95 protein-coding genes (2 of these 95 running past the window's edge) are annotated in these 112,827 nt (G+C 68.1%); 39 read left to right on the plus strand and 56 right to left on the minus strand.

The window, feature by feature from the left end:
* Together IG194_RS00210 and IG194_RS00215 are read right to left on the minus strand one after the other, a co-directional pair.
* A protein-coding gene (locus tag IG194_RS00210) for an aldehyde dehydrogenase family protein (protein ID WP_058491011.1) crosses the window boundary here: on the minus strand, positions 1-147 show its start. 1,299 nt of this gene lie to the left of the window's left edge; only the first 147 of its 1,446 coding nucleotides appear in the window; it begins with the start codon at positions 145-147; its stop codon lies off the left edge, out of view.
* A 10-nt stretch (positions 148-157) separates the two neighbouring features.
* On the minus strand, positions 158-1,345 hold the full coding sequence (locus IG194_RS00215) for an aromatic ring-hydroxylating oxygenase subunit alpha (RefSeq protein ID WP_043271942.1): 1,188 nt from the start codon (positions 1,343-1,345) through the stop codon (positions 158-160).
* 408 nt (positions 1,346-1,753) lie between these two features.
* On the opposite strand from IG194_RS00215, the gene IG194_RS00220 reads away from it, so the two are divergent.
* Positions 1,754-3,460 (plus strand): BCCT family transporter, encoded by a 1,707-nt coding sequence (locus IG194_RS00220; RefSeq protein WP_043271944.1) that lies wholly within the window; start codon positions 1,754-1,756, stop codon positions 3,458-3,460.
* A 157-nt stretch (positions 3,461-3,617) separates the two neighbouring features.
* Here IG194_RS00220 and IG194_RS00225 read toward each other — a convergent pair whose 3' ends face one another.
* On the minus strand, positions 3,618-4,526 hold the full coding sequence (locus IG194_RS00225; RefSeq protein WP_043272234.1) for a LysR substrate-binding domain-containing protein: 909 nt from the start codon (positions 4,524-4,526) through the stop codon (positions 3,618-3,620).
* 67 nt (positions 4,527-4,593) lie between these two features.
* Between IG194_RS00225 and IG194_RS00230 the strand changes: the two genes are divergently transcribed.
* From IG194_RS00230 to IG194_RS00250, 5 genes are all read left to right on the plus strand, one after another.
* On the plus strand, positions 4,594-5,094 hold the full coding sequence (locus IG194_RS00230) for a hypothetical protein (protein ID WP_043271946.1): 501 nt from the start codon (positions 4,594-4,596) through the stop codon (positions 5,092-5,094).
* Between the two features lie 309 nt (positions 5,095-5,403).
* Positions 5,404-5,541 carry a hypothetical protein gene (locus tag IG194_RS32630; protein ID WP_225617153.1) on the plus strand — a complete coding sequence of 46 codons (138 nt, stop codon included), beginning with the start codon at positions 5,404-5,406 and terminating at the stop codon, positions 5,539-5,541.
* An 867-nt stretch (positions 5,542-6,408) separates the two neighbouring features.
* A complete protein-coding gene (locus IG194_RS00240) occupies positions 6,409-7,416 on the plus strand; it encodes a hypothetical protein (RefSeq protein ID WP_082996208.1) in 1,008 nt (335 codons plus the stop codon).
* Positions 7,417-7,433: 17 nt separating this feature from the next.
* Entirely contained in the window at positions 7,434-8,099 is a 666-nt protein-coding gene (locus IG194_RS00245) for a DUF3218 family protein (RefSeq protein WP_082996207.1), read from the plus strand.
* Between the two features lie 19 nt (positions 8,100-8,118).
* On the plus strand, positions 8,119-8,838 hold the full coding sequence (locus tag IG194_RS00250; RefSeq protein WP_141679704.1) for a hypothetical protein: 720 nt from the start codon (positions 8,119-8,121) through the stop codon (positions 8,836-8,838).
* 428 nt (positions 8,839-9,266) lie between these two features.
* On the opposite strand, the gene IG194_RS00255 is transcribed toward IG194_RS00250, so the two are convergent.
* On the minus strand, positions 9,267-10,193 hold the full coding sequence (locus IG194_RS00255; protein ID WP_043315527.1) for a LysR family transcriptional regulator: 927 nt from the start codon (positions 10,191-10,193) through the stop codon (positions 9,267-9,269).
* A gap of 101 nt (positions 10,194-10,294) precedes the next feature.
* Between IG194_RS00255 and IG194_RS00260 the strand changes: the two genes are divergently transcribed.
* Both IG194_RS00260 and IG194_RS00265 read left to right on the plus strand, forming a co-directional pair.
* Positions 10,295-11,596, plus strand: coding sequence for an MFS transporter (locus IG194_RS00260; protein ID WP_225617253.1), 1,302 nt, complete (start codon positions 10,295-10,297; stop codon positions 11,594-11,596).
* Between the two features lie 29 nt (positions 11,597-11,625).
* On the plus strand, positions 11,626-12,555 hold the full coding sequence (locus IG194_RS00265) for a carbon-nitrogen hydrolase family protein (protein ID WP_058490081.1): 930 nt from the start codon (positions 11,626-11,628) through the stop codon (positions 12,553-12,555).
* Between the two features lie 171 nt (positions 12,556-12,726).
* Here IG194_RS00265 and IG194_RS00270 read toward each other — a convergent pair whose 3' ends face one another.
* The 5 genes from IG194_RS00270 to IG194_RS00290 all read right to left on the minus strand — a co-directional run bounded on the left by IG194_RS00270 (position 12,727) and on the right by IG194_RS00290 (position 15,649).
* Positions 12,727-13,014 (minus strand): HigA family addiction module antitoxin, encoded by a 288-nt coding sequence (locus IG194_RS00270; protein WP_058490082.1) that lies wholly within the window; start codon positions 13,012-13,014, stop codon positions 12,727-12,729.
* Between the two features lie 16 nt (positions 13,015-13,030).
* Positions 13,031-13,309, minus strand: a complete 279-nt coding sequence (locus tag IG194_RS00275; protein WP_024128692.1) for a type II toxin-antitoxin system RelE/ParE family toxin — start codon at positions 13,307-13,309, stop codon at positions 13,031-13,033.
* Between the two features lie 268 nt (positions 13,310-13,577).
* Positions 13,578-14,234, minus strand: coding sequence for a response regulator transcription factor (locus tag IG194_RS00280; RefSeq protein WP_009622960.1), 657 nt, complete (start codon positions 14,232-14,234; stop codon positions 13,578-13,580).
* 14 nt (positions 14,235-14,248) lie between these two features.
* Positions 14,249-15,499 (minus strand): sensor histidine kinase, encoded by a 1,251-nt coding sequence (locus tag IG194_RS00285; protein ID WP_058490083.1) that lies wholly within the window; start codon positions 15,497-15,499, stop codon positions 14,249-14,251.
* Positions 15,500-15,508: 9 nt separating this feature from the next.
* The gene (locus tag IG194_RS00290; protein ID WP_009622964.1) at positions 15,509-15,649 is read right to left on the minus strand and encodes a hypothetical protein; all 141 of its coding nucleotides are present in this window, start codon (positions 15,647-15,649) and stop codon (positions 15,509-15,511) included.
* Between the two features lie 158 nt (positions 15,650-15,807).
* On the opposite strand from IG194_RS00290, the gene IG194_RS00295 reads away from it, so the two are divergent.
* The 7 genes from IG194_RS00295 to IG194_RS00325 all read left to right on the plus strand — a co-directional run bounded on the left by IG194_RS00295 (position 15,808) and on the right by IG194_RS00325 (position 21,804).
* Positions 15,808-17,013, plus strand: a complete 1,206-nt coding sequence (locus tag IG194_RS00295) for an ABC transporter substrate-binding protein (RefSeq protein WP_058490084.1) — start codon at positions 15,808-15,810, stop codon at positions 17,011-17,013.
* 44 nt (positions 17,014-17,057) lie between these two features.
* Entirely contained in the window at positions 17,058-18,029 is a 972-nt protein-coding gene (locus tag IG194_RS00300) for a YVTN family beta-propeller repeat protein (protein ID WP_058491013.1), read from the plus strand.
* Positions 18,026-18,757 (plus strand): ABC transporter ATP-binding protein, encoded by a 732-nt coding sequence (locus IG194_RS00305; RefSeq protein WP_058490085.1) that lies wholly within the window; start codon positions 18,026-18,028, stop codon positions 18,755-18,757. The genes IG194_RS00300 and IG194_RS00305 overlap by 4 nt, the downstream gene beginning before the upstream one ends.
* Positions 18,754-19,572 (plus strand): ABC transporter permease, encoded by an 819-nt coding sequence (locus IG194_RS00310; protein ID WP_058490086.1) that lies wholly within the window; start codon positions 18,754-18,756, stop codon positions 19,570-19,572. The genes IG194_RS00305 and IG194_RS00310 overlap by 4 nt, the downstream gene beginning before the upstream one ends.
* Before the next feature lie 104 nt (positions 19,573-19,676).
* Positions 19,677-20,213 carry a PQQ-dependent catabolism-associated CXXCW motif protein gene (locus IG194_RS00315; RefSeq protein ID WP_058490087.1) on the plus strand — a complete coding sequence of 179 codons (537 nt, stop codon included), beginning with the start codon at positions 19,677-19,679 and terminating at the stop codon, positions 20,211-20,213.
* Between the two features lie 55 nt (positions 20,214-20,268).
* Entirely contained in the window at positions 20,269-20,934 is a 666-nt protein-coding gene (gene agmR, locus IG194_RS00320) for a response regulator AgmR (RefSeq protein ID WP_058070436.1), read from the plus strand.
* A 9-nt stretch (positions 20,935-20,943) separates the two neighbouring features.
* Complete coding sequence (locus tag IG194_RS00325) at positions 20,944-21,804, plus strand: DMT family transporter (RefSeq protein WP_058490088.1); 861 nt, start codon at positions 20,944-20,946, stop codon at positions 21,802-21,804.
* A gap of 432 nt (positions 21,805-22,236) precedes the next feature.
* Here IG194_RS00325 and nahK read toward each other — a convergent pair whose 3' ends face one another.
* The 5 genes from nahK to IG194_RS00350 all read right to left on the minus strand — a co-directional run bounded on the left by nahK (position 22,237) and on the right by IG194_RS00350 (position 30,637).
* Complete coding sequence (nahK, locus tag IG194_RS00330) at positions 22,237-24,864, minus strand: hybrid sensor histidine kinase/response regulator NahK/ErcS' (RefSeq protein WP_082996206.1); 2,628 nt, start codon at positions 24,862-24,864, stop codon at positions 22,237-22,239.
* Positions 24,797-25,957, minus strand: a complete 1,161-nt coding sequence (gene nosP, locus IG194_RS00335; protein WP_043316467.1) for a nitric oxide-sensing protein NosP — start codon at positions 25,955-25,957, stop codon at positions 24,797-24,799. The genes nahK and nosP overlap by 68 nt, the downstream gene beginning before the upstream one ends.
* A 633-nt stretch (positions 25,958-26,590) precedes the next feature.
* Positions 26,591-27,787 (minus strand): porin, encoded by a 1,197-nt coding sequence (locus IG194_RS00340; protein ID WP_043316469.1) that lies wholly within the window; start codon positions 27,785-27,787, stop codon positions 26,591-26,593.
* A 290-nt stretch (positions 27,788-28,077) separates the two neighbouring features.
* Positions 28,078-30,342, minus strand: a complete 2,265-nt coding sequence (gene pqqF, locus IG194_RS00345; protein ID WP_058490090.1) for a pyrroloquinoline quinone biosynthesis protein PqqF — start codon at positions 30,340-30,342, stop codon at positions 28,078-28,080.
* A gap of 70 nt (positions 30,343-30,412) precedes the next feature.
* Positions 30,413-30,637 (minus strand): hypothetical protein, encoded by a 225-nt coding sequence (locus tag IG194_RS00350; protein WP_009622991.1) that lies wholly within the window; start codon positions 30,635-30,637, stop codon positions 30,413-30,415.
* A 204-nt stretch (positions 30,638-30,841) separates the two neighbouring features.
* Between IG194_RS00350 and IG194_RS00355 the strand changes: the two genes are divergently transcribed.
* Both IG194_RS00355 and IG194_RS00360 read left to right on the plus strand, forming a co-directional pair.
* Entirely contained in the window at positions 30,842-31,264 is a 423-nt protein-coding gene (locus IG194_RS00355) for a MerR family transcriptional regulator (RefSeq protein ID WP_058491015.1), read from the plus strand.
* Positions 31,252-32,001 (plus strand): SDR family NAD(P)-dependent oxidoreductase, encoded by a 750-nt coding sequence (locus IG194_RS00360; RefSeq protein WP_058490091.1) that lies wholly within the window; start codon positions 31,252-31,254, stop codon positions 31,999-32,001. Before IG194_RS00355 ends, IG194_RS00360 begins: the two co-directional genes overlap by 13 nt.
* On the opposite strand, the gene IG194_RS00365 is transcribed toward IG194_RS00360, so the two are convergent.
* Together IG194_RS00365 and IG194_RS00370 are read right to left on the minus strand one after the other, a co-directional pair.
* Positions 31,987-37,113, minus strand: a complete 5,127-nt coding sequence (locus tag IG194_RS00365; RefSeq protein WP_058490092.1) for a trifunctional serine/threonine-protein kinase/ATP-binding protein/sensor histidine kinase — start codon at positions 37,111-37,113, stop codon at positions 31,987-31,989. The genes IG194_RS00360 and IG194_RS00365 overlap by 15 nt on opposite strands.
* 22 nt (positions 37,114-37,135) lie before the next feature.
* Positions 37,136-37,810 (minus strand): response regulator transcription factor, encoded by a 675-nt coding sequence (locus tag IG194_RS00370; RefSeq protein ID WP_058490093.1) that lies wholly within the window; start codon positions 37,808-37,810, stop codon positions 37,136-37,138.
* A gap of 238 nt (positions 37,811-38,048) precedes the next feature.
* On the opposite strand from IG194_RS00370, the gene IG194_RS00375 reads away from it, so the two are divergent.
* From IG194_RS00375 to IG194_RS00385, 3 genes are all read left to right on the plus strand, one after another.
* Positions 38,049-39,074: a GlxA family transcriptional regulator gene (locus tag IG194_RS00375; protein ID WP_058490094.1), complete on the plus strand. Its 1,026-nt coding sequence runs from the start codon at positions 38,049-38,051 to the stop codon at positions 39,072-39,074.
* A 189-nt stretch (positions 39,075-39,263) separates the two neighbouring features.
* The gene (locus IG194_RS00380; RefSeq protein ID WP_058490095.1) at positions 39,264-39,635 is read left to right on the plus strand and encodes a response regulator transcription factor; all 372 of its coding nucleotides are present in this window, start codon (positions 39,264-39,266) and stop codon (positions 39,633-39,635) included.
* A 198-nt stretch (positions 39,636-39,833) separates the two neighbouring features.
* Positions 39,834-41,036, plus strand: coding sequence for an NAD(P)/FAD-dependent oxidoreductase (locus IG194_RS00385; RefSeq protein WP_058490096.1), 1,203 nt, complete (start codon positions 39,834-39,836; stop codon positions 41,034-41,036).
* A 215-nt stretch (positions 41,037-41,251) separates the two neighbouring features.
* On the opposite strand, the gene IG194_RS00390 is transcribed toward IG194_RS00385, so the two are convergent.
* Positions 41,252-41,476 carry a hypothetical protein gene (locus IG194_RS00390; RefSeq protein ID WP_009623002.1) on the minus strand — a complete coding sequence of 75 codons (225 nt, stop codon included), beginning with the start codon at positions 41,474-41,476 and terminating at the stop codon, positions 41,252-41,254.
* Positions 41,477-41,559: 83 nt separating this feature from the next.
* Positions 41,560-42,222, minus strand: coding sequence for a TetR/AcrR family transcriptional regulator (locus tag IG194_RS00395; RefSeq protein WP_058490097.1), 663 nt, complete (start codon positions 42,220-42,222; stop codon positions 41,560-41,562).
* A 219-nt stretch (positions 42,223-42,441) separates the two neighbouring features.
* Between IG194_RS00395 and IG194_RS00400 the strand changes: the two genes are divergently transcribed.
* The 7 genes from IG194_RS00400 to IG194_RS00430 all read left to right on the plus strand — a co-directional run bounded on the left by IG194_RS00400 (position 42,442) and on the right by IG194_RS00430 (position 52,271).
* Entirely contained in the window at positions 42,442-44,328 is a 1,887-nt protein-coding gene (locus IG194_RS00400) for an acyl-CoA synthetase (protein WP_058490098.1), read from the plus strand.
* Positions 44,329-44,701: 373 nt separating this feature from the next.
* Positions 44,702-46,588: a DUF1302 domain-containing protein gene (locus IG194_RS00405; RefSeq protein WP_058490099.1), complete on the plus strand. Its 1,887-nt coding sequence runs from the start codon at positions 44,702-44,704 to the stop codon at positions 46,586-46,588.
* Between the two features lie 14 nt (positions 46,589-46,602).
* A complete protein-coding gene (locus IG194_RS00410; RefSeq protein ID WP_009623011.1) occupies positions 46,603-47,961 on the plus strand; it encodes a DUF1329 domain-containing protein in 1,359 nt (452 codons plus the stop codon).
* A 647-nt stretch (positions 47,962-48,608) separates the two neighbouring features.
* Complete coding sequence (locus IG194_RS00415) at positions 48,609-49,829, plus strand: acyl-CoA dehydrogenase family protein (RefSeq protein WP_058490100.1); 1,221 nt, start codon at positions 48,609-48,611, stop codon at positions 49,827-49,829.
* 25 nt (positions 49,830-49,854) lie between these two features.
* Positions 49,855-50,370, plus strand: coding sequence for a flavin reductase family protein (locus IG194_RS00420; protein WP_058490101.1), 516 nt, complete (start codon positions 49,855-49,857; stop codon positions 50,368-50,370).
* A 40-nt stretch (positions 50,371-50,410) separates the two neighbouring features.
* Positions 50,411-51,340 carry a VOC family protein gene (locus IG194_RS00425; protein ID WP_058490102.1) on the plus strand — a complete coding sequence of 310 codons (930 nt, stop codon included), beginning with the start codon at positions 50,411-50,413 and terminating at the stop codon, positions 51,338-51,340.
* A 64-nt stretch (positions 51,341-51,404) separates the two neighbouring features.
* On the plus strand, positions 51,405-52,271 hold the full coding sequence (locus IG194_RS00430) for a fumarylacetoacetate hydrolase family protein (RefSeq protein WP_058490103.1): 867 nt from the start codon (positions 51,405-51,407) through the stop codon (positions 52,269-52,271).
* A 51-nt stretch (positions 52,272-52,322) separates the two neighbouring features.
* Here the strand turns inward: IG194_RS00430 and IG194_RS00435 are convergent, their stop codons facing one another.
* The 11 genes from IG194_RS00435 to IG194_RS00485 form a co-directional block, all read right to left on the minus strand.
* Positions 52,323-53,000 (minus strand): TetR/AcrR family transcriptional regulator, encoded by a 678-nt coding sequence (locus tag IG194_RS00435; RefSeq protein WP_024128686.1) that lies wholly within the window; start codon positions 52,998-53,000, stop codon positions 52,323-52,325.
* Positions 53,001-53,115: 115 nt separating this feature from the next.
* Complete coding sequence (locus IG194_RS00440; protein WP_058490104.1) at positions 53,116-54,456, minus strand: spinster family MFS transporter; 1,341 nt, start codon at positions 54,454-54,456, stop codon at positions 53,116-53,118.
* Between the two features lie 46 nt (positions 54,457-54,502).
* Positions 54,503-55,615 (minus strand): flavin reductase, encoded by a 1,113-nt coding sequence (locus tag IG194_RS00445; protein WP_009623023.1) that lies wholly within the window; start codon positions 55,613-55,615, stop codon positions 54,503-54,505.
* Positions 55,616-55,676: 61 nt separating this feature from the next.
* Positions 55,677-57,284 (minus strand): AMP-binding protein, encoded by a 1,608-nt coding sequence (locus IG194_RS00450; protein ID WP_058490105.1) that lies wholly within the window; start codon positions 57,282-57,284, stop codon positions 55,677-55,679.
* Positions 57,285-57,395: 111 nt separating this feature from the next.
* On the minus strand, positions 57,396-58,346 hold the full coding sequence (locus IG194_RS00455; RefSeq protein ID WP_058490106.1) for a pyruvate carboxyltransferase: 951 nt from the start codon (positions 58,344-58,346) through the stop codon (positions 57,396-57,398).
* The gene (locus tag IG194_RS00460; RefSeq protein ID WP_197674138.1) at positions 58,343-59,404 is read right to left on the minus strand and encodes an LLM class flavin-dependent oxidoreductase; all 1,062 of its coding nucleotides are present in this window, start codon (positions 59,402-59,404) and stop codon (positions 58,343-58,345) included. Before IG194_RS00460 ends, IG194_RS00455 begins: the two co-directional genes overlap by 4 nt.
* A 568-nt stretch (positions 59,405-59,972) precedes the next feature.
* The gene (locus tag IG194_RS00465) at positions 59,973-60,965 is read right to left on the minus strand and encodes an Ldh family oxidoreductase (protein ID WP_058070449.1); all 993 of its coding nucleotides are present in this window, start codon (positions 60,963-60,965) and stop codon (positions 59,973-59,975) included.
* Positions 60,966-60,975: 10 nt separating this feature from the next.
* Positions 60,976-62,343, minus strand: coding sequence for a DUF1329 domain-containing protein (locus tag IG194_RS00470; RefSeq protein ID WP_058490107.1), 1,368 nt, complete (start codon positions 62,341-62,343; stop codon positions 60,976-60,978).
* A gap of 10 nt (positions 62,344-62,353) precedes the next feature.
* On the minus strand, positions 62,354-64,159 hold the full coding sequence (locus tag IG194_RS00475; RefSeq protein WP_058490108.1) for a DUF1302 domain-containing protein: 1,806 nt from the start codon (positions 64,157-64,159) through the stop codon (positions 62,354-62,356).
* Between the two features lie 163 nt (positions 64,160-64,322).
* Positions 64,323-65,402: an AraC family transcriptional regulator gene (locus IG194_RS00480; protein ID WP_160329418.1), complete on the minus strand. Its 1,080-nt coding sequence runs from the start codon at positions 65,400-65,402 to the stop codon at positions 64,323-64,325.
* 71 nt (positions 65,403-65,473) lie between these two features.
* Positions 65,474-66,127 carry an NADPH-dependent F420 reductase gene (locus IG194_RS00485; protein ID WP_009623032.1) on the minus strand — a complete coding sequence of 218 codons (654 nt, stop codon included), beginning with the start codon at positions 66,125-66,127 and terminating at the stop codon, positions 65,474-65,476.
* 153 nt (positions 66,128-66,280) lie between these two features.
* Here IG194_RS00485 and IG194_RS00490 point away from each other — a divergent pair, with 153 nt between their 5' ends.
* Positions 66,281-67,180, plus strand: a complete 900-nt coding sequence (locus IG194_RS00490; protein WP_058490110.1) for a LysR family transcriptional regulator — start codon at positions 66,281-66,283, stop codon at positions 67,178-67,180.
* A gap of 66 nt (positions 67,181-67,246) precedes the next feature.
* Here the strand turns inward: IG194_RS00490 and IG194_RS00495 are convergent, their stop codons facing one another.
* From IG194_RS00495 to IG194_RS00510, 4 genes are all read right to left on the minus strand, one after another.
* Positions 67,247-68,620, minus strand: a complete 1,374-nt coding sequence (locus IG194_RS00495) for a DUF1329 domain-containing protein (protein ID WP_009623036.1) — start codon at positions 68,618-68,620, stop codon at positions 67,247-67,249.
* A gap of 13 nt (positions 68,621-68,633) precedes the next feature.
* Positions 68,634-70,445, minus strand: coding sequence for a DUF1302 domain-containing protein (locus IG194_RS00500; RefSeq protein ID WP_058490111.1), 1,812 nt, complete (start codon positions 70,443-70,445; stop codon positions 68,634-68,636).
* Positions 70,446-70,549: 104 nt separating this feature from the next.
* Positions 70,550-71,995 (minus strand): aldehyde dehydrogenase family protein, encoded by a 1,446-nt coding sequence (locus IG194_RS00505; protein ID WP_043272012.1) that lies wholly within the window; start codon positions 71,993-71,995, stop codon positions 70,550-70,552.
* An 82-nt stretch (positions 71,996-72,077) separates the two neighbouring features.
* Entirely contained in the window at positions 72,078-73,562 is a 1,485-nt protein-coding gene (locus IG194_RS00510) for a flavin-containing monooxygenase (protein ID WP_058490113.1), read from the minus strand.
* Between the two features lie 169 nt (positions 73,563-73,731).
* On the opposite strand from IG194_RS00510, the gene IG194_RS00515 reads away from it, so the two are divergent.
* A complete protein-coding gene (locus IG194_RS00515; RefSeq protein ID WP_009623041.1) occupies positions 73,732-74,328 on the plus strand; it encodes a TetR/AcrR family transcriptional regulator in 597 nt (198 codons plus the stop codon).
* A gap of 36 nt (positions 74,329-74,364) precedes the next feature.
* Here the strand turns inward: IG194_RS00515 and IG194_RS00520 are convergent, their stop codons facing one another.
* From IG194_RS00520 to IG194_RS00555, 8 genes are all read right to left on the minus strand, one after another.
* Positions 74,365-75,225, minus strand: coding sequence for an SDR family NAD(P)-dependent oxidoreductase (locus IG194_RS00520; RefSeq protein WP_058490114.1), 861 nt, complete (start codon positions 75,223-75,225; stop codon positions 74,365-74,367).
* A gap of 840 nt (positions 75,226-76,065) precedes the next feature.
* Complete coding sequence (locus IG194_RS00525) at positions 76,066-77,025, minus strand: quinone oxidoreductase family protein (protein ID WP_058490115.1); 960 nt, start codon at positions 77,023-77,025, stop codon at positions 76,066-76,068.
* Between the two features lie 42 nt (positions 77,026-77,067).
* Positions 77,068-77,841, minus strand: a complete 774-nt coding sequence (locus tag IG194_RS00530; RefSeq protein WP_058490116.1) for an ABC transporter ATP-binding protein — start codon at positions 77,839-77,841, stop codon at positions 77,068-77,070.
* A gap of 229 nt (positions 77,842-78,070) precedes the next feature.
* A complete protein-coding gene (locus tag IG194_RS00535; RefSeq protein WP_043272017.1) occupies positions 78,071-79,315 on the minus strand; it encodes an MFS transporter in 1,245 nt (414 codons plus the stop codon).
* A 30-nt stretch (positions 79,316-79,345) separates the two neighbouring features.
* Entirely contained in the window at positions 79,346-80,698 is a 1,353-nt protein-coding gene (locus tag IG194_RS00540) for an outer membrane beta-barrel protein (protein WP_058490117.1), read from the minus strand.
* A gap of 64 nt (positions 80,699-80,762) precedes the next feature.
* A complete protein-coding gene (locus IG194_RS00545) occupies positions 80,763-82,394 on the minus strand; it encodes a bifunctional 3-(3-hydroxy-phenyl)propionate/3-hydroxycinnamic acid hydroxylase (RefSeq protein ID WP_058490118.1) in 1,632 nt (543 codons plus the stop codon).
* Positions 82,395-82,499: 105 nt separating this feature from the next.
* A complete protein-coding gene (locus IG194_RS00550; RefSeq protein ID WP_058490119.1) occupies positions 82,500-83,420 on the minus strand; it encodes a VOC family protein in 921 nt (306 codons plus the stop codon).
* A gap of 75 nt (positions 83,421-83,495) precedes the next feature.
* A complete protein-coding gene (locus IG194_RS00555) occupies positions 83,496-84,329 on the minus strand; it encodes a fumarylacetoacetate hydrolase family protein (protein WP_058490120.1) in 834 nt (277 codons plus the stop codon).
* 172 nt (positions 84,330-84,501) lie between these two features.
* Between IG194_RS00555 and IG194_RS00560 the strand changes: the two genes are divergently transcribed.
* The 3 genes from IG194_RS00560 to IG194_RS00570 all read left to right on the plus strand — a co-directional run bounded on the left by IG194_RS00560 (position 84,502) and on the right by IG194_RS00570 (position 87,528).
* Complete coding sequence (locus IG194_RS00560) at positions 84,502-85,206, plus strand: GntR family transcriptional regulator (RefSeq protein ID WP_043272022.1); 705 nt, start codon at positions 84,502-84,504, stop codon at positions 85,204-85,206.
* Between the two features lie 426 nt (positions 85,207-85,632).
* Positions 85,633-87,255, plus strand: coding sequence for an S-type pyocin domain-containing protein (locus IG194_RS00565; RefSeq protein WP_058490121.1), 1,623 nt, complete (start codon positions 85,633-85,635; stop codon positions 87,253-87,255).
* A gap of 15 nt (positions 87,256-87,270) precedes the next feature.
* Positions 87,271-87,528 (plus strand): bacteriocin immunity protein, encoded by a 258-nt coding sequence (locus IG194_RS00570; RefSeq protein ID WP_058490122.1) that lies wholly within the window; start codon positions 87,271-87,273, stop codon positions 87,526-87,528.
* 117 nt (positions 87,529-87,645) lie between these two features.
* On the opposite strand, the gene IG194_RS00575 is transcribed toward IG194_RS00570, so the two are convergent.
* Positions 87,646-88,536, minus strand: a complete 891-nt coding sequence (locus IG194_RS00575) for a LysR substrate-binding domain-containing protein (protein ID WP_058490123.1) — start codon at positions 88,534-88,536, stop codon at positions 87,646-87,648.
* Between the two features lie 107 nt (positions 88,537-88,643).
* On the opposite strand from IG194_RS00575, the gene IG194_RS00580 reads away from it, so the two are divergent.
* Together IG194_RS00580 and IG194_RS00585 are read left to right on the plus strand one after the other, a co-directional pair.
* The gene (locus tag IG194_RS00580) at positions 88,644-89,219 is read left to right on the plus strand and encodes a nuclear transport factor 2 family protein (protein WP_058490124.1); all 576 of its coding nucleotides are present in this window, start codon (positions 88,644-88,646) and stop codon (positions 89,217-89,219) included.
* 59 nt (positions 89,220-89,278) lie between these two features.
* Positions 89,279-90,157, plus strand: a complete 879-nt coding sequence (locus tag IG194_RS00585; RefSeq protein ID WP_058070470.1) for an alpha/beta hydrolase — start codon at positions 89,279-89,281, stop codon at positions 90,155-90,157.
* Positions 90,158-90,217: 60 nt separating this feature from the next.
* Here the strand turns inward: IG194_RS00585 and IG194_RS00590 are convergent, their stop codons facing one another.
* From IG194_RS00590 to IG194_RS00625, 8 genes are all read right to left on the minus strand, one after another.
* Complete coding sequence (locus IG194_RS00590; protein WP_058490125.1) at positions 90,218-91,579, minus strand: outer membrane beta-barrel protein; 1,362 nt, start codon at positions 91,577-91,579, stop codon at positions 90,218-90,220.
* A gap of 97 nt (positions 91,580-91,676) precedes the next feature.
* The gene (locus IG194_RS00595) at positions 91,677-92,054 is read right to left on the minus strand and encodes a nuclear transport factor 2 family protein (RefSeq protein ID WP_043272025.1); all 378 of its coding nucleotides are present in this window, start codon (positions 92,052-92,054) and stop codon (positions 91,677-91,679) included.
* Positions 92,044-92,928, minus strand: a complete 885-nt coding sequence (locus tag IG194_RS00600) for a fumarylacetoacetate hydrolase family protein (protein WP_058070472.1) — start codon at positions 92,926-92,928, stop codon at positions 92,044-92,046. Before IG194_RS00600 ends, IG194_RS00595 begins: the two co-directional genes overlap by 11 nt.
* A gap of 10 nt (positions 92,929-92,938) precedes the next feature.
* The gene (locus tag IG194_RS00605) at positions 92,939-93,517 is read right to left on the minus strand and encodes a VOC family protein (protein WP_009623105.1); all 579 of its coding nucleotides are present in this window, start codon (positions 93,515-93,517) and stop codon (positions 92,939-92,941) included.
* A 23-nt stretch (positions 93,518-93,540) separates the two neighbouring features.
* Positions 93,541-94,839 (minus strand): 2-oxo acid dehydrogenase subunit E2, encoded by a 1,299-nt coding sequence (locus IG194_RS00610; protein ID WP_058490126.1) that lies wholly within the window; start codon positions 94,837-94,839, stop codon positions 93,541-93,543.
* Positions 94,840-94,851: 12 nt separating this feature from the next.
* Entirely contained in the window at positions 94,852-97,512 is a 2,661-nt protein-coding gene (gene mdeB / locus IG194_RS00615) for an alpha-ketoglutarate dehydrogenase (RefSeq protein ID WP_058490127.1), read from the minus strand.
* Positions 97,513-97,613: 101 nt separating this feature from the next.
* Positions 97,614-98,120, minus strand: a complete 507-nt coding sequence (locus IG194_RS00620; protein ID WP_043272029.1) for a flavin reductase family protein — start codon at positions 98,118-98,120, stop codon at positions 97,614-97,616.
* Between the two features lie 16 nt (positions 98,121-98,136).
* Positions 98,137-99,351: an acyl-CoA dehydrogenase family protein gene (locus tag IG194_RS00625; protein ID WP_058070476.1), complete on the minus strand. Its 1,215-nt coding sequence runs from the start codon at positions 99,349-99,351 to the stop codon at positions 98,137-98,139.
* A gap of 472 nt (positions 99,352-99,823) precedes the next feature.
* Here IG194_RS00625 and IG194_RS00630 point away from each other — a divergent pair, with 472 nt between their 5' ends.
* Entirely contained in the window at positions 99,824-100,594 is a 771-nt protein-coding gene (locus IG194_RS00630; RefSeq protein WP_024128675.1) for a TetR/AcrR family transcriptional regulator, read from the plus strand.
* Here IG194_RS00630 and IG194_RS00635 read toward each other — a convergent pair.
* Genes IG194_RS00635 through IG194_RS00650 form a run of 4 tightly spaced genes read right to left on the minus strand, consistent with a single transcriptional unit; the run spans position 100,573 to position 107,294 of the window.
* Positions 100,573-101,565, minus strand: coding sequence for a LysR family transcriptional regulator (locus IG194_RS00635; protein WP_058490128.1), 993 nt, complete (start codon positions 101,563-101,565; stop codon positions 100,573-100,575). The genes IG194_RS00630 and IG194_RS00635 overlap by 22 nt on opposite strands.
* A 33-nt stretch (positions 101,566-101,598) precedes the next feature.
* Positions 101,599-102,996, minus strand: coding sequence for an efflux transporter outer membrane subunit (locus IG194_RS00640; RefSeq protein WP_058490129.1), 1,398 nt, complete (start codon positions 102,994-102,996; stop codon positions 101,599-101,601).
* Positions 102,993-106,127 carry an efflux RND transporter permease subunit gene (locus tag IG194_RS00645; protein ID WP_058490130.1) on the minus strand — a complete coding sequence of 1,045 codons (3,135 nt, stop codon included), beginning with the start codon at positions 106,125-106,127 and terminating at the stop codon, positions 102,993-102,995. Before IG194_RS00645 ends, IG194_RS00640 begins: the two co-directional genes overlap by 4 nt.
* A 39-nt stretch (positions 106,128-106,166) precedes the next feature.
* The gene (locus tag IG194_RS00650; protein ID WP_058490131.1) at positions 106,167-107,294 is read right to left on the minus strand and encodes an efflux RND transporter periplasmic adaptor subunit; all 1,128 of its coding nucleotides are present in this window, start codon (positions 107,292-107,294) and stop codon (positions 106,167-106,169) included.
* Positions 107,295-107,514: 220 nt separating this feature from the next.
* On the opposite strand from IG194_RS00650, the gene IG194_RS00655 reads away from it, so the two are divergent.
* Positions 107,515-108,282, plus strand: coding sequence for an IclR family transcriptional regulator (locus IG194_RS00655; protein ID WP_043318360.1), 768 nt, complete (start codon positions 107,515-107,517; stop codon positions 108,280-108,282).
* An 83-nt stretch (positions 108,283-108,365) separates the two neighbouring features.
* Here IG194_RS00655 and IG194_RS00660 read toward each other — a convergent pair whose 3' ends face one another.
* On the minus strand, positions 108,366-108,764 hold the full coding sequence (locus tag IG194_RS00660; RefSeq protein ID WP_058490132.1) for an ArsR/SmtB family transcription factor: 399 nt from the start codon (positions 108,762-108,764) through the stop codon (positions 108,366-108,368).
* The gene (locus tag IG194_RS00665) at positions 108,761-109,411 is read right to left on the minus strand and encodes a peroxiredoxin (protein ID WP_024128674.1); all 651 of its coding nucleotides are present in this window, start codon (positions 109,409-109,411) and stop codon (positions 108,761-108,763) included. Before IG194_RS00665 ends, IG194_RS00660 begins: the two co-directional genes overlap by 4 nt.
* A 148-nt stretch (positions 109,412-109,559) precedes the next feature.
* On the opposite strand from IG194_RS00665, the gene IG194_RS00670 reads away from it, so the two are divergent.
* From IG194_RS00670 to IG194_RS00680, 3 genes are all read left to right on the plus strand, one after another.
* Positions 109,560-110,498, plus strand: a complete 939-nt coding sequence (locus tag IG194_RS00670; RefSeq protein ID WP_058490133.1) for an MBL fold metallo-hydrolase — start codon at positions 109,560-109,562, stop codon at positions 110,496-110,498.
* Positions 110,499-110,581: 83 nt separating this feature from the next.
* A complete protein-coding gene (locus IG194_RS00675; RefSeq protein WP_058490134.1) occupies positions 110,582-112,264 on the plus strand; it encodes a bifunctional protein tyrosine phosphatase family protein/NAD(P)/FAD-dependent oxidoreductase in 1,683 nt (560 codons plus the stop codon).
* Positions 112,265-112,274: 10 nt separating this feature from the next.
* Positions 112,275-112,827, plus strand: partial view of a sulfite exporter TauE/SafE family protein gene (locus IG194_RS00680; protein WP_058490135.1) — the 5' portion only. It continues 242 nt past the right edge of the window; the window shows 553 of its 795 coding nt (coding positions 1-553); its start codon is at positions 112,275-112,277; its stop codon lies off the right edge, out of view.

Genomic DNA, 112,827 nt, shown 5'->3' on the forward strand with positions numbered 1-112,827 from the left:
CACGGCACGCTCGGCGTCGGCCACGGTGGCCTGGGCGATGATGGCGACCGGTTCGGTGGTGCCGGGATTATTGACGGTGAGGCGCTGCTCACTGTCGGTCCACTGGCCGTCGATGAAGTTCAGCCAGTGCGATGCGATCTGATGCATGGCGTTCACCTCAGGCTTTCTGCGCGTAGTCGAGCAGCTGCTGGGCGGCCCACTTGTGGAAGTAGTGGGTCGGCAGATCCATCTCCGGAGAGAACGCGCCGCCGTTGTAGCCGGGGGACTGGCGACCCTTCTGCATGCCTTCCACGGAAGCGATGTCCTCGGCGAACACCACGCGCCAGGATTCCTTCACTGCGTCGCGGGCAGCCTCGAAGCGGGAGTCGAGGGCCTCGTCGCCGACATAGAAGAGACGCAGGTGCTCGATGGTCTTACCGGGCGCCACCGGCTCCAGCATCATGGCGAAGGCGTGGTCGGCCTGGATGCCCAGCAGCACGTTGGGGAAGAAGGCCACGTACTCGGCGGTGCGCATGCGATCCTGCGGCCAGGACGGGAAGGTCGGCAGGTGCGTGCCGGCAACGTCGGACAAGTTGTAGGCATGGCTGCCCTGGCCGGCGAACTGGTCGAACATGATGTTGTAGTGGTCTTCCAGGCGCGAGTAGGTGTTCAGCGCCGGGTGCACCCACGGCAGGTGGTAAGACTCGCAGTAGTTCTCAACCGCCAGCTTCCAGTTGCAGTTGACCTCGATGCTCAGCGCGCCGCTGTTGGCCTCGCGGCGAATCAGGTCCATGCCGTCGGTGCCGAGGAACTGGGTCCAGCGCTCGGTCAGCGGCGCGAGCTGCTCTTCCAGCGCCGGCGCATCGGCGGACAGGTTTATGAACACCATGTCCATCCAGATGGTGCTGCGCAGCGCCTTCAGGCCGTGCTTCTCGCAGGCGAAGCGTTCGTCCTTGTGCTGGTTGATGCCGCCGACGTGCGGGGTGCCTTTCAGGCCGCCGTTCAGGTCATAGGTCCAGGAGTGGTAGGGGCAGCGGATCACGCCCTGCACCTCGCCCGCTTCCTGCACCAGCTTCACGCCGCGATGGCTGCAGACGTTGTGGAAGACCTGCACCACGCCTTCGCGGTTGCGCATCATCAGCAACGGCAGCCCCATGAAATCCACCGGCTTCACGTAGCTGTTCTTCGGCAGGTCGCTGGCGAAACCGATGCAGGCCCAGTTGCGGCCCAGCACGTGATCGCGCTCCAGCTCGAAATAGCGCTGCTCGGTATAGAACTCGTTGGTCAGACCGTGGGCTTCGTGGATGGGAGCCAGGACGGTTTCCAGGGCATGGGTCGGAATCAGGCGAGGGGCAGTCGAAGTCATTGTTGTTCTCTCTTGCTTGGCACGGAAGGAAATGCGCAGCCGATTCGGCCTGCTGCATGGCGGCGAGTTTCGGCAAGAGAGGAAGCAGCGGACAAACGATTTTTTCGGCCTAATTAATTACCTTTTCTCATTAATGTGAAATTTTCGAATAACCTTGTGAGCATCGCAGTTCGTGAATTTGAAACAAAGGCGGCTCGCCCAATTTAATGAGTCATGGTAATTAATTGATGAGCAGAAATGATTTGTCGCCAGGCCCAGCGTCGACCATTTTGTTGCCACATCTCGGGCACGATCATCCCGGGATCATTCCAGCGTGAAGCGACCTCCGTGATTCAGGCAGATGCCAATGCCTGACCCTCGCTCCACACGAAAAAAAGCCCTGAACAAAAATAAAAGGGGACAACAACCATGCGTGCACAAACGGGCCCTTTGAAAGGCCTCAACCCCACCGTAACCCTCGCCTCGATAGTCACCGTGGTGCTGTTCGTGCTGTTCTGCGCGTTCACCAACGAGCAAGCCGCGAAGACTTTCGAAGCAGCCTCGACCTTCATCCTCGACAACTTCAAGTGGTACTACCTAGCGCTGGTAAGCGGTATTCTCTGCCTCCTGCTGTACCTCACCACCAGCAAGTACGGCGACCTGAAACTGGGTGCCGACGATGACGAGCCCGAGTTCAGCTTCGGCTCATGGATCGCCATGCTGTTCAGCGCCGGCATGGGCATCGGACTGATCTTCTGGTCGGTGGCCGAGCCGATGCTGCACTACGCCGGCAACCCGTTCGCCGCGGGCCTGACGGACGAAGCCGCCACCGCGGCTATGCGCATCACCCTGTTCCACTGGGGCCTGCATCCGTGGGCGATCTTCAGCCTCATCGGCCTGAGCCTGGCATACTTCGCCTACCGTCGCGGCCTGCCGCTGGCGTTGCGTTCCATCCTCTACCCGCTGATCGGTGACCGCATCTATGGCTGGATCGGCCATGTGGTCGACATCATGGGCGTCGCCATCACCGCCTTCGGCGTATCGCAATCGCTGGGCCTGGGCGTGGCGCAGATCAACACCGGCCTTCACCAGGTGTTCGGCCTGCCGATCAGCATCGTGCTGCAGCTGTCGATCATCCTGGTCGTCACCATCATCGCGTCCATTTCCTTGCTGGCCGGCCTCTCCAAGGGCATGAAGCGCATTTCGACGCTCAACATGTACATGTCCTTCGCGCTGATGCTGGTGGTCCTGGCCATCGGTCCGACCCGTTACATCCTCAACCTGATGTTCGAATCCACCGGCGACTACATCCAGACCCTGCCGAGCCTGAGCCTCTGGATGGACACGCAGAAGGACACCCAGTGGCAGAACTGGTGGACGGCGTTCTACTGGCCGTGGTGGATGACCTGGGGTCCGTTCGTGGGCCTGTTCATCGCGCGCATTTCCAAGGGCCGCACCATCCGCGAGCTGATCGTAGGCGCCCTCTTCGTACCCACGCTGGTCACCATCCTCTGGATGTCCGTGTTCGGTGGCGCGGCGCTGAAGAACGAGCAGACCGAACGCCAGCAATACCAGAAGACAGTTGCCAGTGCCCAAGTGGCCCAGGAGCAGACCAGGTTCGAAGGCGGCACCGTTCTCCTGGCGACCAAGAAGGAAACCACTGCGGCGATGTTCACCCTGCTGGGGCAACTGGATGGCCCGACCGTCGGCGCGGTGCTGTCCGTCCTCGTCTGCCTGCTGCTCGCGGTGCACTTCGTCACCACGGCCGATGCGGGAACACAGGTGCTCTGTACGCTGAACGCGCTGGGCAGCACCAATCCGCCCAACTGGATCAGGCTGCTCTGGTGCGTGCTGGAAGGCGCCATCGCCGCCGGCCTGCTGCTGGCGGGAGGACTCAAGGCGATCCAGATGGCGAGCATCGCCGTCGGCCTGCCAATCGCAATCCTGATGACTGTAATGAGCTACACCCTGGTCCGCACCTTGCGGCAGGAGTCGCTCAACGGCCAGCCCGACCTACCCCCAGGCGGCCGTCTACTCGTTCAGGAGCATTCCCAGAAGGGCGTCTCGCAACTTCGCGGACCAGTACTGGGCGGGGCTGCTGCGGTCTCCCCAATGACCGCACGAAGAGCCGGCTGACATTGGCAATACCGTGGCCCTTCCCGATTGGCTGGACGCAATGAACCGGAAGAGCCACTAGCCACCTGACAGCACCAAGGCCGTCAGCCACAAGCTGACGGCCTTGGTCGTTTCTGCGCCTGAAAGTCCTGATCTTTGATTGTCGATAGTAGCCCCCTCAACCTTGAACCGAAGGTAGCCCCATGAGCCAGTCGCGGAACAACCTCACGCTCTGTCGTGGCCTACGCGCACTCAGCGGCTCCAGCAAGCAGAACTTTGCATCTGTCTGTAGAGAAAGATCATTCGGTCGTACGAGGCTGCCTGTGCTCAATGGCTCATCGACCAACCGGTCCCAGGCCAGCGCGACCCCCTGACCGCTAACGGCGGACTGGATCAGCATGCTGTAGCTATTGATATTGACCCGATGCTTCGGGATCCCAGGCTCATGCCCCAGACGCTTAAACCACTCCGGCCAACCTATCCAGTCGCGCTGCGAGTCCTCGAGCCACAACCAAGTGCAGGAAGACAGTCCGTCGATCGACGAAAGCTGGGGATTCTTCGCCAGGTAAGCGGGGCTGCAGACCAGATAGATCTCCTCCGAGAACAACGGTGTCACTTCCATGTCCTTGGGCGGGGTACTGCAGTAGTACAGCGCCAGATCGCAATCGAGTCGGGAGTAGTCTTTCACATGGTCGAGCGCGATTATTCGCAGATCGATCTCCTCGTGCTGACTTTGAAACTCCGCAACCTTGGGCAGAAGCCAGAGCGATGCCATGGCCGTGCTGGTGGCCACCGTCACTTGCTGATCGCCTCGCCATTGCCGGATCTCGCCAGTGGAGCGGGCCAGATGAAGCAGGCATTCTCGAACGGTCTCGTGGTACTGAGCGCCTGCCGGGGTCAAGTTGATGGTTCGGGTCGTTCGCTCGAAGAGCGTCTTCCCGAGATAGTCCTCTAGCAGTCGAATCTGGCGACTGATCGCCCCTTGCGTGACGTTCAGCTCTTTGGCGGCAAGGGTGAAGCTCAAATGACGGGCTGCAGATTCAAAGGCAAGCAGGCTGTTGAGAGGCGGAAGAGGCTGGATTCTCACGGCGTATACAACCACTCATTCTTATTCTGTCGAATTGCATCATTTTAGTGGTCTGAAGCCAGTCACGTTGCACCGCAACACCCGGCCATTCCTATTTTTTGTGCATGCCCTAACGCCGGACTACGAAGCTGGCTGCAAGCGCATTGTCGTATCTGGCGGATTCCATGAAGCGGTACAGCAGCCGATCGTCTCGATCGTGACCGAAGGTATCGAGCCGATTGAGACAAATGGCATCCGCTTGAGGGATGGGTCTTTCCAGCCGCTGGACACAATCATCCTGGGGACCGGCTTCGATGCTGATGGATTCCTTCGTCCGATGCCGGTCATTGGCAAGGAGAGTGTAGATCTCGATGAATTCTGGGCCAATGTGTTCATGAACTACAAGTCCGTCGCGTTGCCGAACCTGTTCTACATCAACGGGCCGTTTGACAGCTTGCTTTTGACCGGTAGCTGCCATCTGCGAAGGGCGGCTATGGGTCGGAAGCAGCCATTCGCCTACGGCGGCTATGCAGGCCAACCGCCTCGCTCTTTGCCACGCCCGATTGACAGCCTCACGGCAACTCCCTGACGTTGCTCAGCCGCTCAACAGAACGGTGTGGGATTGGCGTCACGGAATTCTGGAAGGTGTCTGGGTCAATCTCCGGTACCTTGCGTGGCTGCACCCGTGTCATGGGCGGGCCGTGCGGGGCATCTTCGGATGCGCCGGTTCCCAGATTCCGGTACGCCAACCTGTACGGTCCGCCCTCCCCTATTGGCGTCGGGAGGCGGAAGACTGAGTCGATCTGGGAGATTTTCATGAGCCTTGCAGCCCATGTTCTATCCCATCCCCTCAAGCACGCTGCCCCGTCGGACCTCTACGACACTGCCCAGTCCCACCATGCGCCTGCTGGCCGGCGCGCCGGACCTGGGGGCGCCCGCCGAGGATGTGTTGGACGGCACCTTCAGCGCACTGGAGTACCTGGCGGCCGATGCCGAGCGGTTGTATGCCGCCGCAGAGGAGCGCGGCCGGACGTAGGGCGCATAACCGTTCGCGGTTATCCGCCGCAGGTGAGTGCCGCGTCGCGCCATACCGACACCGTAGGAGCAGACTCTGTCCGCGATAGCCGGACGTCCCGGCGCGATTCGCGGATGAGATCCGCTCCTACGGGTTGCCACACACCGCGCACCTATAGGTTGATGCCGAATCTCACGGGCATGCCGGACAGCCCTCTCCCGCTTGCGGAAGAGGGAGACAGATTTATTTTCAGCACTCTGGTCTCGTCCCGGACAGTTTTAGAGCAGAAGAAATGAATCGGTCCCTTTTCTACATACATTCCAGCTACTACACGCTTCCTGCATGGGCTTCTGCCGTGGTTCAAGGCAGGGGCCGGGGTTAGTCGGGAGCGAGGGGGTGCCGCTGACCGCTTGGTGTGAGGAAAGCAAATCCGCATTTTCCCGCTCGACGCTGACTTCCTCGGTGCGCCACTCATAGCTGGGCCTGATAGCTCAGCGCCCCAATGACAAAGCACCAACCTCTCCACCACTTAGCGCGAACTTGCCCTCTTGAACGTCGATAAGCTGTACCAGGCCAACCTGCGAACAGCAGACTTGGAAATGACTTGATTGCCCCATGCCGGCCTCAACGGGCTGATCTGTGGAATGCGAACAGCCGACAGCAAGATTTACCATTGCGTAATCTTTGTCCGAAGCAACCACACTTACAAGATATATAGCAAATGGCTTACACACCTAATGGAAGTATTCGGACAACATAGCCACACCCAAGCATGCAGTATTGTATTTAAGCACTAGGCATTATCCCTCAGTGCTCTTCCATACTTAAGACAGGTGACACACTCGAGCCAACTCGATCAATAAGAATCTCTCAGTGGAGGAGAGCAAAATGCGCACTAGTTACATTGACCTGCTTAACACACCAGCACACAGCCATCCCACAGCTGAGAAGGCTCAGTCACTCATAAGGGCTCTAGCCAATTACCCCGTGCTCGAATTCCCTCCAACAACAATCACCCCCTACACTTTTGACTACTGGATCCAGAGCTCAAGTATTGCTGAGCGGATCGATCCAGGCTTCACACAAAGCCTGACCAACAGCATATCCAATCTTGCAGGTCGGCCAGTGCAGGTAACCGAGAGTTATCTAAAAATCCATGAGACCACTTTTCGAACTCCGGTAGAGCTAGGCGTAAAACCGAACTCAATCACCATCGAGGAATATCAAACTGGTCTTAATCAACAAGCGGTGGCCACCATTCAGGACCTGCAGGATGGTGACAAAGGCGACAAAGTTGAAAAGCTTCAAGCCAATATTCAATATCTTCTTGAGCAAAAAATAAACACCGATTTTATTGCACGAAACGAATTAAACGCTGGGCAGCGCCCCAAAACCATTGCACTTGTGAACGGGCATATAACAATTGGCTATGGATTTGATTGCTTCACACACAATGCAAGCGATCTTGAAGCTCTGAATCTTCCATTTTCTACCAAACAGAAAGTCACCCCGGCCCTACAGATTTCGACCTCCACTCCAGACTTCTGGACTATTTATGCCTCATTAGGGCAACACCTAACGGACGACGATGCCCTTCTGCTGTTCAGTGCAAAACTTATAAAAACCGTACAGCGCCTCGCCAGCAACCAGTTCTCGGCAAGTTGGCCAAACCTCCCACAAGCAGCTAGAACCGTTGCTGTCGACCTATACTATAACTTCGGTGAAAACCAGAACTTCCAAAATTTCCAGCAGGCTATTAACAGCCAAGACTGGCCGACGGCTATTCACGAACTGCGCAATTGGAACGGAGTTCCTAACGACCCCAGCCTGGAGATATCCAAGCGACTCGAAGCCAGAGCCAGATATTTAGCAGTTTCCTTTGGATATGAGCAGTGATCAAGGAGGATGCCATAATGACCGAATCTACCGCTCAAGCACAGCAAACCAATATCTATCAGAACCCTGGCCAAGTCATCGCCAATCTCTACAAGCCCTTGGCACAGCAGTGCGATCCATCTTACCCATACCCCGAACCACAGCTAATAGAAGCTTTAAACATCCCTATCGTCCTTCACCCTGAATTCGTACCCAACGGTGATGTATCACAGGTAGACCAGAAGTACGGAACAATACTGTCCGCGGAATCAGCCCAAGTTCTTTTGCTTACATTCAAGATGGCACAAAACAAGCCTCAAGCATGTTCCGAAATCATGACACTAGTAAGCTCAATAGCGGCAAACCTAGACACGGTCAAACAAAGATATGGAGCCAATTATCTTAGCCTCCTACAGCAGTCTCCCAACATCTACCCTACGGATGTTGGCGTGGAAATAATGTCTGGAGGAAGCCCTAACCAAGACTCAGGACTGACAGTATCATATGGCGTAAATATTAGAGGCTTAAGCAATACGCAAATAGCCTCAATGAATCTCCCTACGGACTTAAAGCAACTACTCTCACAAGGGATTGGAGTGACGCTTTCAAGCCCAAACTACTGGACAGTTCACGACAACATCTCCAGCGGCATAAGGTATGCCACCGGAATAGCAATAACACTCGCTTATTTCTCGATCGTCTGAGAAGCGTCAGGATAAAGCAATGATCAAAAAACTATCATTTACCTTCATCCTACTCACTCCAGTCGCCGCAATGGCGACTGGAGTGATTTCAAACGAATACTCTCTGGATTCTGGAATGGGGTATATAAGCATCCTGCCACCCCATGCAGGAGGACAGAGCTTCGATATCCAAACGTATGGAAGCAATGGTTCTTCCTGCACACTGAAAGGAAACTTAAAAGGCAGGACAGGCATCGTAGCAAGCCCAGGCGATTCCGATACAGAGTGCAAGATCAACATAAATCAAACCGAACCAGATACCGTAACGATTGAGGCCGTCAAAACATCGCCCAACCATTGCAGCGGATGGTGCGGTGCGGGAGCTTCATTTGACGGAACCTACAAGGCCTCTCCCAACGGATGCTATTCATTCCAGGTCACAGGCAGCCGCAGAGAGTTTCTTGATGCAGTGAAGGCAGGAAACGACAACAAGGCCTATAGAATAGCTGAAACAATGCTAACCCATTGCAAGGCACAACTCCCGGATTCAATAGCCATCCACTACAAACTGAAAATAGCGGAAACAAGCTTCACCAACCATGACTTCCCATCATGCTCACAGCTTACCCAGGAGATATTATCCGAGGCCAAAATAAAATCAGCCGCCGCAGTACCGAAACCTGCATCCAGCGATGTACTCAGCGAGTTAATCAACCAAGCCCGCCAACTCAACGAGAAATGTGCAAAGCAGACTGAATAAGCTCATACCGAGAACTCTTATGGGTATAGGCAGATATCAGCGCGCAGGGATAGAGCGGTTGTATGCCGCCGCAGAGGAGCGCGGCCGGACGTAGGGCGCATAACCGTTCGCGGTTATCCGCCGTCGACGGTGCCGCCGGGGCGTCCGGCGTGGCCGGTGAATCCAATCGCGGACGAAGTCCGCTCCTACGCCCGTGCTTCCCTGTAACCGTAGGAGCAACTGTCTGCGTCGAGGTGCTTTTCGTAGGATGGGTTGAGCTTGCGAAACCCATGCGGTCATGGCGATGGGTATCGCTTCGCTCAACACCATCCTACGAGGGGACCTGCTCCCGTAGGAGCGGACCTTGTCCGCGATAGCCGGACGTCCCGGCACGGTTCGCGGATGAGATCCGCGCCTACGGGTTGATGCCGAATGGATGGCCCTTGCGGCTAGCCGAGCTTCTGCGCCAGTTCGCCGATGAACTGGCGCAGCCATTCGTGGTGGGGTTTGCTGTGCTTGGCGATGTCCCAGACCATGAAGCAGCGGAAGGACGGCACCGGCAGCGGCGCCGGGCTCGCGCGCAGCTGGGTCATGGCCGCGTAGCTCTCGGCGGCGAAGGTCGGGAGCGTGGCGATGGCCTCGCTGCTCACCAGCGTGGTCAAGGCGCCGCTGAAGTGGGTGAAGGAGGCGATGACGCGGCGGGCGTAGCCGGCGGACTCGAACATGTCGTCGATGAAGCCGCGGCGGCCGTCGTAGGAGATGCGCACGTGGTCGGCGGCGAAGTATTCCTCCAGGCCGATGGGTGCGTCCGCCGCGCCGGCGCGCGGACGGAACAGGCAGGAGTACGAGGAGGAGAACAGCACCTGGGACGAATAGCTGGTGTTGAAGTCCTTCGGCTCGCTGCAGATCACCAGGTCCATGTCCGGATCCTGCAGCGACTGCTTCCACAGCGAGCTGTTGCTCTGGTGGAAGGCGAAAGTCACGCCCAGGCCCTGCTCCGCCGCCGCGCTGACGATACGCGGGGCGAGGTAGGACTCGATGTCGTCGGACAGGCCGATGTTGAACAGGTAGCTGGAATCGCGCGGGGAGAACTCCGGCTCGACGCCCAGCACGCCGGAGATGGAGGTCAGTGCCTCGGCGATCTTCGGCGCCAGCTCCATGGCCTTGCGCGTGGGCTGCATACCGGAGGCGGTGCGGATGAACAGTTCGTCGCCGAAATGCTCGCGCAGCCGGCGCAGCGCCGCGCTCACCGCGCCCTGGGTCACGTGCAGCATCGCCGAGGCGCGGGTGGCGCTGCGCTCGGTCATCAGGCAGTGGAAGGTGAGCAGAAGGTTGAGGTCGATCCGCGAGATATTACGTACGTTAATCCGGCTCATATTTGCTAATCGTTTGCCCCGTGCCCGAGGAGATTCCTAGTCTGGCGTCCACAACAACATAACAAGCGCTGGAGAATTCTGTGGACGCGATTGAGCAAAGCATGGGTGCAGGCGGCATCCGGACCAGGGGCGGACAGTCGGATATCCGCAAGCGGGCCATCGCGGTCGGCATCGGCAATTTCATGGAATGGTTCGACTTCGCCATCTACGGCTACTTCGCCGCGGTGATCGGCATGCTGTTCTTCCCCTCCAGCGCGCCGGGCGTGTCGCTACTCTCATCGCTGGCGGTGTTCGCCGTCGGCTTCCTCTCCAGGCCTTTCGGCGCGTTGATCCTCGGGCCCATCGGCGACCGCTTCGGCCGCCGCGCGGTGCTGATCATCACGGTGTTCGGCATGGGCGTATGCACCACCATCATCGGCCTGCTGCCCTCCTACGAGGCGATCGGCATCGCCGCGCCCATCCTGCTCATCGCCATGCGTTTCATCCAGGGCATGATGGTCGGTGGCGAGTGGTCCAGCGCCGGCATCTACATCGTCGAGAGCGCCCCGTCCAACCGCCGCGCCACCGCGGCCAGCGTGATCACCGGCACGGCGGGGTTGGCCTTCCTGTTCGGCACCTTCACCGCCGCGAGCATCGCCTCGGCGCTGGACGACCAGCAGTTGGCGGCCTGGGGCTGGCGTCTGCCGTTCGTGGCGTCCATCGTGATGACCGGCATCGCCGTGTTCATCCGCCGCAAGCTGGGCGACACTCCGGTATACGAGGAGATGGTCCGCCAGCGCGACTCGCACAAGGCGCAAGCCCCGAGCCGCGCCGTGCGCCGCCGCGCCTTCGTCACCACCTTCGCCTTCTCCGCGCTGTTCGGCGTCTCGCTCTACTACTTCATCACCTACGCCAACAACCATCTGGTCTCCACCGTCGGCCTGCCGCGCAGCAGCGCGCTGTGGCTGTGCAGCGCGGCGCTGGTGGTCTATGTGATCGTCAACCCGCTGATCGGCCAACTCAGCGACCGCATCGGCCGGCGCAAGCTGCTGCTGGGCGCTGCCGCCGCGCTCACGCTGCTGGCCTATCCGATCTTCCTGCTGCTCAACAGCGGCAACCCACTGGCGATTCTCGCCGGGCTGATCGTGATGGGCGTGCTGGTGGCGATCACCGCGGTGATGGACGTGGTGCTGCTGGTGGAAGTCTTCCCGGCCTCGATCCGCTCCACCGGCGCGGCCCTGGGCCACAACCTGGCGCTGGCGATCCTCGCCGGGCCCGGGCCCTTCATCGCCGCCGCGCTGATTCGCCAGACCGGCGACGCGAACCTGCCCGCGGCCTATCTGGCGGCGGTCTCCCTGGTGTGTCTGGTGGTGCTGTGGAAGACCCTGCCGGAAACCCGCGACAACGACATCAGCCGTTTCTAAGCCTTTCAACAGACAGTCAGGAGCCCCCAATGACCCGTGTAGCAATCATCCAGGCCGCCTCCGTTCCCTACGAGCCGATGGCCAGCGTCGAGAAGGCCTGCGGCATCCTCCGCCGCGTGGCGGAACAGGGCGCGAAGCTGGCGGTGTTCCCCGAAGCCTTCATCGGCGGCTACCCCAAGGGGGTGGCCTTCGGCAGCGTGGTGGGCAACCGCAGCGCCGCGGGGCGCGAGCTGTACCAGCGCTACGTCGAGGGCGCCGTGGCGCTGGACGGCCCGGAACTGACGGTGCTCGCCGAGTGCGTGGAGCAGACCGGGGTGACCGTGGTGGTGGGCATCATCGAGCGCTTCGGCCGCACCCTGTACTGCACCGCCGTGACCCTGGCGCCGGGGCGCGGCATCGCTGGCTACCACCGCAAGCTGATGCCCACCGGGCAGGAACGGCTGATCTGGGGCTTCGGCGACGGCTCCACCATCGAGCCGGTGGACACCGAGTTCGGCGTGCTGGGCAGCGTGATCTGCTGGGAGAACTACATGCCGGCGCTGCGCCAGGCCATGTACGCCCAGGGCGTGCAGCTGTATTGCGCGCCCACCGCGGATGACCGCCCGTCCTGGGCCAGCTCGATGGTGCATATCGCCCTGGAAGGCCGGGTGTTCGTGCTCTCGGCCTGCCAGGCGATCCGCTTGGGCGAGTACCCGCAGCAGCACCGCGAGGCGTTCGGCCTGGACTTCCAGGAGGACGAGTACGTGATGCGCGGCGGCAGCATGATCGTCAGCCCGCAGGGCGAAGTGCTGGCCGGCCCGGTGTTCGACTGCGAGACCGAACTCTACGCCGACCTCGACATGGCCCAGCTGAGCAAGGGCAACCTCGATTTCGACGCCTGCGGCCACTACGCGCGGCCGGATGTGTTCGAGCTGAAGGTGAATACCGCACCGCTGCGGCCGGTGACTTTCGAGCCTTGAGGGCGACCGTTGCAGGGGGCGTGGCCGCGGATCGCGGACGAAGTCCGCTCCTACAGGGGAGGTGGTGCGCAAGGGGGCGATGGGTATCGCTGCGCTCCACGCCATCCTACGAAGCAGCTCCCCGATGCTTCGGAATGGGAAAAGCCCCACATTCGCGGGGCTTTTCAGTTTTCAGGCGATATCGGCGAAGCGCTCGATATGCGGTTGTTCGCGGTGCCTGGCCTGCCAGATGTCGTAGTCGGCCTGCACGCCGAGCCAGGTGCGCGCCGTGCCGATGCCGGCCAGCTCCAGGCGCACGGCCAGGTCCGGGCTGATGGGCGCGCGGCCGTGCAGCACCCGCGACAGGGTTTCGCGTGCGAAGCCCAGGCGGCGGGCCAGTTTGGTGACGCTGATATCGAGCGCCGGCAGCACGTCTTCGCGCAGGGTTTCGCCAGGATGTGGTGGATTGAACATGACCATGGGCACCCCCTCCTGTTCAGTGGTAATCAAGATAGTCGACAAGTTCCACGTCGTTGCCGATGAAACGGAAGATCACCCGCCAGTTGCCGCTGACCGTGAGTGACCAGAAACCGTCCAGTTCTCCCTTCAAGGGATGCAGACGCCAGCCCGGCAGGTTGAGGTCGTCCGGAGCGGCCGCTCGATCGAGGAACGGCAACATACGCGCCAGGCGTTTGGCGTGGTCGGCACGGATTCCTCGGGTGGAGCCAGTTCTGAAGAACAGAGCCAGGCCCTTGTGCTGGAAGCTGACGATCATGCGGCAAAGTGTGATGCAATACATCACACCAATCAACAGGTAGATAGAAAACCCAAGCAGGTTATGCGTGGGGAAAAGATGGGTATCGCTTCGCTCAACCCATCCTACGAAGTGTCATATTTGCCGGAAGGTGTAGGAGCGGACCTTGTCCGCGATAGCCGGACGTATCGGTGCGGATCGCGGATAGGATCCGCTCCTACGCCGCCCCACCCACACCATTCCCCTGTAGGAGCGCGCCCTGCGCGCGAATCGCAGAAAAGCCCAATCCCTACCCCGCCAGCGCCTCGCCGCTCACACGCAGCACCCCGCTGTCGATGGCCAGGTGCACCAGCTCCGCGTGGGAACTCACCTGCAGCTTCTGCTTCAGCAGCGTCACATGGTTGGACACCGTCTTGGCGCTCACGCACAGGTGTTCGGCCACCTGCCTTGCCGGCAGGCCGCGGGCGAGCATGACGAAGATTTCGAATTCGCGGCGGGTCAGGCCGTGCAGGCGCGGGTCGCCCGCTTCCAGGCCCCTGGGCTGGCAGGCCAGGCGGGTGGCCAGGGGTTGTTCGATGTAGAGTTGGCCGGCCAGCACGCGGCGCACCGCTTCGAGCAGCACCGCCGGGGCCGCGCCCTTGGTCACGTAGCCGGCGGCGCCGGCGTCCAGGGCCTGGCGCACCAGGGGCAGTTCGTCGTGCATGCTGAAGAACAGCACGCGCAACTGCGGCAGGCGCTGGCGCAGGCGGCGGGTGACTTCCAGGCCGCTGATGCCGGGCAGGCCGATGTCGAGGATGACCAGCGCGGGAATCTCGCGCTGCACCGCCTGCAACGCTTCCTCGCCGTCGCCCGCCTCCACCACGTCCGCTTCCGGCAGCAGGCCGCGCAGCAGGGCGGCTATGCCTTCGCGCACCACGAAATGGTCGTCCACCAGCAGGATTTTCATCGCTTTCTCTCCTCTCATGCCGCCACTGGCAGCGGCACCCGCAGGCGCAGCGCCAGGCCCAGGCCGGGCTGGCTGCGCAGTTGCAGTTCGCCGCCCAGGCAGCGGGCGCGCTCGCGCATGGAGCGCAGGCCGATGCCGGCGCGCGGCGGGCCGTCGCTGCCGCGGCCGTCGTCGCGCACGGCCAGGTACAGGTGGCCGCCGCGGGTTTGCAGGCGCACCCACACGCGGGTGGCGCCGGCGTGGCGGGCGACGTTGGTCAGCGCCTCTTGCAGCAGGCGGTACAGGTGCGCCTTGGCCGCGTCGCCCAGAGGCGGCAGGCTGTCGGGCAGGCGCAGGGTGCAGGCGATGCCCTGGCTGGCCTGCCAGTCCTCGACGTAGGCGCGCACCGCTTCGTCCAGCGCCAGGTGCTCCAGCACCACCGGGTAGAGGTCGCGGATCAGCGCGCGGAAGCTGTCGTTCAGGCCGCGGCAGTGCTGGTCCATGCGCTCCAGGGTGGGTTGCGCGGCGGGTTGGTCGTGCAGGCTGTGCAGCAGGAAGAGCTGCGCGCGGATGCCGGCCAGGTATTGGCCGATGTCGTCGTGCAGGGCCTGGGCCAGTTCCTGGCGCTCGCGCTCCTGTACGGCGAGCAGCGAGCGGGTCAGTTCGGCGTTTTCCTGGCAGGCGCGCTCCAGGGCCTCGGCCATGCCGTTGAAGCGTCCGGCCAGGCGCTGCGCTTCGGGCAGCGAATGGCCGGGCAGGCGCACCTGCAGGCGGCCCTGGACGATCTCGCCGAACGCGGCCTGCAACTGTTCCACCACCCGCAGCCCGCCGCGCACCGCCCAGCGGATCGCCAGCAGGCTGACCGCCAGGGCCACGCCGAACAGCGCCAGCAGCTGCACCAGGGAGTCGCGGACTTCGTCGATTTCGTCGCGCGGGTCCACGCTCAGCTGCACGCGGCGGCCATCGGCCAGTTGCAGCGGCGCGGCGTGGTAGACGTCCGGGTACAGGCGCGCCGCCAGCCATTCGTCGAGCCAGCCGCGCGGCGCCGGCGGCGGCTGGTCGAGCCAGTGCACGCGCACGTGGCGCAGGCCGCCGGTGAGGCTCTGGTCGAGGCTGGCCGGGTCGCGCAGCGCCGCCTCGCGCAGGTATTCCACCACGGCGCGGGCGGCGTCCAGTTCGCGGCGCACGTCCTCGTCGCCCTGGTGCAGCAGCACGGCCACGCACAGCGCGGCGACCAGGGCGAAGAACAGCCCGACCAGCAGGTTGATCCGCCACAGCGCCGACATGGCCGCGCCCTAGGGCCCCACGCGGCAGGGCTGGCCGGCGACGCAGGCGCTGGGCACGCCGGGGCGGGTGTGCAGGCTGTACATGAAATCGAAGCCCAGCAGGCTGAGGATCAGCAGGATGGGCAGTACCAGGGTGACGGCGATACGCATGGCTCGGCTCCCGTTGTCTTTGTTGTTGTAGGGCCATGCTAGGGCGCGGCCGCCGGCGGCGATCTACTACCTTGGTACTGCCCCGGCGGTACTTTCTGCATATTTCCCCGGCCCTGGCGCGTTCCTATGCTGGCGACACAACAACAATGGAGTCGCCCATGCGCCAGTTCGCCCTGCACGGCGTGGCCTACCTGCTGGCGGTCGCCTGCGCTGCCCTGCTTTGCCTGAACGCGCGTGCCGAGGATGCCCCGGCCGAGCTGCAGGTGCGCATCGCCTACCTCGGCTACACGCCCGACCCCGGCCCGCTGCTGTCGAACATCATCCCCGAGCCCGGCGACGCCGGCCTGCGCGGCGCCGAGCTGGCCATCGACGACAGCAACACCACCGGGCGCTTCCTCAAGCAGCGCTACAGCCTGGTCAGCGCCACCAGCGCCGACGCCCAGCAGCTGCTGGCCGAGGCGCGCAAGCTGCACGACGACGGCCTGCGCCTGTTCGTGGTCAACGCCCCGGCCGAGAGCCTGCGCCAGCTGGCCGCCGCGCTGCCGGACAGCCTGCTGTTCAACGCCGGCGCCGCCGACGACGAGCTGCGCGCCGAGCAGTGCCCGGCCAACGTGCTGCACACCCTGCCCAGCCGGCTGATGCTGACCGACGCCCTCACCCAGTTCCTGGTGCTGCGCAAGTGGACGCACTGGCTGTTGATCATCGGCCAGCGCCCCGGGGACAAGGCCTACGCCGCCGCCCTGCGCCGCTCGGCCAGGCGCTTCGGGGCGAAGATAGTCGAGGAGAAGGCCTTCACCTTCGCCAACGACCAGCGCCGCAGCGCCCAGGCCGACATGCCGCTGTTCACCCAGGCCGGCGACGACTACGACGTGGTGCTGGTGGCCGACGAGCACGGCGACTTCGGCGAGTACGTGCCCTACAACACCTGGCTGCCGCGCCCGGTGGCCGGCACCCAGGGCCTGGTCGCCACCGGCTGGCACAAGACCGTGGAAACCTTCGGCGCCGCGCAGTTGCAGAAGCGCTTCGAGGCCCAGGCCAAGCGCTGGATGAACGACCGCGACTTCGCCGCCTGGGTCGCCGTGCGCAGCGTGGCCAGCGCCGTGACGCGCCTGCGCAATGCCGAGCCGCAAGCCATCCGCGCCCTGGCGCTGTCGCCGGACCTGCCGCTGGACGGCTTCAAGGGCTACAAGCTCAGCTACCGCCCCTGGGACGGCCAGCTGCGCCAGCCCATCCCGCTGGTGCAGCCGCGCGCGCTGGTCAGCACCTCGCCGCAGGAAGGCTTCCTGCACCCCGCAAGCGAACTCGACAGCCTCGGCCTGGATGCCCCGGAAAGCCGTTGCCGCCTCGCCGACGCCAAGCCCTGACCTGGAGATACGCCATGTTCCGCGCCGCCATTTTCCGACCTGCCATGCTCCAGGCCACCCTGGCCCCTTCCCTGCTGGCCGCCGCCCTGTGCCTGGCGCCGCCGGCCTTCGCCGCCAAGGCCTACGTGTCCAACGAGAAGGACAACAACATCAGCGTCATCGACCTGGACAGCATGACCGTCACCGGCACCCTGGACACCGGCAAGCGCCCACGCGGCCTGGCGCTGTCCCACGACAACAAGCTGCTGTACATCTGCGCCAGCGACTCCGACACCGTGCAGGTAATGGACCTGGCCAGCGGCAGGATCGTCAGGCAGCTGCCCTCCGGCGCCGACCCCGAGCAGTTCGCCCTGCACCCCAACGACCGCTGGCTGTACGTCTCCAACGAGGACGACGCGCTGGTGACGGTGGTCGATACCCAGACCGCCCAGGTGCTCGGCCAGATCGACGTGGGCGTGGAGCCCGAGGGCATGGCGGTGAGCCCCGACGGCAAGTGGGCGGTGAATACCAGCGAGACCACCAACATGCTGCACTGGATCGACACCGCCACGCAGAAGCTGGTGGACAGCACCCTGGTGGACCAGCGCCCACGCCACGCGGAGTTCAACAAGGACGGCAGCCAGGTCTGGGTGTCGGCGGAGATCGGCGGCAGCGTCAGCGTGGTGGACGTGGCCAGCCGCAAGATCCTCAAGAGCCTGCGCTTCGCCATCAAGGGCGTGCACCCGGACAAGATCCAGCCGGTGGGCGTGAAGCTGACCAGCGACGGCAAGTACGCCTTCGTCGCCCTGGGCCCGGCCAACCACATTGCGGTGGTGGATGCGAAGACCTTCGAGGTGCTCGACTATCTGCTGGTGGGCCGCCGCGTCTGGCACCTGGCGTTCAACCCGGACGAGAGCCTGCTGCTGGCCACCAACGGCGTCAGCGGCGACGTGTCGGTGATCGACGTGAAGGACCTCAAGGTGACCCGCTCGATCAAGGTCGGGCGCTACCCCTGGGGCGTGGTGGTGACGCCATGAACGCCCTGCGGGTGGCGGGCGTGGGCTTCGCCTACGGCGCGCGCAAGGCGCTGGACGGCATCGACTTCACCCTGCCGGAGGGGCGCTTCACCGCCCTGCTGGGGCCCAACGGCGCCGGCAAGTCGACCTTGATCGCCCTGCTCACGCGCCTGTACGACCTGCAACAGGGCGAGATCGAGGTATGCGGCTGCAGCCTGGCCCGCCAGCCGCGCCTGGCCCTGCGCCAGCTGGGCGTGGTGTTCCAGCAGAGCACCCTGGACCTGGACCTGAGCGTGGAGCAGAACCTGCGCTACCACGCCGCCCTGCACGGCCTGCCGCGGGCCCTGGCGGCCGACCGCATCGAGCAGGAGCTGGCCCGCCAGCAGTTGCAGGAACGCCGCCGCGACAAGGTGCGCACCTTGAACGGCGGCCACCGCCGCCGCGTGGAGATCGCCCGCGCGCTGCTGCACCGCCCGCGCCTGCTGCTGCTCGACGAGGCCAGCGTGGGGCTGGACCCGGCGGCGCGCCAGGGGCTGAACGAACACGTGCGCCAGCTGTGCCGCGACGAGGGCCTGGCGGTGCTGTGGACCACCCATTTGCTGGACGAGGTGCGCGGCGACGACCAGTTGCTGGTGCTCGACCGCGGCCGCCTGGTGGCCCAGGGCGAAGCGGCCCAGGTCAGCGCCGCCGACGGTGGCGACCTGCCCCGCGCCTTCGCCCGCCTCACCCGCCTGGAAGCCTGCGCATGAACACCTACGACACCCTCGGTTTCGGCCCCGCCGCCTACTGGCAGTGCCTGCGCGGCATCGTGGTGCGCGAGTGGCTGCGCTTCGTGCTGCAGCGCTCGCGCTTCCTCAGCGCCCTGGTGCGCCCGCTGCTGTGGCTGCTGGTGTTCGCCGCCGGCTTCCGCGCCGCGCTGGGCATCTCGATCATCGAGCCCTACGACACCTACGTGACCTACGAGACCTACATAGTCCCCGGGCTGTGCTGCATGATCTTGCTGTTCAACGGCATGCAGGGCTCGCTGTCGATGGTCTACGACCGCGAGATGGGCAGCATGCGCGTGCTGCTCACCAGCCCGCTGCCGCGCGCCTTCCTGCTGGCCGGCAAGCTGCTGGCCACGGCGCTGGTGTCGCTGCTGCAGGTATACGCCTTCCTCGCCATCGCCTGGCTCTACGGCGTGCAGCCGCCGGCCTGGGGCCTGCTCGCGGCGCTGCCGGCGCTGCTGCTGGCGGCGTTGCTGCTCAGCGCCCTGGGCCTGCTGCTGTCCAACGCCATCCGCCAGTTGGAGAACTTCGCCGGGGTGATGAACTTCGTGATCTTCCCGCTGTTCTTCCTGTCCTCGGCGCTGTACCCGCTGTGGAAGATGCGCGAGGCCAGCGTGGGGCTGTACTGGCTGTGCGCGCTCAACCCCTTCAGCCACGCCGTGGAGCTGGTGCGCTTCGCCCTGTACCAGCGCTTCGACCCGCTGGCGCTGGCGGTGTGCCTGGGGCTGACGCTGCTGTTCGCCGGCCTTGCGCTGCTCACCTTCAACCCGCAGCACGCGGCGCTGCGCAAGGGCTGAAATCTCCTACTTTGGTACTGGATCAACCCTCCGGACGTCGAATTTCCAAAGCAGCGCCCCTGGCATGTAATGGCGGGCAGAAGAATAAATATCGAGATGCCACCATGCTCCGCCTAGCCCCTGCCCTGCTCTGCGCGCTGCTGGGCCTGCCGCTGGCCCATGCGGACGAAGCGCTGTTCTCCAGCGACGGCTACCGCACCAGCCAGTACCGCAGCCCGACCCCGGCCAGCGCCGACCACGCCACCACTCTGGACACCGCCGCCCTGCAGGCGCTGCTCAAGCGCGAGCCGCACACGCGCCTGGTGGACGTGTACCGGCGCACCTGGCTCAACGGCCGGTTCGTGGCCAACGAACCACACCGCAACCTGCCCGGCAGCCTGTGGCTGGCCAACACCGGCGACGGCGTGCTGAGCGCGCCCTGGCAGGCCTACTTCCGCGAGAACCTGCGGCAGCTGAGCGAGGGCGACCCGACGCGCCCGCTGGTGTTCTACTGCCGCTCGGACTGCTGGGCCAGCTGGAACGCGGTCCGCCGCGCCCATGCGCTGGGCTATTCCAGGCTCTACTGGTACCGTGACGGAGTAGACGCCTGGGAACAGGCCGGCCTGCCCCTGCAGGACGCCCAGCCGCACCCTTTCCCCTGAGTACACCCGGCAACGGCTAGCCGCCGCCCATAACGACAACAACGAGGTGTAGGCCATGTACAAGATCCTGATCGCCGACGATCACCCGCTGTTCCGCGAGGCCATCCACAACGTCATCGCCGACGGCTTCCCCGGCAGCGAGGTGATGGAGACCGCCGACCTCGACAGCGCCCTGGGCCTGACCCAGGAGCACGACGACCTGGACCTGATCCTGCTCGACCTGAACATGCCCGGCATGCACGGCCTGAGCGGCCTGATGAACCTGCGCAACGAGGCGCCGACCATCCCGGTGGTGATCGTCTCGGCCGAGCAGGACAAGCAGGTGGTGCTGCAGGCCATCACCTACGGCGCGGTGGGCTTCATCACCAAGTCCTCGCCGCGGGCGCAGATGACCGAGGCCATCGAGCAGATCCTCAACGGCAACGTCTACCTGCCCTCGGACATCATCCGCACGCAGAAGGCCTCGCCGCGGCGCAGCGGCCACGAGGAGCACGGCATCCCGCCGGAGCTGCTGCAGGCGCTGACGCGCAAGCAACTGCTGGTGCTGGAACGCATGACCAAGGGCGAGTCGAACAAGCAGATCGCCTACAACCTGGAGATCGCCGAGACCACGGTGAAGGCCCACGTCTCGGCGATCCTGCGCAAGCTCAAGGTGCACAACCGCGTGCAGGCCATCCTCAGCGCCGGCGACATCGACTTCGCCGCCTACCTGCGCCGCTAGGGAGCCGCCATGCCCGCCTCGCGCACCCTGCTGCTCACGGCGCTGGCGATGCTCGCCTTCGCCGGCAACTCCCTGCTCTGCCGCCTGGCCCTGAAGGCCACCCAGCTGGACGCGGTGAGCTTCACCGGCATCCGCATCCTCTCCGGCGCGCTGATGCTCGGCCTGCTGCTGCGCCTGCGCGGCCGGGCCAGCCAGGCCAAGGGCAACTGGCGCGCGGCGGCGGCGCTGTTCGTCTACGCCGCGGCCTTCTCCTACGCCTACGTGCAGCTGGACGCCGGCACCGGCGCGCTGCTGCTGTTCGGCGCGGTGCAGGTGACCATGCTGGTGGTCGGCCTGCTGCGCGGCGAACGCCTGGCCGGCCAGGCCCTGCTGGGCTTCGCCCTGGCCCTGGGCGGGCTGCTGGTGCAACTGCTGCCCGGCGCCGGCGCCCCGCCGCTGACCGGGGCGCTGCTGATGCTGCTGTCCGGCGTGGCCTGGGGGCTGTATTCGCTGCTGGGGCGTAATGCGGGCGATCCATTGGCGGTGACTACGGGCAACTTCGTTCGTGGTATTGCCTTTGCTGCTGTGCTGGCCGTGGTGTTCCATGGCCAGTTGCGGGGGGATGTGCCGGGAGTGGTCTACGCGGTGCTGTCCGGGGCGCTGGCTTCGGGGATTGGCTATGCCATCTGGTACGCGGCATTGCCGGGGTTGTCGGCGATCCAGGCGGCGTCGGTGCAGTTGAGTGTGCCGGTGTTGGCGGCGTTGTCCGGGGCGTTGGTGTTGGGGGAGCACATCAGCTTGCGGTTGGTGCTGGTGTCTTGCGCGGTGCTGGGGGGGATTGCGCTGATACTGCGGGCCAAGGTGCGTGTGCCGGCTGCTCAGCGAGCTTGAGCACTGGCTGGCTTTTCGTAGGAGCGAGGGGGACGCCTAGTTCTTGCTCGCGAACCTGTTTGCCGGTGACTCCTCTGCTGGGCCAACCTCCGCTCCCTCACCCTAACCCTCTCCCTGAAGGGAGAGGGGACCGTTCGGCGTGAAGTGTGATTTCGGCGCTCGCTGGCTACGCCGGTGTTGGATGGCACGAAAACCACCGGCGGCACGGATAGCCCCTCTCCCTTCAGGGCGGGGCGCGCAGCCGAGGGCTGGGGAGAGGGTTGCGGACCCAAACCCTGCGCCAAAGTCGAACCTTCACTGCCACGACCCCAACCAACGGCGGATAACCGCGAACGGTTATCCGCCCTACTCCGCCCCCATCCCCCATGTAGGAGCGCGCCCTGCGCGCGAAAATCGCGGGCAGGGCCCGCTCCTACAGGTACGGCGCCAGCTTCAACCAGCGCGATCCATCAGGTGACACAACGCCGTCTTCAGCTTCATCGGCCTAACCGGCTTGTGCATCAGCGTATGCCCCAACTCCCGCACCTGCTGCTTGAGCTCGTTGCTGTAGTTGGCGGTGATCATCAACGCCGGCAGCGGCGCGCCGCGGCGGGCGTTTATCGAAGCCACGGCGTCCACCCCGTTGCAGCCGTCGTCCAGGTGGTAGTCGGCTATCAGCAGGTCGGCTTCAGCGTGGAAGTTGTCCACCTGGCGCGCCAGGTCTTCTTCCGATAGCGCGGTGACCACCCGGCAGCCCCAGGCTTCCAGCAGGGTGCGCATGCCGGCGCAGATGGCCGCGTCGTTGTCCAGCACCCACACCCGCGAGCCGCGCAGGCGTTCCACCAGGTGTTCGGCCTGCTGCGCCGGTTCCGGGCGCGCGCGCACCGCCCCGCGCGCCAGCGGAACCTCGACGGCGAAGCGCGAGCCCTTGCCGGGCACCGAGCCGACCTGGATGCGGTGGCCGAGCATGCGCGCGATCTTCTCGACGATCGCCAGCCCCAGGCCCAGGCCGCGGTCCTGGTGGGAGCGCTGGGTGTCGCCGCGCTTGAACTCCTGGAAAATCTCGCCGAGCTTGTCCGCCGGGATGCCCATGCCGGTGTCCCAGACCTCGATCCACAGGCTCTGCCGGCGCCGCCGGCAGCCCAGCAGCACGCGACCGGCGGGCGTGTAGCGGATGGCGTTGGACAGCAGGTTGCGCAGGATGCGGGCGAGCAGCTGCAGGTCGCTGCGCACCTGGGCGCCGCAGGCCACGTAGTCCAGGCGCAGGCCTTCGCTGGCGGCGATCTGGCGGTATTCGGCGGCGAGGTTGCCGAGCAGCTCGCCCACCTCGAAGGGCGCGATGTCCGGCTTGATCACCCCGGCGTCGAGCTTGGAGATGTCCACCAGGGTGCCCAGCAGGTTCTCCACGTCTTCCAGCGAGTGGCTGATGTTGCGCACCAGGCCGTCGCCCTCGCCGCGCTCCTGCAGGGCGCTGGTGAACAGCCGCGCGGCGTTCAGCGGCTGCAGCAGGTCGTGGCTGACCGCGGCGAGGAACTTGGTCTTCGACAGGTTGGCCTGCTCGGCCTCGCGCTTGGCCTCGCGCAGGCGCGCCTGCACCTGGCTGCGCTCGTCGATCTCGCGCTTGAGCTGGTCGTTCAGGCTGGTCAGCTCGGCGGTGCGTTCGCGCACCCGCTGCTCCAGGTTCTGGTAGGCCTGGTGCAGCGCCTCGGCGGTGCGCCGGCGCTCGGTGATGTCGCGGATCAGCACGAACAGCCCGGCGACCTGGCCGTCGGCCTGGCGGTTGGGCACGTAGGAGCGCTGCATGTAGCGCTCCTGCCCGGCCAGGTTGGTCTCGGCGATCTCGAAGGTCACGCTCTCGCCCGACAGCGCCCGCTCGAAGTACGGCTCCAGGCGCCGGCAGTGCTCGGCGCCGTGCACCTCGCGCAGGTTGCGCCCGAGCATCGCGCCGCTGGGCCAGCGGTACCACTGCTCGTAGACCTTGTTGGTGAACTCGTAGACCAGGTCGGCGTTGAGGTAGGCGATCAGCGCCGGCACCTGGTCGGTGATCAGGCGAATCCAGCGCTCGCTCTCGCGCAGCGCCTCGGCGTGGCGGTAGCGCTCGGTGATGTCGGTGAAGGTGTTGACGAAGCCGCCGGTGGGCAGCGCGTGGGTGCGGATCTCCAGCATGCGGCCGTCGAACAGGCGCTGCTCCAGGGCCGCCAGGGGCGCACCGTCGTCGCCGCGGCTGCGCGGGGTGAGCAGCGGCAGGCCGCTCTCGCCCATGACGTCGGCGAAGGGCCGGTGCGCGCCGATCGGCGCCAGCCCGCAGAGCTCCAGGAAGCGCCGGTTCCACAGCTCCAGCGCGCCCTCGGCGCCGACCATGGCCACGCCCTGGGACAGGTTGTCCACGGCGCGCTGCAGCAGGTGCGACTTCTGCGCCACCGCCTGCTCGCGGCGCGCGGTCTCGCTGAGCTTGATCTCGGTGATGTCGGTGTAGAGCACCACCTGCCCGCCGTCGCGGGTCGGCCGCTCGCTCATGCGCACCCAGCGGTCGTCGCGCAGGCGGTAGAGGGTGTGTTCGTCGTCGTTGCTGCGCTGTTCTTCGACTATCAGCCCGCTGCTCTGCGCCAGGCGGCGCACCTCGGCCAGCCGGGTGCCGGCGCCCAGGCGCGCGCGGGTGGGCGCCCAGAGCGCGCGGAAACGTTCGTTGAACAGCACGATGCGCTGCTGCGGGTCGAACAGCACGAAGGCGTCGGAGATGCTTTCGATGGCGTCCAGCAGGTGCTGGTGGGCGGTCTCGGCGCGCAGGCGGGCGTCGCTGAGCAGTTGGTTGCTAGACTTCAGCTCGGCCATGGCCTGGCTCAGGGCGTCGGTGCGCTCGCGCACCTGCTCGGCCAGCACCACCGAGTGCTGGAAGGCCCCGTAGGCGCCGTCGCCGCGCGAGGCGCTGGATTCGATGCGCTCGATCAGCGCGGTGTTGATGCGCTGCAGCTTGAGCTTGTCGCGCTCGAGTTCGTCGATGCGCGCCAGCAGCTCAGCCGGCGCCGCCACGGGGACGGCCAATGGCGACGCCGGTGAAGGTCTGGTTGATGTGCATGCCATTGAATTGCTCTCCGTAGGTGTTGAAGCCGATCACCTGCTGGTGGCGGAGAAAAGCGGCGGTGGCTGCGCTGTCGCCCGCCACTTCCAGCTCCAGGCGGCGCAGGAAGCAGTCGCAGCCGATGGTCAGCAGCGGCGGGCCGAGGCGTTCGTGTAGGCGCGCGAACTGCGCCTGCAGGTTGGGCAGCAGCGGCCCGGTGCTCATGGCGGTGAGGACGATGCCGTTCTCCACCGCGCAGTAGAAGGTCAGGCTGAAGTCGTCGTGCACCTGCTGGATGGAGCGCACGTAGTACTGGTCCTTGATGCGCACCGCCAGCGGGTGGCGGGAGAACAGCTCGAAGCTCAGTTCGTGGGGCTCCACGCCGACCAGCCGGGCGTATTCCAGGGCGGCGGGCTCGGCGTTGAGCTCCAGCACCCGGCGGCTGGCGCTGTCGGCGCGGGTCACCACCAGCTTCTCGCCGCGCGGCACCACGTGGTGGGTGGTGAACACCTCGAAGTCGAGCCAGGTGTTGAACAGCAGCACCACCGCCGCGCCGGTGTGGAACTGGCCCTGGTAGTAGACGTGGGTGTGGGTGAGGTGGTTGTCGTCGCCGGCCGAGCCGCCGAAGTGCGGGATGGCGCCAAGCGCCGCGCTGAGCGCCGCCAGCACCACTTCTTCGCGGCTGGACAGGCCGTCGAGCAGGGTCAGGGCGAAGCTGTGGTCCTTGATCGGCGCCAGCTCGCTGCTGCGGCAGTCGGCCACCAGGGCCTCCACCAGTTGCTGCGCGTCGATCAGGCTGAAGCGCTCCATCTCGTCGATCAGCGCGCTGGCCACGGCGAAGCTGCGCACGTCGAAACCCACCGCGCTGACGCAGCCGCGGCCGTAGCCCTGGGGGGTGATCTCGCCGGCAGTGGTGCAGCCGACCAGCTCGATGCCGCCGAAGTACTGCTCCAGGGCGGCGGCCAGGGCCGGCAGGTCGTACTCGGCGGAGCAGAAGAACAGCACGAAGCCCAGGTGCGGATGGATCAACTGGCGCGCCAGATCCTGGGCCACCGCCTCCGCATCGCGGGCGCTGGACATGCCCCTGACCACGCCTTCCCCCTGCCCTTCCTGCATACGCCTGCCTCAACGCCGGTTGACCACGGGGGCATTCTACGAAGGCGCCCGGCGCGGCCCCATGCTACTTGGGTGCTGGCGGGGACCTCCGAAAGGTGTAGGGGCGGGCTGGAGGTTCCGGCGCATTTCGCGGGCAAGATCCGCTCCGGATGCAAGGGAAACGCCCGTAGGATGGGTTGAGCGAAGCGATACCCATCACCAGGGTCCGATGGGTATCGCAAGCTCAACCCATCCTACGAAAAGCACCTCGGCGCAGTCGGCAAGACAGTTGCTGCCCATGTCCTTTGTAGGAGCGCGCCCTGCGCGCGATTCGCGGTATAGCGAACAGCGGAGTCAGGTTCAGTTGCGGAGCGGGGTTGGTGTCCGCAACCCTCTCCCTAACCCTCTCCCTGAAGGGAGAGGGGACCGTTCGGTGTGTGCTGATGTTTCGGCGTTAGCCGGCAAAACCGAAAGTTACCGGCTGAAACCACTCCTCCTCTCGGCACGGACTAGCCCCCTCTCCCTTCAGGGAGAGGGCTGGGGAGAGGGCGCTCTTCAAAGACCCTCCCGACAGAACACCATCCCCCCACAAAAAAAACGGCGGACCGACGCCACCGCCGCCCCGCCCAATTACTGCCAAAGGAGCCCTGAGGATTACCAGTTCAATACCGCGCCAACCGCGAAGGTGTCGGTGTCTTCGCTCACCAGCGAGCCCTTGCGGCCGTCGATCTCGTACTGGTTGTACTCGGCCACCAGCTTGAGGTTGTCGTTGATGGTGCGGAAGTAGGCGATGCCGCGGGTGGAGTAGTCCGCCGCGCTGCCCAGGCCGTTGCCGTCGTCCTCGGTCTTGCCGTAGGACAGCGCCAGGCGGTTCTTGCCCCAGGTGTAGGAGCCCTGCAGCAGCATGCCGCGGCTGTCCACCTCGCGCAGCGCGGCTTCGCCGGCGTTGTTGGTGAAGAAGGGGTTGATGCCCTTGGCGGTGAAGCCCGAGCCGGTCAGCGACACGCCACCGAACTTGGCCTGGATGCCGTAGCCCAGGCCCTTGGAGGTGACGTCGTCGACCTGGTCGTTGGTGTTCTTCGAGGTCTGGTAGGCGCCGTTGACCCAGCTGTAGATCTGCGCGCCGCCCAGGTCGAACTGGTAGCTGATCTCGCTCTCGTAGCGCGGGTTGTCCTGGTAGGCCTTGTCGTCCAGGCCATCGCTGGCGTCCTTGTCGATCTGGTTGGTGTCGATCGGGTCCATGATGCCCACCGCCACGCGCAGGCCGTCCACCAGGTTGTTGTTGCGGTAGGTGATCTGCGAGGTGGGGAACGGGTACGGGTAGCCGGTGCCGATGTTGCCGAAGGACACGCCCTTGCCGTCCACCAGGCCGAGGGTGTCGCTGGCGTTGCCGAAGCCGGCCAGCAGTTCGTCGAGGAAGATGTTCGAGCGCGAGAACAGGCCGAAGTCCTTGCCGATCAGCACCTCGCCCCAGTCGCCGGCCACGTTGCCGTAGAACTGCCGCACGTCGATGGCGGTGTCGGTGCCGTCCTGCTCGCTGTCGTTGATGGTCACCCAGAACGAGGAACGCCCGGTGAGGGTCAGGCCGTCGATCTTCTTGCCGAAGTTGAAGCCGATGTAGTTGGGCAAAAAGCCCATCTTCACCCGCGACTGGCGGCGGTCGTAGGTGTCGCCCTCGCGGTCCACGTCGCTGTTGACGTAGAAGGCGTTGAAGTAGCCGTCGGTGGAGAAGGTGGTGTCGTCCTTGTCGTACAGCTTGATGTCGGCGACGGCCGGCAGGCAGCCCAGGCTGCCCAGCGAGGCCAGGGCCAGGGGCAGGAAACGGCGAATGGCGGTGTTGTTCTTGTTCATGACGCGCTCCGCAGGGGATGGATGACCGTTCGGGGTCGTGGCGGAGGCGATTATCGAAACGCCCCGCGCGGCGCCATACGCTGCTTTGGGCGCGCTTCGGCGCTGCTTGCGTGGGGCTTGCCGGATCGCTGCGCAAGGCCATGGCACCAGGCCACCACAAGGCCCGGCGCCTTGGTCGCGGGGGTAGCGGCACCTTGGCAGCGGGCCTTGCGGCGCAGGACCAAAGTCGCAGGCGCACGTGCCCGGGGCGGTACGCCCGGGCAGTAGCGGAAGAAGGTGTAGAAAAGAGATCAGGCGCGGTTGGTCAGCAGCCAGCAGCCGCCCTGCTCGTCCAGCAATGCGGCATGGGCGGCCTGGAGATCGGTGCGAGTGATGCGGCGGGCGGCCTCGGCCACGCCGGCGAGCTGGTCGCGCCAGGCTGCGTTCTCGCCGGCCGGCTCGTTCGCCAGGCTATGGGCGAGGTCGTGCAGACGGGCCTCGGACAGTTCGCCCAGGGAGATGGCGGCGTCTTCCAGGAAGGTGCGCAGGTGGCCGAACAGCGCGTCCGGCTGCGCGTGCGGCGACTGCACGGCGAACAGCAGCCCGCGCCAGCAGGCGACCTGGCGGAAGCCGCAGAACAATGCATAGCCCAGGTTCAGCTCGACGCGCAGGCGCTGGTAGAAGCCGCCTTCCAGCTCACGCGCCAGCAGCCGCCAGGCGGCCTCCTGCGGCGCATCCCGCCCTGGCAGCGGGTAGAACAGCAGCAGCGCCGATTCGCCCTCACCCGCCATGTCGCAGCGATGGCGGCCCGGAACCAGTGCCGGCGGCAACAGCGGTTCCGTCGCCAACCGGCCGGGCACCTGGCTCGCCAGCGGCGGCTCGGCGTTACGCACCAGCACATCCCAGCGCGCCGAGGACCAGTCCGGCAAAGCCGTACCCTCCCCCGCCAACTGGACCGGCAAGGCGTCGAGCAGGCGGCGGATCGGCAGTTCGGCGGCCTTCTGCTGCCGCTCGCGCAACAGCAGGCGCTCCCCCTGGGCCAGCACTGCCGCGGGGGGCTCGGCCAGCAGCGCCAAGGCGCCGTCCAGGCAGCTTTCCAGGCGGTCGGCCGGGCCTTGCAGGCCCAGGGACCAGTCGGCGCCCTCCTCGTCCAGGCGCAGGCTCACGCCATGGCGCCGCGCCAGCCCGGCCAGGGGACGCAGGCCGTGGCGCAAGGCGAGGAAGTGGCTATGGGCTGGCGCGCTCGGGAAGCGCCAACGCAAATGGATCGCGCCCATTGCTGCGCTGCTAGCCGCTGGCGGCGCCGCAAAACGCCAGGGCTGTGGGGCAAAGGCCACGGGCTCGACCGGGCTGCGCCCCAGGTGCAGGTCGAAGCCAGCTACGCAGGCGGGCTGGCCCGGCGCATCCGCCGCCACCAGCAGGCGGACCAGGCATGATGCGTCCAGCGCCGCCAGCCATTGCGGCGAGACCGGCGCCGGCAGGCCCCTGGCACGCCGCTGCAGTTGCTCCAGGGGAGGCAATTGCCATGCTTCGTCCGTCACCAAGGCATCGCCGCCACCTTCGCGCAACGCCCGCAGCCAATCGAGGAAGGCCGCCTCGACCCGCACGGCATCCCGCGCCTGCGCCAGTTCGAAGGTCGCCGCCAGCAGCGCCTGCCCCGGCGCGCGGTAGGCCACCCGCAAGCTCGCCGCATCGCACAGCCCGCGCTCGCCCAGCCAGGCCAGCAATCCACCCTCCGCCTCGTCGCCCAGCAGGCCGGCCAGGGCGTCGAAGGTCTGTTCGGCGGCGGCATCCAGTTCGGCCACGGCGAAGCCCAGCACCAGGCGCGGCGCACCGGGCAGGCGCAAGTGCAGCCTGTCGCCGGCCAGCGGCGCCAGGGCCGGCGGCAGGTCGCGGGTCGGCACCGGGCCGGCCGGCCAGTCCCCGCAGTGCCGGGCGGCCAGGGCCTGCAACTCGTCGAGGGACTGCGGCCCCTGCAGCCACAGCTGCACATTGCCGGGCCGGTAGAAACCGCCATGGAAGTCCCGCAGCGCGCCCTGGAAATCCGCCGCCTCCACCGCCAGGCTGGCGCGCCGGCCAGCCACGAAGCGGCGCAGCGGATGCCCCTCGGCCACCCCGGCGGCCAGGGCCGCGTCTATCAGCGTGCCGGCATCGCTGGCGCGGGCGATGTATTCCGCCTCCAGCACCTCGCGTTCGCCGAGCTGCGCGGCAACTTCCAGCCGCGGTCGGGCCAGCATGTCGAGCAGGCGCGCCAGCCCGCCGTCCAGCTCCGCGGCGGGCACTTCGAAGAAGTAGTCGGTAGTGCGCGCCCGGGTGCTGGCGTTCAGCCGCCCGCCCCGCGCCTGCACCCAGGGCATCAGCCGCTCGCCGGCGGCGAAGCGCGCGCCGCCGAGGAACAGCAGGTGTTCGAGGAAATGCGCGAGCCCGGGGTGCGCCTGCGGCTCGTCATGGCTGCCGGCCGCCACCCGCGCCAGGGCGGCGGCGCGGGTGGCCTGCGGATCGTGCACCAGGGTCAGCTCCAGGCCGTTGGCCAGGACGACCTGGCGGGCCTGCGGGGGCGCGGCGTTGCGGTTCATGGGCAATCCAGCGGTGTTCTGCCGCCACCTTACCCGCACGCCGGAGGAAGGGAATAGTGCTTTGGAGGGGTCAGGGGTCGCTGGCGCTGATGACGCCCGTGCGCACCTGCTCGGCCATGGCGATCAGCCGTTCGGCATCGCCCTGCAGGAACGCCGCCATGCGCACCAGGTGCACCGCCTGGGACGCCGGCAGCTGCTCGGCGGCCCGCCCCAGGTCGGTCGCCAGCCCCTCATGGCGGAAGGCCATGTTCAATAATTCGCGCCGCAGCCGCTGGCTCGCTTCGTTCAGGCCCATGACGCACCCTCGCTGGCAATCGAAAACTCCAGCATAGACGAGCCGGCCGTCATACCCAGGTATGCCGGGCCTATACCCATGTGCATTTCTGGCCGCCGGGCCGCGTTCCTATAATCGCCACCCGAGGTCACGCACAGGGCAAGCCCGGGCGCTTGACCTTGACACTAGCGTCAAGCCCCTAGAGTTCCGCCGGTGGAGGTGAACATGCAGATTGGCGAACTGGCACTGCGTACCGGCGCGAGCACCCGCGCGCTTCGTCATTACGAAGCCCGGGCGCTGATCGCGTCGTCGCGGCTGGAAAACGGTTATCGCGACTACGCCCCGGCCATGGTGCAGCGCGTGCGCTGGATACGCGAACTGATCGAGTGCGGCTTCAGCACCCGGCAGATCCACGGCCTGTTGCACTACCTGGAGGAGGAGGAAGACAGCGAAGGCTTCCTCGCCTGCCTGCAGCGGCACCTGGAGAAGCTCCAGGCGCTGGACGCGCTCCAGGCCCGGCTCGCCGATCGCCGCGCGAAGCTGGCGGAGAAGATCGGGCGCTACCTGCCGCTGCCGGCCGATCCTGCATGGCAATCCCCCACGCAAACTCACTCGGCAACGACGTTGGAGGAACGATGGGAAAGCTGAATGACAAGATCGCGCTCGTGACGGGCGGCAACAGCGGCATCGGCCTGGCCACCGCGCAGCGGTTCGCCCGGGAGGGCGCGACGGTGGTGATCACCGGGCGACGCCGCCAGGTGCTGGACGAGGCCGTCGGACAGATTGGCGGCAACGCCCTGGGCATCTGCGCCGACGCCAGCCGGCTGGCCGATATCGACGCGCTGTACCAGCGCATCGGCCAGCTGTACGGGCAGCTCGACGTGCTGGTCGCCAATGCCGGCATCATCCGCCCCGCCGCGGGCGAACAGGTGGACGAGGCGCAATTCGACGAGCAGTTCGACATCAACGTCAAAGGCGTCTTCTACAGCATCCAGAAGGCCCTGCCGCTGCTGCGCGACGGCGGCTCCATCGTGCTGGTGTCGTCCATCGCCCACCTCAAGGCCCTCGACGCCCATGTGGTGTACGCCGCCACCAAGGCCGCCGTCCGCTCCTTCGCGCGCAGTTGGGCGGGGGAACTCAGGCAGCGCAACATCCGCGTCAATTGCCTGAGCCCGGGCCCGGTGCTGACGCCGATCATCGGCAAGATGGGCATCGGCGACGAGCAGTTCGCCGCCTTCGAAAGGCAGGTGGCCGGCCAGATTCCCCTGGGCCGGCTCGGCCGCCCCGAGGAGCTGGCGAACGCCGCGCTGTTCCTCGCCTCGGACGACAGCAGTTTCGTCACCGGCGTCGACCTGTGCGTGGACGGCGGCCTATCGCAGCTCTAGGGCCTGCCCCGGGCAGCCCCGCAGGTCGAAGCGGACCAGCGCGCCGCGCGGCGGGTTGGCCAGGGCCTGCAACTGCCCGCCATGGGCCTCGATGATCGAACGGCAGATCGACAGGCCCATGCCCAGGCCGCTGGGCTTGGTGGTGTAGAAAGGCGCGAAGACCTGCCCGGCATCCTGCGCGGCGAAGCCCGGCCCGGTGTCGCTGACGCTCACCCGCACGCCGCCTGCGCCGTCCGGCGCCGTCTCGATGTCCAGCCGGCGCACGCCGTCGTCGACCTCGCCCATGGCCTCGATGGCGTTGATGATCAGGTTGAGCAGCACCTGCTGCAGCTCCACCCGGTCGCCCTCCACCGGCGGCAGGCCGTCGGCCAGTTGCGTGCGCACCGTGGCGCCACCCTTGGCGGCCTGGCCGCGGGTGAACTCGACCATTTCCAGGATCGCCTCGTTGATGTCCACCGCGCTCTTCTGCGACGGCGCCTTGCGCAGCAGCCCGCGGATGCGCTTGAGCACGTCCGCGGCGCGGTTGGCGTCCTTGACGATGCGTTCGAGCCCCTGCCCCACCTCGCCCAGGTCCGGCGGCTGCGCGCCCAGCCAGCGCTGCGCCGCGTAGGCGTTGGTGATGGTGGCGGCGATCGGCTGGTTGACCTCGTGGGCGATGGACGCGGTGAGCTGGCCCATGGTCGCCACGCGGTTGGCGTGGGCCAGTTCGCCCTGCACCTCGCGGTAGCGCCGCTCGCGCTCGGCGAGGTCGCGGTACAGCCGGGCGTTCTCCAGCGAGGCGGCAGCCTGCGAGGCCACCAGCTTGAGCACGGCGGTGCGCGCCGGGCTAAAGGCGCGGGCGGTCAGGTTGTTCTCCAGGTACAGGGCGCCGCTGAGCTGGCCCTGGTTCATCAGCGGCAGGCAGAGGATGGAGCGCGCCTGGCGGTTGCGCACGTAGGGCGAGGTGGCGAACGCCGCCTCGGCCAGGGCGTCGTCCAGCGCCAGGCTCTCGCCGGTGCGCAGCACCTGGTAGAGCAGCGCCTCCGGCAGCAGCGCCTCGCTCAGCGGCTCGTCGCGCAGTTGCAGGCGCGGCGCGTCGTCGTCGACCGTCACCTGCGCCACGATGCGCGGCCCCTCGGTGCCCTGGAGCACCAGCACGCCGCGCTCGGCGCCGGCCTGTTCGAGGGCGGTGCGCATGACGCTGTCCACCAGCCGCTCCAGCACGATTTCGCCGGAGGTGGTCTGCAGCACCTTGAGCACGGTGGCCAGGTCCAGCTGCTCCACCGGGGCGGCCATGGTGGCTGTGGGGCCCGGCGCCGGCGCCTGTTCGCCGAGGAAGGGATGCCGCGCCTCCAGCTGCCGCAGCTTGCCCTCGGCGCCCCAGCGCAGGTAGCAGGCATGCGCGCCCTGCAGGTAGACGCGGGCCACCCTGTCGAGCCCGCGCGCGGCGTAGCAGGCGGCCGCCAGTTCGTTGGCCAGCGCCTCCACCTGGAAGAAGCCGTCGTCCTGGGCGGCGCGGATGGCTTGCTCGTAGCGCAGCTCGGCGTCGGCTACGCGGCCCTGCAGGCGGGCGAGTTCGGCTTCCAGCAGCAGGACGTGGCAACTGAAGTTCGCCGGGCAGAGGTCGGCCCATACCCGCAACTCGTCCCGGTGCGCGGCTATCGCGTCCAGGTGGCTATCGTCCGGCGCAGCGGCATCGCACAGCGCGGCACGGGCAAGCGCGTCGAAGAAGCAGTATTCGCCCTCCTCGATGAACGCATGGGAAGTCCACAGCAACGGCTGCGCCTGGGCGGAAGCCTCCAGCGCCGCCACGTACTCGCCGGCGAAGTAGCGCGCCTGCAACTTGCGGATCCAGTACCAGCAGCTGTACACCCGCGACGCATCGGCCAGGCGCGCCTCGGTATCCGCCTCGCGGAAATCGCCCTGGTCGAGATGGCCGAAGCGCGGCGTCAGGCCGCGCAGGGTGCGGATCAGCGCGAGCTGGTTGTCGAGGAAGTCGATCACCAGGCCGAAGCCGACCTTGCCGGCGTAGGCCAGGCCGCGCTCCGCCTCGGCCTGCAGTTCGGGCAGCGGCTCGCCGCTGAACAGCAGGTTGGACACCAGGCTGTTGCAGGCGAAGGCGCCGAATGGCAGGTCGCCGGTGCGGTTGGCGCTGTCGAACACGCGGCGCAGCTGCTCCTCGCAGGCGCGCACCGGCTGCACCCAGCGCTGGGCGAACAGCGAGAACGACAGGTAAGTGCGCGCCTCGTAGCGCTCCAGGCGGCGGCGTTCGACGAGTTCGCAACCGAGCCGGCCGAACTGGAAACCGGCCTGGTAGTCGCCGAAGCGCCGCCCGGCGACCCGCGGGATGTTGGCATAGGCCACGCAGGAGGCGTCGCCGTTGCCGTGTTCCAGGCTCAGGTTGATGGCCTTGCAGATGGTCAGGCAGGCCAGGTTGCCGTCGGTGTGCAGGGCCGGCGAGAACAGCGTGGTCAGCGCCTCGATGGTGGCCAGGGCGAGCGGCTCGCGCATCGGCGGCAGGTCGATGAGCGACTCGATGGGCCGCGCGCCGAGCTGCGCGCGGATGCGCTCGTACTCGGCCTGCACCGTGGCGTCGTCCGGGTGGGCCGGCCAGTCGATGCCCACGTGGCGGAGGAAGTCCAGGCAGACCGCCACCGCGTCGTCGCGGCGGTCGAGGATCAGGTAGACGTCCACCTGCAGGCAGGCCACCCAGGCGCGCTGCACGGTCGTCGCAGCGCACCCGGAGAGCATCCGCAGGCGCTGCTCAGCCTGGACCACCTGGCCGGTGGCGAACTCGCATTCGGCGCGGCCGGACTCCAGGGTGAACAGCAGTTCGTGGCGGCCCTGCCAGCTCGCCTCGTCCAGCAGCTCCACGCCGCGGGCGAAATAGGCCAGCGCCGAGGCATAGGCGGTCGAGGCCTTGGCCCGCTGCCCGGCGAGCAGGTTGAACCCGGCCAGGCGCTCGCGCTCGGCCGGCTCGCCGATCAGCGCGGCGCCGCGGTTGAGCTGGCCGACGATCTCGAAGATCGCCTCTTCGCGCGCCTGCGGTGGCGTCTGCTCGGCCAGCAGGCGGCCGATCCGCAGGTGCGCCGCGGCGCGCTCGGCCTGGGGAATCAACAGGTAGGCCGCCTCGTGGATGCGGTCGTGGGCGAAGGCGTAGGCACCCTCCCCGCGCTCCACCAGTTCCTGGCGGATGGCGTCCCACAGGACCCGCTGCAACTGGCTGCGCGATAGCGCCAGCACGCTGCCCAGGGTCGCGGCCTCGGCGCGGTTGCCCAGGCAGGCCAGTTGCTGCAGCACCTCCTGGGTCTGCGCCGGCAGCCGCGCCAGCTTGTCGAGCATCAGGTCGACGACGTTGTCGGTGTAGCCCATCGCCTGGATGCGCCCGAGGTCCCAGCGCCACTGCCGCGCCTGCGCCTCGAAGGCCAGCAGGCCCTCCTCGGCCAGGGCCTGGAGGAACTGGATGACGAAGAACGGGTTGCCGGCGGTCTTGTCGTGCACCAGCTGCGCCAGCGGGCGGACGTGCGCCGGCGCGCCGTGCAGGGCCTCGGCGATCAGCTGCTCGACGTGGCCGCGGCCCAGCGGCGCCAGGCGGATCTCGTCGATGCGCACCTGCGCCTTGCCGACCTTGCGCAGCGTGGTGCGCAGGGGGTGGGCCTCGTCCACCTCGTTGCTGCGGTAGGCGCCGAGCAGCATCAGGTGGCGCAGGTCGTCGCTGGTCAGCAGGTCTTCCAGCAGGTCGAGGGTGGCCGCATCCAGCCATTGCAGGTCGTCGAGGAACAGCGCCAGCGGGTGTTCCGGCCGGGCGAACACGCCGATGAAGCGCTTGAGCACCAGCAGGAAGCGGCGCTGCGCCTGCTGCGGTTCCAGCGCCGGCAGCGGCGGCGGCTCGCCGATGATCAGCTTCAGCTCCGGGATCAGCTCGGTCATCACCCGCGCATTGGCGCCCAGCGCCTGCTCCAGGGCCTGGCGCCAGCGCGCCAGCTCGCGGTCGTTCTTGCCCAGGAGCATGCGCACCAGGCCCTGGAAGGCCTGCACCAGGGTGGAGTACGGGATGTTGCGCTTGTACTGGTCGAACTTGCCGGAGGCGAACAGCCCGCGCGGCGGCACCAGCAGCTTGTGCAGCTCGTTGACCACCGAGGACTTGCCGATGCCGGAGTAGCCGGACACCAGCACCAGCCCCGGCGCATCGCCCGCGACTATGCGTTCGAAGGCGGCCACCAGGGTGCCGACCTCGCGTTCGCGGCCGTAGAGCTTCTCGGGGATCAGCAGGCGCTCCGGCACGCTGTGCCCGTCCAGCGGGAAGTCGTCGATGCGCCCGTGGCGCTGCCAGCTCGCCAGGCAGCGGCGCAGGTCGTGCTCCAGCCCGGCGGCGCTCTGGTAGCGCTCCTCGGCGGTCTTGGCCAGCAGCTTCATGACCAGTTGCGACAGCGGCGCGGGGATGCTCGCCACCCGCGCCGTGGGCGGCACCGCCTGGCGCGCGATGTGGCAGTGCACCCACTCCATGGCCTCGCTGGCGGCGAACGGCAGGTCGCCGGTGAGCATCTGGTAGAGGGTGATGCCCAGGGCGTAGAGGTCGCTGCGTGAGTCGATCGAACGGTTCATCCGCCCGGTCTGCTCGGGCGCCATGTAGGCCAGGGTGCCGGCGATGGTTTCCGGCGGCTCCGGCGCCTGGCGTTCGCGCGGCAGCCAGGAGGCCAGGCCGAAACCTGTGAGGCGCACGCGGCCGTCGGCGCAGTCGACCAGGATGTGCGGCGGCTTCAGGTCCTTGTGCACCAGCCCGCGCTGGTGCAGGTGGCCCAGGGCCGCGCTGATGCCCACGGCCAGCTGCAGGAAGCGGCCGGTCTCCATGGGCGCGCCCAGTTGCGCGGACAGCGGCTCGCCGCCGGGGTCTTCCAGCACCAGCAGGCTGCGCCCGCCCTCGCGCAGCAGCTCCAGCGGGCGCACCGCCCAGGCGCCGTCCAGCTCGTCCTTCAGGCCGAACTCGTGGGCCAGGCGCTCGACGCTGGCGGGCTGCGGCGGCTCGCCGGCCGGGCGCGCGAGCAACACACCGAGCCCCTCCTGGCGCGGATGCCGGCCACGGCTGAACACCCGCTCGCCGTCATCCCAGAGGACCTGCTGCCTGACGCTCATCACCGCTCCACGCCGCGCCCGCTCAGGGGGCCCGGCGCGTCTGCGGCGCGATGCCCAGGGCCTCGGACTTGCGCACCAGGTCCGCCACCGAGCGCGCCGCCAGCTTGCGCATCAGCTGCCCGCGGTGGACCTTCACCGTCACCTCGCTGAGGTTCAGCTCGGCGGCGATCTGCTTGTTCATCAGGCCGGCCACCACATAGCTCATCACCTCCCGCTCGCGAGGGGTGAGCGCGGCGTAGGCCTCGCGCAGCCCGGCGCTGGAGCGCTCGGCGGCGAGGCGCTCGGCGTCCTTGGCCAGGGCGTTGGCCACGGCGTCGAGCATGTCCTGGTCGCGGAACGGCTTGGCGAGGAAGTCGACCGCCCCGGCCTTCATGGCCTTGACGGTCATGGCGATGTCGCCGTGGCCGGTCATGAACACGATGGGCATGCGCAGGCCGTGCTTCTCCACCTGTTCCTGGAAGGCCAGGCCGCTCTCGCCGCGCAGGCGCACGTCGAGCACCAGGCAGCTGGGGGCGTCGTCGCGGGGGAAGGCGAGGAAATCCGCGGGGGACTCGAAGGTCTCCACGCGCAGGCCGATGGAGCGCAGCAGCCCCGACAGCGCCAGGCGCATCGACTCGTCGTCGTCGACCACGTAGACCACCGGCTCCCTGGGCTTGGCGCTGCCCGGCTGCGCCCCCGATTGCGACCACGAATTCATCCGGCTTGCTCTCCTGCGACCGACGCCGCGCCTGGCATACGACTGAAAAAACTAGTCCACCACGGCGCCTCCGACAACGCGGCGGGACGCCCGGCATCCGGACGAAGTTAGCGCGCCGCCGCGCCCGCTCGCCAGGACAGAAATCCCAGGTTATCGGCCAGCGCCGGCGCCGGGCTTGCCAAGCGCCGCCGCAGGCGGTATCTCGCTGCTGGTTGGAATCGGCATGGCAGCATTGGCAATGAGCGTCCCCCCAAGCGACAACCCCCAGAATGCATTACCCCGCAACGGCCCGCGCGAGGTGCTGTTCGTGGCCTACCCGGACATGGGCCTGCTCGACCTCAGCGGCGCCCAGACGGTGTTCTGGGCCGCCTCCAAGGCGCTGGCCGAACGCGGCCTGCCCGGCTACCGCCTGCACACCGCGAGCCTGGCCGGCGGCCTGGTGCGCACCGTGGAAGGCCTGGCGGTGGACAGCACGCGCCTGCCGCCGCCGCACGCCGTGGCGGCCGACACCCTGGTGGTGCCCGGCGCCCCGGACATCTGCCACACGCTGGACAGCCACGCCGAGCTGGCAGCCTGGATCAGCGCCGCCGCGCCGCGCATCCGGCGCGTCGCCTCGGTGTGCAGCGGCGCCTTCCTGCTGGCCCGCGCCGGCCTGCTCGACGGCCGCCGCGCCGCCACCCACTGGGCCCTGTGCGACGCCCTGCGCCAGCGCTTCCCGGCAGTGGAAGTGGACGCCGACGCGATCTTCATCCAGCAGGGCGAGACCTGGACCTCGGCGGGCGTGAGCGCCGGCATCGACCTGGCCCTGGCGCTGGTGGAAACCGACTGCGGCCGCGAGGTGGCCATGGCCGTGGCGCGCGAGCTGGTGGTGTACCTCAAGCGCCCCGGCGGCCAGGCGCAGTACAGCACCCTGCTGCAGTCCCAGGCCGCCGACAGCCCGCTGTTCGACGAACTGCACCTGTGGCTGGCCGAGCACCTGGGCGAGCGCAGCCTCACGGTGGAGCAACTGGCCGAGCGCGTGCGGATGAGCCCGCGCAATTTCTCGCGGGTCTACAAGCAGCGCACCGGCCGCACCCCGGCCCGGGCCATCGAGCTGTTCCGCCTGGAGGCCGCCCGGCGCCTGCTGGAGCACTCGACGCAGAGCATCGAGCAGATCGCCCGGCAATGCGGCTTCGGCAACGAGGAGCGGATGCGCGTCACCTTCCAGCGCCACCTGTCGATCGCCCCGCGCGACTATCGCAGCCGCTTTACCCGTGAGGCCTGAGTACTACCTTCGTATCCATGAACTTGCCCTTCATCGATCAAGGAAGTTGCCAAGTTGCGGAAAGTGCCTCGACGGAAGTTTGCAAGAACCCATACCCAGGTCTCGCCGGACTATACCCAGGTATACTTCTTCGCCTTGTTCGCTGGCGTATCTTGAAGTCTCGACAGATACCGCCACGAGCAATTCCAGATGACCCAAGAACCCCCGAGTCGCCAGACGGCCGTGATTGCCGTGGTCGACGACGATGACTCCGTGCGCGCGGCGCTGGAGAGCCTGCTGCGCGCCAGCGGCTATCGCGTGCGCAGTCATTCCAGCGCCCTGGACTTCCTCGCCGCCGGAGAGCCCGGCGAGGCGCAGTGCCTGGTGTCCGACGTGCAGATGCCCGGCATGAGCGGCCTGCAGCTGCACGCAAGGCTCATCGCCATGGGCTTGAGCATCCCCGTCATCTTCATCACCGCCTACCCCGAGGCGGTTCCCGCCCCGCTCGCCTGCCTGCCCAAGCCGTTCGACGCCGAGCGCCTGCTCGCGTGCATCGAAACCGCCCTGCGCCAGCCGCGCTGAAACTTCCCCGGCAAGTTCCTCCGATACCTGGGTATATATCCGCCAGACCAACGCACTATTCCGCGAACCCCATGTAGAAGTGTGCGGCGCAACTTCCCCGAATAGCATGAATTCCACAGCGGACGACTCGACAGTCACGCCGGGCTTGGAGCCGAAACTTCAAGGTCATTCATCACTACGTATATTCGGGAGCAAATCATGAAACAGCAGATTCTGGTGGTGGGCGCAGGCTTCGGTGGGCTCTGGAGCGCCTTGAGCGCGGCACGCCTGCTGGACCGACACGAGCGTCACGACGTGCAGATCAGCCTCCTCGCGCCCCAGGCGGAGCTGCGCATCCGCCCGCGCTTCTACGAACCCGACGTGGGCCGCATGTTCGCCCCGCTGGACGCGCTGTTCGACACCGTGGGCATCCGCTTCGTCCAGGGCAGCGCCGAGCGCATCGACGAGCAGGCGCAGAGCGTCGGCTACCGCGACGCCGCCGGCCGCCAGGGCGAGCTGGGCTACGACCGCCTGGTGCTGGCCACCGGCAGCCAGCTCGCCCGGCCGCCGGTGCCGGGCCTGGACAGCCACGCCTTCGACGTCGACCAGATCGAATCCGCGGCGCGCCTGGAAGCGCACCTCAAGGCCCTGCGCAACCGCCCCGCCAGCCCGGCGCGCAACACCGTGGTGGTGGTCGGCGGCGGCTTCACCGGCATCGAGACCGCCACCGAAATGCCGGCGCGCCTGCGCGAAGCGCTGGGCACGGAGCAGAACATCCGGGTGATAGTCGTCGACCGCGGCGCGCAGGTGGCCGCCGCCCTGGGCGAAGGCATCCGCCCGTCGATCATCGAGGCCTCCACAAAACTGGGCATCGAATGGCTGCCCGACGCCAGCGTCGCGGCGGTGGACGCCGACGGCGTGAGCCTGGCCGACGGCCGCCGCATCGACAGCCACACGGTCATCTGGACCGGCGGCCTGCGCGCCAGCCCGCTGACCGGGCAACTGAACGGCGAACGCGACGCCCTGGGCCGCCTGCACGTGGACGGCAACCTCAAGGTGCGCGGCCAGGCCAAGGTATTCGCCGCCGGCGACGTGGCCTACGCCGCCACCGACGACCTCGGCAACCACGCGGTGATGTCCTGCCAGCACGCCATCTCCCTGGGCCGCCACGCCGGCAACAACGCCGCCGCCGACCTGCTGGGCGTGCCGCCCACCCCCTACCGCCAGCCCAAGTACGTGACCTGCCTGGACCTGGGCGCCTGGGGCGCGGTGTACACCGAGGGTTGGGACCGCCAGGTCAAGCTGCTGGGCGAGCAGGCCAAGGAGCTGAAGACGCAGATCAACACCCTGTGGATCTACCCGCCGGCGGCCGACCGCAGCATCGCCCTGGCGGCGGCCGATCCGCTTATCCCGGTGGCCTGAAGCCCTGAACGCGTAGGGCGCATAACCGTTCGCGGTTATGCGCCGCCGGGGCGTCCGGCGTGGCCTGGAATTGTAGGATGGGTTGAGCTTGCGATACCCATGCTGCCGTGGCGATGGGTATCGCTTCGCTCAACGCCATCCTACGAAAAGCCGTGCTTCCCTGGAGACGTAGGAGCGGATTCATCCACGATCAGGCGAATGTCGAAAACCAGCCCTCACCCCTGCGCGCTCGGCACCTCGTCCTCGCTGATGCAATGCTCGATCTCGGTCACCTTGCGCAACGCCTGGTCCGCACAGGGATAGGCCCCGAAAATACGCCCCTGGTAGAACACCACCCAGACGAATCCCAACGGCTCCCCATCCGCCAGCCCGCGGACCAGCGACTGGAACCCGGGAGGCAGGTCGTCGATATGCATTTGTGCCATACCGCGCAGGATCATGGCCGCTCACCTCTGGCTCGGAAGGCTGCATTCTCGATGCCCACGGACCTGCGGGCAATACGACGGAAGCAGCCCCGCCGCCGCTAGCGCGCCGCGGCGCCCAGCGGCGGGAGCAGTTCGGTGGCGATCAGCGGCAGCTTCGGCGGCGCCCTGAAATCGATGGGCAGGCGGGCCTGGGCCGCGGCAACGGAGGCTTCCACGCCCAGCAGGCCGAGGGTCAGCTCGGCGACATCCTCGATCATCTCCATGGGCAGCCGGCCCTGGTAGATCTCCTGCATCACGCCGTAGGAACTGCCGGAAACCATCGCGATCACCGCGGACTCGTTGCTGACGTGAAAGGCGCCGTTGTCCATGCCGTTCTCCAGGTCGCGCCGGAAGAACTGCCGCACGCCCAGGATGAAGTGCTGGGTGGGTAGGTTGGCGTCGAACAGCAGATGGCCGACGGCGTGCCCCGGCGCGGCCATGCGCAAGGTCTGGCGCACGGAGGTGGCGACTATGGCGCGCAGGTCCGTCATCCCCTCGGTGACTTCGACGACGGCCTGGCGGGCGGCCATGACCAGCAATTCGAAGACGTCGTCCAGCACGTCCTCGCGGGTCCGGTAGTAGTTGTAGAAGGTGCCGGGCGCCATTTCGGCCCGCTCGGTCAGGTTGTAGACCGTCAGGGCGCTCGCCCCGCCTTCGAGGGCCAGTTCCTGGGCCGCGATCAGCAGTTTGCTGCGTGTCCTGTCTCGTTTGCCTATGGCCATAGATGCTCCGTTTGCTCGCCACGAAGAATAGCGGACGGGCCAGGTATTGAAAATCTTTCATTTCTGAAATACCTTCAATTAACGCTTCCAAACAATAACAATGGAGCCGGCCCCGATGCCCATCCAACAACGCATTGCCTTTGCGTGCAGCCCCAGTGCCCTTCGCTCCCGCCTGCCGGCATCTGCCGGCAGCCACGTCGCCGCCGGAGGGTACGCCGCATGATCCTGCGCAACCTGGCCGACATCGAACACCTCGAACGCACCCCGCTCGCCGCCCACGACCTGCCGCAGAACACCTACGCGGCCCTGCAGCGCAGCGCGCAACGCAGCCCGGAGGCCCCGGCGCTGAGCTTCTTCTTCGATGCCGAACATTACCAGCAGGCCTGGCACTGGAGCCATGCCGAACTGTTCGCCCGCATCACCCGCACGGCCAACGCCCTGCACGCGCTGGGCGTCGGCCCGGACGACGTGGTGGCGCTGGTGCTGCCGAACCTGCCGGAAACCCATTTCTGCACCTGGGGCGGCGAGGCGGCGGGCATCGTCATGCCGATCAACCCGCTGCTGGATGGCGCGCAGATGGCCGACCTGCTGCGCGCGGCCAACGCCAAGGTGCTGGTGACCCTGGAACCGACGCCGGGGCAGGACACCTGGGAGCGCCTCGCCCCGTACCTGGACCAGCTGCCGGCGCTGCGCGAAGTGGTCTGGGTGAGCACCGCGCCCTACCTGGACGCCGAGCGCGCCCAGGCCTTGCGCGAGCATGTCGAGCGGCAACACCAGGGCCGCAACGTCCACGACCTGCATGGCCTGCTGGCGGAACAGCCGGCCGACCGCCTGGCCAGCGGCCGCGTCATCCAGGCCACGGACCCGTCCTCGTACTTCTGCACCGGCGGCACCACCGGCCTGCCGAAGATCGCCGTGCGCACCCACGGCGCCGAGGTCTTCGACGCCTGGGCGCTGGGCGCCGTGCTGGCCGGCGACCCAGCCAACGAGCGCTACTTCTGCGGCCTGCCGCTGTTCCACGTGAATGCCCAGCTGGTGACCGGGCTGCGCCCCTGGCTGCAGGGCGGCCACGTCATCCTCGGCACGCCCCAGGGCTACCGCAGCGCCGGGTTGCTCGCGCGCTTCTGGCGGATCGTCGAGCACTACCGGATCACCTTCTTCTCCGGCGTGCCCACCGTCTACGCCACGCTGCTGCAGCAGCCGGTGGGCGATGCCGACATCTCCAGCCTGGACTACGCGCTGTGCGGCGCCGCGCCCATGCCGGTGGAGCTGTTCCGCGAGTTCGAGCGCGTCAGCGGCGTGCGCATCCTCGAAGGCTACGGGCTGACCGAGGGCACCTGCGTATCGTCCTGCAACCTGCCCGACGGCGAGCGGCGCATCGGCTCCATCGGCCTGCGCCTGCCCTACCAGCCGATGCGCGCGGTGGTCCTCGACGACGACGGCCGCTACCTGCGCGACGCCGAGGTGGATGAAGTGGGCGCCATCGTCCTGCGCGGGCCCAACCTGTTCGCCGGCTACCTGGACGAGGCGCACAACCGTGGCGTGTGGCTGGACATCGACGGCCAGCGCTGGCTGAACAGCGGCGACCTCGGGCGCCTGGATGCCGAGGGCTACTTCTGGCTCACCGGGCGCAAGAAGGAACTGATCATCCGCGGCGGCCACAACATCGATCCCAAGCAGATCGAGGAGGCCCTGCAGGGGCACCCGGCGGTGGCCCTGGCGGCCGCGGTGGGCAGCCCGGACGCCTATGCCGGCGAGGTGCCGGTGGCCTACGTGCAGCTGGTGCAGGGCGCTCGGGCCGACAGCGAGGAACTGCTGGCCTTCGCCGCCCGCCACGTCAGCGAACGCGCCGCGGTGCCCAAGCGCATCGAGATTCTCGCCAGCCTGCCGGTGACGCCGGTGGGCAAGCTGTTCAAGCCCGCCCTGCAACGCCGCGAGATCGAGCGCGTGGTGCGCCAGGAGGCCGCCCAGGCCGGCTACGCGGTTGAAGTGGAAGTCGTCCAGGACGGCCGCCGCGGCACCCTCGCCCGGCTCCAGGGCCCGGACCGCCACGACCTGGCCGCGGCGCTGGGGCGCTACGCCTTCCAGGTCGAATGCCTGCCATGAACGACCGCGCCTTGCTTGCGCACTGACGATTTTCGCCAACCGCCCCGGCGGGAAAAGCCGCGGATTTGCTGTAAGTCGCAAGCAAGGCACCAGCGAAGTTTGACCGCAACCGACCGAGCGAGGGCCCAGACCACGGAAAAACACAATAAGAATCAATAGGAAGCCCTCTCCGGCAGAGGCTATGCATGGCGCCGCGCAGCGCGCCTGGTACAGCCATTGCCCTGGATGAGCCCAGTGCCTGCCGCTTCCGGATTTTCTCGAGCAAGGGAACCTTTCACGTCGCCGCCGCGAAGAACGCCGCGTTCCTCGCAGGGGACCTGTCTGCCCCGAAAAAGTGCACTGCATGCCACACAACAACAAAAAGGTATGAGTCATGAACCACAAACCCATGTTCCGGCACCGCGCCTGCGTGCCCCTGGCGCTCGGCCTGGCCGGCAGCCTGGCCGTGCCGGCCTACGGCGTGACCTTCAATGCCGGCGAGATCGAAGGCCAGTTCGACAGCACCTTCAGCCTGGGCGCCAGCTGGGCCCTGCGTGACGCCGATTCCAAGCTGGTCGGCGAGAACAACGGCGGCAAGGGCCTCGCCACCGGCACCGACGACGGTCGCCTGAACTTCAAGAAGGGCGAGACCTTCTCGAAGATCTTCAAGGGCCTGCACGAACTGGAACTGAAATACGGCGACAGCGGCGTGTTCGTCCGCGGCAAGTACTGGTACGACTTCGAGCTCAAGGACGAGCACCGCCTCGTCCAGGACATCGACGACCACGGCCGCGAGGAAGGCGCCAAGTCCTCCGGCGGGCAACTGCTCGACGCCTTCCTCTACCACAACTACATGATCGCCGACCTGCCCGGCACCGTGCGCCTGGGCCGGCAGGTGGTCAGCTGGGGCGAGAGCACCTTCATCCAGGGCGGCATCAACAGCATCAACCCGGTGGACGTCTCGGCGTTCCGCCGCCCCGGCGCCGAGATCAAGGAAGGCCTGATCCCGGTGAACATGTTCTACCTGTCCCAGGCCATCACCGACAACCTCTCCGCCGAGGGCTTCTACCAGCTCGGCTGGCAGCAGACGGTGATCGACAACTGCGGCACCTTCTTCTCGCAGAACGACTTCGTCCCCGACGGCTGCAACGGCGTGCCGGTGGGCCCGAACCTGACCGGAAACCCGGCGGCCATGGCGGCGCTGACGCCCTTCGGCATCAACCTCAGCCGCCAGGGCATCGTGGTGCCGCGCCTGGGCGACGACGACGCGCGCGACAGCGGCCAGTTCGGCGTGGCGCTGCGCTGGATGGTGCCGAGCCTGGACACCGAGTTCGGCGCCTACTTCATCAACTACCACAGCCGCCAGCCCTACGTTAACTCCTACTCCAGCCCCAACGCCGACAACCTCAACTTCGTCCCGCAGCTGTGCGGCAACCTCGGCATCGGCGACCCCGGCGCCTGCGCCAACGCCCTGGGACCTGCGCTGAACGACCTGGCGGTGGCCTACCGCCTGGGCACCTCCAGGTACCAGGTCACCTACCCCGAGGACATCCGCCTCTACGGCCTGAGCTTCGCCACCACCCTGCCCACCGGCACGGCGCTGTCCGGCGAGATCAGCTACCGGCCGAACATGCCGCTGCAGCTCAACGCGGTGGACCAGGTGTCCGCCTCCAGCGGCATTCCCGCCCTCTCCCCGCTGCTGTCCTCGGGCGCCTATCCGGTGGCCGACGATGCACTGATCCAGGGTTACCAGCGCAAGCCAGTGACCCAGGCGCAAGTCACCGCCGTGCAGTTCTTCGACCAGGTGATGGGCGCCGACCGGGTGACGCTGATCGGCGAGGTCGGCGCGGTCCACGTCGGCAACCTCGAAGGCAAGGGCGGCCTGCGCTATGGCCGCGACCCGGTGTTCGGCCAGGGCGCGCTGTACCCCGACAACAGCCTGTGCCAGGCCTCCAACAGCCCGGCGACCGCGCGCAACTGCAACGACCACGGCTTCACCACCGACTTCTCCTGGGGCTACCGCATGCGCGCCATCTGGGAGTACAGCAACCTGATCCCCTCGGTGACGCTCAAGCCCAACATCGCCTGGTCCCACGACGTCGAAGGCTACGCGCCGGAGCCGGGCTTCAACGAAGGCAGCAAGGCCGTCAGCCTCGGCATCGACGCCGACTACCGCAACACCTACAGCGCCAGCCTGTCGGTCACCGATTTCTTCGATGGCCGCTACAACACCAACGTCGATCGCGACTTCGTCGCCTTCAGCGTCGGCATGTCCTTCTGAGCCGGAGTCCCCTCATGAACCACCTGATCAAAGGCACCACCCTCGGCCTCTCGCTGCTGGCCGGCAGCGCCCTCGCCGCCGTCTCCCCGGAACAGGCCGCGGAGCTGGGCAAGCGCCTCACCCCGCTGGGCGCCGAGCGCGCCGGCAACGCCGACGGCAGCATTCCCGAATGGACCGGCGGGCTGCCCAGCAACGCCGGCAGCAAGGACGGCGCGGGCTTCCTGAGCAACCCCTACGCGGCGGAGAAGCCGCTGTTCGTCATCGACGCGAAAAACGTCGACAAGTACAAGGACAAGCTCAGCCCCGGCCAACTGGCGATGTTCAAGCGCTACCCGGACAGCTACCGCATGCCGGTGTACCCGAGCCACCGCAGCGTCTCGCTGCCCGATGCCATCTACAACGACGCCAAGGCCAACGCCCTGCACGCGAAGATGGTCAAGGACGGCAACGGCCTGGCCGACTTCCTCACCGCCTACCCCTTCCCCATCCCGCAGAACGCCCAGGAAGTGATGTGGAACCACACCACCCGCTACCGCGGCGGCAGCGTCAAGCGCCTGAGCGTGCAGGCCACCCCGGACAAGGACGGCGGCTTCACTCCGGTGTTCTTCCAGTTGCAGTTCACCTACCGCGATCGGCTCAAGGAGTTCGACCCGGGCAACCCCGGCAACGTGCTGTTCTACTACAAGGAAGCGGTAACCGCGCCGGCGCGCCTGGCCGGTGACGTGCTGCTGGTGCACGAGACCATCGACCAGGTCGCCGAGCCGCGCCAGGCGTGGATCTACAACGCCGGCCAGCGTCGCGTGCGACGCGCCCCGCAGGTAGCCTACGACGGCCCCTACCCGGCCTCCGAGGGCCAGCGCGTGGGCGACAACTTCGACTTGTACAACGGCGCCCAGGACCGCTACACCTGGAAGCTGCTGGGCAAGCGCGAGATGTACATCCCCTACAACGCCTTCGCCCTGGACGCGCCCGGCAAGCAGTACACCGACGTGATCAAGGCCGGCCACCTCAACCCCGACCTGACCCGCTACGAGCTGCACCGCGTATGGGTGGTGGAGGCCAACCTCAAGCCCGGCGCCCGGCACATCTACGCCAAGCGCGTGTACTTCGTCGACGAGGATTCCTGGCAGATCGCCCTGGCCGACCACTACGACGGCCGCGGCAACCTGTGGCGCGTCGCCGAGGGCCACATGGAACCCTTCTACGACGTGAAGGTGCCGTGGCTGGCGGTGGAAACCCTGTACGACCTGCAGAACGGCCGCTACATCGCCTCGGGCATGCGCAACCAGGAACGCAACGCCATCGAGTTCGGCGTGAAGGCGGTGGCCGCCGACTTCACCCCGACCGCGCTGAGGAATGCCGGCGTGCGCTGAGCACGCCGCCCCGGGCATGGGCGGGCCCCGGCCTGCCCCTGCAACTCCTGACGCAACGCCTTGCAGCCACCCAGGTGGCTGCTTTTTTTCCGCCGCCGGCACGGGCGCCGCAGCGGCGCGCAGACATCCCCGGGAAGGCATCGAGGACTTCGTGCACCGCGGCAGAGGTTGCTTTTCGTAGGAGCGAGCAAGCTCGCGAACGAGGCTTCCGGGGGCTTCGGCGCCAGGACCAAGAACACCCTCTCCCCAGCCCTCTCCCTGAAGGGAGAGGGGGCTAGTCCGTGCCGAGAGAAGGAATGGTTCCAGCCGGAAACCACCGCGCTTGCCGGCTAACTCGGGAAAGCCAGTCCACTCCGAACGGTCCCCCCTCCCTTCAGGGCGGGGCGCGCAGCCGAGGGTTAGGGAGAGGGAGCGGAGTTAATCCAAAACACCGAAGCCACCGGCGAGCCCCGTTCGCGAGCAAGCTCCTACGAAAAGCCACACCAGCCACCCACCACACGCCCTCCAACCCTCACCTTCATCTCGTCGATTTTATTTTTTGAATATCCTTCAAATTTGATGCTAGTATCAAACCACCTCCCCTCCCAGCTCAGCCGGGGGAGGCGCAGAAGAGCCTTGATAACAATCGACAAGACAAAGGTATTTCCATGAGCACCATCGCCTATGCCGCAACACCCGCCAGAACCGAGCGCAGCGCCGACGACCTGCGTGCCTACGCCGCCTCGCTGATCCCCACCCTCAAAGCCCGCGCCAGGGAAACCGCCGCCCTCGGCCGGCTGCCCGCCGAAACCATCGCCGACCTCGAGGCCGGCGGCCTGCTGAGCATGACCACGCCGCGCAAGTACGGCGGCCCCTCGGTGTCGGTGCGCACCTTCCTGGAAGTCGTCGCCGAGCTGGGCAAGGCCGATGCCTCGGTGGCCTGGGTCACCGCCCTGACCAACGTCAGCACCTGGAGCGCCGCGACCTTCTTCGGCGAGCGCGCCGCCGAGGAGCTGTTCGGCGACGGGCCCAAGGCCCGCGTGGTCGGCGTGCTCTCGCCGCGCAAGGCGGTGGTGAAGAAGGTCGAGGGCGGCTACCTGATCGAGGAAGGCCTGTGGGGCTTCAACTCCGGCATCTACCACGCCAACTGGGACCTGCTGGGCATCCCCATCGTCGACGCCGCCGGCAACGTGATCGACCAGGGCGTGTCGCTGGTCCCCACCTCGCAGGTGAAGATCCTCGACGACTGGAACGTGATCGGCATTTCCGGCAGCGGCAGCTCCAGCGTCTCGGTGACCGACGTCTTCGTGCCGGATTCGCGGGTCACCTCGGTGAGCAAGGCCATCACCGGCGACTACGAGTCGACGCACCTGGCGGACGAGCCGCTGTACAGCGTCGCCTGCATGCCGATGCTGGCGATCATCCTCGCCTTCCCGGCCCTGGGCCTGGGCGTCGCCGCCCTGGAAACCTTCCTCGAAGGCCTGCCGCGCCGCGGCATCCAGTACAGCTGGTACACCAAGCAGGCCGAGGCGCCGGTCACCCACCTGATGCTCGGCGAGGCCTCGGCCAAGCTGGAGGGCGCGCGCGCCATCCTGGAGAAGCACGCCGATGCGCTGGACGCCTGCGCCCGCGACGGCCGCTACATGGAGTTCCTCGACCGCGCCCGGGTGCGCCGCGACGTCGGCTTCGCCGAGAAGCTGCTGTGGGAAGCCGTGGACATGCTGGCCACCGCCTCCGGCGGCTCCCTGGCGGCGGTGGGCAACCCCTTCAACCGCCTCTGGCAGGACGCGCGCATCGCCTCGCTGCACGGCATCGTCACCCCGGCCACCAACTTCGAGACCTACGGCCGCATCCTCTGCGGCATGGAACCGGGCACGCCCTTCATCTGAACCCGTGGCCAGCCAGGAGAAGCCCATGGACATGCAGACAGCGGCACTCGATGCCAAGCGCTTTCGCCGGGTGATGGGCAAGTTCGCCACCGGCGTCACCGTCATCACCTACCAGCACGAGGGGCAGCCGGCGGGCATGACCGCCAACGCCTTCATGTCGCTCTCGGTGGACCCGCCGATGGTGCTGGTGTCGATCCGCAAGGAGTCGCGCTTCGCCGGCAGCGTGAAGCCCGGCGACGGCTTCGGCATCGCCTTTCTGCGCGAGGAGCACGAGGCGCTGAGCCGGCACTTCGGCGGCCGCCCGGACGCGGCGTGCCAGGTCGCCTTCGGCGAGCACCGCGGCACCCCGCTGCTGCAGGGCGCGCTGGTGCAGCTAGCGGTGCGCGCCAACGCCGTGCACCCCGGCGGCGACCACCTGATCTACACGGCCGACGTCGAGGCCATCGAGGAGTCCGATGGCCGCCCGCTGCTGTTCTTCTCCGGCGCCTACAAGCAGTTGCATGCCCTGGACCCCAGCCACTGCTGGCACGACTTCGGCTGAGCCGCCTTTCCTTCACGAACGACAACAAGAGTGCACAAACATGATCAGCGTGCGCGACATCGCTTACGTCCGCTACCAGGTCCCGGACCTGGACGCCCAGGCCGCGTTCCTCGAGGACTTCGGCATGCGCCGACAGCGCAGGACCGACACCGCCCTGTACATGGGCTCCTACACCGGCGGCTACCCGCTGCACATCTCCCAGCTGGGCCCGCGACAGGCCCTGGGCATCGGCTTCATCGCCCAGGAACTGGCAGACCTGCAGCGCATCGCCGCCGAGTTCGGCACCCAGGTGCGTGACAACGACGAACTGGGCGCCGGCTCCATCGTCACCCTCACCGACCCCGACGGCTTCCGCGTCGACCTGCTGCACGGCGGCGAGGTGATCCCCAGCGCGCCCACCCGCGCCGCGCTGCGCCTGAACAACGCCCAGCAGCGCTCGCGCCTGGGGCAGACCGCGCGGGTGCCGGCCGGCCCCTCGCACGTCATGCGCCTGGGCCACGTGGTGCTCAAGACCGTCGACTTCCCGGCCATGATGGACTTCTACCAGAAGGTGCTGGGCCTGCGGATTTCCGACAGCTACTACGCGCAGGCGCCGGAAAACATGGTCGCCGCCTTCCTGCATTGCGGCCTGGGCGAGCGCTACACCGACCACCACACCGTGGCGCTGATCAACATCGGCAGCCAGGAGCGCGACTTCGACCACAGCGCCTTCGAGGTGCTGGACTGGGACGACCTGGTGCGCGGCAACCAGCACCTGGCGGCCCGCGAGCGCCAGCACGCCTGGGGCATCGGCCGGCACATCCAGGGCAGCCAGGTGTTCGACTACTGGCGCGACCCCTTCGGCAACAAGATCGAGCACTGGACCGACGGCGACCTGGTCAACGACGCCACGCCCACCACCCACGAGCCGCTCACGCCGGACGCCTTCGCGCAATGGGCGCCGCCGCTGTCGCCGGACTTCCTGAACTGAGCCGTCCCCACCCCAGCCCCGCCCCGGCCAGCGCCCGGGGCGGCAACGCACAAGAGGAAACCCCATGAAACTCGCACGCTACAGCCACAACGGCCGCACCTCCCTGGGCAAGGTCGAGGGCCAGTACCTGATCGACCTGTCCGAAGTGCTGCCCGCCGGCGCCCGCGACGTCGCCGACATCCTCGCCTCGCCCGCGGCCCTGGAAGCCGCGCGCACCCTGCAGGGCCACGCCGGCAACCGCCTGGCGCTGGAAGAGGTGCGCCTGGGCGCGCCCATCCTGCGGCCGTCCAAGTTCATGGCCCTGGGCATGAACTACAAGGACCACGAAGCCGAAGCGCGCCGCGCCGGCGTGCCCATCCCCACCTCCCAGGTATGGTTCAGCAAGCAGGTGTCCTGCATCACCGGCCCGTTCGACGACGTGCACTACCCCGCCGTGTGCGAGCGCATGGACTACGAGGCCGAGCTGGGCGTGGTGATCGGCAAGCCGGGGCGCTACATCGATGAGGAACAGGCCCTGGAACACGTCGCCGGCTACTTCGTGGCCAACGACGTCAGCGCCCGCGACTGGCAGGCCAAGAGCCCGACCTGGACGCTCGGCAAGTCCTTCGACACCCACGGCCCGATCGGCCCGTGGATCGTCACCGCCGACGAGATCGCCGACCCGCAGGCGCTGAACATCCGCCTGCAGGTCAACGGCGAGACGCGCCAGGAATCCTCGACTTCGAAGATGACCTACAGCGTCGCCAGGCAGATCGCCTACCTCAGCCAGGTGATGACCCTGCAGCCCGGCGACCTGCTGATCACCGGCACCCCGGCCGGCATCGGCCTGGCCATGGACCCGCCGCGCTTCCTCGCCGTCGGCGACGTGATGCGCGTGGAGATCGACGGCATCGGCCACATCGAGAACCGCGTCATCGCCGAACCGCGCTGACCGCGCCACCCCGCGCAGCCACAAGCCGCGCGGGGTTCCCCTCATCCAGCCTCAGGCGCTGGAACCCGCCGCCAACGGCCGGTGCGCCACCCGCCCGGCCGCTTCCCCGGCAACGCCCAGGCCGAGCAGGAAGAACTCCACCGCGCCTTCGATGGCGCTGGCCTGCCGCTCGCCTTCGAGAATCTGCCGCAACAGGTAGAGGCAGCCGCCGATGATGCAGTCGGCCGCGGCCTGCGCGTCGGCAATGGCGAACGACCCCTGCTGCGCGCCGCTGCGCAGGTCCCGCAGCAGCCGGCTGCCGAGGGTGGCGCCGAGGTCGTTGATGCTGTGCGCCGAGTGGATGAAGAACCAGCCCCACACCGGGTCGTGCAGCGCATGGTGCAGCGTCCTGCGGATGTTGTGGCCGACCTGCTCGACGATGTCGCGGCTGTTCGCGGCCTCGGCGTCCAGCAGGTCCGCCAGGGCCAGGGCGTCCTCGATGAACACCGCGCGGGCGATCGCTTCCTTGCTGCTGAAGTAGTTGTAGAACGAGCCCAGCGACAGCTCGGCGCGCTCGGTGATCTCGCCGATGGCGGTGGCCTCGATGCCCTGCCGGCCCATGACCTCGCGCGCCGCGCGGATCAGCTTGGCGCGGGTGCGCGAGCGCGCCTTGGCGTTGCGCGTGGCCGCGCCGGCATCCGCTTGGGGCGCGGGCGCCCCGGGCTGGTTGTGTGGCTTTCTGCTCGACATGCGCCGTCCTTCGATCACGCCCTTGCGCTCCGCGGGGCGGAGCTTTGCGAAGGCGTACTCTACAGCAGTGGCCCGGCCGAGCGCTGGTCGGCCGCGGCGCTCGGCCGACCGGGCCTCAGCTGGCGCCCTGGGGCGTGGCCTCGCTTAGCGCGGCGCTCTGCCGGTGGGCATCGGCGGCGTAGGTGCGCGCCCCCATCAGCAGCGCCAGCATGCACAGCAGCAGCGACACCGGGATCAGCAGCATGGCGTCGTGCAGGCCCAGGGCGCGGAACTCCTCGCGCATCTGCCCGGTGCCGGCGGCGAGCATCGCCAGGTGCGAGAAGTGGTCGGAGAGCAGGCCCACCACGATCGGCCCCAGGCCGCCGCCGAGCAGGTAGAGGAAGATGAAGTACAGGGCCATCGCGGTGGCCCGCAGGCGCGGCTCGATGACGTCCTGGATCGCCGTGTAGACGCAGGTGAAGAAGGCGTAGGAGAACAGCCAGCCGACGCCGAACACGGCGATGAACAGGCCGGTATCGATGCGCCCGGCGAGCAAGGCGCCGCCGGTGGCCAGCGCGGCCACCAGCATGCTGAAGGCGGCGAACAGCAGGCGCCCGCTGCGGCTGCGCTGGTGCAGGTAGTCGGCGACCCAGCCGCCGGCGGTGAGGCCGATCAGTCCGGTCAGGCCGACGATCAGCCCGGTCGCGATACCCGCCTGCTCCAGCGGCAGCAGGAAGTAGCGCTGCAGCAGCGGCACCATGAACGAGTTGCAGGCGTAGCTGGCGAAGTTGAACGCCAGCCCGGCGAGGATCAGCCACCAGAAGGTACGGATCGCCAGCACCCGGCGCATGGGGCGCGCCACCGGCGTGCTGTCGGCGACCACGCCGTCGGCCGCGCCACGTGCCGGCTCGCGGATGCGCAGGGTGAAGAACGCCAGCAGCAGCCCCGGCACCGCGGCGATGAAGAAAGGCGCGCGCCAGCTGTCGAAGGCCTTGACGATGGCGCCGGTGGTGAAGAACGCCAGGATCAGCCCCAGCGGCAGGCCGAGCATGAAGATGCCCATGGCGCGGGCGCGCTTGTGGGCCGGGAACAGGTCGCCGATCAGCGAGCTGGCGGCCGGCCCGTAGCTGGCCTCGCCGACACCGATGCCCATGCGGATGAGCAGGAAGCTGGTGTAGTTCCAGGCCAGCCCGTTGAGCGCGGTCAGCCCGCTCCAGGCGGCCAGGCCCCAGCCCATGATGCGGCTGCGCGAGCCGCGGTCGGCCATGCGCCCCAGGGGCAGGCCGGCGATGGCGTAGACCAGGGTGAACACGGTGCCGGCCAGGCCCAGCTGGAAGTCGCTGAGGTTCCACTCGTGGCGGATCGGCTCGACCAGGATCGCCGGGATGGTGCGGTCGAAGAAATTGAACAGGTTGGCGAGGAAAAGCAGGAAGAGGATGCGCCAGGCATTGTCCGCCTGCTGGCTGTGCTGCTGCATGGTGTTTCCCTTGTTCTTGTTGTCATGGACACCGGCACGCCGGGCTTCAGCGCGGCAAGGCCGCGGAGCCCGCCGCCGGGTGGCCGAGTTGCCGGGACAGTTCGGCGGCGGCCGCGAGCAGGCGCCGGGGAACCTCGCCCTCCCAGTCTGCACCCAGGCGTGCCGGGCTGCCTGCCAAGGTCAACGCCATGATCATGTCACCATTCGTGTCGCGAATGGGTGCGCTGAAAGTATTCACCGCGGTTTTGTGCAAACGCGCCGGCGCCGGCCCCAGCTCGCGGGCCAGGCCGCGCCGGCGCACCTCGTCGAGGGCCGCGCGGAACTGCTCGCGGCGTGCATCGAGGTCCTGCCCAGGCTCGGCGAACTGGCGCAGTTCCTCCTCGATGAAGGGCGTGGTCCAGGCCTCCGGCAGGAAGGCGGCGAAGGCCTGGCCGGTGGCCGAGCGGGTGACCGGCATGACCAGGCCGCTGACCAGGTGCTCGCTGACCGGCTGGCGCGACGCCTCCCAGTGCAGCGCCACCGGCCCGCGGTTGCCCCAGGCCGCCAGGCACAGGCTGTGCTCGCCCAGGCTCGCGGCCAGCTCCGGCAGCGCCGCGACGACGTTGCGCAGGGCCTGCGGCGGCAAGGCCGGGGCCTGTTCGAACTGCAGGTAGGAAGCCTCCAGGTCCCAGGAATGCGCGAGCATGTAGCGGCCGCCGGCGAAGGCCAGCGGCCGGCGGTTGGCGTGGCCGATGCGCAGCACCCGGCCGATGTAGATCAGGTGGTCGCCGCTGGGATAGGCGGCCACCTGCTCGCATTCCAGGTGCGCCGCCGCGCCGGCCAGCACCGGCGCGCCGCCGTGGCCGTCATGGTGCTCGACGCCGTTGAACTTGTCCTCGCGGGACTTGGCGAAGTGCCCGGAAAGCGCCACCTGGTCGTGGGCCAGGATGTTCACCGCGAAATGCCGGCTGTCGCGGAAGGCCTCGAAGCTGCGCGAGGTCAGCGCCTGGCTCCAGAGCACCAGCGGCGGGTCGAGGGACACCGAGCTGAAGGAGTTGGCGGTGACGCCGTGGGCCACGCCCCGGGCGTCGCGGGTGGTGACCACGGTGACGCCGGTGACGAAGGTGCCGAGGACGTCGCGCAGTTGCCGCTGGTCGAAGGGAGCGACGGAGAGAGTCATGTCGTCATACCTGCAAGGGGCCGCGCCGGGCGGCCGCGAGATCGAAGAGGAAAGCCGCGGCTCAGCGCGGAACCGTGAGGCCGACGGCGACGTGGTCCCAGGTGTCGGCGGTCAGCCCGGCTTCGCGCAGGGGGACCTTGAGCACCTTGCCGGTGGGCGTGCGCGGCAGCACCTGCACCACGCGGTAGTAGCGCGGCACCATGAAGCGCGGCAGTTGCCGCACGCAGTGCTGGAACAGCGCGCTGAAGTCCAGCGCCTGCGGGGCGTGGTGCTCCACCACCACCATCACCTCGTCCTCGCCCAGGTCCGAGCGCACGCCGATGGCCGCCGCGTCCACCACCCCGGGGAAGGCCGCCAGGGCGCGCTCCAGCTCCATCGAGGAGATGTTCTCGCCGCGCCGGCGCAGCGAGTCGGACTTGCGGTCGTGGAAGTAGAAGAAGCCGTCCTCGTCCATCGAGCCCAGGTCGCCGGTGTGCCACCACAGGCCGGCCATCTTCTCCAGGGTCGCGGTCGGGTTGCGGTGGTAGTGGCTGAGCATGATGTGCGGCAGCCGCGGGCGGTAGACGATCTCACCGACCTGGCCGGGCGCCAGGCGGTTGCCCTGCTCGTCGTGGATTTCCAGGATCGACGAGGCGGTCGGCTTGCCCAGCGAGCCGACCTTGCGGCCCTGGCGCGGGTTGTACAGGACGTTCTTGATCTCGGTCTGGCCGTAGCCTTCGAGCACGTGCACGCCGAAACGCGCCTCGAAGCGGTAGAGCACCTCGGCCGGCGCGGGCGCGGCGAACACCAGTTGCACGTCGTGCTCGCGGTCGCGCGGCGACGGCGGCGTGGACAGCAGCATGTGCAGCATCGAGCCTAGGGCGTTGAACTGGGTGGCGCGGGACTCGCGCACCTCGTTCCACAGGTTGCTGACGCTGAAGCGCGGCGACAGGATGATGCAGGCGCCGGCGTAGATGGCCGCGGCGCAGGTGGTCACCTGGGCCATGCCGTGGAACAGCGGCATGCAGGTGTACAGCCGGTCGCGCGGGGTGAGGCCGAAGGCCTGGGCGGTCTCCCGCGCCATGATCACGCCCTGCAGGTGCGGCGCGACCACGCCCTTGCTCTTGCCGGTGGTGCCGGAGGTGAAGCTGATGGCGCCGATGTCGTGGTATTCCACGCGGGGGAACTGCGGCGCGTCGCTGGCGCCGGCGAGCAGCTCGGCCCAGGACAGCACCCGCAGCCCCGGCGCGTCGATGCCTGGCGCTTCGTCGCCGAGGTAGACCAGGGTGCGCAACGTCGGCGGCAGTTCGTCGAGCTGAGCCACGGCCTGGGCCAGGCGCGAGTCGGTAATGAGTATCTGCACCCCGGAATGCTCCAGGGCGTAGTGCAGGAACTCGCCCTTGTAGGCGTTGTTGATCGACACGTTGACCAGCCCGGCGCGGGACGAGCCGAGGGTGGTGAACAGGTATTCCGGACGGTTGCCGAGGAACACGCCCAGCACGTCGCCCTTGCCCAGGCCCTGCGCCATCAGCGCCGAGCCGAGCCGGTCGGCCTCGCGGTTCAGCTCGGCATAGCTGTACTCGCGGCCCTCGAACAGCAGCGCCGGGTTGTCCGGCGCCTGCCGGGCGCGCCGGGCCAGCAGGCCGGTCAGGGTGCCGCCGCCAAGGTCCTCTAAGTCATGCACGTTCATGGATTCGCCTCTTGTTGTTATGGTGGCCCGGCATACCGGGCGCATGTTTCGTGGGCTACCGGCCGGCGGCGCTCTGTGGCGCCTGGCGGCCGGGCACGCAGGCCCTGTGTTCTATCGCCTGGCCCAGTCGAAGGTACCCTGGGCCTTGCGGAAGGCTTCCAGCTCGGCCTGGTCCAGCGGTACCTTGCCGACGCGCCGGGTGAAACCCTTCTCGCCTGCGCCGAGGATAGCGTCCAGCCAGTTCGCCGTGTCGATCAGCGCGCCCAGGTCCAGCCCGGTGCCCACGCCCATCAGCTCCAGCAATTGCACCGCGTCCTCGGTGCAGACGCCACCCACCGAGGCCCCCGGCGCCGCCGGATGGCCGCCGGAGCCGGCCAGGGCGGTGTCGATGTTGGCCACGCCCAGGCGCGCCAGCTCGGCGACGTTGGCCACGCCCATGCCGCGGCTGTCGTGGACCTGCACGTTGAGCCGGTCGATGCCGGTGAGCCCGGCGGCGAACTCGACCATGGCGCGCACCTGCGGCGGCGCCGCGTAGCCGCAGGAGTCGGCCAGGATCCAGTGCTCGACGCCCATGGCCAGCAGGCGCTCGGCCAGCGGCCGCACGCTGGCCGGGCCGCGCGGCAGGCCGATGGGCCCGCCGAAGGCGGCGATGATATAGGTGCCCAGGCCGGTGCCGGTGCCCTCGGCCAGCTCGCGCATCTTCTCAAGCTCAAGCAGGGAATCGTCGATGGAGCGGCCGATGTTGGCGCGGGCGAAGGCTTCGTCGGCGGCCAGCAGGAACCAGGCGACGTGGGCGCCGGCGTCGATGGCGCGCTTGAGCCCGGTGAGGTTGCCCACGCAGCACTCCAGCGACAGCCCCTCGCGGCGCTGCACGCCGGCGAACACCTGCTCGGCGTCGGCCAGCCCGGGCACCAGCTTCGGGTGGACGAAGGACGACACCTCGATGGCGCGCATCCCGGCCGCGCTCAGGCGGTCGACCAGCTCGATCTTCTGCGCGGTGCTCGCCGGCCGTGCCTGGAAGGCCAGGCGCGGCGAGATGTCGCGAAGGCGCACCGGCTTCATTGCAGCTCCTGCTTGACGCGCACCAGGAAGTCCTTCAGCGACGGTTCCCACAGGCCATCGGCGCCGCCGGTGAAGAGGAAGGCGCCGATGCCCAGGGCGTGGTACTGCTTGAGGGTGGCCATGACGCGGTCCGGGGTGCCGACCAGCGCCGCCGAGTTGGCGAAGCCGCCGAGCAGCTTGACCAGCCCGCTCCAGAAGCAGTCGTCGTGGACGTCGGCGTTGGTCAGCGACAATTGGCGCTCGCGCCCCACCGAGGTGTCGCCGGCGCTGGAGCGGGCGAAGCGGTTGCTGCCCTGGGCGGCGAGGATGGTGTCCTCGGCGGCGTGGGCGGCGGCCCAGGCGGCCTCGTCGGTGTCGCCCAGGAACAGCCGCAGGCTCAGCGAGAATTCCGGCTTGCGCCCATGCTTCTCGGCGGCGGCGAGCACCCGCTCGATACGCTCGCGGGTGCCGGCCAGGGGCTCGCCCCAGAGCATGTAGGTGTCGGCATGGCGGGCGCCGAATTCGATGGCCGCGTCGCTGTCGCCGCCCATGAACACCGGCACGTGGTTCTTCAGCGGACGCAGCAGCTGGCGCACCGCCTCGGCGCGGTAGAACTCGCCCTGGTAGTCGAAGGACTTCGGCTCGCTCCAGCAGCGCTTCATCACTTCCACGTACTCGCCGGCGCGCTCGTAGCGGGTGGCCTTGTCGGCGTAGTCGCCCTCGCGGTGCACGTCCTTGTCCGAGGAGCCGGTGACGAAGTTGATCGCCAGGCGCGCGCCGGACATCACGTCCATGGTGGCGAAGCAGCGCGCCGCGGCGGCCGGGTGCATGACCCCCGGGCGGTGGGCGACGATCAGCTTGACGCGGCTGCTTTCGGCGAACAGCAGCGGCGAAGTCACCAGGTTGTGCGGCCACAGGGACGAATAGCCGCAGAGTACGTAGTCGATGACCTCCGCCGCCTCCCATTTGCGCGCCTGGCGCGCCAGTGCCTCGGGGCTGGGGACGTTGTTCTCGAAGGGACTGTCCACGGTGAATATCTTGACCATCTGCTGCCGTTCCTCGTTGTTGTTATGGGGCATCGCCGCCACGGGGAGCGGCGATGAGCTTGAGGCGACTATAGGGCGCGGCCGCGGGGCTCCATAGGACAGGCCACGACGGACAGGGGACCGAAGACGACAGACTGGAAGGTTCTCGATGCAGGGTATGGCGGGCAAATGAAAACGCCGTTTCCCAGGGGTGGGAAACGGCGTTTGTGCGCTGCTTTTCGTAGGATGGGTTGAGCCTTGGCGAAACCCATGCGGTCGTGGCGATGGGTATCGCTTCGCTCAACCCATCCTACGTTGGTGTATTCCTGCAGTTGTAGGAGCGAGCTTGCTCGCGAATGGTGTTCACCGGTAGCTACAGTGTGTTGGCTGGACTCCGCCCCTCTCCCCAACCCTCTCCCTGAAGGGAGAGGGGGCTGTCCTGAGCGGATTTGGGGCTTGGTGTCATCCTGGAACAACGGAGGTTTCAAGAGCGAAAGGAGTATCAGGATAACTGCTGACTTCCCGCACACACCGAACGGCCCCCTCTCCCTTCAGGGAGAGGGCTGGGGAGAGGGTTGCGGACGTCAACACCGCTCCAGCGCCAAACCATACTCCCCTTCCCTCACCCTCCAGTCCCAGCGACCTTCACCAGAGCCTGATACACCACCTCCTCCACCTCGATCCGTCCCTCCGCCAGCCGCCGCTCACGCTCCGCCGCCGACCGCTCGAACGGCACCCTCACCGGCCTACCTTCCTCCAGCGGACGGGTCGCCCGCAGGCTTTCCAGGTACTCACCCACGCGCTGGCGGAAGGCCTCGCGCTCGCCGAACAGGCCGGGGTCCACCACCAGCAGGAAGAAGCCGCAATCGCGCAGCCCCTCAGGGGCCGCCGCGGCGCCGCAGAGCATGCCCAGCAGTTGCACCACCAGCGCCAGGCCCGAGCCCTTGTGGCCGCCCCAGACGCTGAAGGCGCCGGCCAGAGCTTCGGCCGGTTCGCGGGTCGGCTGGCCTTGCCCGTCGAAGGCCAGGCCCGGCGCCAGCTGCTCGCCCAGGCGCAGCTTCAGCAGCACCTCGGCGAGCATCACGCTGGAGGTGCCGATGTCCCAGATCATCGGCGCCGTCGGGGTGGGGAAGCCGAAGGCGATGGGGTTGGTGCCGAAGCGCTTTTCGGTGCCGCCGTGGGGCGCCACTATGTGCCCGCCGCTGCCGGCGATCATGCCGGCGAAGCCGGCGCCGGTGACCTGTTCCAGGTAGTAGGAGAACATCCCCGTGTACCAGGTCTGGCGGGCGCCGACCACGGCCACGCCGCTGTCGCGGGCCTTGGCGATGGCCAGGTCGGTGGCGCGCTGGGCGACCAGGTAGCCGACCTGGTCGCCGCCGTCGATGGCCGCCGACACCGCGCTTTCCCGCTCGATACGGATCGGCCGCGGCGGCGTGGGGCTGGCGGCGATCCGCTCGATGATCGACAGCGCCCGCGGCAGGCCGCCATAGGACAGCCCGCGCAGTTCGCAGTCGATCAGGTGGTCGGCGATCACCCTCGCCTCTTCGGCGCTGTGGCCGCAACCGCGCATGCCGGCTTCGGCCAGTTCGCGGGCCTGCTGGATACTCAGAAACATATCGCCTCCCTTAGCGCACGCCGTCGTTGCGCAGTGCTGCGGTGCTGAAGTCACTGGAAGAAAGCTCGATCCCGTATTGCACAGGCGCCTTTTCCTCGTTGCCCAGGCCGATGGCGATGTAGCGCCCGGCGATCAGGTCATACAAGGCTTCCAAGGCGTACACCGGGATCTGCTTGTCGTACTGCTGGTACAACTGCGCCTCGCCCACCCGCCAGAGCTGGCCGCGGCCGTCGTAGAGCTCCGACTCGGCGATCTGCCAGCTGTCCTCGTCGAGGTAGAAGCGGCGCTTGGCGTAGATGTTGCGCTCGCCGCTCTTCAGGCTCGCTTCCACCACCCACACGCGGTGCAGCTCGTAGCGCGTCAGGTCCTGGTTGATGTGCCCGGGCTTGAGGATGTCGGCGTATTTCAGCTGCGGCGAGGCCAGCCGGTAGTTGTTGTAGGGAATGTAGATTTCCCGCTTGCCCAGCAGCTTCCACTCGTAGCGGTCCGGCGCGCCGTTGAACATGTCCAGGTTGTCCGAGGTGCGCAGGCCGTCGGCGGCGGTGCCGGGGCCGTCGTAGGCGATCTGCGGGGCGCGCCGCACGCGGCGCTGGCCGGCGTTGTAGACCCAGGCCAGGCGCGGCTCCTTGACCTGGTCGATGGTCTCGGCCACCAGCGACACGTTGCCGGCCAGGCGCGCCGGCGCGGTGACCTTCTGCTTGTAGTAGAAGAGCAGGTTGGCCGCCTTGTCCGCCGGCAGGTCGGGCAGGCCGTCGGGCATGGCGATCTCGTCCTCGAAGTTGACCAGGCTGTATTCGCCGTTGGTCTGCGGCGCCGCCTGCACGATGGAGCGCCGCAAGGTGCCGCCGCGGTAGCGGGTGATGTGGTTCCAGATCACCTCCAGGCCGTTGTGCGGGATGGGGAAGGCGTAATAGCGGCTGTCGGTGAAATCGGCCAGGCCGCTGCCGCCCTCCACCAGCTTGGTGCGCTGGGCGCTGACCTTGGCCAGGTCGTAGATCTTCTGCGGCAGCGCCGCGCTGCGGTGGCTGCTGTACACCGGGATGCGGTAGCTGTCCGGGTAGCGCTGGAACAGCGCCAGCTGGCCCTCGGTGAGTTTGCCGCGGTACTGCTGCAGGTTCTGCGCGGTGATCACGAACAGCGGCTTCTCGCCGGCATAGGGGTCGCCGACGAAGCCGCCGGCGGCGATCGGCGCGGCATCGGTCGGCAGGCCGCCGGTCCACGCCGGGATGCTGCCGTCGGCGTTGCCGGCCTTCTCCGCGCCCAGCGGGGTGAGGCTGCTACCGAGTTTGGCGGCCTCGTCGGGGGTGGCCGCGGCCAGCACGCTGGTGGCCAGCAGGGAAAGGGTCAGGGAAGCGAACCATCGGGTTGTTGCACGCATCTGTGGCTCCTCAGAAGTTCACGCCGAAGCTGAGCGCGAGGAAGTCGCGATCGCCCTGGGTGTTGTACTTGCCGTCGAAGAAGTTGGTGTAGGAAAGGCTGGCCGTGTAGGTATTCAGGTAGTCCGCGTCCAGGCCGACGCTGGCGGCCTTGGCGCCCTGGTTGAACTGCCCGTTGGGGCCGTAGCCGTCGACGTCCTGGGACCAGGCCAGGTTGGGCTTGAGGTTCACCCCGGCGAACACGTTGTTGTAGTCCCACAGCGCGCGCACGCGGTAACCCCAGGAGTCGCGGGTGACGAAGCCGGCGGTGCCGAACTCGGCGCGCTGCGCCGGGTCGTCGACGCTGCCGAAGTTGGGGTCGCGGCCGTAGCGCAGGTCGTGAGTGCTCTCCAGGCCGCCGACGTGGTCGTAGGCCACCTCGCCCACCAGGGTCAGGCGCTCGGCGCCCATCACCTGGTCGAAGAAGTGGGTGAAGGTGGTCTGCAGTTGGGTGATCTCCTTGCGCCGGTAGCCCTGGTTGTAGGCGCCCTCGCTGGTGGGGATGGTTGGCGAGGCGAGGCCACCGCTGATGGGGTTGAGCAGCGCCCGCGGCAGGTCGGTGGTGTTGATCTGCAGCGGCGCGTTGGGCCGGTAGCTGATCTCGCCGCTCCAGGCGGTGCCGGTGGGCAGCGTGGTGGCGAAGCTCAGGCCGTAGAGGCGGATGTTTTCCGGGTATTCCAGGAAATACTGGCCGGTGCCCAGCGCGGCGCTCTGCAGCAGGCCGCCGGCCAGGGGCCCTGCGGCAGCGTTGAAGGCCGGGTTGGCGGCCACCGCGAGCAGGCCGCTGGGCGTCCGGGTGGAGAGGAACGGCGTGCGGCTGTGGTAGTTGATGAAGTAGCCGCCGTACTCGACGCTGTCGGTCTGCCAGCGCAGGGCCAGGCCCCACTGCCCGGAGTCGCGCGCCTCGCGGTCCTTGCCGCGGGGGATGGCGACGCCCTCGGCGTCGACGTCGAAGCCGATGCCGAAGGCCCGCGCCAGGGGCTCCAGGGGCGCGATGGCCGGCGAGCCGACGCGGTTGTTGTCGTTGCAGCCCTTGGCCACCACGTCGGAGCTGGAGAAGAAGGTGCCGCAGTTGTCGACCACGGTCTTCTGCCATTCCAGCTGGTAGAAGCCGTCGACGCTCAGCGAGTCGCCGAGGCTCTGCGACAGCGAGAGCATGTTCACCGGGATCAGCGCTTCCTTGACCTCGGCGCCGGGGCGGCGCAGGGCGGAAACGTCCACCGGGTTGATGGCGTTGATGCCGTTGGCGATGAAGGTGCTCTCGCCCCAGCTCACCACCTGCTTGCCCAGGCGCACCGCGCCGGGCTGCCCGCCGATGTCGTAGTTGCGGTAGACGAAGGCGTCGAGGATTTCGCCGCCGGAGGCCTTGGCGCCCTCGTCGCGGCCGTGGTCGTCGATGTCCTTCCAGGGCCGGTTTTCGTCCTTGAGTTCGAAGTCGTACCAGTAGCGGCCGCGCAGCAGCGCGCCGTAGTCGCCGTACTTCAGCTCCAGGTCGTGGATGCCTTTGAAGATCTTCGAGAAGGTCTCGCCGCGCTTGAAGTTGAGGCGGCCGTCGTCGCCGGTGGCGGTCGGGCCGCGCCCGCCGTTGTTGATGCCGACCAGGTTCCTGTCGATTTTCGAGGTCCCCCAGCTGGCGCCGAAGGAAAGCGAGGAGTCGAGCTGGCCTTCGATCTCGCCGAGGGTGAAGTTGTAGGCATGGGCGGGGGCGGCCAATCCCAGTACGACCGAGAAGGTCAGTACCTGCGACGCAAGGTTGGCCTGCCGATTTGTTCTTGTCATTCGGCGCTCCTGAGGCTGGGCCTCTTATTGTTCTGGCACCGCCCGCCTGGCCGGCGGGGGTGTGGCAGAACGATAGGGCCAGGCCCGGGGCGCAACTAGGACCGCCCGCGACGCCCAGGGGACCGAAGACGACAGTCGAAGGCGGTCGCTGCCAGCCGGGCCCTCAGCCCTTCTGCGAACGCCGGAAGACGCTGGGCGACATGCCGGCCCAGCGGCTGAAGGCCCGGGTGAAGGCGCGCCGTTCGGAGAAACCGAGGCGCTCGCTGATGCTGTCCAGGTCCAGGTCGGTTTCGCGCAGCAGCTTGCTGGCCTGGCGGAAGCGCAGGCGCGCCTGCAGCGCGGCGAAGCTCTCGCCCTCGCTCCGCAGGCGCCGCTGCAGGGTGCGCACCTGCATGCCGAGTTCCTCGGCGCTGCCCTCGATGCCCAGGCTGAGCAAGGCCGGGCGCTCGCCGAAGAGCCGTTCCAGCTGGCCGCTGATGCCCACCTGCGAGGTCAGCCGGGAAACCCGTTGCTCGATGCTCACCTCGGCCTGCCGATGCAGCTCGGGCAAGGCGCCGAACAGCGGCTGGTCGAGCAGTTCGCGGGGCAGCACGATGGCGTTGCAGGGCTGCTCGAAACGCACTTCGGCAGCGAAGTGGCGGGCATAGAGTTCGCCATACTCCGGCGCGGCATGGCGCACCAGCACGCGCTCCACGGCGTTGCGGCCGATCAGCGTGCGGGTGAAGCGCAGCATCGAGGCCAGCCAGGCCTCGGTGAAGTAGCGCGTCGGCGCCGGCCAGGCCTGGTAGTCGCCCAGGTCGATGCGCAGCTGGGCGTAGCGGCTGCTTTCGTGCAGGGTCATGCGCAGGCTCTGGCTCATCAGCTCGCTGACCCAGTCCAGCGCGCGCAGCGCCTTGCGCAGCGTGGTGCAGGTGGCCAGGTAGGTCTCGATCTCGGGGATCGAGCCGAAGGCGAAGGACTCGCCGAAGACGAAGGGAAAATGCTCGCCACGCGCCCTGGCCGCCTCGGAGCGGGCGACGCAGGCCTCGATCAGCCGGCTGGATTGGGCCAGGCTGATGCTGACCTCGTTGAGGCGGATGCCATCCACCCGCACGCCGATCTCACGGAGGATGGGGTCGATGGCGAAACCGCAGCGCGCCGCTGCCTGGATCCAGCTGGGCAGCGGTACGAAAGCGATCTTTTCCTGCGGCGAAACAGGCCGGGAGGGCCTGGCGGCGGGCGGTGCGGAGGGACTCTTGGGCATGCCGCCCATACTATCGGAGTCACTCGTGGCAAACCAGAATCCCCCGCGCCAGAGCCCTCCCCCGCGCCGCGTCAGCTGCGCCAGGCGCCTTCGGCCTGGTTGGGCCCGGTATCGGCCAGCGCGGCGCGCAGGCCGGCGCTGTCCAGGCGCCGGCAGTAGGCCGGGCGGGCGCGTTCGAAACGCCAGCCCTCGGCCAGGGGACCGGCATCGACCACGTCGTAGCCGAAGCGCTCGTGCAGTTCAGCGGCCGCCTGCTTGGCCTGCGCATCGTCCCCGGCGATCGGCAGCGCGCGGCGGTCGGCGGCGCCGGCGGGCCGCGCGTCGGCGACCAGGTCGCGTTCGAGGATGGCGTTGAAGGCCTTGACCACGCGGGCGCCTTGCAGGTGCTGCGCCAGCAGTTCGCTGGTGGTGGTCGCCTGGCTGTCCAGCTCGGCGAACTGGCCGTCGCGCTGCGGGTAGTAGTTGTTGGCGTCCAGCACGATCTTGCCGGCGAAGGCCTGGGCCGGCAGCTCGCGGTAGCGGCCGAAGGGGATCGCCAGCAGCAACAGGTCGCCGAAGCTGGCGGCCTGCTCCACGCTGCCGATCCGGCAGCCCAGGGCGATCATGGTGCTGGTCAATGTGTGCGGGCCACGGGAGTTGCTGAGCATCACCTCGTAGCCGTTCTTCACGCCCAGTTCTGCCAGGGCGCGGCCGATGAAGCCCGCCCCGATGATTCCGATACGCATCGCCTGTCTCCCGTTGTCCATTCTCGGTGGGGGGCGGCTGGCGCTTGCCAGCCAACCCGGAAGCCAGGATGCTATTTGAAACCTGGAGGCGGAAAAATCGGCCTCCATTTGCAAGTGCCGAAACCATTGGTTTTGAATCGCGAGTCGTGAAGCATGGATCGTCTGCAAAGCATGGCGGTATTCGTCAAGGCCGCCGACAGCGGCTCCTTCTCCGCCGCCGGCGCGGCCCTGGGCATGTCCTCGCAGATGGTCGGCAAGCACGTCGGCGCACTGGAGGAGCGCCTGGGCGTCAAGCTGCTCAACCGCACCACCCGCCGGCAGAGCCTCACCGAGGTCGGCCAGCAGTACTACGAACGCTGCAAGCTGGTGCTGGCCGAGGCGGAAGCGGCCGACGCCCTGGCCCTGAACCACAGCGCGGTGCCGCGCGGGCGCCTGCGCATCAGCGCCCCGGTGACCTACGGCACCTACTGCCTGCTGCCGCTGCTCGGCCGCTACCTGCGCGCGCACCCCGAGGTGCAGGTGGAACTGTCGCTCAACGACCGCCTGGTGGACCTGATCGACGACGGCTTCGAGGCGGTCATCCGCATTGGCACCCTGGGCGACTCCAGCCTGGTCGCCCGGCCGCTGGCGCCCTACCGGCTGGTGGCCTGCGCCTCGCCGGCCTACCTGGCCGAGCACGGCACGCCACATGCCCCGGCCGAGCTGGCCCGGCACCAGTGCCTGGGCTTCACCTTCCAGTCGCCTGCGGCGGCCAGCGACTGGCTGATGCTCGACAGCGAAAGCCTGCAGTACTTCTCCCGCGGCAGCCGCTTCCAGGTCAACGACGCGCGCGCCCAGCGAGCCGCGGCGCGCGACGGCCTGGGCATCCTCCTCGGCGCCGAGGCGATGCTCGCCGAAGACCTGCGCCGGGGCAGCCTGGTGCGGCTGTTCCCCCAGCTGCAGATGCCGGCGCGGCCGGTGCACCTGCTGTACGCCAGCGACCGGCGCATGCCGCCGAAGCTGCGCAGCTTCGTCGCCCAGGTAGTGGCGGAGCTTGGCGCCGGCCAGGCCTGAACGCCACGCTGGCGAGCAAGGCGCCACCGCCCTGCCCGCTTGCGCGCACAGGGCGGTGGCCGGGTTTCAGCGCACCCCGGTGCTGCGCAGCGCCGAGGGGGTGAAGTCGGCCGGCGAGGCCTTGAGGTCGAACTGCACGAAGGTCTTCTCCTCGTTGCTCAGGCCGGTGACGATGTAACGCCCGGCGATCAGGTCGTCGAGTTCCTCGAAGGCGTAGGCCGGCACTTCGCGCTGGTAGTAGGGCATCAGCATGGCGCGGCCGACCCGCCACAGCTGGCCGCGGCCGTCGTAGAGGTCGGACATCGCGATCTGCCAGCTGTCCTCGTCGAGGTAGAAGCGGCGCTTGGCGTAGATGTTGCGCTCGCCGCTCTTCAGCGTCGCCTCCACCACCCACACGCGGTGCAGCTCGTAGCGCGCCAGCTCCGGGTTGGTGTGGCCGGCCTTGAGGATGTCGGCGTACTTCACCGTCGGCGCGGCCAGGCGGAAGTTGTTGTAGGGGATGTACAGCTCCTTCTTGCCGATCAGCTTCCAGTCGTAGCGGTCCGGCGCGCCGTTGTACATGTCGAAGTTGTCCGAGGTGCGCAGGCCGTCGGCGGCGGTGCCGGGGCCGTCGTAGGCCACCTGCGGGGCGCGGCGCACGCGGCGCTGGCCGGCGTTGTAGATCCAGGCCATGCGCGGCTGCTTCACCTGGTCGAGGAAGTCGTGCACCAGCAGCACGTTGCCGGCCAGGCGCGCCGGCGCGGTGATCTGCTGCTTGAAGTACAGCAGCGCGTTGGCGGCGGTGTCCGCCGGCAGGTCGGGCATCTTGTCGGGGAAGGCCACCTCGTCCTCGAAGTTGACCAGGCTGTAGCTGCCGTTGACCTGCGGCGCGGCCTGCACGTACAGGCGCCGCAGGTTGCCGCCGCGGTAGCGGGTGATGTGGTTCCACACCACTTCCAGGCCGTCGTGGGGGATGGGGAAGGCGTAGTAGCGGCTGTCGGTGAAGCCTTCCAGGCCGTTGCCGCTGGGGATCAGGCGGGTCTTCCGGGCGCTGACCTTCGCCGCCGCGTAGATCGCCTCGGGCACCGCGTTGGAACGGTGGCTGGTGTACACCGGCATGCGGTAGCTGTCCGGGTAGCGCTGGAACATCGCCAGCTGCCCCTCGGACAGGCGCGCGCGGTACTGCTCGAGGTTCTTCGCGGTGATGGTGAACAGCGGCTGCTCGCCGGCGTAGGGGTCGCCGAGGAAGCCATTGGCGGTCACCGGCGCGGCGTCGGGCTTGAGGCCGCCGGTCCAGGCCGGGATGCTGCCGTCGGCGTTGCCGGCCTTCTCGGCGCCCAGCGGCGTCAGCGAAGTGCCGAGCTTGGCCAGTTCGTCCGGCGTGGCCGCCGCCAGCGCGTGGCCCGCCAGCAGGCTCAGGACCAGGGCGATGCCGTGCAACTGTATCTTGGGCTTGTTCATGCAGGCTCCCTCCTCAGAAGTTCACGCCGAAGCTGAGCGCGACGAAGTCGCGGTCGCTGATGGTGTTGTAATCGCCGCCGAAGAAGTTGGTGTAGGAAAGGCTGGCGGTGTAGGTGTTCTGGTAGTCGGCGTCCAGGCCGATGCTGGCGGCCTTGCTGCCCTCGTTGAACACCGGGCCGTAGCCGTCGACGTCGTGGGACCAGGCCAGGTTGGGCTTGAGGTTGATGCCGGCGATGACGTTGGGGTAGTCCCAGATGGCCCGCGCGCGGTAGCCCCAGGACGACGAGGTGTAGAAGCCGTGGCTGCCGTAGCGGCTGGCCGCCGCCGGGTTTTCCGGCACGCCGTAGACGGCGTCGCGGCCGTAGCGCTCGCCGACCTCGTCGGTCATGCCGCCAACGTAGGTCAGGCCCAGCTCGCCCACCAGGGTCAGGCGCTCGGCGCCCATCACCTGGTCGAAGAACTGGGTGAAGGTGGTCTGCGCCTGGGTGACCTCCTTGCGGATGTAGCCATGGCTGACCTGCCCGGCCGCCCCCAGCGCGCCGGCCACGCCGCCGCCGGCGAAGCCGCCGGCCACGGTGGTGGCCAGCAACGGGGTGAGGTCGGTGGTGTTGGTCTGCAGCGGCATGTTCGGCCGGTAGCTGATCTCGCCGCTCCAGGCGGTGCCGGTCGGCAGCGTGGTGGAGAAGCTCAGGCCGTACAGGCGGATGTCCTCGGGGTATTCGAGGAAGTAGCTGCCGCGGCCGAGCAGGATCGGCTGGGCCAGCGCCGCGGTGGCCGGGCTGGAAAGCGCCAGCAGGGCATTGCCGATGTCGCCGCGGTTGGCGTTCTGCATGCTGACGATGGGCGTGCGGCTGTGGTAGTTCATGAAGTAGGCGCCGTACTCGGTGTTGTCGCCCAGCCAGCGCAGGGCCAGGCCCCACTGCCCGGAGTCGCGCGCGTCGCGGTCGGCGCCGCGCGGCACCATCAGGCCCTCGGGGGTGACGGTGACGCCCAGGGAGTTGAGCACGGCCTTGGTCGCCGGCGCGTTGAGGCCGGCGACCGAGGCCGGGTCGAGGATGTTGTAGTTGTTCCGGCAGCCGTCGGCGGCCACGTCGGTGGTGGAGAAGAAGGTGCCGCAGTTGTCGATGACGGTCTGGTCCCACTCCAGCTGGTAGAAGGCTTCCATCGACAGCTGGTCGGTCAGGCCCTGGGAGATGAAGGCCATGTTCACCGGGATCAGGCCTTCCTTGATCTCGGCGCCGGGGCGGCGGAAGGCGGCGACGTCGATGGGGTTGATGCTGTTGATCGAGTTGAGGATGAAGGTGCTCTCGCCCCAGCTCACCACCTGCTTGCCCAGGCGCACGCTGCCGGGCTTCTCGGCGATGCTGTAGTTGTAGTAGCCGAAGGCGTCGAGCAGCTGGAAGCCGGAGGACTTGGCGCCCTCCTTGCGGCCGTGGTCGTCGATGTCCTTCCACTGGCGGCTTTCGTCCTTGAGCTCGAAGTCGTACCAGTACTTGCCGCGGGTGAAGACGCCGAAGTCGCCGTACTTCAGCTCCAGGTCGTGGATGCCCTTGAAGATCTTCGAGAAGGTCTCGCCCTGCTTGAAGTTCAGCCGGCCGTCGTCGTTGGTCTGGGTGAAGCCGTGGCCGCCGTTGGCCGCGCCGATCAGGTCCTGCTTGGGACTCTGGGTGCTCCAGCTGGCGCCGATGGACAGCGAGGAGTCGAACTGCCCCTGGATCTCGCCGATGTTGAAATTGACCGCCGAGGCCTCGGCACTGACGCCGACGCCCACCACCACCGCCAGTACCTTCGGGCTGAAGCCGGCGAACCTTATTGTTCTTATCATTTGGCGCTCCTTGATGGATGACTCGATCCACGTCCGCCGCGGCCCGGCCGCGGCGGGGTTGGCATGTGCCGCGCGGCCCGCCGGGCCGGCGCGAACCCCTCCCCTCAACCGCCGGTGGCAGCGGCGATCAGGGCGTCGGCCAGTTCGCCGTAGGGGGCGAACATGGCGCGTACCAGGTCGTCTTGGCCGCGCTCGACCACCGAGCGCAGGTTGGAGAATTCGAGGAAGCCTTCATGGCCGTGGTGGCGCCCGCTGCCGCTCTTGCCGATGCCGCCGAACGGCAGGCTGGGCACCGCGGCCTGCAGCGCCGCGCAGTTGATGCAGGCGCCGCCGGAAACGGTGCGGCCGAGCACCCGGTGGGCGCTGGCCGGGTGGGCCGAGAACACGTAGATACCCAGCGGCCGCTCGTGGGCGTTGACGTAGGCGATGGCCTGGTCCAGCTCGCGGTAGGTCAGCACCGGCAGGATCGGACCGAAGATCTCCCGCTGCATCAGCTGCATGCCGTCGTCCACGTCCAGGGCCAGGGTGAAGGGCAGGCGCCGCGCCTGCGGCTGTGCCTCGCCGCCGAACTGCACCAGGCTGGCGCCCCTGGCGCGGGCGTCGTCGAGGTAGCCAAGCAGACGCTGCAGGTGCCGCGCGTTGATGATGCCGGTGGTGTCGGCGCGGCTGGCATAGCCCGGCAGGCGGCTGTCCAGCAAGGTGCCGACCATCTGGACGAAACGCTCGCGGTCATCCTCGTGGACCAGCACGTAGTCCACGGTCACGCACATCTGCCCGTTCTTGATGGTCTTGCAGCCGACGATCTGCTCCACCGCGGCTTCGTCCAGGCCGCCGGGGGCGATGATCGCCGGGCACTTGCCGCCCAGCTCCAGGGTCACCGGCACCAGGTTGTGCGCCGCGGCCACCGCCACCTGACGGCCGACCTCGGTGCTGCCGGTGTACATCAGGTGGTCCCAGGGCTGTTCGGCGAAGGCCCGGGCCAGGTCGAGGCCGCCGGCCACGGCGGTGAGCTGCTCGGCGTCGAAGTGGCTGGCGAGCATCTCCAGCAGCAGTTCGCTGCAGGCCGGGGCCAGGTCGGAAGGCTTGACGATCACCCGGTTGCCGGCGGCGAGCATCTCCACCACCGGCCCCAGGCCGATGTCGAAGGGGAAGTTCCACGGCGCCATGTTGCCGATCACGCCCTTGGGCTGCGGCTGCACATAGGCGTTGGCGCTGCCGTACAGGGCCGGGTCCAGGGCCCGCGCCTGGGGCTTCATCCAGCTCACCAGGTGCTCGGCGGCGTACTGCGCGCGCCCCGCCACGCCCAGGCATTCCACCAGGTCGGCGAACTGCCGCGGGTGGCTGCCGAAGTCGCTGGCGATGGCCTCCTGGATGCGCGTGCGGTTGGCCAGCAGCATGTTCGCCAGGGTGCCGAGCAGCGCCAGGCGCTGGGCCAGGCTGGGCATCGGCTCGGCGAGGAAGGCGCGGCGCTGGGCGGCGAGCAGCCGCTGCAGTTCGGCGATCTGTGCCGCGTCGCCGGCGCCGGGGGTTTCACGTTCGATAAAGGCCATGGTCGTTCCTTCGCAGTCTGGTAGCGGGCCCGGCTGTGGCGCCGGCCCTGGTCATCGTCACGGGAAGCTGCAGCGGCGCGGCTCAGGTGCCGGGTTGCAGGGCCTCCCCGGCCGGCGTGGCGCGGTGGAACTTCAGGTTGCGCTGGGCCAGGCGACCGAAACGCATGTCCAGCAGGTCGCCCAGGTAGCTCTGCTTCTGCCGCCAGGGCGCGCCCGGGCCCTGCTTGGGGAACAGCGGCGCGGCGCGCAGGATGTAGCCGGACTGCAGGTCCAGCAGCGGCGCGGCGGGCATCCGCGGGTCGTCCGCCTGGGCTACGCAGTGGCTGTAGCCCTTGCGCGCCATGTAGCGCAGCAGGCGGCAGACGTAGAGGGAGGCGAGGTCCGCGCGCAGCGTCCAGGACAGGTGGGTGTAGCCGACGCAGACCGCCGCGTTGGGCAGCCCGGACATCATCAGGCCCTTGTAGCTGTAGGTGTCGCCCACCGCGACCGGGCGCCCGTCGACCTCGAAGCGGATGCCGCCGCAAGGCACCAACTCCAGGCCGGTGGCGGCCACCAGGATGTCCGCCGCCAGCTCCTGGCCCGAGGCCAGGCGCACGCCGTGCTCGCTGAAACCCTCGATGCGGTCGGTGACGATGGAGGCGCTGCCCTTGCGCAGGGCGCGGAACAGGTCGCCGTTGGGCACCAGGCACAGGCGCTGGTCCCAGGGCTGGTAGCTGGGTGCGAAGTGCGGGTCGAGGGGAAAGCCCTCGCCCAGGTAGCGGCGCATGCCGCTGCGGATCAGGCGCTTGGCCAGTTCCGGGCGGTGCCGGCAGAGGCGGTAGAGGAACATGCTCAGCAGCACGTTCTTGGCGCGCACTAGCCGGTGCGCCAGCTTCTCCGGCAGCAGCTTGCGCAGAACATCGGCCAGCGCGTCGGCGTCCGGCAGCGACAGTACGTAGGAAGGCGAGCGCTGCAGCATGGTGACGTGAGCCGCCTCGCCGGCCAGGCTCGGCACCAGGGTCACGGCGGTGGCGCCGCTGCCCACCACCACGATGCGCTTGCCCTGGTAGTCGAGGTCCTGCGGCCATTGCTGGGGGTGCACCAGGCGCCCCTTGAAGCGCTCGATGCCGGGGAACGCCGGCAGGTGGCCGGCGTCGTAGCGGTAGTAGCCGCTGCACAGGTAGAGGAAGTTGCAGGTGAAGCCGCGCAGCTGGCCGCCCACCTCGACCTGCAGCTGCCACAGCGCATGCTGCGACGACCAGGCCGCCGAGACGATGCGGTGGCCGAAGCGGATGTGCCGGTCGATGCCGAACTCCCGCGCGGTGTCGCGGATGTATTCGAGGATGCTGGCGCCGTCGGCGATGGCCTTGCCGGCCTTCCAGGGGCGGAAGGCATAGCCCAGGGTGAACATGTCCGAGTCCGAGCGCACGCCGGGGTAGCGGAACAGGTCCCAGGTGCCGCCGATGGATTCGCGCGCCTCCAGGATCGCCAGGCTGCGCTCCGGGCAACGCGTCTTCAGGTGGTAGCCGGCGCCTATGCCGGACAGCCCGGCGCCCACCACCAGTACATCGAAATGCTCGACCGACATCTGGATCTCCACGCTGTTGTCGTACCCCTGGCGCCGCCGGGGGATGCTTTTTTATGCGGTGAAGCGTCGCTAAGATGCAAAAACTCCGGCGCCTGCTTTAAGGTAGGCACCTTAAAACCGAATCTAAGGTGAACACCTTACAATGTCAACCGCCGAACAGGTGAAGCCCATGAAGCGCCAGAACACCCGGGAGCGCATCCTGGTCACGTGCCGCAAGCTGTTCAACACCAGCGGCGTGGCCGCCGTGACCACCGCGGCCATCGCCGAGGCGGTGGGCATCAACGAGGGCAACCTGTACTACTACTTCAAGAAGAAGGCCGACATCGTCAGCGAGCTGTTCGAGCAGTTCGCCGCCGAGCAGCTGCGCGTGGCCTCGCAGCAGGACGACCTGCACCTGTGGTTCCAGCTGATGTGGGAATGGCGCTTCTTCTACCGCGACAGCATGACCCTGTTCGCCCTCGACCCCAGCCTGCGCCCGCGCCTGCAGACGCTCTCCGACGAGGTCCAGGCCCACGGCCGCGCCAAGCTGCTGGCGATGATCGGCAGCGGGCGCATGAACCTGCGCGAGGAACAGGTGGAGGCGCTGCTGGAGAACGCCTGGATCGTCTCCACCTACTGGATCGAATACCTGCACTCGCGGCACGGCATCGTGCGCGTCACCCGCAAGCACCTGAACTGGGGCTACAACCAGATGGCGGCGCTGTTCGAGCCCTACCTGGTGCGCTCGCGCGACGTCCGCGCGGCCGCCGGCGAGCAGGCCGAGTGACGCGCGGGGCCGCTCGCCGGCCCCGCGCCCGGCGTCTCAGTCCGTCGCCTCCACCTTGTCCATGCGCGCCCGCATGATCCGCTGCATCAGCCGCGGCGACAGGCGCTGCAGCAGCCAGCCGACGCCCACCTCGCTGCGCGGGGTGACGCAGAACAGCCGCCCCTTGCTGATGTCCGTGAGCACGTCCGCCGCCACCCGGTCGGGCGACACGCCGCGCCGCGCGTAGTACTCGACGGCCCGCGACTGCCGCTGCTCGGCGCCGGCCCCGCGCATGCGGGTGTTGCGGATGATGGCGGTGTCGATGGTGCCCGGGCAGAGGATGGTGACGTCGACGTTGCGCCCGGCCAGTTCCGCCGCCAGCGACTGCGACAGCCCGACCACCGCGTGCTTGGAGGCGCAGTAGGGCGCGGTGCGCGGCATCGGGATCAACCCGGCGCCGGAGGCGGTGTTGACGATGTGCCCGCGCCCGGGCTGCGCCAGCATGCGCGGCAGGAAGGCGTGGATGCCGTGCACCACGCCCATCAGGTTGACCTCGAAGACCCAGCGCCAGTCGGCCAGCTCGGTGTCCTCCACCCGCCCGGCATGGCCGACGCCGGCATTGTTGAACAGCAGGTCCACCCTGCCCTCGCGGGCATACACGCGCTCGGCGAAGGCCGCCAGCGCCGCGGCGTCGGTGACGTCCAGCGCCTCGCCGGCGGCATTGGGCAACCCCTCGGCGACGCGCTGCGCCGCCGCGCCATCGACGTCGGTGCAGTACACCCGGGCGCCCAGCGCGCCCAGGCGCTGGGCAATGGCCCGGCCGATACCCGAGCCGGCACCGGTGACCACGGCGATCTTGTTGTTGTAATAGCTGGCCAGTTTCGACAACGCGGCATCCTCCTCAGGATCGTTCGCCATACGGCGCCGCTGCGCACCCAGGCCATGCGCAAAGGCACGGCGGGCGGCGCAACGAGCCCCACGCCTAAGGTGATTACCTTAAAAAGTGCAAGAGGTCAAACCCGTCGCAGCTCGCCGCGGTTGTCGTACTGGTCGACCTTGGCGATCGCCCGGCTGATGGCCGGGGTGGTGTACGTGCCTGCCGATGGGAAGCGCTGATCACAGTCTTGCCGACTACGCCGAAACGCTTTTCGTAGGATGGGTTGAGCCTTGGCGAAACCCATGCGGTCGTGGCGATGGGTATCGCTTCGCTCAACGCCATCCTACGACGCTCCAGGGTTGGCCTGGGCACACGGCCATGGCCTCGGCGTATCGGCGGATAACCGCGAACGGTTATTCGCCCTACGCTCCCGGGAGGCTCCGTCGCAGGAGCAGCTGTCTTGCCGGCTGCGCCGAGGCGCTTTTCGTAGGATGGGTTGAGCCTTGGCGAAACCCATGCGGCCGTGGCGATGGGTATCGCTTCGCTCAACGCCATCCTACGACGCTCCAGGGTTGGCCTGGGCACACGGCCATGGCCTCGGTGTATCGGCGGATAACCGCGAACGGTTATTCGCCCTACGCTTCCGGAAGCCCGAATCGCGGACGGAGTCCGCCCCTACGGTTCCAGGAAGCACGGGCGTAGGAGCGGACCTTGTCCGCGATAGCCGGTCGTCCCGGCGCGATTCGCGGATGAGATCCGCTCCTACACTGCCCACCCTCGCCATTCCAATGTAGGAGCGCGCCCTGCGCGCGAAATCGCGGGCAGGGCCGGCTCCTACAGGTTACCGGGAAGCATGGTATGCCTCCCCCGCGGCTAGCCGATCACAGGGTGAAGACGATGCGCTCGGCGGCGCTGCGCTGCCAGGCCGACTCGACCTCGCTCAGCGGCACCGCCTCGGCGTCCACCTTCAGCCCGGCCGGCTCGATGGCCCGCAGCAACTGGCCGATCACCTGCACCAGGCCTTCGTTGGACACGCTGCCCAGGCCGCTGCCGAGCAGTTCCAGGCCGGAGCTGCGCAGCGCGCCGGCGTTCAGCGGCAGGCTCGCCCCGGCGAGCGAGCCGATGTTGACGAAGCGCAGGCGCGGCGAGGCCTCGCCGCTGCCGTGGCTGGCCGCGGCGTCGAGGATGCAGGCCGCCGGCGGGCCCCACAGGTAGTCCAGCACCACGTCGATGCCGCGGCCCTGGATTTCCTCGCGCAGCTCGGCGGTCAGCTGCTCGGCCGGCTGGTCCAGGCGGATGAACTGGTCCGCGCCCAGGGCGCGCAGCTCCGCCTCCACCGCCGGGTTGCGCGCGGTGGCGATCACCCGCGAGGCGCCCAGGTGCCTGGCCACCTGGATGGCCAGGCGCCCGGAGGTGCCGGCGGCGCCGTTGACCAGCACGCTTTCGCCGGGCTTGAAGTGCGCTCGTTCCTGCAGCGCCGCCCAGGACGACATGCCGGGGTTGGCGATGGCCGCGGCGGTGATGTCGTCGATGCCGTCGGGCACCGCCACGCAGTAGCGCGCGTCCACCGCCACGGTCTCGGCCATGGCGCCGTGGGGCGCGCGGGGGAAGGCGAAGTACACGCGGGTGCCGTCTTCCAGCAGGCCCACGCCGTCGACGCCGGGCACCGCCGGCAGGCTCCGGGGGCTGCTGTAGTGCTTGCCGCTGGCCTGGGCGCGCACCAGTTGGCTGAGGGCGGCGGCGCGCACGCGCACCAGCACCTCGCCGGCGGCGGCTGGCGGCGCCTCGAACTCGCCGTAGCGCGGCGGCTGGTCGAAGGCATGGACGATGGCGGCTTTCATGGGTTTCTACTCCGGTGGGTCAGGGGAATCGGGATGCCGGCTTCAGGCGTGCCAGCAGCGGTACCAGCCGCCCTGCTCGTCGATGCGCAGCTCGGTCTGGTAGAGGTCGGACAGCCGGGCGCTGGTCAGCACCTCGGCCTTGGGCCCGTCGGCGACGATGCGGCCCTTGTCCAGCAGCACCACGCGCTCGATCTCGGGGATGACCTCGTCGATGTGGTGGGTGGTGATGATCATGGCGTGCGCCTCGCCGCAGAAGCGCCGCAGCAGCTTGAGCATGCCCAGGCTGGCACCCATGTCCAGACCGTTGGCCGGCTCGTCGAGGATCAGCGCGCGCGGCCGGTGGACCAGCGCGCGGGCCAGCAGCAGGCGGCGCTTCTGCCCGGTGGACAGGCGCTGGAACATGGTCCGCTCGTGGCCGGCCATCTCCACCACCGCCAGCAGCGCGCGGGCCTGCTCCAGTTGCTCGTCGCTGGGCTGCAGGTGGCCGTGGGCGCCGATCGAGCCGAAGAAGCCGGAGACCACTACGTCCAGGGCCTGGGTGTAGGGCGTGTAATCGTCCTGCAGGTCCTGGGAGATGAAGCCGACGCGGCTGCGCAGGTCCCAGAGGTTGACGGTGTCGCTGCCGAACAGCCGCAGGTGGCTGCCCTCGCGCTCCACCGGGTACAGCTCGCGGCTGATCAGCTTGAGCAGGGTGCTCTTGCCGGCGCCGTTGGGGCCGAGGATGGCGACCTTCTCGCCATCGCCGATGTGCAGGGAAAAGCCGTCGAGCACGCGGGTCTGCTGCTGGAAGGCGGTGACGTTGTGGATGTCGATCATGAAGGATTCGTCGTCGCGGGCGTGGGAATGCCGATACTACATCAGGTGGCACCGGGCGGCGCCGGCTCGTGACCGGCGCCGCCCAGGCCCTGCGCGAGGGAAGGAACATCGGCCGGCGCGGGTGGCGCCGGCGATGGCATGCGCATCCCGCGCATGACGCGGACGAAGCCGGGACGGCCGGCCCGGCTCCGCCCTGCCGACATCCTGTCGGCGGTAACGGCCAGCGGCTTCAGGCCACGTCTCCGGCCTGCCCGACCGGCGCCTTGCGCCGCAGCGGCGCGGTCTCGCGCAGCAGGCTGGCGGCGGCAAGGCCGAGCGCCACGCCGCCCAGGGCCAGGTAGAGGGTGTACTGGATGCCGTGGTGCTGGGCGATGTAGCCGGCCAGGGCCGGCGCCACGCCGCCGCCGAACACCTCGCCGATGCCCACCACCAGCCCGGTGGCGGTGGACACCAGGGGCAGCGGCACCGACTCGCCGGTGAGCGGGCCGACGGTCATGCAGATCATGCTGAAGTTGAAGAAGGTGGTGAGGAACAGCAGCGCGAACAGCGTCAGCGGCTCGGCCCCGGTGTGCATCAGCAGCCAGATGCAGGCACCGGTGGCGACGAAGCTGCCCAGCACCACCGGCTTGCGTCCCAGGCGGTCGGAAAGCCCCGGCAGCACCAGCTGGCCGATGAAGCCGCCCAGGCCGATGGCGGACATGACGAAGCCCATCTGCTGCACGCCCAGGTGCAGGTAGTCGGTGAGGTAGTTGGGCATCATCACGCTGAGCACGAACAGGCTGGTGAGCATGCAGAACATGCCGAGGATGTTCAGCGGCACGTTGCGGTAGCGCAGCGCGTCCAGCCAGCGGCCCTGCTCCTGGGGCGCCTCGGCGGCCGCCGGCGCGCGGGTCTCGCGCAGGCGGCGGTACATGAACCAGGCGAGCAGGAAGCCGGGCAGCGACACCACCACGAACACCCAGCGCCAGGACGGCAGCACCAGCAGCAGCTGGGTTGCGAGGATCGGCGCCAGGCCCAGGCCGAGGATCGGGAAGAAGGCCTGCTGGATGCCGATGTTCAGCCCGCGCCGCGACGGGTGCGAGGACTCCGCGGTGGCGGCGATGGCGGTGGGCGTGAAGGCGCCCTCGGAGACGCCCATCACCGCGCGGATCAGCAGCAGCGCGGCGACGCCGTTGGCCAGCCCGGACAGCCCGGCCAGCAGGGAGAACAGCAGCACCGCGGGGATCAGCACCTTGCGCCGGCCGATGCGGTCGGACAGGCGGCCCATGAAGATCGAGGAAATCCCCCAGGCGATGGCGAGGACCGCCGAGATGTTGCCCAGGTCCTGATAGTCCAGGTGCAGCTCGCTCATCATAACCGGGAACAGCGGCAGGATGATGAAGCGGTCCAGGCCGACCAGGCCGAAGCCCAGGGCGAGCATGGCCACGGCCGTGTATTCGTAGCGCGCATTCCACTTGTTGTCGTTGTTGTGCATGGCATGGGTACTCGGGACGTTGGCGGGCGGTCAGAAGTAGAACAGCGCTTCGACCATGGTAGAGAGTTGCGAGCGGTCGCGGCCGTTGCCGTAGGGGCGGTCGTGGTCGCGGGGGTCGAACCAGTCGTAGCGGACTTCCGGGCGCAGCGAGAGGTTGCCGGTCACGTCCCAGCGCAGGCCGGTGGTGAGGGCGTTGTAGTCGCCGCGGGCGGTGCTGGTGGGGAACAGGATGAAGCCGTCCGGGTCGCTGAAATGCTCGCCGCGCAGGGAGAAGGACAGGTCCGGGCGGTACTGGTAGGTGACCACCGCGTTGGCGCCCCACCAGCGGGCGCCGTCGAAGCCGGGGCCGTTCACCACGTCCACGGTGGAGGCCTTGCCGTCGCCGGCCTGGTGGCCGTAGACCAGCTCGGCGCCCATGGACCAGCGCTCGTCGAACCTGTGCCAGCCGTTGAGCGAGTGCTGCTGCTTGAGCTGGCCGCTGTCGGCGACCAGCCGCGCGGTCGGCGCCTGCACATCGGAGGCGCTGTCGTTCTGCTCGTCGCCGACGATGAACTCGTAGTCGAGCCAGGTGTTCATGTCCGGCGCGCGCCAGCGCAGGGCGCCCATCAGCGACTTGCCGTCGTTGTTGTCGCGCAGGTTGTTCCAGCCCTGCACCACGCCCAGCTCCAGGCCGAGGATGCCGCTGTCGTCGTTGAGCAGGCGGGTGCCGACCAGCACCCCGGAGACGGTGCCCGGCTCGCTGACGAAGGCGTAGGTCTTGCTGGCGAAGGGGTTGCGCGCCTGGCGGATGTTCGGCGGGATCTCGTAGCCCATTGCCGGGCCGAACACCCCGGCCATGAAGTTGAAGCCCGGGCCGTAGGGCACGTAGGCGGTGGCGGCGATGTTGGGGATGGCGAGGAAGCGGTCCTTGTCCTTCTGCGCCTTGGCGGCGTCGTCCTCGTTCATGTTCCAGTGCATGTCCCAGCCGAAGGTCCGGGCGAACTGGGCGTTGCGCCCGTAGTTGGCCTCGAAGGTGAAACCGAAGGCGAAGTCCTCCGGCTTGGGCCCCGGCAACGGGGTGATGCGCGGCACGAAGGTGCCCTTGAGCGCCTTGTCGACGAACAGGTGCAGGCTGCCCCACTCCAGGCCCTCGTCGGACATGCCGGTGAGCGGCAGGTTGCTCAGGCCGTCCTCGCGTTCGTCGTGGGTGGAGCGGTTGTTGCGCGCGTAGGCGATGTCCAGCAGGCCGGAAACCGTAATGCCGTAGTCGCGCTCCAGGCTGTCGCCGAAGAGCCCCTTGAACAGGCTGCCCTCCCCCGGCGCCGGCGCCTCGGCGGCATGGCATTCGACGATCGCCAGGGCGGCCAGGACCGCACCAAGCGTTTTCACCTTGATGTTGAGCATGCTTCTGTCTCTTGTTGTTGTTTTCAGAGGGGTGCCGCGGGGAGTGCCCCGCGGCCGAAGGGACCTAGACCTGGGCGGCGAGCGGCCGCCACGCCTCGCGCAGCGCGCCGCCCTGGCCCTGCTGCAGCGCCAGGTCGCGGCGCAGCGCGTCGAGCAGTTGCGGCAGTTCGCTGGCGTGGCCGATGCCGCCGTAGATGTAGAAGTCCGGGCGCACCAGCACCGCCTGCAGCCCGGCGGCGCGGAGGAACTGGTGGTACTTGCCGGACAGGTCGCGGCAGGTGCCTGGCGCGCCGTCCTCGCTCAGGCGCACGGCCTTCACTTCCAGCTGTGCGAGCAGCGCCTTGTGCGCCTCGTCCAGCCCGGCCAGCGGGTCGTCGCCGATGCTCACCAGGTGGAAGCCGCGGCCGAAGGCGTCGTCGTAGCGCTGGCGGCGCTCGTCGCGCTCGATCTCGCCGTGTACGCCCAGGCAGCCGGCCGGACCCAGGGCGCGGCCGTTGCGTTCGTCCTTGTGCACCACGCCGTCGACCAGGCCGGGGAACGGCGGCAGCGGCGGCACCTGGCCGGACAGGAAGGCGGTATCGCGCTCGGCGGCCTTCTGCGGGTCGGCCACGCAGACCACCTTGCCCATTTCCACCGAGGCGTCGATCACCGCGCGGATCTGCGGCTTGCGCTCCAGGGTGTAGCTGTCCAGCAGCTGCTCCGAGCAGATGCCGCGGAAGATCAGGTCCAGGCGCCAGGACAGGTTCCAGGCATCGCGGATGCCCGAGCACATGCCCTGGCCCATGAACGGCGGCATCAGGTGCGCGGCGTCGCCGGCCAGCAGCACGCGGCCGTGGCGCCAGGTCTGGGCGATGCGCGAGCGGAACTGGTAGACGGCGTGGCGCACCAGGCTGGCGGTGTCCGGGGTGACCCAGGGCGCCAGCAGCTCCCAGACCTTCTCGGTGCTCTGCAGGTCCTCGATGCTCTCGTGGGGCAGGCGCATGAATTCCCAGCGGCGGTAGCCGGGGCCGCCGGGGACCATGGTGGTCGGCCGCGCTGGGTTGCACCACTGGCCGATGTCCGGCACGTCCAGCTCGACGCCGGGCTTGGGCTGCAGGTCGACCACCAGCCAGTCTTCCTGGAAGCCCAGGTCCTGCCAGTCGATGCCGCACTCGCGGCGCACCGCGCTGTTGGCGCCGTCGGCGCCGATCACGTAGCGGGCGCGCACGGTGCGCTGCTCGGTGGCCTGCGCCGCGTCGCCGCGCTGGGTGCGTTGCATGCGCAGCTCGCAACCCTGCGCGTCCTGGCTCAGCCCCAGCACTTCCCAGCCCTGGTGGACCTCGACGTTGGCGATGGCCTTGGCCCGGCGGTCGAGGATGGCCTCCAGGCCCGGCTGGTTGAACAGGTAGCCGAAGGGGCCGTCGCTGATCGACTCGGCCGACCAGTCGATTTCCACCAGCACCTTCCAGTCGGCGTTGAACCACTGGTAGCAGGCCGAGGGCTGGGAAATCTCCTGCAGCTCCTCTTCCAGGCCCATCATGCGGAATACGCGGCGGATCTCGTGGTCGTGGAACACCGCGCGCGGCAGCGGGTAGAGGGACTGCCAGCGCTCGTACACGGCGACGCTGTAGCCCATCTTGCCGAGGAGGATGGCGAGGGTCTGGCCGACCGGGCCGTAGCCGACGATGGCTACGTCATGGATCTTGTTTTCGTTCATCTGTGCTGACCTGAAACCGGGTGGGTTTTGGGCAAGCCGCTCCCCGCCTCCCTGCGCGGCAGGAAAGTGCTAGGGACCGGGGAGCGGCCTGCGTCGCTGGGGGCGCTAGCTTTTGGCCGGCGCGCTGTCCGTCTCGGTGTTGACGACGAAGTACTCGGGGACGCTGGGGCCCCAGAGGTACAGCGAGTTCTCGGGCGGGAAGTCGCCGGCCGGCCACTGGCTGCCGGCGTCGATGAAGTCCATGTCCGCCGAGTACTCGCAGAACGAGCCCCAGGGGTCGCGGACGTAGTGGAAGTAGTTGGAGCCCAGGCAGTGTCGCCCGGTGCCCCAGCCCTCGCGGTAGCCGGCGTTGGCCATCTGCTCGGCGCCGTTGCCGACCTCGTCGACGCCGTCGACTTCCCAGGCGGCGTGGTGGAAGCCCTTGGCGCCGCTCTTGCAGAAGGCCACCAGGTGATGGTCGCAGCCGTGCGGGGCGTGGGTGAAGGCGATGATGTCCTGGGAATGGTCGGACAGCCGCAGGCCCAGGGCCCGCTCGTAGAAGGTGACGGCCTGGGGCACGTCGGGGCTGAACAGCAGCACGTGGGACAGCCGCCGCGGGCGCACCCGGGCCACTTCGTCGCGGGTGCCGACGCCGCGCACGGCGGGCCGTGCCGGCGCCGCGGCGCGCTTGCTGTCGGGCATGTGCTTGGCGCCGACCCTGACCTGCAGCAGGTTGCCATCGGGGTCGCGGAACCAGAAGCCCTCGCCGTCGCCGGCCTCGAAGCGCGCGCCGGCGACCTCGGCCTGCTGGCGCAGGGCGTCGTAGTCCTCGGCGAAGCAGTTGAAGCTCAGGTAGGCCAGGCTCTTGCGCGGGCCCTGCAGCATCCGCGCCCAGAGGTGGCCGTCGGCGGCGCGCAGTTCCAGGGCATCCGCGGTTTCGCCGACTTCCAGGCCGAAGCTGGCGAAGAAGGTCCGCGCCTCGGCCAGCGAGGGCACGAACAGCGCGTAATGATCGATCGAATGCACACTGCGGGGAGTGACAGTCATGATCGCCTCCGTTTGTTGTTCTTGTCGTCGAAGCCTCGGAGCGGGAGGCTTCGATCTGGCCGGGAATGCCCGGGGTCAGGCTTCGTCCACCACCGGGTTGACCAGGGTGCCGATGCCTTCGATGGACACTTCCACCACGTCGCCGGCCTTCAGGTAGACCTTCGGGTCCATGCCGAAGCCGACGCCGGCCGGGGTGCCGCTGACGATCACGTCGCCCGCTTCGAGGGTCACCGCCTCGCTGAGGGTGGAAATGATGGTGGCCACGTCGAACAGCATGTCCTCGGTGTTGGCCGATTGCACCACCTTGCCGTTGACGCGGGTCTGCAGCAGCAGGCCCTTGCCGCCGGGCGGCAGTTCGTCGGCGGTCACCAGGTCCGGGCCGAAGGCGCCGGTGTCGTCGAAGTTCTTGCCCACGGTCCACTGCGGCGACTTGAACTGGTACTCGCGCACCGAGCCCTCGTTGAACAGCGCGTAGCCGGCCACGTGCTGCAGCGCCTGCTCCTTGGCAATGTGCCGGCCGCCGCTCTTGAGCACCACGGCCATCTCGCCCTCGTAGTCCAGGGTGTCGGAGATGCGCGGGCGCACCAGCGGCTGGTTGTGGGCGATCAGGCTGCTGTTGAAGCGCGGGAACAGCGTCGGGTAGTCCGGCTGGGCGTAGGGCGATTCCTTGGTGTGGTCGGCGTAGTTCAGGCCAACGCAGACGATCTTGCCGGGCTTCTTCATCAGCGGCAGGTAGTCCTGCTCGCCGATCTGCACCAGCGGCCCCTGCGCCTCGGCGCCGTAGGTGGCCAGGTCCACGCCGCGCTCCAGCAGCGACTCCAGGGTTTCCTCGCCGAGGACCCGGACGCCTTCGGCAGTACGCACGCCCAGTACCGGGCGGCCTTGGTGAGTGAAGCGAACGTAGCGCATGGAGCTGACCTCTTGTTGTGGTTCGTGACGACCGCCAGGCAGTGCGGTATGGGCCCTAAGCTAATCCGAGGAAAATATGCCGTCAACGATAAAATATATTTTTTCAGAATTATCGATAAAAGGCCGCCATGTGTATCATCTGCCTCATCCGTCATCACCCGTGGTAAAGCCCATGAACCGAGCCGAACGCTGGGCGCAGCAGCCCGAAGTCTCGGAAAAGCGCACCATGGCCTCGCAACTGGAGGCCAGGGTCCGCGAAGACATCATCAACGGCCGCCTGGCGCCGGGCAGCCGCCTGCGCCTGAAGGAGCTGGCCGAGCACTACGACGCCGGCGTCATCCCCCTGCGCGAGGCGCTGTCGCGCCTGGCCGCCAGCGGTTTCGTCAGCGCCGAGGACCAGAAGGGTTTCAGCGTCGGGCGCATCTCCGCGGAGGAAATCCGCGACATCACCCACACCCGCCTGCTCATCGAATGCCAGGCCCTGGCCGAGTCCATCCGCAATGGCGACCTGGAGTGGGAAAGCCGGCTGATCGCCGCCCACCACCGCCTGGACCGCCTGCCCATCGTCGAAGGCCCGGAACGGCTGATGAAGCCGGAATGGGAGAACGCCCACGAGGCCTTCCACGAGGCGCTGATCGCCAACTGCCGCTCGCCCTGGCTGCGGCGCCTGTCGCACATGCTGCGCGACCAGACCGCGCGCTACCGCATGCTCTCGGTGCACTACAACGACAGCGCCAGCCGCGACGTCCCCGGCGAACACCGCGAACTGCTCGACGCCGCCCTGGCGCGCGACGTGGACAAGGCCTGCGCGCTGCTGGCGCAGCACTACGAGACCACCACCCGCAGCGTGCTGGCCCATGAGGCGTTGAAGGGTTGAGGCGCCTTGCGCCGGCGCCCGCACCATCCGGGCGCCGGCAAGGTGCGTCAGTTCGGGAAGTACGCCCGGCTAGCGGGCAGCCGAGCGCGCGCCGACTGTGCTCGCAGGACGCGGGAAGTGGCCGCCGGCGAAGCGGGCGAAGTGCTCCACGGGCAAGGCTATGTATTCCAGTGATACCGGCACCCTATTGCGGCGAGTGTGATCCACCGCGCTGATGATTCTGACCCCGGGACAGGAGTCAGAAGAGTTTGGGGGACCAAGGGCCCCAGAACAGAAAGTGCGCCTATGTCAGGTACAACTGCCTCAGGACTCCCTTAAAGCTGCCTTTTAGATGCTTTCTTGATCAATTTCGGACTCATCCCACATACAGCAGGTAGCGATGTGTGAATACGCTTGCCCCTCAATTCTTGTAACCAAGGAGCGGGCATGGCAGTTGGTCATTTCATTCGGTTAGGCGACAAAACGACATGTGGCGGAACGGTGCTGGAAGCCGACTCCCGCGTCATGATGTTCGGCATTGCGCATGCGCGGGAAGGAGACCGGGTGTCCTGCGGCAAGGACGGCAAAGTCTACAAAATCATTGGCGGAATTTCGTATATCAACAGCCACGGCAGGGTTGTTGCCGGTACGTTAGACAGCTTCAGCGGCTGCCCGTGTAAGGCTCGCCTGATCCCGTCGCTGTTTACGGCAACCTATCAATCTCGCCAAGGTAACGCGGCAGCTACTCGTAGATCTACAAGCCATTCTGCAAGCCCTGCTTCCCCCGCATCCCCTACTGCCACAACGAAACTCATTAATCCCCAAATGGCGACAGACAAGCTCTTGCGCACTGCGTGTGTATTTACCAAGTGCAGCAAGCTGCCCGACTCGGTGATCGACTACAACACGTCGTCAGGCACATTCCCGGTCGATGACGTGAGCGATTACGGCAACTTGGTGCTATTGGGCGGCCGTGAGGTGGACGACAGCGGCAAAGTACAGCTCCAGAGGATCAGCGGAAATGTTCCTGCCGGTTTCGGCTCCTTGGCACTGCGTGGACTTGCGCCTTCAGGCGCTGGGGAGTCCTGTGGCGGGTTCTGCGAGGTCGCATCCGCGGGTGGTGCAGTGGCCAGCGGAGGGCGTGTAGCTGTCGGGACTGGTAGCCGTGTAGTTGGCGGCGGCATTCTCACTGGCGGGGTGGTTGGCGGCTCACTCCTTGGTGTTGTGGCGATGCTCTGGCCGTCCAGCCTGGGCGATAGCGCTCTCTATACGGAAGAGCAGCTTCGCACGATGAAGCAGGGGCGAACCCGAGTTCGAATTCGTGTCGAACAGCAGCCAGACGGCCCCCTGAAGGGCTACGGCTACAACACGCAGCTACGCAGCGATTGGGAAACCATTCCGGTTGTCCAGTTCTCCAAGGCCGGAAGTCAGATGGTGGCCGACTTCGGGGGTGGTGTAGAGCTGATCTGGACACCTGCCGTCGATCCATCCGACACGCTGGGCATCCCCGCCCTGGAGGCTGCGCCCCAAACGCCGCAGATCACGATTTACCCGCCCGTGGAGCAGGCCGACAACCTCATCGTCAACCCGATCTACCCGCCAGAGTATCGGGATTTCATCCTGGTGTTCCCGATGGGGTCCGGGATTGCGCCGCTCTACATCGTGATGAATGCCCGGCATGATCCGGGGGTTGTCACTGGGGTAGGTGAGGATGTTTTCGGAATCTGGCTGGCTGGAGCTGGTGAGGATGTTGGTGTCCCCATTCCAACAAGTGTTGCGAATGAGTTACGAGGCATGAGCTTCAATAGCTTCGACTCCTTCAGGAGGGCTTTCTGGAAAGCCGTGTCTAACGATCCTGTACTAACGGCGCAATTCGTTCCGCAGAACACTACGCGCATGACAGTTGGTAAGGCTCCTCGTGTCCATAAGAAAGATAGGGTTGGTGGTAGGCGCTCCTTTGAGTTGCATCACTTGGACAAAGTATCCGAAGGTGGCGGTGTTTACGACGTCGACAACCTCCGGATCAACACTCCGAGAAACCATGTTGATTTGCACCGAGGTGGTAAATAGCTCATGAATAGCCTTATGAAAGACAGATTCTCCGATTACACCGAAGCCGAGTTTATCCAACTGTTAAGGGAGCTATACAAAGAGGACACTGCGGATACAGACGAGCGTGCTGATGCTTTGCTTCTTCACTTTGAAAAGGTGAGCGAACACCCCGACGGCTCAGACCTCATCTACTACCCTGAACCTGGGGCGGACAATTCCCCCGAAGGCGTAACACGTACAGTGAAAGAGTGGCGTGCAGCGAACGGGCTTCCCGGTTTCAAGCACAATTGACCTGACAAAAGCAGGATAGTCCAGGGCCGGGCCCCTTCGGCTATCGTTCCATCGCGAAGCTGATGAAGGATCCCACCGGGAAGCTACCGTAGCGGCTGCGGCAGCGTTTGCCAGAGCCTACCCGCCAGCCATCGCAGTGCGGGCGATGCCCAGGAAGGCGCGCACGGCGCCGCCGGTTTCCTCGTTGCGGCTGACCAGCAGCAGGTCGGCCTGCGGTTCCATGCCGCCGAGCCGGCGGTAGGCCACCCCCGGGATGTGCACCTGCAGCAGCGGCTCGGGCACCAGCGCCACGCCCATGCCGGCGGCCACCAGCGCCAGCACGCTGAGGGTGCTGCTGGTGCGGTGCACCTTGGGCTCGCGCCCCAGCGCCCGGCGCAGGCCGCCGAGCATGTTCTCGTCGGCGCCGTGGGCGGCATAGACGATCAGCGGTTCCGCGCCGAGCATCGACACCTGCAGCGGCTGGGCATCGACCAGCGGATGGCTGTCGGGCATGGCCACCAGCAGCGGCCAGGTGCCGATGCGCTCGAAGCACAGCGAGTCGTCGACGATCTGCCCGCCGTGGCTGGGGGCGTAGCCGATGTCCAGCTGGCCGGCCTGGATCGCCTCGACCTGCAGGTGCGGCGCCAGTTCGCGCAGCACCACCTCGGCCTCCGGGTAGACGGCGTGGAAGGCCCGCACGTCCGCCATCAGCCGGCCGCTGAACACGGCGTTGCCGGCGAAGCCGATGCGCACCGTGCCCACCTCCCCGCGCAGCGCCCGCTGCACCGTGCGCTGGGCGTGTTCAGCCTGGGCCAGGGTGCGTTCGGCCTCGCCACGCAGCATCCGGCCGGCCTCGGTCAGTTCCACCCGGCGGCTGGTGCGCACGAACAGCGGGCCGCCGAGTTCCTCTTCCAGGGCGCGTATCTGCATGCTCAGCGCCGACTGCACGATGTGCAGGCGCTGGGCGGCGCGGCCGAAATGGCCTTCCTCGGCGACGGCGAGGAAGTAGCGCAGGTGACGCAAGTCCATGGGCATATCCTTCAGAATTAGTGATTGATCGTTCAGATCAATCTATTTGAGTTCGCTACCGCGCGGGAAGATGCTGAGGCGATTTCCCACAAGCAAGAGAACACGCCATGCACAGTTACCTGGAAGACCGTCTGCAGATCACCGACCTGATCAGCGGCTGGATCCACCGCGACCTCGGCCAATGGGAGCGCCTGGCCGGGCTGTTCCACCCGGACGGGGTGATCGAGGTCACCTGGTTCGAAGGCCCCTTCTCCGACTTCATCGAAGGCTCGCGGCGCATGGGCGCCTCCGACCTGCGCACCAAGCACCTGATCGGCACCCCGGTGGTGGAGATGAACGGCGAGCGCGCCATCGTCGAGACCAACGCGGTGATAGTCGCCGAGAACGTACGCCTGGGCCTGGGCTGCAGCGTGCACAACCGCTTCTACGACCTGGCGGAAAAACGCGACGGCCAGTGGAAGCTGCTCAAGCGCCAGAGCATCTACGACATGGGCGGCTTCAGCTTCCCGCGCGGGCCGGTGGCGGTCGAGGCGCAGGTGCTGGAGCGCTATCCGCGCGAGTATGCGCCCCTGGCCTACCTGCTGGAGAAAAGCGGCTTCCCGCTGGGCCGGACCTTCGCCACCCGCGGCAGCGAGCTGGAACGCTCCATGCGGCAGGCGGCCCAGGCCTGGCTCGCCGCCTAGCCTTCGCCCGGCGCCAAAGGGTCGGAAAACCACAACAACAAGAAGAGGAGCGAAAAACCATGTGCAAGCAGGACTATGTCTTCCGCGGGCTGGGCGTCACGCTGTCCGGCCGCGGGCGGATACCGGAGGCCGAAAGCCCGGACCGGCATCCGCTGATCATCGCCATCCACGGCGGCACCTATTCCTCCCGCTACTTCGACGTGGCGGGCTATTCGCTGCTGGACCGGGCGCAGGCGCAACAGCTGCCGATCTTCGCCATCGACCGCCCGGGCTACGGTCTGAGCGCGGACTACGCCGCCAACGCGCCCAGCATCATGGACAACGCGGAGATTCTCGACTCGGCCATCCATGGCCTGTGGCACAGCTATTCGCACAAGGCCTGCGGCATCGTCCTGGTCGGCCACTCGATCGGCGGGGCCATCACTATCGCCATCGCCGCGCGCCAGCCGTCCTGGCCGCTGCTGGGCATCGCCATCTCCGGCGTCGGGCTCGACCCGGTGCCGGCCTCCAAGGACAAGTGGAACCAGGTGCCCGCGGAACAGGCCCTGGTCAGCGTGCCGCCGGAGGCGATGGACGGGTTCTTCTTCGGCCCGCCGGGCACCTACGAGCAAGGCGTCATGCCGCAGGCCAGCTACGGGGCGAGCGCCCCTGCCCCGCGCAGCGAACTGATCGACATCGGCATGCACTGGCCGAAGCAGGTCGGCCGGCTGGCTGCGCAGGTCAAGGTGCCGGTGCACTACCGGCAGCCCGAGTTCGAACAGCTGTGGCCGGTGGACGAGGCGACCATCCAGCGTTTCGCCGATGCCTTCGTCAACTGCCCGGAGATGGATGCGGCGCTGTTCAGGGACGCCGGCCACTGCATCGATTTCCACCGCTCGGGCGAGGCCTTCCAGTTGCAGCAACTGGCGTTCGCCAGGCGCTGCGCCGCCCGCGCATAGCTCCCGGGCCGGCAGCGAAGCCCTGGCAGCGCGAGCTGCCAGGGCTTCTTTCATTGATCGTCAGAAGTACAGGAGCGCTTCCACCATCGCCGTCAACTGGTCGCGGTCCCGGCCGTTGCCGAACGGGCGATCGTGTTCGCGGGCGTCGAACCAGTCATAGCGCAGCTCCGGACGCAGCGAGAGGTTCTTGCTGACCTCGTAGCGGAAGCCGCTGGTGATGGCGTTGAAGTCCCCGCGGGCGGTGGTGGTGGGGAACAGCGTGAAGCCGTCCGGGTCGCTGAAATGCTCGCCGCGCACCGAGAACGACAGGTCGGGCCTGACCTGGTAGGTGACCACCGCGTTGACGCCCCACCAATGGGCACCATCGAAGCCCGGCCCGGTGATGATGTCCACGGTCGATGGCTTGCCGTCGCCGTCCTGGCGGCCGTAGACCAGCTCCGCGCCCATCGACCAGCGCTCGTCGAAGCGGTGCCAGCCGTTCAGCGAATGCTGCTGCCGGAGCTGGCCGTCCGGGGAGATCAGCCGCGAGGTCGGCGCCTGGACGTCCTTGACGCTGTCGTTCTGCTGGTTGCCCAGCATGAACTCGTAGTCGACCCAGGTCTGCATGTCGGGCGTGCGCCAGCGCAGCGCACCGAACAGCGCCTTGTCGTCGTTGTTGTCGCGCAGGTTGCTCCAGCCCTGGGCCACGCCGAGTTCCACCCCCAGCAGCCCATGCGGGCTGTCGAGCAGGCGGGTGCCCAGCATCACGCCGCTGACCGTCACCAGGTTGCTGACGAAGGCGTAGGTCCGGCTGGCGAAGGGGTTGCGGGCCAGGCGGATGTTCGGCGGAATCTCGTAGCCGAAGGCCGGGCCGAAGATGCCCGCCATGACGGTGAAGCCCTGCCCATAGGGCAGGTAGGCGGTAGCGGCCAGGTTGGGCATGGAGACGAAGTTCTGCCTGTCGCGCCGGGCCTTCTCGGTGTCGTCGTCGCCGGGCGAATTGACATCCCAGTGCATGTCCCAGCCGAAGGCCCGGGAGAACTGGGCGTTGCGCCCGTACAGGGCTTCGAAGGTGAAACCGAAATCCGCCTGCTCGGGAGCCGGGCCCGGCAGCGGGGTGATGCGCGGGATGAAGTTGGCCTTCAGCGGCTTGTCGACGAACAGGTGCAGGCTGCCCAGCTCGAAGCCTTCGTCGGAAAAACCGGTGATGGGGAGGTTGCTGAGGCCGTGGCGGCGCTCGTCGTGGGTGGAGCGGTTGTTGCGGGAGTAGCCGATGTCGAGCAGGAAGGAGGTGGTGATGCCGTAGTCGCGTTGCAGGCCGTCGCCGAACAGGCTGCGGAACAGCGTGCCTTCGGCGGGCTCGCCGGCCGGCTCGGCGTGGCAATCGATTATCGCGAAGGCGGCCAGCACCGCACCCAGCGCTTTCACCCGGATGTTGTTCATGGAAGTGGACTCTTGTTGTTGTTCTGTCAGTGGGGTGGGTTCCGGCGTCCCTGCCGGCGCGGGCCGTCGCCGGCCCGCGAACTTGCATCGGTCTCCGTCAGAGGTTGGTGGCCTGGAAGGCGCACTGGCGCCAGCCGTCCTCCCCGCGCAGCCACACCTGGGTGGTGTAGGCCTTCATCAGCCGCTCCTCGCCGCTCTCGCGCAGGACGATGGCCTGTTCCAGGCGGCCGCTGGCGATGGCGGTGTCGCCGAACACGCGCACGCGCATGTCGCTGCGCTCGACGCTGAGGAAGTCGATGTGCCTGGCGACCATTTCCAGGTACTGCTCCTTGTCGTCCACCTTGCCGGTGGCGTGGACGTGCACCAGGGCGTCGTCCATCAGCGCCGCCAGGGTTTGCAGGTCGCGCTGCACCAGGGCGCGGCAGCGCTCGCTCTCTAGACGCAGGATTTCCTGCTGGATGGCTTCAGCGTGCATGGCCGTCTCCTGCCGCGCGCTCGGCGCGGACGATGTTCTCGATGGCGCCCAGGCCGTCGATCTCCACCCGTACCCGGTCGCCCTCGCGCAGCCAGCGCGGCGGCTTGAAGCCCACGCCGACGCCGCCGGGGGTGCCGCTGAAGATCACGTCGCCCGGCTCCAGGGTCATCACCTTGGACAGGTGCTCCACCTGCTGGTAGCAGTCGAAGATCAGCTCGCGGGTGTTGGAGTCCTGGCGCTTCTCGTCGTTGACGAAGCAGCGGATGCCCAGTTCGTGCGGGTTGCCCAGCTCGTCCGGGGTGACCAGCCAGGGGCCGAAGGGCGCGTGGCCGTCGAACGACTTGCCGAGCACGAACTGCGAGGTGCGCAGTTGCCAGTCGCGCACACTGACGTCGTTGCCCACGCAGTAGCCGAAGATCGCTTCGCGCGCCTGCTCGCGGCTGACGTGGCGGCAGCGCTTGCCGATCACGAAGACCATCTCGGCCTCGTAGTCCAGCTGCTCCGACACCCGCGGCAGATCGATGGGCGCGTAGGGGCCGTTGGCCGCGGTGTTCATCATGGCGAACCACAGCTGGTCGGCCGGCGTGGCCATGCCCGACTCGGCGACGTGGTCGGCGTAGTTCAGGCCGATGCCGAGGATCTTGCCCGGGCGCGGCACCGGGGCCAGGAGAGTCACCTCATCGAGGGCGAAGTCCGCCTTCTGCAGCTGCGCCAGGCGCTGCAGCGGCTCCTGCCAGAGCTGCCATTCGCCGATCAGCCCGGCCATGTCGCGCGGCGCGGCGGACAGGTGGTCGGCGACGCGGATGATGCCCTCGCCGCTGACGATGCCGACGCCCACCAGGCCGCCGGGGGTCTTGAAGGTGCAGAGTTTCATGGTCGTTTCCTTATCCCAGTACGGTGCGGGTGCCGGTGGCGGCGGTGCCCAGTTGGCAGAGCTCGGCGTCGCTGGCGCCGCTGCGCCACAGCTCGACCATGGCGTCCGGGTCGAACTCCAGGCCGATGGGGTCGTTGGCGAAGGTTTCGCTGTGGAAGAAGGCCGCGGCGTCGGCGGCCTCGACGAAGTTGTCCACCTGCAGCTCGATGTCGTTGCCTTCCGGGTCGCGGAAGTACAGCGAGGTGGTCGGCCCGTGGTTGATGCACCAGTAGGGGCGGATGCCCTCTTCCTTCAGGCGCAGGTAGGTGTTGAGCAGGTCGGCGATGCTGGCGTAGCTGTAGGCGATGTGGTGCACGCCGGTGACCTCGTCGGACTTCGGCGGCAGGTGCGGCATGTTGAAGAAGGCCAGGCGGTGGTGCTCGTCGTCGTAGGTGATGAAGGTGAGGATGTCGTCCTCGAACACCAGTTCGGCCTGGAACAGCTTGCGGTACCAGTCGACCATGGCCTTGCGGTCGGCGCAGCGGAACACCAGGTGGGCCATTTTCATCGGCACGATGCGTTCGGCGGGCGTGGCTTGGGAAGCAGTCATCTCGGTTCTCCTTGTTGTCGTACTCAGACCAGCACCCGGCGGAAGTCGCCGAGCAGGGTCGCCAGGTAGGCGAGGAAGCGCCCGGCCTCGGCGCCGTCCACCGCGCGGTGGTCCCAGGACAGCGACAGCGGCAGTTGCAGGCGCGGTTCGAAGGCGCTGCCGTTCCAGCGCGGTTGCAGCTCGGCGCGGCCGACACCGAGGATCGCCACTTCCGGCGCGTTGATGATCGGGGTGAAGTGGCCGCCGCCGATGCCGCCCAGGGACGAGATGGAGAAACAGCCGCCCTGCATCTGCGCCGGGCTCAGCTTGCCGGCGCGGGCCAGTTGCGAGAGCTCGGCCATTTCCTGTGCCAGCGCGGCGATGCCCTTGCGCTCGGCATCGCGGATCACCGGCACCACCAGGCCGTTGGGGGTGTCGGCGGCGAAGCCGATGTGGAAGTAGTGCTTCTGCACCACTTCGTCGCCCTCCAGGCTCACGTTGAACTGCGGGAAGCGTTGCAGCGCCGCCACGCAGGCCTTGATCAGGAAGGCCAGCAGGGTGACCTTGGCCTGCCCTTCGCGCGCCTCGCCGTTGAGCTGCACGCGCAGCGCTTCCAGCTCGGTGACGTCGGCCTGGCTGTGGTTGGTGACGTGGGGGATGCTCACCCAGTTGCGGTGCAGGTTGGCCGCCGAGATGCGCTTGATGCGCGACAGCGTGCGGCGCTCGACGTGGCCGAACTGGGCGAAGTCCACCTGCGGCCAGGGCAGCAGGTCGAGCCCGCCGCCGAGTTTGGCGGCGGCCATCGGTTGCTCGCGCTGGGCCTTGACGAAGGCCAGCACGTCCTCGCGCAGCACCCGGCCGTTGGGGCCGCTGGCCGGCACCTGGTCGAGGTCCACCGCCAGTTCGCGGGCCAGCTTGCGCACCGCCGGGCCGGCCAGGGCCAGTTGCGGTTTGCGGACTTCTTCAGCGGCGGGCGCCGGCGCAGCTTGCACGCTGGGCGCGGGAGCGGCGGCCACCGGTTCGGCTTTCGTCACGACGGGCTCGGCCTCGGGAATCGCAGGCGCAGCTTCGGCGACCACAGGCGCGGCGGCGGGCGCAGCCGCGCCCTCCCCGGCCGGCTCGATATGGGCGATCACGCTGCCCCGGGAGACCTTGTCGCCCGGCTTGATCAGCACTTCGCGAATGGTGCAGGACAGGGTGCTGGGCACGTCCATCACCGCCTTGTCGGATTCGAGGACGATCAGCGGCTGTTCCACGGCGACCACGTCGCCGGCCTTGATCAGCACCTCCACCACCGGCAGGTCCTTGAAGTCACCGATATCGGGAACCATCAGTTGTTGCATGGCGTTCACTCCTCAACGGTTCCAGGGGGCGCCGGCGGCGCCGTCGATGGCGTAGCGCGCGCGGGCCTGGGCATGCTTGTCGCGGTCGATGCCGGCCAGCGCCGCCAGGGCGATGTGCTGGCGGTCCAGCTCGAAGAAGCGGCGCAGCGCCGGGCGGGTGTCGCTGCGGCCGAAGCCGTCGGTGCCCAGGGCGGTGTACGGCGCCCGCAGGTAGGGCGCGATCAGTTGCGCGTAGCCGCGCACGTAGTCGCTGGCGGCCACCACCGGCACTGCGCCGGGCAGGCAGGTTTGCAGGTGGCTGCGCGCTTCGGTCTGCTCGCCGAACAGTTGCTCGCGCTCGACCTCGCGGGCCTCGCGGGCCAGTTCGGAGAAGCTGGTGACGCTCCAGATCTCGCTGGCCACGCCCCACTCCTCGGCGAGCAGTTCGGCGGCGGCGATGACCTCGCGCAGGATGGCTCCGGAGCCGAGCAGGCGTACCGCAGGCGCGCCCTCCCCGCGGCTGCCGAACAGGCGCATGCCCTTGATCACGTCGGCGTGCTGCGCGGCGTCCAGCGGCGCCTGCACGTAGTTCTCGTTGGTCACCGTCAGGTAGTAGAACTCGTCGTGCTGCGCTTCGAGCATGCGCCGGCCGCCGTGGTCGATGATCACCGCCGCCTCGGCGGCGAAGGCCGGGTCGTAGGCGCGGCAGTTGGGCACGGTGGAGGCGATCAGCTGGCTGGTGCCGTCCTGGTGCTGCAGGCCCTCGCCGGCCAGGGTGGTGCGCCCGGCCGTGGCGCCGATCAGGAAGCCGCGGGCGCGCTGGTCGGCGGCGGCCCAGATGAGGTCGCCGATGCGCTGGAAGCCGAACATCGAGTAGTAGATGTAGAACGGCAGCATGGCCACGCCGTTGACGCTGTAGGAGGTGGCCGCCGCGACCCAGGAGGAGATCGCCCCGGCCTCGGTGATGCCTTCTTCCAGCAGTTGGCCGTCGCGCGCTTCCTTGTAGTAGAGCATCGCCCCGGCGTCTTCCGGCTCGTAGAGCTGGCCGGCCGGCGAGTAGATGCCGATCTGGCGGAACAGGTTGGCCATGCCGAAGGTGCGTGCCTCGTCGGCCACGATCGGCACGATGCGCGGGCCCAGCTGCTTGTCCTTGAGCAGGTTGGAGAACAGCCGCACCACCGCGGTGGTGGTCGAGCTTTCGCGCTCGTCCGGTTGCAGGGCGAACTGCGCGTAGCTCTCCAGCGCCGGCAGCGCCAGGGGTTCGGCCTGGCCGACGCGGCGCGGCAGGTAGCCGCCCAGGGCCTCGCGGCGCTCGCGCAGGTAGCGCAGCTCGGCGCTGTCCTCGGCCGGCTTGTAGAAGCGCATTTCTTCCAGGGCGGCGTCGTCCAGCGGCAGGGCGAAGCGGTCGCGGAAGGCCTTGAGCGCGTCGATGTCGAGTTTCTTCTGCTGGTGCGAGGTGTTGCGCGACTCGCCGGCCTGGCCCATGCCGAAGCCCTTCTTGGTCTTGGCCAGGATCACCGTCGGCCGGCCGTCGTGCGCCTTGGCGGCGGCGAAGGCGGCGTGCAGCTTGCGGAAGTCGTGGCCGCCGCGGCGCAGGCCGTCGATCTCCTCGGGGCTCATGTGCGAGACCAGCGCCTGCAGTTCCGGGTCGAGGTCGAAGAAGTGCGCGCGGTTGTAGTTGCCGTCGTTGGCGCCGAGGGTCTGGTACTGGCCGTCCACGGTGTGGGCGAAGCGGCGCAGCAGCACGTGGTTGCGGTCGCGGGCGAACAGCGCGTCCCAGTCCGAGCCCCAGATCACCTTGATCACGTTCCAGCCGGCGCCGCTGAACAGCGCTTCCAGTTCCTGGATGATCTGCCCGTTGCCGCGCACCGGGCCGTCCAGGCGCTGCAGGTTGCAGTTGATCACGAAGGTCAGGTTGTCGAGCTTCTCGCGGGCGGCCAGGGACAGCGCGGCGAGGGATTCCGGCTCGTCCATCTCGCCGTCGCCGAACACGCCCCAGACGTGGCGCTGGGCGGTGTCGGCGATGCCGCGGTGCTCCAGGTAGCGGAGGAAGCGCGCCTGGTAGATGGCGCTGATCGGGCCGATGCCCATGGAGCCGGTGGGGAACTGCCAGAAGTCCGGCATCAGCCAGGGGTGCGGGTAGGAGCACAGGCCGCCGCCGTCCACTTCCTGGCGGTAGCGCTGCAGCTGTTCCTCGCCCAGGCGCCCTTCGAGGAAGGCGCGGGCGTAGACGCCGGGCGCCGAGTGCGGCTGGAAGTACACCAGGTCGCCCTTGCCGGCGGCGCTGTCGGCGCGGAAGAAGTGGTTGAAGCCGACCTCGAAGATCTCCGCCGCCGAGGCGTAGCTGGCGATGTGGCCGCCCAGCTCGCCGTAGGCCTTGTTGGCCCGCGCCACCATGGCCAGGGCATTCCAGCGGATGATCGAGGTGATGCGTTCCTCCATGGCCAGGTCGCCGGGGAAGGCCGGCTGCTGCTCCAGGGGGATGCTGTTCTGGTACAGCGAATAGGGGTGCGCCGAGGGGCGCACGCCCAGGTGGCTGGCGTGCTCGGCCAGGCGCTGCAGGAGGAAGTCGACGCGCTCGCCGCCGGCGCTGCGCGCCACGGCCTCCAGGGCGTCGAGCCATTCGTGGGTTTCCTGGCGGTCGCTGTCCTGTTCGGCGCGCTCGCGGGGTGATTCGGTGATCCTGGCTGTCATGGTTCTTCGCTCGATCAGGGTTTCGCAGGCGCGAGCCGCCCCCGGGCGCCCCCTGCCGGGGGCGCCGTGGCGTTCGCGCGGTCAATCGTCGGTGCGCGGGCCTACCAGCCTTCGCGGCAACCGTTCCACTCGGCGCCCGGCGAGCGGGCGTGCATCTGGTGGTAGCGGCCGCTGTAGAACAGCAGCGGCTTGCGCTGCTCGCCGATGCGCAGGTGCTCCACCTCGCCGATGTACAGCTGGTGGTCGCCGGCCGGGTGCACGTCCACCGTGCGCGCCACCAGCTGCACCAGGCTGCCGTCCAGCAGCGGGGTGTCCTGGTGCCGGCAGAACGGCAGCTCCAGGCCCTCCTCCGGGCGCCCGCCGAAGTGCGCGCTCAGCGGGCGCTGGGTCTCAGCGAGGAAGTTCACGCCGTAGCGCACGCCCTCCTTCACCCACTGGTTGAAGCGCGAGGCGTTGCGCACCGAGACGAGGATCAGCGGCGGCTCCAGCGACACCGACATGAAGGCGTTGGCGGTCATGCCGGCCGGCTCGCCGTCGGCGAGGTAGGTGATCACGGTGACGCCGGTGGCGAACTGGCCCATCACCGTACGCAGGAGTTTGGGGTCCATGGGGTTGCCCTCCCGGTCAGATCAGCGGGGTGACGGTGTTTTCCAAGCCCAGCAGCGCCTTGCCGTACAGCTCCAGGCCGATGCTCGGCAGGGCCACGGCGTGCCGCGCGGCGGTGTTGGAGTCGCGCCACCAGCGCTGCATCGGGCTGCTCTCGGCGAAGCTGCCGGCGCCGTGGGCAGTGAGCAGGATGTTGATGGCGTCGGTGATGTGGCTGTTGACCAGGCCGACGTCGGCGCGGATGCGCGCGCGGGTGGTGGCGTCGAGCTTGCGGCCCTCGCGCGCGGCGGCGTCGATCTCGTCGACGGCGCGGAAGGCGCGCAGCTCGGCGCTGTCGATCTTCAGCGCGGCCTCGGCGACCTGGGCCTGGAACAGCACCGAGTCGGTCTGCTTCTCGAACGAGGTGTAAGCGATGGCGCGGCGCGGCGCGTTGTCGATCACGTACTTCAGCGCGGCGCGGCCCAGGCCCAGCTGCGGGCCGTTGAGGATCAGCGCGGCGAAGGGCACGAACAGCGGACGGTAGCTGGCCTCGTCCTTGAATTCGGTGGGGTAGTCGCCCTCGATGGCCGCGCCCATGTTCAGCAGGCGGTGGTCGGGCACGAACACCTCCTCGGCGACGATGCAGTTGCTGCCCGAGGCGCGCATGCCGGTGGTGAACCAGGTGTCTTCGATGCAGAACTGTTCGCGCGGGATCAGCGCCAGGTACTGGGCCACCAGCGCGCCGTTGGCGTCGCGCTCCTCGGCGCCCACGGCAGCCCAGTCGGCGTGCAGGCTGCCGGAGGAGAAGTACCACTTGCCGGAGACGATCAGGCCACCCTCGACGCGGCGGGTGTTGGGCGAGGCATTGAACACGCCGGACACGCGGGCGTCGGGGTTGGCGCCGAACACGTCGTTCTGCGCGCGCTCGCTGAACAGGCTGGTGAACCAGGCGCAGACGTTGGTCAGCGCGGCCACCCAGGCAGTGCCGCCGCAGCCTTCGGCGAGCGCCGCGGACACTTCCAGGTGCGAGCGCAGGGTGCCTTCGTGGCCGCCGAAACGCTTGGGCACCATCAGCCGGAACAGCCCGGCGTCGCGCATGGCCTGGATGTTCTCCTCGGCGGCGCGGCGATTCCTCTCCGACTCCGCGGCGTTCTTGCGCAGCAGCGGCTGCAGCGCTTCGGCACGCTTGACCAGTTCCTGCAGGGAGGGACGCTGCTCGGCCAGCGGCAGCACGCTTACGTCGGACACTTTCATCGCTTCTTTCATGGCTTCGACCTTGTATGTCACAATGACTAAAATGTCATTCATTTGTTCTGGGCGAACGAATCCCGCCGGCCGTGGCGCCAGGGCGCAGTGGACGGCAACGGATTCCTCGCGGGCAGGCGTCGGCGCTCAGGACCTTGATGGTCCCGCAGGCATACGGTTACCCGGAGTGGCTGGGGATGCGGGAAATATCAGGCGCGCGGACGCTTGCGGCGCGGCGGCGGAGGAAGCGGGCGGGACAGGCGGGGTGGCAAGGCGTTACGGATCATTTTTCGTCTCCTGTTGTTTTTATGACGAAAGCGCCAGAGCGACGAATACGTTATAGACTGAACATACTTGTCATTCCGACATTGGTCAGCAATGTAGGACAGACGCCCCGCTCGTACAAGGGGTGCGATCAAATAAATTTATTCACCCGACTATCGGCATAGTTTTTAACAATGACATTTTGTCACTCCCGGAGATGAAGTCCGTGTCCGACGACCAACAGCCCTCCCCCCGCGGACGGGCCAACCCCGACCACCGCCCGAAGATGGCGGAGAAGAAACGCCTGCTGATGCGCACGCGCCTGCTCGACGCGGCGATGCGGGTATTCGCCGAGCCCGGCTCGGCCACGCCGGTGATCGACGACGTGATCCGCGAGGCCAAGGTCTCGCGCGGCACCTTCTACCGCTACTTCGACTCCCTGGACCAGGTGCTGGTCGCCCTCGGCCAGGACCTGAGCAACCAGATGACCACCGACATCCTGCCGCTCTACGACATCCTCCAGGAGCCGTGGAAGCGCATCTCGGTGGGTTTCCGGGTGTTCCTGGTGCGCGCCCTGCTGGACCGCAAGTGGGCCGGCTTCGTCACCCGCGTCGACGTCTGGCCGCACCACGCGCTGGTGGCCGAGTACATGGGCCGCGACCTGGAGGGCGGGCGCGCCGCCGGCGAACTGCACTTCGAGCGCCTCGACGCCGCCACCGACTTCCTCATGGGCGCCTCGGCCCTGTGCATCCAGACCATCCTGCAGGGGGTGGAGAAGGTCAACGAGTACGTCGACGCCTGCGTGCACATGGCCATGGCCAGCCTCGGCTACGATGCGGCCACCTGCCGGCGCGGCGTGGACTTCTCGCTGACCTACCTGCAGGACTGGGGCTCGGGCGCGCTGGACCTGCCGCGCCCGGTATGGTCGCTGAACCTCAACTCGCGCGAGGGCCGCGAATTCCTCGCCTATCGTCGCAACGGGGCCTGAGCCTCACCGCCGCACCCGGCCAGGCGCGGCCGCGGGCGGGCCCAGTAGCGCGGGTCGTCGAGCACCGTCAGGTCGCTGGCGAAGGCCTGTGGCAGTTGCGCCTTGAGGAACTCGACCCAGGTGCGGATCTTGGCGTCGAGGAAGCGCCGCGAGGAATACAGGGCGAAGACGTCGCGGCCGTGCAGACGCAGCTGTGGCAGGACCCGCAGCAAGCGCCCCTCGCGCAGCGCGCGGGCGGCGACGAAGCCCGGCAGCAGGCACACGCCCATGCCCGAGGCGGCGGCCAGGCAGGCCGCCTCGGGGAGGTTGACGCGCAGCACGTCCTCGAAGGCGAAAGGCGCCTCCTCGGCCTGCTCGCTGAAGTACCAGCCATCGGGAAACAGCGGGTCGGCCAGCATCAGGCAGCGGTGTTCGCGCAGGTCTTCCGGGCACCTCGGCACCCCGTGGCGGTGCAGGTACCCGGGCGCGGCGCAGAGCACGCTGAACACCCGCCCCAGGCGCTGGGCGACGAAGGCCGAGTCGGGCAGCCCGCGGGACAGGGTGACCAGCACGTCCAGGCCCTCCTCCAGCAGCGCCGGGGTGTCCTGGGTCAGCGACAGGTCGATGGAGACCTCCGGGTAGCGCTCGCGGTACTCGGCGATCAGCGGCGTCAGGTGCTCCAGGCCGAACTCGGTCACCGCGTGCAGGCGCAGCCGCCCGCTGGCCCGCGACAGCGAGCCGGCGGCCTCGGCGGCGGCATCGTCGATCTCGCCGAGGATGCCCTTGCAGCGCTTGAAGTAGCGCCGGCCGGCCTCGGTCACCGCCACGCTGCGGGTGGTGCGTTGCAGCAGGCGCGCGCGCAGCTGCTCCTCCAGGGCCGCGATCAGCCGCGAGACCTTCGACGGCGACATGTCGAGGGCGCGGGCGGCCTGGCTGAAGCTGCCGCTCTCCACCACCCGCACGAAGGCCTGCATGCCTTGCAAGAGGTCCATGGCCCTACTCCCCGGCGGCGCGCGCCGCGGCCCTCATCTGTCGCCCCCGCCGAGGGCCTTGTACAGCGCCACCAGGTTCTGCTGGCGGGCCAGTTCGGTGGCCACCAGTTCCTGCTGCGCGGCGAACAGGCTGCGCTGCGCGTCCAGGGAGTTGAGGTAGGTGTCCACGCCCTGCTCGTAGCGGGCCCGGGCCAGGTCGTAGGAGTGGGCGTTGGCCTTCACCAGCAGCGCCTGGGCGCGCACCTGCTCCTGCAGGGTGCCGCGCGCGGCCAGGCCGTCGGCCACCTCGCGGAAGGCCACCTGGATGGCCTTCTGGTAGTTGGCCACTTCGATGGAGGCCTGGACCTTGGCCACGTCGAGGTTGGCCCGGTTGCGGCCGCCGTCGAAGATCGGCAGGCTGATCGACGGCACGAAGCTCCAGGCGCCCTGCCCGCCGGCGAACAGCTGGCCGAGCTCGGCGCTGGCCGAACCGGCCGAGGCGGTCAGGCCGATGCGCGGGAAGAAGGCCGCGCGCGCCGCGCCTATGTTGGCGTTGGCGGCCTTGAGCGCGTGCTCGGCGGCGAGGATGTCCGGGCGCCGGGTCAGTACCTCCGAGGGCAGGCCCACCGGCAGCGCCTCGTCCAGCGCCAGCGCCTGTGGCGCCGCCTGGCGCAGCCGCTGCGCATCCAGCGGCCGGCCCACCAGCAGCACCAGGGCGTTGCGGTCCTGCGCCACCAGGCGCCGGTACTGCGCCTGGCTGGCCTCGGCGGCCCGCACCGTGCTTTCCGCCTGGCTCAGGTCCAGCTCGGTGGCGACTTCCGCGGCGTAGCTGCTGCGGATGGTGGCGTAGCTCTGCCGCTGGCTTTCCAGGGTCTGCCGGGCGATGGCCAGGGACTGCAGGTCCGCCTGCAACTGGTAGTAGGCCGTGGCTACCTCGGCGACCAGGGCGATGCGCGCGCTGCGCTGCGCCTCCACCGTCTGCAGGTAGGCCTGCAGCGCCTGTTCGTTGAGGCTGCGTATCCGGCCGAAGAAGTCCAGTTCATAGGAGGCGATGCCCACCTCGGCGTCGTAGCGGTGGGTGGTCTCCGTGCGGCCGCTGCTGGACAGGTCCGCCGGGGTGCGCTGGCCGTTGCCGGAGATGCCGGCATCCACCGAGGGCAACAGGTCGGCGCGGCTGATGCGGTACTGCGCCCGCACCTTCTCGATGTTCAGCACGGCCACGCGCAGGTCGCGGTTGTTTTCCAGGGCATCGGCGACCAGGGCCTTGAGCTGTTCGTCCTTGAAGAAGCCCTGCCAGGGCAGCAGCGCCTGGGCCGCGTCGGCCCGGGGCGCGGCCCAATCCTGCGCGACCGGGCTTTCCGGGCGCTGGTAGTCGGGGATCAGCGAGCAGCCGCCGAGCGCGCCCACCGCCAGGGCGACGCTGAGCATCGCCCGCCATTTCAGCTGATTCATGCGTGTTCTCCCTGCTGGGCGTCGAGTGGTTTCGCCTTGCGGCTGAACAGGCGGGTGATCAGCACGTAGAACATCGGCACGAAGAACACCGCCAGGAAGGTCGCGGTGAGCATGCCGCCGACCACCCCGGTGCCGATCGAGTGCTGGCTGCCGGAGCCCGGCCCATGGGAGATGGCCAGCGGCAGCACACCGAGGACGAAGGCCAGCGAGGTCATGATGATCGGCCGCAGGCGCAGGCGCGCCGCCTCCGAAGCCGCCTTCAGCAACGGCATGCCCTGCTCGTGCAGCGCCTTGGCGAACTCGACGATGAGGATGGCGTTCTTCGCCGACAGGCCCACGGTGGTCAGCAGGCCGACCTGGAAGAACACGTCGTTGGCCAGGCCGCGGCCGAGGGTGGCCAGCACCGCGCCGATGACGCCCAGCGGCACCACCATGATCACCGCCAGCGGCACCGTCCAGCTTTCGTAGAGGGCCGCCAGGCAGAGGAACACGATCAGCACCGAGATGGCGTACAGCGCCGGCGCCTGGGAGCCGGACAGGCGTTCCTCGTAGGAGATGCCGGTGAACTGCAGGCCGATGCCGTCGGGCAGTTGGGCGACGATGCGCGCCACCGCCTGCATGGCATCGCCGGAGCTGTAGCCGGGGGCCGGCTCGCCCTGGATTTCCACCGCCGGCACGCCGTTGTAGCGTTCCAGCTTGGGCGAGCCGTAGGTCCAGTAGCCGGAGGCGAAGGCGGAGAACTTGACCATCTCGCCACGGGCGTTGCGCACGTACCACTTGGCGAAGTCCTCGGGCGAGATGCGCGAGTCGATGGCGCCCTGCACGTAGACCTTCTTCACCCGTCCGCGGTCGACGAAGTCGTTGACATAGGCCGAGCCCCAGGCGGTGCTCATGGTGGCGTTGATGTCGCTGATGCTGACCTGCAGCGCGCGGGCCTTTTCCTTGTCGATCACCACCTGGTACTGCGGCTCGTCGTTCATGCCGTTGGGCCGCACGTTCTTCAGCACCGGGTCGGCGGCGGCCAGTTCGAGGAACCTGTCGCGGGCCTGCATGAGCTTCTCGTGGCCCAGGCCGACGCGGTCCTGGAGGAACAGGTCGAAGCCGGTGGCGTTGCCCATCTCCAGGATCGCCGGCGGCACGATGGCGATGGCGGTGCCGTCCTTGATCTGCGCGATCCGCGCCTGCAGGCGCTGGGCCAGGGCGAAGATGCTGGTGTCGTCGCGGCCGCTACGCTCCCCCCACGGCTTCAGGCCGATGAAGAGCATCCCGGAGTTCTGCCCGCGGCCGGCGAAGTTGAAGCCGCTCACCGTGTACGCGGAGTCGATCAGCCCGGCCTCGTCGTGCAGCAGGTAGTCGCGGATCTCGTCCAGCACCACCTGGGTACGGCCGGCGCTGGCGTTGCTCGGCATCTGCACCTGCACCACCATGTTGCCCTGGTCCTCGTCGGGCAGGAAGGCGCTGGGAATCTGCGGGAACAGCCACACCAGCGCGACCACGATCAGCCCATAGATGCCCAGGAACAGCCCCTTGCGCCGGGCGATGGCGTCCACGCCGGTCTTGTAGCGCTCGGCGCCGCGGTCGAAGCTGCGGTTGAACCAGCCGAAGAAGCCCTTCTTCTCGTGGTGGCCATGCACCGGTTTGAGCAGGGTGGCGCACAGCGCCGGGGTGAAGATCATCGCCACCAGCACCGACAGGGCCATGGCCGAGACGATGGTGACCGAGAACTGCCGGTAGATGATGCCGGTGGCGCCGCCGAAGAAGGCCATGGGCACGAACACCGCCGAAAGCACCATGGCGATGCCCACCAGGGCGCCCTGGATCTGTCCCATGGACTTGCGCGTGGCCTCCCGGGGCGAGAGCCCCTCCTCCACCATCACCCGCTCGACGTTTTCCACCACCACGATGGCGTCGTCCACCAGCAGGCCGATGGCCAGGACCATGCCGAACATGGTCAGGGTGTTGATGGTGAAGCCGCAGGCCGCCAGCACGCCGAAGGTCCCCAGCAGCACCACCGGCACCGCCAGGGTGGGGATCAGCGTGGCGCGCAGGTTCTGCATGAACAGGTACATCACCAGGAACACCAGGAGGATGCCTTCGAACAGCGTCTTGACCACCTCATGAATGGAGGCGCTGACCACGGGCGAGGTGTCGTATGGGTAGACCACCTTCAGGCCCTTGGGGAAATAGGGCTCCAGCTCGGCCACGGTCTCGTGCACGCGCTTGACGGTGTCCAGCAGGTTGGCCCCGGTGGCCAGGCGCAGGGCGATGGCCGCCGCCGGCTTGCCGTTGTAGGTGCCGGAGATGGAGAAGTTCTCCGAGCCCAGGCCGACCTCGGCCACGTCCTTCAGGCGCACCTGGGAGCCGTCCGGGTTGACCTTCAGGAGGATCTCGCGGAACTGCGCCGCGGTGGTCATCCGCGACATGCCCAGCACGGTGGCGTTCAGCTGCACGCCCTGGTGCGTCGGCAGGCCGCCGAGGGCGCCGGAGGATACCTGCACGTTCTCCGCGCGCACCGCGTCGATCACGTCCTGCGGCGTCAGCTGGTAGCTGAGCAGCTTCTGCGGGTCGACCCAGATGCGCATGGCGTACTGCGCGCCCAGCAGCAGGAAGTCGCCGACGCCCTTGGTGCGGGTGATCGGGTCCTTGAGGTTGGAGGCGATGTAGTTGCCGATGTCGAAGTCGTCCATGCTGCCGTCCTCGGAATACAGGCCGACGATGAGCATGAAGTTGATCTGGTACTTGGCCACCCGCAGCCCCTGTTTCTGCACCTCTTCGGGCAGCAGCGGGGTGGCCAGCTGCAGCTTGTTCTGCACCTGTACCTGGGCGATGTCCGGGTCGGTGCCCTGGTCGAAGGTGACGATGATGTTGGTGCTGCCGTCGGCGTTGCTCTCCGAGGAGATGTAGCGCAGCCCGTCGAGGTTGTTCAGCTGCTGCTCGATGGGTTGCACCACGGTGTCCTGCACCGTCTGCGCCGAGGCGCCGGGGTAGGTGACGGTGGTGATGATCGCCGGCGCGGCGATGTTCGGGTACTGGTTGACCGGCAGCTTGAGGATGGAAAGCCCACCCGCCAGCATGATCACGATCGCGATCACCCAGGCGAAGATCGGCCGGTTGATGAAGAAGGATGCCATTGGGAATTACCGGAAGATTGCGGCTAGGCCGGGGCAGTTCTATTCGTGGGAGCTGGCGAGGGTCTGCACGGGCGCGACGTTGTTCGCCGCCACCGGCTTGAGCACGGCGCCGGGGCGCACGCGCTGCACGCCCTCGGTGACGACGCGCTCGCCGGCGGCCAGGCCCGACTCCACCAGCCACTGATTGCCCAGGGTGCGCGACACCCGCACCTGGCGCAGCTCGGCCTTGTCGCCCTCGCCCACCACCCAGGCGGTGGCCTCGCCCTTGAGGTCGCGACTGATGCCCTGCTGCGGCACCAGCAGCGCCTGGCGGCGCATGCCCTCGGCCAGGGAGCCGTGGACGAACATGCCCGGCAGCAGGAGGCCGTCCGGATTGGGGAACACCGCGCGCAGGGTCACCGCGCCGGTGCTCGGCTCCACCGTCACCTCGGAGAACTTCAGCACCCCGGGCAGCGGGTAGCGCGAGCCGTCCTCCAGGCTCAGGTGCACCTGCACCTGGCCCGGGCCGGCCATGCTCAGTTGCCCGGAATCCAGCTCGCGGCGCAGCCGCAGCATGTCGGTGGCGGCCTGGTTGACGTCGACGTAGATGGGGTCGAGCTGGTTGATCGAGGCCAGCTCCTGGGCCTGGCCGGCGTTCACCAGCGCGCCCTCGGTGACGTTGGAACGGCTGATGCGCCCGCCGATGGGCGCCAGCACGCGGGTGTACTCCAGGTTGATGCGGGCGGTCTTCAGCTCGGCCTCGGCCTGCTTCCAGGCCGCTTGCGCATCATCGAACTGCTGGCGGCTGATGGCGCGGGTCTCCAGCAGGCGCTGGTAGCGCTGCGCCAGGTTGCGCGCGCTGTCGCGGGTGGCCTGGGCCTTGTCCACCGCGGCCTGGTACAGCGCCGGGTCGATCTGGTAGAGCTGCTGGCCCTTCTTCACCACGCTGCCTTCGGCAAACAGGCGCTTCTGGATGATCCCGCTGACCTGCGGCCGCACTTCGGCCACGCGGTAGGGCGCGGTGCGCCCGGGCAGGTCGCCGCTGAGCAGGACGTCCTGCGCCTTGAGTTCGACCACGCCCACCTCGGGGGCCGCAGCCTCCATCTTCTGCTCGGTCTTGCCACAGGCCGCCAGCACCAGCGCCGTCGACAACAGGGCCCCGAGGCTCCGCAAAGCTCTGACTTTCATCGTTTCTCCTTGGACATGCCGCCAATGCCCGAATGGCCGCGCGGAGGACTTCCGCCAACGGCGGGGTCGGATCGGGCGAGGCGGCAGTGTACCACAATACGATTATCTGTATCGCAATATGGTACAACTGAATTCACAGCTCCTGCCGAGCGCGCGGCAAGGCTGTACACTCCGCCGGTCGCCACGGCGCATGCGGCGATGCAGAGCTTCGAGGAACGAGATGAGCGAAGAGAAAGACATGCCGGAAGAGTCGCGCGGCGGCGGCATCCAGGTGATCGCCCGGGCCAGCGCCATCATGCGCGCGCTGGGCGCGCAACCTCAGGGCCTGAGCCTGGCGGCCATCGCCCAGGCCGTCGGGCTGCCGCGTTCGACGGTGCAGCGCATCATCGGCGCGCTGGAGGCCGAGGCGCTGGTGGAGGCGATCCGCCCCGGCACGGGCTACCGCCTGGGCCCGGCGCTGGGGCAACTGATCCACCAGGCCCACAGCGACATCATCTCGGTGGCCCGGCACTCCCTGGAACGACTCTGCGACGCCCTGCAGGAAACCGTGGCGCTGTCCTGCATCCGCGCCCGCCAGACCCACGTGATCGACCGCGTGATCGCCGAGACCGAGTTGCGCGTGGTGATCCCCATGGGGCACTCGCTGCCCATGCATGCCACGGCCGACGGCAAGGTGCTGCTGTCCACCCTGGACGACGACAGCATCGCCCAGTGGCTGGGCCCCTCCCCGGCCAGGCTGACCCCTCACACCCGCGACCTGCCGGCGCTGCTCGCGGAAATGCGGGCCATCCGCCGCAGCGGCATGGCCCGGGACGTCGAGGAACACACGCCGGGCATCAGCGCCCTCAGCATCCTGATCCCCACTTTCATGGGGCCGCACGCGGTGTCGGTGGTGGCGCCCAGTACGCGCTTCCAGGCTCGCGAGGCCTACTTCCGCGAAGCGCTGGAGGTGTGCAAGACGGAAATCAGCCGGCAGGCGGGGATGTAGCCAGAAGGAGTGACCGCCGCTGCGCGCGGCGGAAGGTCACCCCTTCCAAAGGCGGCAGCACGCGCGGCGGTATGGCGGCAGGCCTAACGCTCGATACGGGCGAAGCGCGCGCTCTCCCCGGGCGCCGGCGTCGCCCTGACGGGGAGTCTGGCAACCTGCCGCAACTGCGGATCGCCGCACAGCGCCTCGTGCAACGCTTCCAGCAGCACCTGCACGCGGGCATCGGCCAGGCTGTAGTAGATCGAGCGGGATTCGCGGCGGGTCTTCACCAGCTGGTTCTGCCGCAGTTCCGCCAGTTGCTGCGACAGGCCGGGCTGGCGCAGGCCGAGGTCGCGTTCCAGTTCCGCCACGGAGCATTCGCCACGGGCGATCTGGCAGAGCAGCAGCAGGCGCGTCGGGTTGGCCAGCAGGCGCAGCAGTTCGACGGCGTCGTTGGCGCGCTCCTTCAGGGCTTCCAGACCCTCGTCGGCCGGCGCTTTCATGGTTTCTTCCAGCGGTAGTACCAGGTTTCGTCCGGGCCGGGTTCGACCTGCAGCGCCTCATGGGCATCCAGGGCCACCGGCTCCAGCAGCGCGCCGCCGGGCTGCCAGCCCTCCGGGGTGGAGGCGGCGTGCCGGTCGCTGGCCTGCAGCGCCGCGACCAGGCGCAACAGCTCCTCCACCGAACGGCCGACGTTCATCGGATACCAGCTCAGGGCGCGGATAATGCCCTCCGGGTCGATCACGTAGCTGACCCGGGTGGTGGAGCTGTCCACCGCGTCGGGGCCGACCATGCCGTAGCCGCGGGCGATGGCCATGGAGGGGTCCTCGATGATCGGGAAGTCGATGGCCACGCCGAAGCGTTCGTGGATGTCGCGTATCCACGCCAGGTGCGAGTAGAGGCCGTCCACCGACAGCGCCAGCAGCTCGCAGCCCAGTGCGTCGAAGCGCGGCTTGGCGCGGGCGAAGGCGATGAATTCGCTGGTGCACACCGGGGTGAAGTCCGCCGGGTGGGAGAACAGCAGCAGCCAGCGGCCGCGGTAGTCGCTCAGGGCGACGTCGCCGCGGGTGGTGCGGGCGCGGAACTCCGGCGCACGGTCGTTCTGGCGCAGCGGCGGCATGGAGGGAGCGGAACAGGCATTGGCTTCCACGGTGATCCAGATCCTCGGCTGAACAGGCCCGTCATGCTACCGCCCCGGCCCGGTAGCGTCGACGGCGACACTTCGACGTTTTCATAATTGCACTATTAAAGAAATAGTGTAAGCATGATTCAGGTCAATGTCGCAGGAGACGTCCCCCATGTCCGCCCTCCACGCCGATGCCGCCCTGGCCGCCGCCAGCGCACTGGTCGACGACGCCACCAGCGGCCGCGCCCCCGCCCCGCAGGTCACCTCGTTCTTCGACGAAGCCACCTTCACCGTCAGCCATGTGGTGCGCGACCCCACCAGCAACGCCTGCGCCATCATCGACAGCGTGCTCGACTTCGACCAGGCCAGCGGCCGCACCCACCAGGAGTCGGCCCAGGCCCTGGTGGAGTTCGTCCAGGCCAACGACCTGCGGGTGTCCTGGCTGCTGGAGACCCACGCCCATGCCGACCACCTGTCCGCCGCGCCGCTGCTGCAGGAACGCCTGGGCGGGCGCCTGGCGATCGGCGAGCGGATCACCCGGGTGCAGCAGACCTTCGGCAAGATCTTCAACGCCGACAGCGCCTTCGCCCGCGACGGCAGCCAGTTCGACCATCTTTTCGCGGATGGCGAAAGTTTCCGCATCGGCAACCTGCAGGCCATCGCCCTGCACGTGCCCGGGCATACCCCGGCCTGTATGGCCTACGTGATCGGCGATGCGGTGTTCCCCGGCGACACCCTGTTCATGCCCGACTACGGCACCGCGCGCTGCGACTTCCCCGGCGGCGACAGCGCCACGCTGTTCCGCTCCATCCGCCGGCTGCTCGACCTGCCGCAGCGGGCGCGGGTGTTCCTCTGCCACGACTACAAGGCCCCCGGCCGCGACCACTACGCCTGGGAAACCAGCATCGGCGCGCAGCGCGCCGGCAACATCCACGTCCACGACGGCGTGAGCGAGGCCGCGTTCGTCGCCATGCGCGACGCCCGCGACGCCACCCTGCCGATGCCGCGCCTGATGCTGCCCTCGGTGCAGGTGAACATGCGCGGCGGCCACCTGCCGGAGCCGGAAGACAACGGCGTGCGCTACCTCAAGCTGCCGCTGAACCTGCTCTGAGCCGCCGACGGCGGGCCATGACGGCCGCTGTCCCGCCGCCCTCCCCTTGCCTTGCGCCGCCGAAAGAAGAAGAGGAATCCGCCATGCAACGTCTGCCCCTGGACGATGGCCTTTGCGTCGCCCCGCAACTGAACCCCGAAGACCTTTCCGCCCTGGCCGCCGCCGGCATCCGCAGCCTGGTCTGCAACCGCCCCGACGGCGAGGCCGACGACCAGCCGGGCAGCCAGGCCATGGCCGCGGCTGCCGCCGCCCAGGGCCTGGAGTTCGCCTACCTGCCGGTGATCAGCGGCGCCATCGGCGACGCCGACGTCCATGCCTTCGCCGCCGCCCTGGAGCAGTTGCCCGGCCCGGTGCTCGCCTACTGCCGCACCGGCACCCGCTCGGCCACCCTCTGGGCGCTGTCCCAGGCAGGGCAACGGCCCCTGGACGACATACTCGCCCGCGCCGCCCGCGCCGGCTTCGACCTCGGCCAGCTGCGCCCGCGCCTGCAGGCCGCCGCCAGCCCCCGTCCGGGGCGCGGCGAGCCCACCTATGACCTGGTGGTAATCGGCGCCGGCGCCGCCGGCCTGGCCACCTGCGCCAGCCTGCTCAAGCGCCGCCAGAACCTGAGCATCTGCATGGTCGAGCCGGCCACGGAGCACTACTACCAGCCGGGCTGGACCATGGTCGGCGCCGGCGTCTTCACCCAGGACCGCACGGTGCGCCCGATGGCGGCGCTGATCCCCGACTGCGTGGCCTGGGAACGCTCCGCCGCGGCGGCCTTCGCGCCCCAGGACGACCGCGTGATCCTGGCCAACGGCGCCAGCCTGAAGTACCGCGTGCTGATCCTGGCGCCCGGCCTGAAGCTGGACTGGAACGCCATCCCCGGCCTGGCCGACACCCTGGGGCGCAACGGCGTGACCTCCAACTACCGCTTCGACCTGGCGCCCTACACCTGGCAGCTGGTGCGCGGCCTGCACCGCGGCCGCGCGCTCTTCACCCAACCGCCGATGCCGATCAAGTGCGCCGGCGCGCCGCAGAAGGCCATGTACCTGTCCGCCGACCACTGGCTGCGCGGCGGCCGCCTGGACGGCATCGACATCCAGTTCCACACTGCCGGCGCCGCGCTGTTCGGCGTGGCGGACTACGTGCCGGCATTGATGGAGTACGTCGAGCGCTACCGCGCCCAGCTCAACTTCGGCTCGACCCTGGCGGCCGTCGACGGCCCGGCGCGCACCGCCACCTTCGCCCGCACCGACGCCGACGGCCAGCGCCACGAGGAAGTGCGCGAATTCGACATGCTCCACGTGTGCCCGCCGCAGACCGCTCCGGACTTCATCCGCAGCAGCCCGCTGGCCGGCGACGGCGGCTGGATCGACGTCGACCCGGTGACCTTGCGCCATGCGCGCTTCGCCAACGTCTTCGCCCTCGGCGACGCCAGCGCCGCGCCCAACGCCAAGACCGCCGCGGCGGCGCGCAAGCAGGCCCCGGTGGTGGCGCACAACGCCCTCGCCTGCCTCGACGGCCAGCCCCTGACGGCGGCCTACGACGGCTACGGCTCCTGCCCGCTGACCGTGGAGCGCGGCAAGATCGTGCTCGCCGAGTTCGGCTACGGCGGCAAGCTGCTGCCCACCTTCCCGCGCTGGCTGCTCGATGGCCGCAAGCCGTCGCGCCTGGCCTGGCACCTGAAGTCCGAGGCGCTGCCGGGCATCTACTGGAACGCCATGCTCAAGGGCCGCGAGTGGCTCTGCGCGCCCGGCCGGCGCCGCGCCGGACAGTCCGCCTGAGGAAGCCGCGATGCCGACCCTCAGCCTGTTGCAGTACCTGCTCGGCGCCGCCACCGGATCGCTGGTGGGCTTCACCCTCGGCCTGGTCGGCGGGGGCGGCTCGATCCTCGCCGTGCCGCTGATGGTCTACCTGGTCGGCGTCGACAACCCCCACGTCGCCATCGGCACCAGCGCCCTGGCGGTGGCCGCCAACGCCGCCGCCAACCTGCTCAACCATGCCCGCCGCGGCAACGTGAAGTGGCCCTGCGCCTCACTGTTCGCCCTGGTCGGGGTGGTCGGCGCCTTCTTCGGCTCGTCCCTGGGCAAGGTCTTCGACGGCCAGAAGCTGCTGGCGCTGTTCGCCCTGCTGATGCTGGTGGTGGCGGCGCTGATGCTGCGCGGGCGCGACAGCGAAGGCGACGCCGCGGTGGCCCTGGGCCGCGGCAACGCCCCGCGGCTGGCGGCATTCGGCGGCCTGGCCGGGGCCCTGTCGGGGTTCTTCGGCATCGGCGGCGGCTTCCTCATCGTGCCCGGCCTGATGGCCGCCACGCGCATGCCGATCCTCTTCGCCGTGGGCAGCTCGC

Origin of the sequence: Pseudomonas sp. ADPe (assembly GCF_014843515.1) — a bacterium.
Classification (GTDB): Bacteria; Pseudomonadota; Gammaproteobacteria; order Pseudomonadales; family Pseudomonadaceae; genus Pseudomonas; species Pseudomonas citronellolis.

Excerpts from the sequence above, each read along its gene's own strand:
- IG194_RS00400 (WP_058490098.1), top strand. The coding sequence starts at position 42,442 with ATGATCCTGCGCAACCTGGCCGACATCGAACACCTCGAACGCACCCCG.
- IG194_RS00625 (WP_058070476.1), bottom strand. The coding sequence starts at position 99,351 with ATGAAAGTGTCCGACGTAAGCGTGCTGCCGCTGGCCGAGCAGCGTCCC.
- IG194_RS00545 (WP_058490118.1), bottom strand. The coding sequence starts at position 82,394 with ATGAACGAAAACAAGATCCATGACGTAGCCATCGTCGGCTACGGCCCG.
- IG194_RS00355 (WP_058491015.1), top strand. The coding sequence starts at position 30,842 with ATGCAGATTGGCGAACTGGCACTGCGTACCGGCGCGAGCACCCGCGCG.
- IG194_RS00635 (WP_058490128.1), bottom strand. The coding sequence starts at position 101,565 with ATGGACCTCTTGCAAGGCATGCAGGCCTTCGTGCGGGTGGTGGAGAGC.
- IG194_RS00640 (WP_058490129.1), bottom strand. The coding sequence starts at position 102,996 with ATGAATCAGCTGAAATGGCGGGCGATGCTCAGCGTCGCCCTGGCGGTG.
- IG194_RS00600 (WP_058070472.1), bottom strand. The coding sequence starts at position 92,928 with ATGAAACTCTGCACCTTCAAGACCCCCGGCGGCCTGGTGGGCGTCGGC.
- IG194_RS00405 (WP_058490099.1), top strand. The coding sequence starts at position 44,702 with ATGAACCACAAACCCATGTTCCGGCACCGCGCCTGCGTGCCCCTGGCG.
- IG194_RS00265 (WP_058490081.1), top strand. The coding sequence starts at position 11,626 with ATGACCCGTGTAGCAATCATCCAGGCCGCCTCCGTTCCCTACGAGCCG.
- IG194_RS00620 (WP_043272029.1), bottom strand. The coding sequence starts at position 98,120 with ATGGACCCCAAACTCCTGCGTACGGTGATGGGCCAGTTCGCCACCGGC.
- IG194_RS00670 (WP_058490133.1), top strand. The coding sequence starts at position 109,560 with ATGTCCGCCCTCCACGCCGATGCCGCCCTGGCCGCCGCCAGCGCACTG.
- IG194_RS00430 (WP_058490103.1), top strand. The coding sequence starts at position 51,405 with ATGAAACTCGCACGCTACAGCCACAACGGCCGCACCTCCCTGGGCAAG.
- nahK (WP_082996206.1), bottom strand. The coding sequence starts at position 24,864 with ATGGCATGCACATCAACCAGACCTTCACCGGCGTCGCCATTGGCCGTC.
- IG194_RS00500 (WP_058490111.1), bottom strand. The coding sequence starts at position 70,445 with ATGATAAGAACAATAAGGTTCGCCGGCTTCAGCCCGAAGGTACTGGCG.
- IG194_RS00425 (WP_058490102.1), top strand. The coding sequence starts at position 50,411 with ATGATCAGCGTGCGCGACATCGCTTACGTCCGCTACCAGGTCCCGGAC.
- IG194_RS00675 (WP_058490134.1), top strand. The coding sequence starts at position 110,582 with ATGCAACGTCTGCCCCTGGACGATGGCCTTTGCGTCGCCCCGCAACTG.
- IG194_RS00290 (WP_009622964.1), bottom strand. The coding sequence starts at position 15,649 with ATGCGTATCGCCGTCACCCTGGTACTGCCCATCCTGCTGATCCTCAGC.
- IG194_RS32630 (WP_225617153.1), top strand. The coding sequence starts at position 5,404 with ATGCGCCTGCTGGCCGGCGCGCCGGACCTGGGGGCGCCCGCCGAGGAT.
- IG194_RS00310 (WP_058490086.1), top strand. The coding sequence starts at position 18,754 with ATGAACACCTACGACACCCTCGGTTTCGGCCCCGCCGCCTACTGGCAG.
- IG194_RS00590 (WP_058490125.1), bottom strand. The coding sequence starts at position 91,579 with ATGAACAACATCCGGGTGAAAGCGCTGGGTGCGGTGCTGGCCGCCTTC.
- IG194_RS00520 (WP_058490114.1), bottom strand. The coding sequence starts at position 75,225 with ATGGCGAACGATCCTGAGGAGGATGCCGCGTTGTCGAAACTGGCCAGC.
- IG194_RS00415 (WP_058490100.1), top strand. The coding sequence starts at position 48,609 with ATGAGCACCATCGCCTATGCCGCAACACCCGCCAGAACCGAGCGCAGC.
- agmR (WP_058070436.1), top strand. The coding sequence starts at position 20,269 with ATGTACAAGATCCTGATCGCCGACGATCACCCGCTGTTCCGCGAGGCC.
- IG194_RS00490 (WP_058490110.1), top strand. The coding sequence starts at position 66,281 with ATGGATCGTCTGCAAAGCATGGCGGTATTCGTCAAGGCCGCCGACAGC.
- IG194_RS00535 (WP_043272017.1), bottom strand. The coding sequence starts at position 79,315 with ATGCACAACAACGACAACAAGTGGAATGCGCGCTACGAATACACGGCC.
- IG194_RS00470 (WP_058490107.1), bottom strand. The coding sequence starts at position 62,343 with ATGCGTGCAACAACCCGATGGTTCGCTTCCCTGACCCTTTCCCTGCTG.
- IG194_RS00460 (WP_197674138.1), bottom strand. The coding sequence starts at position 59,404 with ATGCCCCATAACAACAACGAGGAACGGCAGCAGATGGTCAAGATATTC.
- IG194_RS00655 (WP_043318360.1), top strand. The coding sequence starts at position 107,515 with ATGAGCGAAGAGAAAGACATGCCGGAAGAGTCGCGCGGCGGCGGCATC.
- IG194_RS00540 (WP_058490117.1), bottom strand. The coding sequence starts at position 80,698 with ATGCTCAACATCAAGGTGAAAACGCTTGGTGCGGTCCTGGCCGCCCTG.
- IG194_RS00445 (WP_009623023.1), bottom strand. The coding sequence starts at position 55,615 with ATGACTCTCTCCGTCGCTCCCTTCGACCAGCGGCAACTGCGCGACGTC.
- IG194_RS00495 (WP_009623036.1), bottom strand. The coding sequence starts at position 68,620 with ATGAACAAGCCCAAGATACAGTTGCACGGCATCGCCCTGGTCCTGAGC.
- IG194_RS00440 (WP_058490104.1), bottom strand. The coding sequence starts at position 54,456 with ATGCAGCAGCACAGCCAGCAGGCGGACAATGCCTGGCGCATCCTCTTC.
- IG194_RS00280 (WP_009622960.1), bottom strand. The coding sequence starts at position 14,234 with ATGAAAATCCTGCTGGTGGACGACCATTTCGTGGTGCGCGAAGGCATA.
- IG194_RS00395 (WP_058490097.1), bottom strand. The coding sequence starts at position 42,222 with ATGGCCATAGGCAAACGAGACAGGACACGCAGCAAACTGCTGATCGCG.
- IG194_RS00555 (WP_058490120.1), bottom strand. The coding sequence starts at position 84,329 with ATGCGCTACGTTCGCTTCACTCACCAAGGCCGCCCGGTACTGGGCGTG.
- IG194_RS00575 (WP_058490123.1), bottom strand. The coding sequence starts at position 88,536 with ATGGACTTGCGTCACCTGCGCTACTTCCTCGCCGTCGCCGAGGAAGGC.
- IG194_RS00505 (WP_043272012.1), bottom strand. The coding sequence starts at position 71,995 with ATGGCCTTTATCGAACGTGAAACCCCCGGCGCCGGCGACGCGGCACAG.
- IG194_RS00360 (WP_058490091.1), top strand. The coding sequence starts at position 31,252 with ATGGGAAAGCTGAATGACAAGATCGCGCTCGTGACGGGCGGCAACAGC.
- IG194_RS00260 (WP_225617253.1), top strand. The coding sequence starts at position 10,295 with ATGGGTGCAGGCGGCATCCGGACCAGGGGCGGACAGTCGGATATCCGC.
- IG194_RS00370 (WP_058490093.1), bottom strand. The coding sequence starts at position 37,810 with ATGAATTCGTGGTCGCAATCGGGGGCGCAGCCGGGCAGCGCCAAGCCC.
- IG194_RS00565 (WP_058490121.1), top strand. The coding sequence starts at position 85,633 with ATGGCAGTTGGTCATTTCATTCGGTTAGGCGACAAAACGACATGTGGC.
- IG194_RS00220 (WP_043271944.1), top strand. The coding sequence starts at position 1,754 with ATGCGTGCACAAACGGGCCCTTTGAAAGGCCTCAACCCCACCGTAACC.
- IG194_RS00410 (WP_009623011.1), top strand. The coding sequence starts at position 46,603 with ATGAACCACCTGATCAAAGGCACCACCCTCGGCCTCTCGCTGCTGGCC.
- IG194_RS00390 (WP_009623002.1), bottom strand. The coding sequence starts at position 41,476 with ATGATCCTGCGCGGTATGGCACAAATGCATATCGACGACCTGCCTCCC.
- IG194_RS00305 (WP_058490085.1), top strand. The coding sequence starts at position 18,026 with ATGAACGCCCTGCGGGTGGCGGGCGTGGGCTTCGCCTACGGCGCGCGC.
- pqqF (WP_058490090.1), bottom strand. The coding sequence starts at position 30,342 with ATGAACCGCAACGCCGCGCCCCCGCAGGCCCGCCAGGTCGTCCTGGCC.
- IG194_RS00610 (WP_058490126.1), bottom strand. The coding sequence starts at position 94,839 with ATGCAACAACTGATGGTTCCCGATATCGGTGACTTCAAGGACCTGCCG.
- IG194_RS00475 (WP_058490108.1), bottom strand. The coding sequence starts at position 64,159 with ATGACAAGAACAAATCGGCAGGCCAACCTTGCGTCGCAGGTACTGACC.
- IG194_RS00325 (WP_058490088.1), top strand. The coding sequence starts at position 20,944 with ATGCCCGCCTCGCGCACCCTGCTGCTCACGGCGCTGGCGATGCTCGCC.
- IG194_RS00580 (WP_058490124.1), top strand. The coding sequence starts at position 88,644 with ATGCACAGTTACCTGGAAGACCGTCTGCAGATCACCGACCTGATCAGC.
- IG194_RS00455 (WP_058490106.1), bottom strand. The coding sequence starts at position 58,346 with ATGAAGCCGGTGCGCCTTCGCGACATCTCGCCGCGCCTGGCCTTCCAG.
- IG194_RS00420 (WP_058490101.1), top strand. The coding sequence starts at position 49,855 with ATGGACATGCAGACAGCGGCACTCGATGCCAAGCGCTTTCGCCGGGTG.
- IG194_RS00530 (WP_058490116.1), bottom strand. The coding sequence starts at position 77,841 with ATGATCGACATCCACAACGTCACCGCCTTCCAGCAGCAGACCCGCGTG.
- IG194_RS00645 (WP_058490130.1), bottom strand. The coding sequence starts at position 106,127 with ATGGCATCCTTCTTCATCAACCGGCCGATCTTCGCCTGGGTGATCGCG.
- nosP (WP_043316467.1), bottom strand. The coding sequence starts at position 25,957 with ATGCAGGAAGGGCAGGGGGAAGGCGTGGTCAGGGGCATGTCCAGCGCC.
- IG194_RS00380 (WP_058490095.1), top strand. The coding sequence starts at position 39,264 with ATGACCCAAGAACCCCCGAGTCGCCAGACGGCCGTGATTGCCGTGGTC.
- IG194_RS00570 (WP_058490122.1), top strand. The coding sequence starts at position 87,271 with ATGAAAGACAGATTCTCCGATTACACCGAAGCCGAGTTTATCCAACTG.
- IG194_RS00525 (WP_058490115.1), bottom strand. The coding sequence starts at position 77,025 with ATGAAAGCCGCCATCGTCCATGCCTTCGACCAGCCGCCGCGCTACGGC.
- IG194_RS00650 (WP_058490131.1), bottom strand. The coding sequence starts at position 107,294 with ATGAAAGTCAGAGCTTTGCGGAGCCTCGGGGCCCTGTTGTCGACGGCG.
- IG194_RS00350 (WP_009622991.1), bottom strand. The coding sequence starts at position 30,637 with ATGGGCCTGAACGAAGCGAGCCAGCGGCTGCGGCGCGAATTATTGAAC.
- IG194_RS00340 (WP_043316469.1), bottom strand. The coding sequence starts at position 27,787 with ATGAACAAGAACAACACCGCCATTCGCCGTTTCCTGCCCCTGGCCCTG.
- IG194_RS00560 (WP_043272022.1), top strand. The coding sequence starts at position 84,502 with ATGAACCGAGCCGAACGCTGGGCGCAGCAGCCCGAAGTCTCGGAAAAG.
- IG194_RS00295 (WP_058490084.1), top strand. The coding sequence starts at position 15,808 with ATGCGCCAGTTCGCCCTGCACGGCGTGGCCTACCTGCTGGCGGTCGCC.
- IG194_RS00240 (WP_082996208.1), top strand. The coding sequence starts at position 6,409 with ATGCGCACTAGTTACATTGACCTGCTTAACACACCAGCACACAGCCAT.
- IG194_RS00630 (WP_024128675.1), top strand. The coding sequence starts at position 99,824 with ATGAAGTCCGTGTCCGACGACCAACAGCCCTCCCCCCGCGGACGGGCC.
- IG194_RS00435 (WP_024128686.1), bottom strand. The coding sequence starts at position 53,000 with ATGTCGAGCAGAAAGCCACACAACCAGCCCGGGGCGCCCGCGCCCCAA.
- IG194_RS00550 (WP_058490119.1), bottom strand. The coding sequence starts at position 83,420 with ATGACTGTCACTCCCCGCAGTGTGCATTCGATCGATCATTACGCGCTG.
- IG194_RS00315 (WP_058490087.1), top strand. The coding sequence starts at position 19,677 with ATGCTCCGCCTAGCCCCTGCCCTGCTCTGCGCGCTGCTGGGCCTGCCG.
- IG194_RS00375 (WP_058490094.1), top strand. The coding sequence starts at position 38,049 with ATGAGCGTCCCCCCAAGCGACAACCCCCAGAATGCATTACCCCGCAAC.
- IG194_RS00365 (WP_058490092.1), bottom strand. The coding sequence starts at position 37,113 with ATGAGCGTCAGGCAGCAGGTCCTCTGGGATGACGGCGAGCGGGTGTTC.
- IG194_RS00270 (WP_058490082.1), bottom strand. The coding sequence starts at position 13,014 with ATGGTCATGTTCAATCCACCACATCCTGGCGAAACCCTGCGCGAAGAC.
- IG194_RS00385 (WP_058490096.1), top strand. The coding sequence starts at position 39,834 with ATGAAACAGCAGATTCTGGTGGTGGGCGCAGGCTTCGGTGGGCTCTGG.
- IG194_RS00465 (WP_058070449.1), bottom strand. The coding sequence starts at position 60,965 with ATGTTTCTGAGTATCCAGCAGGCCCGCGAACTGGCCGAAGCCGGCATG.
- IG194_RS00255 (WP_043315527.1), bottom strand. The coding sequence starts at position 10,193 with ATGAGCCGGATTAACGTACGTAATATCTCGCGGATCGACCTCAACCTT.
- IG194_RS00245 (WP_082996207.1), top strand. The coding sequence starts at position 7,434 with ATGACCGAATCTACCGCTCAAGCACAGCAAACCAATATCTATCAGAAC.
- IG194_RS00585 (WP_058070470.1), top strand. The coding sequence starts at position 89,279 with ATGTGCAAGCAGGACTATGTCTTCCGCGGGCTGGGCGTCACGCTGTCC.
- IG194_RS00275 (WP_024128692.1), bottom strand. The coding sequence starts at position 13,309 with ATGATCGTCAGCTTCCAGCACAAGGGCCTGGCTCTGTTCTTCAGAACT.
- IG194_RS00515 (WP_009623041.1), top strand. The coding sequence starts at position 73,732 with ATGAAGCGCCAGAACACCCGGGAGCGCATCCTGGTCACGTGCCGCAAG.
- IG194_RS00250 (WP_141679704.1), top strand. The coding sequence starts at position 8,119 with ATGATCAAAAAACTATCATTTACCTTCATCCTACTCACTCCAGTCGCC.
- IG194_RS00480 (WP_160329418.1), bottom strand. The coding sequence starts at position 65,402 with ATGCCCAAGAGTCCCTCCGCACCGCCCGCCGCCAGGCCCTCCCGGCCT.
- IG194_RS00595 (WP_043272025.1), bottom strand. The coding sequence starts at position 92,054 with ATGCACGCTGAAGCCATCCAGCAGGAAATCCTGCGTCTAGAGAGCGAG.
- IG194_RS00485 (WP_009623032.1), bottom strand. The coding sequence starts at position 66,127 with ATGCGTATCGGAATCATCGGGGCGGGCTTCATCGGCCGCGCCCTGGCA.
- IG194_RS00300 (WP_058491013.1), top strand. The coding sequence starts at position 17,058 with ATGCTCCAGGCCACCCTGGCCCCTTCCCTGCTGGCCGCCGCCCTGTGC.
- IG194_RS00660 (WP_058490132.1), bottom strand. The coding sequence starts at position 108,764 with ATGAAAGCGCCGGCCGACGAGGGTCTGGAAGCCCTGAAGGAGCGCGCC.
- mdeB (WP_058490127.1), bottom strand. The coding sequence starts at position 97,512 with ATGACAGCCAGGATCACCGAATCACCCCGCGAGCGCGCCGAACAGGAC.
- IG194_RS00605 (WP_009623105.1), bottom strand. The coding sequence starts at position 93,517 with ATGACTGCTTCCCAAGCCACGCCCGCCGAACGCATCGTGCCGATGAAA.
- IG194_RS00285 (WP_058490083.1), bottom strand. The coding sequence starts at position 15,499 with ATGTCGGCGCTGTGGCGGATCAACCTGCTGGTCGGGCTGTTCTTCGCC.
- IG194_RS00450 (WP_058490105.1), bottom strand. The coding sequence starts at position 57,284 with ATGAACGTGCATGACTTAGAGGACCTTGGCGGCGGCACCCTGACCGGC.
- IG194_RS00215 (WP_043271942.1), bottom strand. The coding sequence starts at position 1,345 with ATGACTTCGACTGCCCCTCGCCTGATTCCGACCCATGCCCTGGAAACC.
- IG194_RS00510 (WP_058490113.1), bottom strand. The coding sequence starts at position 73,562 with ATGTCGGTCGAGCATTTCGATGTACTGGTGGTGGGCGCCGGGCTGTCC.